76 protein-coding genes, 1 riboswitch and 2 other annotated features are annotated in these 80,886 nt (G+C 28.6%); of the genes, 60 read left to right on the top strand and 16 right to left on the bottom strand.

Annotation, left to right across the window (positions count from 1 at the left end; genetic code table 11):
• On the top strand, positions 1–1,274 hold a 1,274-nt coding region (locus Q0V24_RS06730; protein ID WP_297519733.1), incomplete at its 5' end, for an N-acetylmuramoyl-L-alanine amidase.
• Positions 1,275–1,443: 169 nt separating this feature from the next.
• On the opposite strand, the gene brnQ is transcribed toward Q0V24_RS06730, so the two are convergent.
• Positions 1,444–2,733: a branched-chain amino acid transport system II carrier protein gene (gene brnQ, locus Q0V24_RS06725; protein ID WP_297519731.1), complete on the bottom strand. Its 1,290-nt coding sequence runs from the start codon at positions 2,731–2,733 to the stop codon at positions 1,444–1,446.
• 600 nt (positions 2,734–3,333) lie between these two features.
• Between brnQ and Q0V24_RS06720 the strand changes: the two genes are divergently transcribed.
• Positions 3,334–5,295, top strand: a complete 1,962-nt coding sequence (locus Q0V24_RS06720) for an FUSC family protein (RefSeq protein WP_297519729.1) — start codon at positions 3,334–3,336, stop codon at positions 5,293–5,295.
• Positions 5,296–5,317: 22 nt separating this feature from the next.
• Here Q0V24_RS06720 and Q0V24_RS06715 read toward each other — a convergent pair whose 3' ends face one another.
• Both Q0V24_RS06715 and Q0V24_RS06710 read right to left on the bottom strand, forming a co-directional pair.
• Positions 5,318–6,157 carry a MerR family transcriptional regulator gene (locus Q0V24_RS06715; protein ID WP_297519727.1) on the bottom strand — a complete coding sequence of 280 codons (840 nt, stop codon included), beginning with the start codon at positions 6,155–6,157 and terminating at the stop codon, positions 5,318–5,320.
• Entirely contained in the window at positions 6,145–7,182 is a 1,038-nt protein-coding gene (locus tag Q0V24_RS06710; RefSeq protein ID WP_297519725.1) for an FUSC family protein, read from the bottom strand. The genes Q0V24_RS06715 and Q0V24_RS06710 overlap by 13 nt, the downstream gene beginning before the upstream one ends.
• A 339-nt stretch (positions 7,183–7,521) precedes the next feature.
• Here Q0V24_RS06710 and bioB point away from each other — a divergent pair, with 339 nt between their 5' ends.
• The 3 genes from bioB to bioA are packed head-to-tail and all read left to right on the top strand — an operon-like array spanning position 7,522 to position 10,529.
• The gene (gene bioB, locus Q0V24_RS06705; protein ID WP_297519723.1) at positions 7,522–8,487 is read left to right on the top strand and encodes a biotin synthase BioB; all 966 of its coding nucleotides are present in this window, start codon (positions 7,522–7,524) and stop codon (positions 8,485–8,487) included.
• Position 8,488: 1 nt separating this feature from the next.
• A complete protein-coding gene (gene bioD, locus Q0V24_RS06700) occupies positions 8,489–9,175 on the top strand; it encodes a dethiobiotin synthase (RefSeq protein WP_297519721.1) in 687 nt (228 codons plus the stop codon).
• Complete coding sequence (gene bioA, locus Q0V24_RS06695) at positions 9,168–10,529, top strand: adenosylmethionine--8-amino-7-oxononanoate transaminase (RefSeq protein ID WP_297519719.1); 1,362 nt, start codon at positions 9,168–9,170, stop codon at positions 10,527–10,529. The genes bioD and bioA overlap by 8 nt, the downstream gene beginning before the upstream one ends.
• A 57-nt stretch (positions 10,530–10,586) precedes the next feature.
• Here the strand turns inward: bioA and Q0V24_RS06690 are convergent, their stop codons facing one another.
• Positions 10,587–10,982, bottom strand: a complete 396-nt coding sequence (locus Q0V24_RS06690) for a hypothetical protein (RefSeq protein ID WP_297519717.1) — start codon at positions 10,980–10,982, stop codon at positions 10,587–10,589.
• A 176-nt stretch (positions 10,983–11,158) separates the two neighbouring features.
• Here Q0V24_RS06690 and Q0V24_RS06685 point away from each other — a divergent pair, with 176 nt between their 5' ends.
• The 6 genes from Q0V24_RS06685 (at position 11,159) to Q0V24_RS06660 (ending at position 17,455) form a co-directional block, all read left to right on the top strand.
• Positions 11,159–11,950: a 6-carboxyhexanoate--CoA ligase gene (locus Q0V24_RS06685; protein ID WP_297519715.1), complete on the top strand. Its 792-nt coding sequence runs from the start codon at positions 11,159–11,161 to the stop codon at positions 11,948–11,950.
• Entirely contained in the window at positions 11,943–13,088 is a 1,146-nt protein-coding gene (locus tag Q0V24_RS06680) for a pyridoxal phosphate-dependent aminotransferase family protein (protein ID WP_297519712.1), read from the top strand. The genes Q0V24_RS06685 and Q0V24_RS06680 overlap by 8 nt, the downstream gene beginning before the upstream one ends.
• Before the next feature lie 137 nt (positions 13,089–13,225).
• Positions 13,226–14,191, top strand: a complete 966-nt coding sequence (locus Q0V24_RS06675) for a hypothetical protein (RefSeq protein WP_297519710.1) — start codon at positions 13,226–13,228, stop codon at positions 14,189–14,191.
• A 267-nt stretch (positions 14,192–14,458) separates the two neighbouring features.
• A complete protein-coding gene (locus Q0V24_RS06670) occupies positions 14,459–15,433 on the top strand; it encodes a hypothetical protein (RefSeq protein ID WP_297519708.1) in 975 nt (324 codons plus the stop codon).
• 227 nt (positions 15,434–15,660) lie between these two features.
• Entirely contained in the window at positions 15,661–16,176 is a 516-nt protein-coding gene (locus Q0V24_RS06665) for a sigma-70 family RNA polymerase sigma factor (protein ID WP_297519706.1), read from the top strand.
• 1 nt (position 16,177) lies between these two features.
• A complete protein-coding gene (locus Q0V24_RS06660; RefSeq protein WP_297519704.1) occupies positions 16,178–17,455 on the top strand; it encodes a hypothetical protein in 1,278 nt (425 codons plus the stop codon).
• 86 nt (positions 17,456–17,541) lie between these two features.
• Here Q0V24_RS06660 and deoD read toward each other — a convergent pair whose 3' ends face one another.
• Positions 17,542–18,249 (bottom strand): purine-nucleoside phosphorylase, encoded by a 708-nt coding sequence (gene deoD, locus Q0V24_RS06655; RefSeq protein WP_297519702.1) that lies wholly within the window; start codon positions 18,247–18,249, stop codon positions 17,542–17,544.
• A 458-nt stretch (positions 18,250–18,707) separates the two neighbouring features.
• Here deoD and trpS point away from each other — a divergent pair, with 458 nt between their 5' ends.
• The 7 genes from trpS (at position 18,708) to Q0V24_RS06620 (ending at position 25,739) form a co-directional block, all read left to right on the top strand.
• Positions 18,708–19,715 carry a tryptophan--tRNA ligase gene (gene trpS, locus Q0V24_RS06650; RefSeq protein WP_297519701.1) on the top strand — a complete coding sequence of 336 codons (1,008 nt, stop codon included), beginning with the start codon at positions 18,708–18,710 and terminating at the stop codon, positions 19,713–19,715.
• Positions 19,716–19,935: 220 nt separating this feature from the next.
• Positions 19,936–20,127: a hypothetical protein gene (locus Q0V24_RS06645; RefSeq protein WP_297519699.1), complete on the top strand. Its 192-nt coding sequence runs from the start codon at positions 19,936–19,938 to the stop codon at positions 20,125–20,127.
• A gap of 207 nt (positions 20,128–20,334) precedes the next feature.
• The gene (locus tag Q0V24_RS06640; RefSeq protein WP_297519697.1) at positions 20,335–20,916 is read left to right on the top strand and encodes a hypothetical protein; all 582 of its coding nucleotides are present in this window, start codon (positions 20,335–20,337) and stop codon (positions 20,914–20,916) included.
• A 170-nt stretch (positions 20,917–21,086) separates the two neighbouring features.
• Entirely contained in the window at positions 21,087–21,782 is a 696-nt protein-coding gene (locus tag Q0V24_RS06635) for a response regulator transcription factor (RefSeq protein ID WP_297519694.1), read from the top strand.
• Positions 21,783–21,847: 65 nt separating this feature from the next.
• A riboswitch (TPP riboswitch) is annotated at positions 21,848–21,947 on the top strand.
• A 127-nt stretch (positions 21,948–22,074) separates the two neighbouring features.
• Entirely contained in the window at positions 22,075–22,701 is a 627-nt protein-coding gene (gene thiT / locus Q0V24_RS06630) for an energy-coupled thiamine transporter ThiT (protein ID WP_297519692.1), read from the top strand.
• A gap of 392 nt (positions 22,702–23,093) precedes the next feature.
• Positions 23,094–25,007 carry an endonuclease MutS2 gene (locus Q0V24_RS06625; RefSeq protein ID WP_297519690.1) on the top strand — a complete coding sequence of 638 codons (1,914 nt, stop codon included), beginning with the start codon at positions 23,094–23,096 and terminating at the stop codon, positions 25,005–25,007.
• Positions 25,008–25,607: 600 nt separating this feature from the next.
• Entirely contained in the window at positions 25,608–25,739 is a 132-nt protein-coding gene (locus tag Q0V24_RS06620; RefSeq protein ID WP_297519688.1) for a hypothetical protein, read from the top strand.
• A 308-nt stretch (positions 25,740–26,047) separates the two neighbouring features.
• On the opposite strand, the gene Q0V24_RS06615 is transcribed toward Q0V24_RS06620, so the two are convergent.
• From Q0V24_RS06615 to Q0V24_RS06595, 5 genes are all read right to left on the bottom strand, one after another.
• Positions 26,048–26,617, bottom strand: coding sequence for a DUF3284 domain-containing protein (locus Q0V24_RS06615; RefSeq protein WP_297519686.1), 570 nt, complete (start codon positions 26,615–26,617; stop codon positions 26,048–26,050).
• Between the two features lie 169 nt (positions 26,618–26,786).
• Positions 26,787–28,208: a PTS transporter subunit EIIC gene (locus Q0V24_RS06610; protein WP_297519684.1), complete on the bottom strand. Its 1,422-nt coding sequence runs from the start codon at positions 28,206–28,208 to the stop codon at positions 26,787–26,789.
• A gap of 118 nt (positions 28,209–28,326) precedes the next feature.
• Entirely contained in the window at positions 28,327–28,626 is a 300-nt protein-coding gene (locus tag Q0V24_RS06605) for a PTS sugar transporter subunit IIB (RefSeq protein WP_297519682.1), read from the bottom strand.
• Between the two features lie 71 nt (positions 28,627–28,697).
• A complete protein-coding gene (locus Q0V24_RS06600) occupies positions 28,698–29,030 on the bottom strand; it encodes a hypothetical protein (RefSeq protein ID WP_297519680.1) in 333 nt (110 codons plus the stop codon).
• A 456-nt stretch (positions 29,031–29,486) separates the two neighbouring features.
• A complete protein-coding gene (locus Q0V24_RS06595; protein ID WP_297519678.1) occupies positions 29,487–32,219 on the bottom strand; it encodes a sigma 54-interacting transcriptional regulator in 2,733 nt (910 codons plus the stop codon).
• A 544-nt stretch (positions 32,220–32,763) separates the two neighbouring features.
• Between Q0V24_RS06595 and Q0V24_RS06590 the strand changes: the two genes are divergently transcribed.
• The 22 genes from Q0V24_RS06590 to Q0V24_RS06485 all read left to right on the top strand — a co-directional run bounded on the left by Q0V24_RS06590 (position 32,764) and on the right by Q0V24_RS06485 (position 54,997).
• The gene (locus Q0V24_RS06590) at positions 32,764–33,069 is read left to right on the top strand and encodes a hypothetical protein (RefSeq protein ID WP_297519676.1); all 306 of its coding nucleotides are present in this window, start codon (positions 32,764–32,766) and stop codon (positions 33,067–33,069) included.
• Between the two features lie 67 nt (positions 33,070–33,136).
• Entirely contained in the window at positions 33,137–33,418 is a 282-nt protein-coding gene (locus Q0V24_RS06585) for a hypothetical protein (protein ID WP_297519674.1), read from the top strand.
• A gap of 97 nt (positions 33,419–33,515) precedes the next feature.
• Positions 33,516–33,780 (top strand) — a binding site (T-box leader).
• Positions 33,781–33,847: 67 nt separating this feature from the next.
• Positions 33,848–35,815: a class I tRNA ligase family protein gene (locus tag Q0V24_RS06580; protein ID WP_297519672.1), complete on the top strand. Its 1,968-nt coding sequence runs from the start codon at positions 33,848–33,850 to the stop codon at positions 35,813–35,815.
• A 180-nt stretch (positions 35,816–35,995) separates the two neighbouring features.
• A complete protein-coding gene (locus Q0V24_RS06575; RefSeq protein WP_297519670.1) occupies positions 35,996–37,075 on the top strand; it encodes a sensor domain-containing diguanylate cyclase in 1,080 nt (359 codons plus the stop codon).
• Positions 37,076–37,236: 161 nt separating this feature from the next.
• A complete protein-coding gene (locus Q0V24_RS06570) occupies positions 37,237–38,367 on the top strand; it encodes an RNA-binding domain-containing protein (RefSeq protein WP_297519668.1) in 1,131 nt (376 codons plus the stop codon).
• A gap of 537 nt (positions 38,368–38,904) precedes the next feature.
• On the top strand, positions 38,905–40,125 hold the full coding sequence (gene tyrS, locus Q0V24_RS06565) for a tyrosine--tRNA ligase (RefSeq protein WP_297519666.1): 1,221 nt from the start codon (positions 38,905–38,907) through the stop codon (positions 40,123–40,125).
• Positions 40,126–40,272: 147 nt separating this feature from the next.
• Positions 40,273–40,563, top strand: a complete 291-nt coding sequence (locus tag Q0V24_RS06560; RefSeq protein WP_297519664.1) for a hypothetical protein — start codon at positions 40,273–40,275, stop codon at positions 40,561–40,563.
• Positions 40,564–40,762: 199 nt separating this feature from the next.
• Positions 40,763–41,710, top strand: a complete 948-nt coding sequence (locus Q0V24_RS06555; RefSeq protein ID WP_297519662.1) for a hypothetical protein — start codon at positions 40,763–40,765, stop codon at positions 41,708–41,710.
• A gap of 201 nt (positions 41,711–41,911) precedes the next feature.
• Positions 41,912–42,259: a DUF4176 domain-containing protein gene (locus Q0V24_RS06550; RefSeq protein ID WP_297519660.1), complete on the top strand. Its 348-nt coding sequence runs from the start codon at positions 41,912–41,914 to the stop codon at positions 42,257–42,259.
• Positions 42,260–42,314: 55 nt separating this feature from the next.
• Complete coding sequence (locus tag Q0V24_RS06545; RefSeq protein WP_297519658.1) at positions 42,315–42,614, top strand: hypothetical protein; 300 nt, start codon at positions 42,315–42,317, stop codon at positions 42,612–42,614.
• 27 nt (positions 42,615–42,641) lie between these two features.
• Positions 42,642–42,998: a hypothetical protein gene (locus Q0V24_RS06540; protein WP_297519656.1), complete on the top strand. Its 357-nt coding sequence runs from the start codon at positions 42,642–42,644 to the stop codon at positions 42,996–42,998.
• Between the two features lie 65 nt (positions 42,999–43,063).
• Positions 43,064–43,906, top strand: coding sequence for a hypothetical protein (locus tag Q0V24_RS06535; protein ID WP_297519653.1), 843 nt, complete (start codon positions 43,064–43,066; stop codon positions 43,904–43,906).
• A 53-nt stretch (positions 43,907–43,959) separates the two neighbouring features.
• Entirely contained in the window at positions 43,960–45,126 is a 1,167-nt protein-coding gene (locus Q0V24_RS06530; RefSeq protein ID WP_297519651.1) for a hypothetical protein, read from the top strand.
• Between the two features lie 90 nt (positions 45,127–45,216).
• Positions 45,217–45,642: a hypothetical protein gene (locus Q0V24_RS06525; RefSeq protein ID WP_297519649.1), complete on the top strand. Its 426-nt coding sequence runs from the start codon at positions 45,217–45,219 to the stop codon at positions 45,640–45,642.
• Between the two features lie 145 nt (positions 45,643–45,787).
• Positions 45,788–47,938, top strand: coding sequence for a hypothetical protein (locus tag Q0V24_RS06520; protein ID WP_297519647.1), 2,151 nt, complete (start codon positions 45,788–45,790; stop codon positions 47,936–47,938).
• 9 nt (positions 47,939–47,947) lie between these two features.
• The gene (locus Q0V24_RS06515) at positions 47,948–48,208 is read left to right on the top strand and encodes an EscU/YscU/HrcU family type III secretion system export apparatus switch protein (RefSeq protein WP_297519645.1); all 261 of its coding nucleotides are present in this window, start codon (positions 47,948–47,950) and stop codon (positions 48,206–48,208) included.
• 18 nt (positions 48,209–48,226) lie between these two features.
• Entirely contained in the window at positions 48,227–48,919 is a 693-nt protein-coding gene (locus Q0V24_RS06510; RefSeq protein ID WP_297519643.1) for a metallophosphoesterase, read from the top strand.
• Between the two features lie 143 nt (positions 48,920–49,062).
• On the top strand, positions 49,063–51,216 hold the full coding sequence (locus Q0V24_RS06505) for an immunoglobulin-like domain-containing protein (protein WP_297519641.1): 2,154 nt from the start codon (positions 49,063–49,065) through the stop codon (positions 51,214–51,216).
• 352 nt (positions 51,217–51,568) lie between these two features.
• A complete protein-coding gene (locus Q0V24_RS06500; protein ID WP_297519639.1) occupies positions 51,569–51,949 on the top strand; it encodes a hypothetical protein in 381 nt (126 codons plus the stop codon).
• Between the two features lie 172 nt (positions 51,950–52,121).
• A complete protein-coding gene (locus tag Q0V24_RS06495; RefSeq protein ID WP_297519637.1) occupies positions 52,122–53,126 on the top strand; it encodes a hypothetical protein in 1,005 nt (334 codons plus the stop codon).
• 4 nt (positions 53,127–53,130) lie between these two features.
• Positions 53,131–54,318, top strand: a complete 1,188-nt coding sequence (locus tag Q0V24_RS06490) for an FtsX-like permease family protein (protein ID WP_297519635.1) — start codon at positions 53,131–53,133, stop codon at positions 54,316–54,318.
• Entirely contained in the window at positions 54,311–54,997 is a 687-nt protein-coding gene (locus tag Q0V24_RS06485) for an ABC transporter ATP-binding protein (protein WP_297519633.1), read from the top strand. Before Q0V24_RS06490 ends, Q0V24_RS06485 begins: the two co-directional genes overlap by 8 nt.
• 95 nt (positions 54,998–55,092) lie before the next feature.
• On the opposite strand, the gene Q0V24_RS06480 is transcribed toward Q0V24_RS06485, so the two are convergent.
• Entirely contained in the window at positions 55,093–55,833 is a 741-nt protein-coding gene (locus tag Q0V24_RS06480) for a DUF2225 domain-containing protein (protein WP_297519632.1), read from the bottom strand.
• 120 nt (positions 55,834–55,953) lie between these two features.
• Between Q0V24_RS06480 and Q0V24_RS06475 the strand changes: the two genes are divergently transcribed.
• Positions 55,954–56,742 carry a GTP pyrophosphokinase family protein gene (locus Q0V24_RS06475; RefSeq protein WP_297519630.1) on the top strand — a complete coding sequence of 263 codons (789 nt, stop codon included), beginning with the start codon at positions 55,954–55,956 and terminating at the stop codon, positions 56,740–56,742.
• Between the two features lie 64 nt (positions 56,743–56,806).
• Here Q0V24_RS06475 and Q0V24_RS06470 read toward each other — a convergent pair whose 3' ends face one another.
• Positions 56,807–57,136 (bottom strand): HesB-like protein, encoded by a 330-nt coding sequence (locus Q0V24_RS06470; RefSeq protein ID WP_297519628.1) that lies wholly within the window; start codon positions 57,134–57,136, stop codon positions 56,807–56,809.
• A 210-nt stretch (positions 57,137–57,346) separates the two neighbouring features.
• Here Q0V24_RS06470 and Q0V24_RS06465 point away from each other — a divergent pair, with 210 nt between their 5' ends.
• From Q0V24_RS06465 to Q0V24_RS06455, 3 genes are all read left to right on the top strand, one after another.
• On the top strand, positions 57,347–57,808 hold the full coding sequence (locus Q0V24_RS06465; RefSeq protein ID WP_297519626.1) for a hypothetical protein: 462 nt from the start codon (positions 57,347–57,349) through the stop codon (positions 57,806–57,808).
• A gap of 165 nt (positions 57,809–57,973) precedes the next feature.
• Positions 57,974–58,714: a hypothetical protein gene (locus Q0V24_RS06460; protein WP_297519624.1), complete on the top strand. Its 741-nt coding sequence runs from the start codon at positions 57,974–57,976 to the stop codon at positions 58,712–58,714.
• A 164-nt stretch (positions 58,715–58,878) separates the two neighbouring features.
• A complete protein-coding gene (locus Q0V24_RS06455) occupies positions 58,879–59,580 on the top strand; it encodes a DUF975 family protein (protein ID WP_297519622.1) in 702 nt (233 codons plus the stop codon).
• A 57-nt stretch (positions 59,581–59,637) separates the two neighbouring features.
• Here Q0V24_RS06455 and leuS read toward each other — a convergent pair whose 3' ends face one another.
• On the bottom strand, positions 59,638–62,088 hold the full coding sequence (leuS, locus tag Q0V24_RS06450; RefSeq protein WP_297519620.1) for a leucine--tRNA ligase: 2,451 nt from the start codon (positions 62,086–62,088) through the stop codon (positions 59,638–59,640).
• A gap of 66 nt (positions 62,089–62,154) precedes the next feature.
• Positions 62,155–62,358: a binding site (T-box leader), on the bottom strand.
• A gap of 255 nt (positions 62,359–62,613) precedes the next feature.
• On the opposite strand from leuS, the gene Q0V24_RS06445 reads away from it, so the two are divergent.
• From Q0V24_RS06445 to Q0V24_RS06395, 11 genes are all read left to right on the top strand, one after another.
• Positions 62,614–63,915: a glycosyltransferase gene (locus Q0V24_RS06445; RefSeq protein ID WP_297519618.1), complete on the top strand. Its 1,302-nt coding sequence runs from the start codon at positions 62,614–62,616 to the stop codon at positions 63,913–63,915.
• 502 nt (positions 63,916–64,417) lie between these two features.
• Positions 64,418–65,431, top strand: coding sequence for a 3-deoxy-7-phosphoheptulonate synthase (gene aroF / locus Q0V24_RS06440; protein WP_297519615.1), 1,014 nt, complete (start codon positions 64,418–64,420; stop codon positions 65,429–65,431).
• The gene (gene aroB / locus Q0V24_RS06435) at positions 65,431–66,489 is read left to right on the top strand and encodes a 3-dehydroquinate synthase (protein ID WP_297519613.1); all 1,059 of its coding nucleotides are present in this window, start codon (positions 65,431–65,433) and stop codon (positions 66,487–66,489) included. The genes aroF and aroB overlap by 1 nt, the downstream gene beginning before the upstream one ends.
• A 15-nt stretch (positions 66,490–66,504) precedes the next feature.
• Positions 66,505–67,794 carry a 3-phosphoshikimate 1-carboxyvinyltransferase gene (aroA, locus tag Q0V24_RS06430; RefSeq protein ID WP_297519611.1) on the top strand — a complete coding sequence of 430 codons (1,290 nt, stop codon included), beginning with the start codon at positions 66,505–66,507 and terminating at the stop codon, positions 67,792–67,794.
• Positions 67,772–68,851, top strand: coding sequence for a chorismate synthase (gene aroC, locus Q0V24_RS06425; protein ID WP_297519609.1), 1,080 nt, complete (start codon positions 67,772–67,774; stop codon positions 68,849–68,851). The genes aroA and aroC overlap by 23 nt, the downstream gene beginning before the upstream one ends.
• Positions 68,852–68,908: 57 nt before the next feature.
• Entirely contained in the window at positions 68,909–70,024 is a 1,116-nt protein-coding gene (locus Q0V24_RS06420) for a chorismate mutase (RefSeq protein ID WP_297519607.1), read from the top strand.
• A gap of 6 nt (positions 70,025–70,030) precedes the next feature.
• Positions 70,031–70,852 (top strand): shikimate dehydrogenase, encoded by an 822-nt coding sequence (gene aroE, locus Q0V24_RS06415; protein ID WP_297519605.1) that lies wholly within the window; start codon positions 70,031–70,033, stop codon positions 70,850–70,852.
• A 14-nt stretch (positions 70,853–70,866) separates the two neighbouring features.
• Positions 70,867–71,367, top strand: a complete 501-nt coding sequence (locus Q0V24_RS06410) for a shikimate kinase (RefSeq protein WP_297519604.1) — start codon at positions 70,867–70,869, stop codon at positions 71,365–71,367.
• A gap of 18 nt (positions 71,368–71,385) precedes the next feature.
• Positions 71,386–71,847, top strand: coding sequence for a type II 3-dehydroquinate dehydratase (gene aroQ / locus Q0V24_RS06405; RefSeq protein WP_297519602.1), 462 nt, complete (start codon positions 71,386–71,388; stop codon positions 71,845–71,847).
• Between the two features lie 54 nt (positions 71,848–71,901).
• Entirely contained in the window at positions 71,902–72,741 is an 840-nt protein-coding gene (locus Q0V24_RS06400; RefSeq protein ID WP_297519600.1) for a prephenate dehydrogenase, read from the top strand.
• Positions 72,742–72,875: 134 nt separating this feature from the next.
• On the top strand, positions 72,876–73,727 hold the full coding sequence (locus Q0V24_RS06395) for a DegV family protein (protein WP_297519597.1): 852 nt from the start codon (positions 72,876–72,878) through the stop codon (positions 73,725–73,727).
• Between the two features lie 35 nt (positions 73,728–73,762).
• On the opposite strand, the gene Q0V24_RS06390 is transcribed toward Q0V24_RS06395, so the two are convergent.
• Positions 73,763–74,713, bottom strand: a complete 951-nt coding sequence (locus Q0V24_RS06390; RefSeq protein WP_297519595.1) for a ribonuclease Z — start codon at positions 74,711–74,713, stop codon at positions 73,763–73,765.
• A gap of 258 nt (positions 74,714–74,971) precedes the next feature.
• Here Q0V24_RS06390 and Q0V24_RS06385 point away from each other — a divergent pair, with 258 nt between their 5' ends.
• Positions 74,972–75,376, top strand: a complete 405-nt coding sequence (locus Q0V24_RS06385) for a hypothetical protein (RefSeq protein ID WP_297519593.1) — start codon at positions 74,972–74,974, stop codon at positions 75,374–75,376.
• Positions 75,377–75,599: 223 nt separating this feature from the next.
• Entirely contained in the window at positions 75,600–77,267 is a 1,668-nt protein-coding gene (locus Q0V24_RS06380; RefSeq protein ID WP_366938279.1) for an MFS transporter, read from the top strand.
• A 56-nt stretch (positions 77,268–77,323) separates the two neighbouring features.
• Here Q0V24_RS06380 and Q0V24_RS06375 read toward each other — a convergent pair whose 3' ends face one another.
• Positions 77,324–77,887, bottom strand: a complete 564-nt coding sequence (locus Q0V24_RS06375; protein ID WP_297519589.1) for a CYTH domain-containing protein — start codon at positions 77,885–77,887, stop codon at positions 77,324–77,326.
• A gap of 266 nt (positions 77,888–78,153) precedes the next feature.
• On the opposite strand from Q0V24_RS06375, the gene Q0V24_RS06370 reads away from it, so the two are divergent.
• The 3 genes from Q0V24_RS06370 (at position 78,154) to Q0V24_RS06360 (ending at position 80,059) form a co-directional block, all read left to right on the top strand.
• Entirely contained in the window at positions 78,154–78,822 is a 669-nt protein-coding gene (locus tag Q0V24_RS06370) for an NAD(P)H-dependent oxidoreductase (RefSeq protein WP_297519587.1), read from the top strand.
• Between the two features lie 49 nt (positions 78,823–78,871).
• The gene (locus Q0V24_RS06365) at positions 78,872–79,540 is read left to right on the top strand and encodes an NAD(P)H-dependent oxidoreductase (RefSeq protein WP_297519585.1); all 669 of its coding nucleotides are present in this window, start codon (positions 78,872–78,874) and stop codon (positions 79,538–79,540) included.
• A 144-nt stretch (positions 79,541–79,684) separates the two neighbouring features.
• Positions 79,685–80,059, top strand: coding sequence for a Csa1 family protein (locus tag Q0V24_RS06360; protein WP_366938281.1), 375 nt, complete (start codon positions 79,685–79,687; stop codon positions 80,057–80,059).
• Between the two features lie 169 nt (positions 80,060–80,228).
• On the opposite strand, the gene Q0V24_RS06355 is transcribed toward Q0V24_RS06360, so the two are convergent.
• A partial coding sequence (locus Q0V24_RS06355; protein WP_297519583.1) for a transposase occupies positions 80,229–80,886 on the bottom strand: 658 nt, incomplete at its 5' end.

Here is an 80,886-nt window from a genome sequence, read left to right as displayed (position 1 = left end):
AGATAATAGGTAAAGATGGAAGTAAAACTACAACACAAAGAGTGATAAAAGTAGTGAAAAAAGAGACAAAAATAGCTATAGATACGCCAACTACGAATCAAGCTATAAATGGTGATAATTTAGTAGTAAGAGGATGGGCATTAAATGCATCAGGAGTAAAAGAAATTAAGATGTATTTAGATAATGTATATAAAGGACAGGCTAAATTAGGTGGAAAAAGACCAGATGTAAATAATGCATATCCAGGATATCCTAATGGTATAAATAGTGGATATGAAGGAAATATAGATTTAAAATCTGTAACATCAGGCAATAGAACACTTAAACTAGAGATAATAGGTAAAGATGGAAGTAAAACTACAACACAAAGAGTGATAAAAGTAGTAAAACCTCCTACTAGAATTTCGATAGATTCACCATATAATAACCAAAGTATTAATGGTAGTTCGTTAGTGATAAAAGGATGGGCATTAAATCCATCAGGTGTAAAGCAGATAAAAGTTTACATAGATGGAGCCTATAAAGGACAAGCTAAATTAGGCGGGAAAAGACCAGATGTAAACAATACATATCCGGGATACCCTAATGGTATAAACAGTGGATATGAGTTTAAGGTGGGTTTAAAAGATTATTATGGTGGTAATAAAAAAATAACATTAGAAGTATATGGAAATGATGGGAGCATAGATAAGTTTGAAAGAGGATTTTATTTAAATAAATTAAATGTTGTTGATTTAGGTTTTGAATTTGATTTTGGTTTAACAGGACCAAGTCCTAATAATCCTAATAAAATAATACTTCATCATGCGGCAGGAAATGCTACAGCAGCATCAGTTCATAATTTTCATAAGTATACTAATGGATGGTCTGGAATAGGATATCATTTCTATATTCATAAAGATGGAACTATTTATAAAGGGAGAGATGAAAGTTGGAGAGGTGCTCATGCAGCTGATGTTTCATCAACACCAGGTTATAATGATGGAAATCCTTTAAATGATACAAATGCAACATCTATAGGTATTGCAGTTCAAGGTAATTATCATCCAGAGAGTCATATTTCGGTTGACACAAAGATGCCAAAAGCTCAAGAGGATGCAATTGTTAAAGTTGGGCATTATTTAATTGAGAAATATGGTAATATGGAGATATTTAAACATGGATCTCCTGGAATAGGACATACAAGTTGTCCAGGTAATTATTATCCATTTGATAGAATTAAAGCAAGAGTTTTATCAAAATATATTTATGGAGTTTATAACACAGAAATATAAAGTGGACAAGCTATAAGATTAAGAACTACCTAATTATTCAAAGTTAGATAGTTCTTTTAAATTTAAAAAATGAGATAAAGTAAAAGGACAAGCTACTAATAAAAGTAACTTGTCCTTTCTTTGTATATATTTAATTTATCTAAGCTATAGCCTAGATTATAAGGGGAAACTAAGCAAGTTCACCTTCAGCATCGCTATCTCTTTTTACAAAGATATTTGATACTACAAAGGCTACTATAGCAGGAAGTACCCATCCAAATCCAATACTATACATTGGAAGTATAGATGCTAGTATATTATCAAGTGGTAAGATAAATCCAGCGACAAATGTTAGTATGCTTATTGTAAGTGTTACATATACAGATACTCTGTAAACCATTTTACCTTTTACCCATTTATCTGCAAGGTTTAGTAGTATTAGTACTATTGTTATAGGATATATGATGTTAAGTATGCTTGCTGAGAATGATACTATTCTATCAAGTCCCATGCTTGCAACACCTATACTTACTATGCACATTACAATTACATTTATTTTGTATTTAAGTTTTCCTTTTGATATTCTCTCAAAGAATTCTCCACCTGCTGATAGAAGTCCGATTGATGTTGTGAAGCAAGCAAGTCCAAGTGCAATTCCTATTGCTATTCTACCCATGTTTCCAAGGATTGATTCTGATAAGAATAGTAATAGTGATGAGTTAGACATTTCATTTCCAAGACTACCAGTTCTAGAGCCAAGGAAGATAAGTCCTCCATAAACAATTCCAAGTCCAACTATTGCAATGATAGAAGCTTTAACAGTAACTTGTACAATTTGTTTTTCTTTGTATCCTTTTGATTTAACTGCACCTATAATAAGTGAAGCAAATATTATAGAAGCAAGTGCATCCATTGTTTGGTATCCTTCTACTAATGAGTTTGATAATGGATTTATAACGCTTGCTGAAGAGTATCCAGCTATTGGGTTAATAATCCCTTTAACTATAAGTACTATAAGTATTAATAAAAGTACTGGTGTTAAAAACTTACCTATTGTTTCTATAACTCTTGATGGTTTTAAAACAAATATTAAGTTAATTGCAAAATATAATATTACAAATAAGAAAGGATTAAAACCTGAGAAATTTGGTAATATTGAAATTTCAAAAGTTGTTGCAGCTGTTCTAGGAATAGCAAGCAGTGGTCCAATCATTAAGAATAAAACGATTGAGTATATTTTTGAAAAGTTTTTCCCAACTTTTATAGACATTTCTTCAAAATTTCCGTTATTTTTAGTAGCAGCTAGAAGTCCAAGCAGAGGTAGTCCAACTCCTGTTATAGTGAATCCAATAATTCCAAGCCAGTAATGCTCCCCAAGTATTTGTCCAAGATATGGTGGGAATATTAAGTTTCCAGCTCCAAAGAACATTGAAAATAATGCGAATCCGATAATTAAGTAATCTCTAGTTTTTTTATTCATTACTATATTCCCCCTTTAAAGTGATGTTCAAGTTAATAATTTTCTGAATCCTATGTAACGTTCAGATTAAAGTGATTTACATATGGTTAGTATTTCTAAAATTCCATCTGAATTATAAGAAATTTAAAGATGCTAGCTATAAACACTTTGTTATTATTTGCCCCTGTTTCTTATTGATAAGTTAAGTTTATCAAAAATCATTTAACGATTCAATGGGCTTTAGAAGATAAAAATGATAAATGGTTAAAAATTAACATATAAAATTATCAATTTGGCAACAAAATCATTGAAAAAGTAAATAAAAAATATTAAAAATGCGATATAGGACATTTTCATTATGAATTTATCAAAAAATATAGGAGGTTTCTAAAAATAAAAACTTTTTGTGAAGATTTTTCAGAGATACTAAGAGAAGCTACGTAAAATGATGTAAAAGTCTACATGATATGCTTAATTTGATAAACTAAAGAAATTGGAGTAGAAACTAGATTTAAAGGGAATCGACAAGGTGAAATACTAAGCGTATAATACAATAAACAAAAGATAAAATAAAAGAGTATTTTATGTGATTTATATAAAATATTATTTAGGGGTGTAGTAATGGACAAAGAGTCCCTTTTGGGGAATATATTAATTTTCTTACTTTCAGCAGCAATGATTTTTGTCTCGGCAAAATATCTAGGTCATGATAATTTAATGGTTGGAATTACAGGACTGTTTCTTTTAATAGCAATACTTAATAAGGATTTTTCAAGAACGCCATTTAGAGCAATCTTAAAAATTTCATTCTTAACAGGATTTATAGGTTTTGTTCCATATCTGGTTAATTTAAATATATACATAGGATTTTTTATAAACTTTATAGCAATATTTATAATGATTTATTTAGTTGTATATACTCTTAATAAAACAATTTATTTTCCATTCTTATTTGGATATACATTACTTTTATTTACTAATGTCACAGGAATAAATTTAAGTGATAGAGTTTTAGGTATGATAGGTGTTGGAATTATAGCTGTTGTATTCCAAGTTATTTTTATAAAAGTAACAAAGAAAAAAGAGTTAGAGAATAAAAATTTAATGCAAATAATAGATTCTCTTATTATAAATATAAACAATTTTAGTAGTGGCGAGATTATAAATAAAGATTTTGAAAGATTTAAAGAACTTAGTGCGATTTGGAGTAGGGATATTTTAGAGAAAAGAAATAACAGTTTCTACTTGCAAGAAGATGAGAATATAGAACTTAATCTTATTGCAGCACTTGAACATATAGGAAATATAGGTAGTGAATTTTCAAAAAAAATAAAAAAAGGAAGTATAGATTATCAAGCATTGCTAATAGATGTGAATATTTTACTTTCTAAGTTGAAGGGGTTTTTAAATAAAGGACATGGTATACATGAACTTGATAAAGAACTTGTAAGACTTAATGAAAAGTATAGTTATAGAAAAAGTGAAGTTGATGTTTATGAGGTTTTAGAGAGTCTTAAAGTTATAGATAATTTAACTGATGAGCTTTTAGAGTTTGAAAAGATTAAGTTTAAAAAACCTAAAATTTTAACATGGGAAGAGTTGAAAAGTGAGTTTAAAGAAGCTTTTAGATTATTAAAGGGTGATTTTAATAGAAACTCAGTTAGATTTATATTTGCTTTTAGAACAGCACTTTTAGTTGCAGGAGCCTATTTTATTGTTAAGTATTTTGATTTAGCACTTGGAAAGTGGATGATATTCACTATAACATCAGTATCTCAGCTTTATAATAATACAGTTAAAACTAGGGCAAAGGGAAGAATTATAGGAACTGTTGTTGGGGCAATAATTTATCTGCCTTTATCAATGATATTTGTTGAGGTAGAACCAAGAATAGTGATTATAGCAATAGCAACATTCTTAATGATTAATTTCAAAAAATATGCTTATAGCACAGCAATGCTTACAGTATTATTCCTTGGGGTAGTTACTATAAATGTTAAGGATATTATGCTATATGCAGAGGATAGAGTATTCTTTGTTGCACTTGGTATTATAGTAGTATTAATAGGAAACAAAATAATTTTCCCATATAGTCTAGAGAAAGAAACTGAAATGCTTGTTGAAAAGTATCAAGCAGTTTGTGGAGAGATATTAGATAAAACAATGTATATTTATACTCAAAAAGGTACAAGAGAAGAGATTAGAAGGCTTATTTTGATTGCTAAAGGTTTTGAAAATAAGATGATTATAAATAATACAGCACTAGACAGTGATTTACTTAGACAATTTAGAAATGAGCAAAGAATGTTTTTATCAGATATTCATAATATTTTAAATAGAGTTGAGTATTCAGATAACTCGCTTATGGATAATGGGCTTCAAAGAATGGAGCGTATAAAGCTTATGAGAAAAGAGCTTGAAGTTATACCAGTCGAGAATAAGAATGAATGCCAAGCAGTATTTAAAAAGTATTCTGATACAGTAAAAAAACTTAGTGAGAAACTTATATATCTTGATGTTTATGAAATGATAAAATCATATAAAAAGAGTGAAGTATTAAAAAATACTTTAGTCAAAAAGTAAAAAAGAGTACTAATAGCAAGGTTTATTTGCTGTTAGTACTCTTTTTTTTATAGTTAATATTTTTTAAAATTTTAATTTCGCCATAATACCATTTAGCATTGTTACTTAAAAGTAGGCCTAATCTTTTACCTAAAATCATTATAGTTTCCTTATTTAAATTATTATATTCTATTAATTTTGCTATATGGTCTAAGATCTCTTTTTGTGAACCCTTCACCTTTAACGTTACTACATCTGCTTCTAATATAAAAATATCCAATGGCATATTTAATATTTTCTCAGTATTTTTAATAATATCTAAATTAGCAAGCTGTGTATTTAGATACATAGAATTACCTTGAATTAATTCATTATTAGTAAAGGTGTAATCTGAAAACCACCGTGGGCCTTGATTTTCATTGCTTAAATATTTAAGTAATTCGTACATTTTATCTTTAAATATTTCTCTTATATTTACATGATAATAAACTGAATTTTCTTTGGAAAATTTGAGTTTAATCATTTTGGTTAAATCATCATCTTTTATCATATCAAAAAAACTATTTTTAGTTTCCTTGATATACTCTTTTATTAACGTTAGCTCTTCTAATTTTTTAGTAATCAGAATTTCTTGTTTATTTATAAGTTCTTTATAGTCACTTATATTTGAACTTTCTTGTATACGTATTATTTCTTTTAAATTTATTCCGATTTTTTTTGAAGCTAGTATAAATTTAAGTTTGTTTAAATCAGCCATAGAGTATAATCTATAGCCAGAATTTGATATTATAGAAGGCTTGAATAAGTCTATTTTATCGTAATATCTAAGAGTATCTATACTTATATCAAATATTTTACTTACTTCACCTATTAAGAAATACATCTATCTTTATCACTTCTTTCTAAATTTTTTGATTTGAATTTATTCATTAAATGAGCTACTAATTTTTCAATCTCAAATAATACTAATATTATTATACACCCAAGTACTGTGAAAATTATTCTATATTCACTTAAAAATAGATGTGTTTGTGTTTTGTAGAATAATGAGTCTATGCTTAATGCAAAAAATGTTATACAAATAGATTGGTAAGCGTAGTATTTCATTGGGTAAAACATAAAGTATACGGATGCTATAGTTGCTAGTGTAATAATAAAAGAAAAACTTCCACTAAATATATAAGTTGCTGCTATATAAATAATTGCGCCAGAAATAGTCCCTAGTACTCTGTGTATTACTTTTTTTAGTGAAAGACCTTTATCAGGAAGTAACACAACAAATAAAGTTATTGCAAGCCATAGTCCATGATAGGCATAGAAATATTTCATTGAAACAATTGCTATTGTATAAGCTATTGAGCTTAATATATTAAATCTAAATTTGAAATTTTTAAAAGCATTGAAGTCTTCAATATCAATTTCTGCTTTTGGAGCTTCTTTTCCATTAAAATAAAATTTTCTAGTTAAAATGAAATAAGCTAGAAGTATTAATAATGATGATACTACAGAACCTATAAGTAATGAAGAATAATTTATATTAGGAAGTTTAATACTCATATACACTATAAACATAAATAAGTAAAAGAAACCCATTGTTCTTGATGATTTTTTGTAGTAAATAAATATTTTATTTATCACTAAAGAAAGTATTAGTGTAGATATGCCTAAAGTTAAATAGTTTATATTTGCTATCATAGTTAATATAATTGTGAAAACTTGAACTCCAAGTATTATAAAGTATTCTTTAACCATTTTGCCTTTAAAGTTTTTGTCCATCATACCAAGTGTGATTATAGTTCCACAAATTCCTAGTATTGCACCACTAATATTAAAAGTTATATATAAAATTCCAGTTAGTAATATTAAAGTTATTAATAATTTTATTACTAATAAATGTTTTTGTTTCATTTGTTTCAGCTCCTATATTATATTTTGAAAAATCAAATCTCTTTGATATTATAAAGTATAAACCATGGAGTAACTCTAGTGTAAATGTAAAAAAAAGGATAAAAGCATACTGTGAGTATTTAGAAAATAAAATATTATTGACATTTTGATTATCAAACTATATTATTTAATTACATTTTGAAATAGTTTGATTATCAAAATATGTCGAGTTTTGGCATGAATAGCTTTTAAAAGATAGTTTTTAAGGTTTTTTTCATAATCAAAATTCGTATGAATTATGTGGGTTTATATAATTGGAATTAGGGATATTATTAGATATTTTGAGAGGATGTTGTTTTTATGATAAATATAAATGATTTAAAAGATAAAGTTTTAGATGGATATAAATTAAATAAAGAAGAGGCGTTAGCATTGTATAACACAAATGAAGTGGACAAGCTTAAAGAAGCAGCTAATGAAATTAGAGAGAAGCTTTGTGGAAAAAATGTTGACCTTTGTTCTATAGTTAATGGGAAAAGTGGGAAGTGTTCAGAGAACTGTAAGTACTGTGCACAGTCAATTCATTTTAAAACAGGGGTTAGTGAGTACCCATTAATGCCTTATGAAGAGGTAGAAAAATTAGCTAAAGAGAATGAGAGTGAGGGAGTTAATAGATTTTCTATTGTTACTTCTGGTAAAGGGCTTTATGGAAAAGATTTTGATAGAGTTGTAGATTATTATGATAGATTAAAGAAAAATTGTGGAATAAACCTTTGTGCATCACATGGGATTGTTAATAAGGAATCTTTAAATAAACTTAAAAATGTTGGTGTTAAAAGATACCATCATAATCTTGAAACATCAGAGAAGTATTATGGAGAGATTTGTACAACACATACTTATAAGGAAAGAATTGATACAATTCAGTATGCAAAAGAGCTTGGACTTGAAGTTTGTAGTGGTGGAATTATAGGAATGGGTGAGAGTATAGAAGATAGAGTTGATCTTGCTGTAACTTTAAGAGATTTAGAGATTATGTCAATTCCAGTTAATGCACTTATGCCAATTAAAGGTACGCCTTTAGAGAATGCAAAAGATTTAACTGAGGAAGATATTTTAAGAACTATTGCTATGTTTAGGTTTGTTAACCCTACTGCAAATATAAGACTTGCAGCAGGAAGAAATCTTTTAACTGGTTTTGGAGAAAGTGCTTTTAAAGCTGGGGCAAATGCTACAATCACAGGAAATCTTTTAACTACTTGTGGAAATAAGATTAAAGATGATAAAGAGATGATAAATAAATTAGGATTAGAGGTTAGTGAGTAAGATGGATAAAGGGATTTTTGTTTTAGGAACTGATACAGATATAGGAAAAACTTTTGTAAGTGGGTTATTGCTTAAAAAACTTAGAGAAGATGGCGTAAATGCAGGATATTTCAAGGCTGTTTTAAGTGGAGCAGAGATTGAAAAAGAGAGGCTAATCCCCGGGGATTGTAAATTTGTATGTGAAGTATCAGGTCTTAAAAAAGATTATGATAAGATGGTTTCTTATACATTTAAAAATCCAGTTTCACCTCACCTTGCAAGTATAATTGAAGGTGTTGATATATCATTTGAAAAGATAAAAAATGATTATATTAATATAACAAAGGAATATGATTTTACATTATGTGAGGGAAGTGGTGGAGTGATTTGTCCTATAAGTCTTGCAGATGGAAATGAAATAATGCTTGAAGATATTGTTAAAATGACAAATCTTCCAGTAATTCTTGTTGCAAGGGCAGGGCTTGGAACTATAAACCATACATTTTTAACGGTTAACTATTTAAAGCAAATGGGAGTTTCAATTAAAGGAATTATTTTAAATAATTTTGATAAAAATAGTCTTATGCACAATGATAATAAGAAAATTATAATGAAGCTTACAGGAATTGAGAATATAGTTACAATACCAGAAACAATAGATATTAATGATTTAAATTTAGATGATTTAGGGAGATTAATTTATGGATAAGCTAGAAAAACAAAAACTGATAGAGAAAGATTTAAAATATATATGGCATCCTTGTTCTCAAATGAAGGATTATGAGGAACTTAGTCCTATTATTATAGAAAGAGGGAAAGGTGCATATCTTTATGACCTTGATGGAAAGAGTTATTTAGATTGTGTTAGCTCATGGTGGTGTAATCTTTTTGGTCACTCAAATGAAAGACTTAATAATGCACTTAAAAATCAAGTAGATAAGCTTGAGCATGTTATATTTGCCAACTTTTCTAATCTTCCAGCTATTGAACTTTGTGAAAGACTTGTAGATGTTACAGAGGATAATCTTCAAAAAGTATTTTTCTGTGATAATGGTTCATCAGCAGTTGAGGCAGCTCTTAAAATGAGTTTCCACTATCATCAGCAAAGTGGGATGCAAGGTAAAAAAAGATTTATAGCTTTAGAAGATGCTTATCATGGTGAAACTATTGGTGCTTTATCAATGAGTGATTTAGATATTTATAGTGAAGTTTATAAACCTTTAATGATAGATGTTGAAAGAGTACAAGCTCCAGATTGTTATAGATGTCCATATTCAAAGACTAGAGATAATTGCGCGTGTGAATGTTTTGAACATATGGAAAAAGCAATGGTAGAGAATAAAGATGAACTTTCAGGTGTTATAGTAGAGCCACTTGTTCAAGGGGCAGCAGGGATGAAGATTTATCCAGCATTATATCTTAAAAAACTTAGAGATGCTTGTGATAAGTATGATATTCACTTTATAGCAGATGAAATTGCAGTTGGGTTTGGTAGAACAGGTAAAATGTTTGCAACACAACATGCAGGAGTAAGTCCAGATTTTATGTGCCTTTCAAAAGGGATAACAGGTGGATATATGCCAATGGCAGTGGTTATGACTACTAATAAAGTTTATGATTGTTTCTATGATGATTATAATAAGTACAAAGCATTTATGCACTCACACACATATTCAGGAAATGCACTAGGCTGTGCAATAGCAGTTGAAGTTTTAAATATATTTAAAGATGAAAATATATTAGAAATGGTAAATAAAAAAGGAGAAATCCTAAATGCTAAATTAAAAGAAGCTTTACTAGGACATAAGAATGTTGGAGAAATCAGAAATATAGGAATGATTAATGCAATAGAACTTGTAACAGATAAAGAAACAAAAGAAACTTTCGATTCAAAAGATAGAATAGGCTACCAAATCTATAAAAAAGCTTTAGATAATGGGCTTTTACTTAGACCACTTGGAAATATTCTATACTTTAACCCTCCTTATGTTATAAATGAGGAAGATATGGACTTTATGATAAAGCAAACAAAGAAGAGTCTTATAGAAATTTTAGGCGAGTAATAAAAAAGGGCTACTTTAAAAGTTAAGCCCCTATGTATATGATATATTATCAAATATTTAGGCGTTAGATTTTTTTAGTAAAGCCCTTTTTATATTTATAAGATATTTAATAAAGAATATTAAACTAGGTAATGCTGCGCATATAAAATTAGTTATTTTCATTGGTGCGAGTTCTATAAAAAATTGTAGATTAGAAAGACTACCAATGCTAAGGAATAAAGGTATAGCTAAAAAGACTAAGTTAACTAAATTTTGCTTTGAGCTAAATGTGTAGAAAACGTAGATAATAGTTAATGCTACAAATAATATAGACATTCCAATAATGTTTGATTTACTAATAACTACTGGAATATCAGAAGTTAAAGATATAGAAATAACCCAAAGGATAAATAATGCGAAGCTAAGTATAAATCCAAAGAAAATATCACCAAAGTTATCATGTTTATTTGGCATAAAACCTCCTAATAATAAATAAAATTTTAGCTATAAATAAATAGCTAATACAAAGTTTAACAAGGAGATATAAGGGAAGTATTAATAGGCTATTGAAAGAATATGAAGTAAGAAAAAATTAATATAAAGAGGTGAAAAAGAGTCTTTTTTAATTAGTAAAGTTGGGAAGTGAGTGTATGGAATTATATAGTGTGAAAATGAGAGGTTCAAAAGAAGAGGCTCATATATCGGGTGCAGAGAATATTGTTACTAAAGATAAGCTTGAGGATGTTGTAAATGCTCTTATAAAAAGGTCACTTGAACATTCTAAAGGGAGTGCAGATTTTATAAATATAAAAATAGAAAAGGTTGAAAGTGAAAATATAGAATATTTAGAGCCACTTGAGGCTACAACTATAAATGTTTGTAATAAGGAAGAAGGATTTATAGGTGTAAAAAAAATTCTTAGAGATATAGGGATTGATTCAGATAAAGTGAATAAGGCAGTAGATATTTTATATAGTATTAAAGATATGAGAGGTGCAGTTTTACTAGATATAGCTTCTATGAAAAGATTAGAAAAGGACAAATCTAGGGGGATAAGAGTTACTTATATGGATTTAGAAAACAGAGATGCAAAGGGACTAATTAAGTCACAAAAGTATAATACGCACTTTATAGAAGCTTTAGTTCTTGCAACTAAGGTTATGGGATGCCCACAAATTATAGGTGAGATATGTTACTCAGATGACCCTGATTATACAGCGGGTTATGTGGCTACTAAAGAATTTGGTTATGTTAGATTTGACCATTTAAAAGAAAAAGGAAGTTCAAATGGTGGTAGAGTATTTTTATATGATTCATCAAAAGGCAAGTTAGAGGAGTCTATAAATTATTTAGAAAAGCAAAGAGTTATAGTTAGAGATAATATAAAGATTAATGAGAGTGTTGATATAGAAAAATTAATGGAGTGTGGATTAAATGGATGATTTAAAACAAAAGTTAGAAAGTATAAAAGAAAATAATCTTCTAAGAAAACTTAAATACCTAGAATCACCACAAGAAAAAAATATTATAATAGAAGGAAAAGAAATGCTACTTATGGCATCTAATAATTATCTTGCACTAGCTAATAGAAAAGAATTAAAAGAAGAAGCTATAAAAGGGATAGAATTATATGGAGTTGGGACAGGTGGTTCAAGACTTACAACTGGAAGTTATAATGTACATAGAGAACTTGAGGAGAAGCTTTCAAAGTTTTTTGATAGAGAAGATACAATAGTTTTTAATAGTGGATATACTGCTAATATAACAACATTGCAAGCTATATGTGATGAGAGTTATATTATATTTAGTGATGAACTTAACCATGCAAGTATAATAGATGGGTGTAGATTATCAAAAGCTAAAATAGTAGTATTTAAACATAATAATATAGAAGATTTAGAAAAAAAATTAAAAGAAAACACAGCAGAAAATAAACTTATAATAACAGAAGGCGTATTTAGCATGAGTGGAGATATAAGTCCGCTTGATAAAATAGTTAAACTTGCTAAAAAGTATAATGCAAAAACTATGGTAGATGATGCACATGGAATTGGAGTTGTAGGTGAAAAAGGTAGAGGGATATTAAGTCACTTTAATATAAATAAAGAAATTGATATTTATATGGGAACACTGAGTAAAGCAATAGGGACAGAAGGTGGCTTTATAAGTGGAGATAAACATATAGTAGAGTTTCTAAAGAATAGAGCAAGAGGGTTTATTTATTCAACATCTATAGCAGCCTCACTATGTATGGCAAGTATAAAATCACTAGAGATAATGGAAAGTGAAGATTTAAATAAAAGTCTTAGAGAGAATATAGAATACTTTAATCAGAAGTTTAAAAATTTATTTGAAGATTTGATATGCGAGAGTGCAATAATAAAAATTCTAATAGGTGATGAAAAAAAAGCAGTAGAGATAAGCAATAAACTTTTAGAAGAGGGTATCTGTATACCAGCAATAAGATATCCAACAGTAAGAAAAGGTGAGGCAATTCTTAGAGTATGCTTAATGAGTTCGCACACTAAAGAAGATATTGATAGAGTATATGGTGAGATAAGAAAATTAAATTATCAATAAGTGAAAAAATAGATTTAAGAAGAAATTTTATATAACTAAATGATTAGAATAACAAAAACTTTGCTATAATTATAATAAGAGTATAAATAAAGAGTTAAGTAGGTTAGCCTATTTGATGTGTGAGGGAGTAGATAAATATGTTGATATTAAAAGTGAAAAACTTTTTAGATATAGAAGAAGCGAATGTTGATTTAACGACAAAATCTATAATTATTGGTTATAACAGTACATCTAAATCTATGTTAATGAAACTTGGATATACTATGTTAAAATCATTGCAAAATATATACCTATATACAAATGGTGCAGATAATATTGATGATAATAAAAGTTTGCAAATTATAGGAAGAGATTTTATAGAAACATTTGGAGAGCCAATAGCTAGGTTATTTACAAATGAAACTTTGGTTGAATTATATTGTGATGATAAACTTGTTATTTCAGTTAATTTAGATGAACCCAAAGTTAATATAACAGCTAATCAATTTGAATTCTTTAGAGCAACAGTTTTATATTTATCATCTACTAGTATATTAGATAATTATAAAAGTATAGCATCAGGGACTCCAACAGGCTTAAATGGTATTGCTACCTTATCAGACTCTACATGTATGGCATATGATAAGGTAATGTTACAGGCAATTTTTATAGGACAAACTAATGGAATAGATAATTGGACTGGAAAAGGTAGTATTAAAGAATCTAATAATGATTTAATAATTGATGAGAAAAATAATGTGTTACTTAAAGATGCAGGAGAATATAGGAATGTTCAACTTGTAGGTAATGGTATTAGACTGCAAAATGTTTTAAAAAACATAGAAAAATCAGGGACACTACAAGGAGATACATCACATATTTTTATTGATGAGCCAGAAAATGGAATCAATCCGAGGTTACAAGGAAAAATAGCAGCAATTTTAAGTAATAGAAGTTATAACATAATGTATACAACGCATAGTCCATTTATGATTAAATATAGTGATGTTCAAAGCACTAAATATTATTTATCTTCTAAAGGAGAGCAAGGTGTCAAATTTATTGAAGTAGCATATGAAGATGCGTTAGATTTTTTATCTAAACCAATACTTGGACTTTATTAGGAGCATATAAATAGTTAGCAAATTTATAGATAAATAGGTATAAAAGCATCTAAACATACTTTCGAATCAAAAAAAGTGTGTTTAGAATTAGCTAAAAGAATAAAAAAGAAAGAAAGGGGTAAGCTACTTAAGTACCGATGGCTAGTCGGGATCTAAAGACTGTGGAGTTCTATATCAAATTGGAGTAGTGTATATGAAACAAGGGACTAAGAAGCAGTAAAATTCTTGATATGGACACTTTTGTCTGTATTTTAAGTAGCAGGTAAAATGGATTATTATAAAGAATTAGAAAAAATTAATGTTCCTTATATTGAGTTTGGAGAGGCAGCTATGCCGGAAGACTCAACAATTACATCTTTAAAAAGTTTAGGTGGTTATGATGAAATAAGAGGAGACTTTCCATATGTTTATAAGCCAGATACATTAAAAGTTAAAGATATTAATGATGTAATATTGTCGACAGTATCAGCAGTAGATGGGATTGTTCAAGTTAAAGATGAACTTAGATTTATAGAGTGTAAAGAAATAAGTAAATCTATATTAGATGCAATTAATCTTATAAACAATACAGAACCTAATATTAAATCAGTTGATAGTTATATGGAGAAATCATCTAAAAAATTTAGAGGGTCTGTTAGATTTTTTTGTGATCAGGAAGAAGAGCTAACTATACATCCTTACATGTTTTTTGATTTTGAGGTAGCAAGTAAAATATCAAAAGAAGCATTACCAATGTCTAGATGGGTATTGTCAGCATACCTAACAAAACTTAGAAGATGTAACAAAGAGCTTGTTCAATCATTAGGTCTTGCTATTTCTAGAAAATCTATAGATTCATTACTAGGAAAAGAAGTATATGAATTTAAAGTAGATGATTGGGATGATTTAGATAATATAAATTTAAATAATGAAGATGAACTGTGTTTTATAAAGGCAAAGCCTGTAAGTATAAAAGCAACAGAAATTAAAATAGCTAAGGTTGTTTTTAGTGAGAGAGAACTTGAAAATAAAAAACAAAGAGCAATGTATGAAATGAGACAAAAAGCAATGCATGATGAAGCTAATGCATTATATTCAGCAAGAGAGCAAGGTATAGAACAGGGGAAAGAAAAAGGTAAAGTAGAAGCAAAACTTGAAGTTGCTAAAAATCTTTTAGATGTTTTAGATGATGAAACAATATCAATGAAAACAGGTCTTTCAATTATAGAGGTTAGAGAATTAAGAAAAAGTGAAATTAAATAAATTAGTTAAAAGGGATTTCTTATAATATGAGAAATCCCTTTTTCATTAAGTTATTAACTTAGCAATAAGGGTTTCATATTTTATAGGTAACATATAAATAATACAAGGGTTATATCAGTATAAAGATATAATCTTTTTTTTATTGTAAAAAAAGTTTTGAAATTATGGAACGTTTTTATAGAGTTAATTGTCTTATGTATGAAGCGCTTTAAAGGGGGATAAAAATAATGACAGAAAGTTTAATTTTTAAGAAGGCTCAAAAGGGTGATGCTGATAGTTTTAATCAGTTAATAGAGCCAATTAAGGGGAAGTTATATAGAATATCGTTTATGTATATGAAGAATGAGAATGATGCTATGGATGCACTTTCAGATTCAATAGTTAAGGCTATTAAGGCACTAGATAAGTGTAAGTGTGATAAAACATTCAATTCTTGGATGGCAACGATAGTGGTGAATACATGCAAAAATAATTTAAAGAAATTAAAAAGGGATAACATAGTAGAAATAAGTGAATTTGAAAATAAATTAACATATGAAGATAAGGTATTAGAAGAGGACAGTGAAGTGTATAAAGCTATAAATACTTTAAATGATAGAGAAAGAGATTTGATACTTAAAAGGTATATTGATGATATGAGCGTTAAAGAAATTTCAAGGGTAAATAATGTGCCAGAGGGTACTGTGAAAAGTGGTTTAAATAGAACACTTAAAAAACTTAGAGTAATTTTAGGAGGGGTTTAGTATGGGATTTAATAATAATGATATAGATAAAATAAAACTTCCAGATAATTTTGATGAGAGAATAAAAAACACAGTAGATAAAGCTTATAAAGAAAAAAACAAGAAAAGTAAAAGAGGAAAGAAAGTAGCTATTGCAGCAGGGCTAGCTTTTGCAGTTTCAACAGGTTTTGTAGTTTCGAATCCAGAGTATGTTGAAGCAACAATCCAAAAAATCAGAGAAGTATTTAAAACTAGAAATTATAATATAGTTTTAGAAGATGGAACAGAAAGTTTTGAGGCTACTTATAAAATGGAGCATATGGGAGTTGAAATAACTTTTGATATTGATACAAGTATTCCAGGAATTATAAAAATCAAAGAAAGAGTTGATAGTAGCAATATAAAATTAGAAGATTGGAAGTTAGATACGAAACATGAAGATGCAAATGTTAGTTTAGATAATATTACTCTTTCGGGTAGTGGAAGCTTTGATGATGAATATCAAACTAATCTTTATAAGAAAATTTATGAAAATAAAAATATTTTAGAGGAGTTAGAATATGTAAAAGAAAATGGAGATGGACAGGGATTAAATGTTGAAGGTGTTTTAAAAGTAAAGGAGTATTATGAGTGGGGAATGTCAGATGCGGACTTTATAAATAAAAGGATACAAGCTGATACATCTTATAATATTAAAGAAGCCTTTTATAGTGATCAATCAGGGGAGTCAAAAGAAATTAGTGAAAGTTGTTATGAAAGTGAAACTGAAATAAGAATTGAAGAAGAAGTACTTGGTAAAAAAGAATTAAATTTAGAAATTGAACTTTCTAAGCTGAGTTTGCACAATTATGCAGTAGGTGCAAAGAAAAAAGTTTTAAATATACCATTAAAAGCAACAAGGAAAAAAAGTGCAGTTAAATATATACCGATAAATCATTCCTATAAGGCTGAGGGAATGAGAGATTCAATAGTTCAAGAATTAATTGCTTATCCAGATGGAAAAGTAGAGCTAATATACAACTATGGAAGTCACAAGGATAAAGATTATAAAATAACTAAGTTTAGAATTGAGAATGAAGATGGAACAAGACTTACAGATGTTGGTGGTGGAAAAATATCTATGGGGCAGGTAGAGAATTGGGCTGATGTACCTGTAACAAGAAGTTATGAAGGGAAAATTACAGGTGATACAGTAAAATTAATTCCAGTAGTAACTCATAATACTAATAAAAATATTGTAGTAGATAAAGATGAGCCTATTTTAAAAGAAATAGAGCCAATAATAGTTAAAGTAAAATAATTTAATAAATAATAAAAGAACGCAAAGTATTTAAATACTTTGCGTTCTTTACACTTAATGGAAAAAATAAGTGTTTAATTAATTTCTTAAAGTTCTATTGCTGCATCTAAAGCAACTTCCATCATTTGAAGGAAAGTTGTTTGTCTTTCAGCTGGAGGCACTGCCTCACCTGTTATGATATGGTCACTTATTGTAACCATAGCTAGAGCGTTAGCTCCGTATAAAGCTGCTACTGTGTATAAACCAGCTGCTTCCATTTCTACTGCTGTAGTTCCAACTTTTGCCCACATATCATAGTTTTCTAAATAATGGTTGTAGAATGAATCTGAAGTGAATAAACTCTCCATTCTTGGTTCTATACCATGTTTAACTGCACTATTATATGCAAGACTAGCTAATTTAAAACTAGCTGTTGGTGCAAAGTTAGCACCTTTGAATATATGATTGTTCATACCTGAATCAGTATGAGCTGAAATTCCGATTATTAAATCTCTTAATTTAACGTCTTTATTGATAGCACCTGCTGTACCTATTCTTATAAGGTTTTTAACACCATAATCTTTAACAAGCTCAGTTGCATAGATAGTTATTGATGGCATACCCATTCCAGTTCCTTGAACTGATATTTTTTTGCCTTTGTATGTTCCTGTGAATCCAAGCATTCCTCTGATATTGTTGTAACAAACTACATCTTCAAGGAAAGTATCAGCTATAAACTTAGCTCTAAGTGGATCTCCTGGAAGTAATACTGTTTCTGCTATTTGACCTTCTTTTGCTTCTATGTGTAAACTCATATGTATGACGCTCCTTTTTATTTCGTTGATTTCTATAGGTCTATATTACCCTTTTTTGTAAACGGATACAAGTAAATGTGCCAAATGAATTTTGATATTTTGATTTTTTTTATAAGGATTTGTTTATAGATTTATTTTGATTTATAAGAAAAATTTATAAACGGTTAATAAATAAGGGGAAAAAGTAAAAGTTGAATATTTTTATAAGAAAATTTTTTTGTATGTAAAATGGAAAATATAAAAGGAACATTCAAAATTAAAAATAATAAAATAATATTATAATCTGTGTTTGGAATTTGTTATGATAACGTATTAAAAAACTATTAAATTGTGTTAATATATAAGGTATACTATAAAGGGTAATAAACCTATGAAAAGTAGAGTAAAATAGTCATAGGCATACTTTGCAAGAATATTATGCAAAGTAAAGTTTTAATAATGAAAGGAGAATTATCTCAATGGAAGAAAAGAAAAAGGTTATATTTAGTGGAATTAAACCTTCAGGAGACTTAACAATTGGAAATTATCTAGGAGCTATCAAATCATGGGTAAAACTTCAAGATGATTATGAATGTTACTACTGTGTTGTAGACCTTCATGCAATAACTGTTAAGCAAACACCAGCAGAGCTTAGAAAAAGAACTTTAGAGATATTAGCTATTTACATAGCATCAGGAATAGATGTAGAGAACAACACACTATTCATACAATCACATGTGCCAGCACATGCTGAATTATCATGGCTTCTAACATGCAACTCATATATGGGTGAGCTTAGTAGAATGACACAGTATAAAGATAAATCACAAAAAGCAGTAGATTCAGGTGAATCAATAAGTGCAGGACTATTTAATTATCCAGTTCTTATGGCAGCAGATATACTTGCATACCAAACAGATTTAGTTCCAGTAGGTATAGACCAAAGACAACATCTTGAACTTGCTAGAGATATAGCAACAAGATTTAATGGGGCATATAGTCCGACATTCCAAATCCCAGATGGGTATACACCAAAAGCTGGAGCAAAAATAATGGACCTTCAAGATCCAACAAGAAAAATGTCTAAGTCAGAAGAAAATCCAAATGCTTCAATACTACTAATGGATGAACCAACAGTTATTAGAAAGAAAATTTCAAGAGCTGTGACAGATAGTGTAGGGGTTGTAAACTATACAGATGAACAGCCAGGGGTTAAAAATCTTATTAATATAGTTTCAACAATACAAGGGGCTAGCCCAGAAGAAATTGTTGCAAGGTATGTAGGAAAAGGCTATGCAGACTTTAAAAAAGATGTTGCTGAGATAATAGTAGGAGAACTTGAGCCAGTACAAATAAGAGTAAGAGATCTTCTTTCAAATAAAAAAGAACTTGAAACTATATATAAAGCTGGTGCAGAAAAAGCTAATTATATAGCAACAAAAACACTTAGAAAAGTTCAAAAGAAAATTGGTTTAATACCAAGATAATTTGAAAGTGAATTTTTAGATTATAATATAGAAAGAATTTTATATTAGATTTAAGTGGTAATTAAGAAATTATATAAGAAGGTGCGGTAAATTTAATTTTACTGTACCTTTTTTGAGATTTTATAAAAAGGTAATCAAAAAGTTACATATAAGGCAAAAGATAAAGGTAGAATTTAATTAGAGTTTAATTTAAAAGTTTAAAAGTGTGAAGAGGATAAAGATGAAGAGGGAAAAGATGAAAACAAGAATTATAGGTTTGATTTTAGTGGGAGTTGTAGCAATGGTCAGTTTAGGGATTTACGTGATACATAAAAGACAAGAACAAGATAAAAAACAAATTATTATTAATGAAACAAATGAGTTTGCTCATAATAAAGATGTAAATCTTAACATAACAGTTCAAAAAAATTAGTGGCTTTAGAAATATTTACAATAAATAAATAAATATTTCTAAAGTGAACTAAAGGTGAAAAAATATTTAACTACTTCTTAGCATTTTAGACTAGGAAGTAGTTTTTTTATGTCTTTTTAAAAAAGTTTAAAAATGATTTTTAGTTTATTAAATTGTAGTTTAAAATTTATGACTATAATTTATTAAAGTGTATTTTAGGGGGACAATATGGGGGTAGTTTATAAATTAAGTGGAGAGGAATATATAAAAACTATAAAAGATAAGGGGATATATATAGGTAAGGAAAATAATATAGAAATAGCTTTTTATCATGATAAGATTATAATAAAGGAACTAGATATTATATTAGAACTTGATAGGGGAGATATATTAAGTGTAATTGAAGAAGAAAATATAATTATTAATACTATATTAGGATATAAAATTATTATCTTGGATAATGTAGTAAAAAATAAATTATCAATGATTGAATATTTAAAGATGCATAGTGATGAAAATAGAAAAATAGATATTGATACTGTAAGAATAGATACTTTAAATAATATTTCTATAATTAGCATAAATAAATCTACAATAACATTTAATTTAAAGAAAGTAGATAGTATTATTACAGAGGGAGAAAATTTATATTTTATAAATAAAAGTATTTTGTTTCAGAGAATTAGTTTACCTAAAATGATTTTTACTACAGTAGAAGATGAAAAAAAATTCTTGAGTAGTTTAAAGTTAAATAAGATAAAATTTATGAGATTTATGAAAAGTATTCTTTTAAATAATGAGAAAGATTAATTTATGTGGTTAGTCTTTTTTTTATTAGTTTTGACATTTTATATTAAGAATAGATTAAGTTTATGATATGCCTTATTGTGTGATAATAATATGGTTGTTATAATAACGGTATTGAGGAAGATTAGTAGCCAGAAGAAATAGGTGAAATATATAAGTTGGGGGAGTAAATTATGTTAGATAAAAGGATTTTAATAGTTGATGATGAAATGCATATAAGAGAACTTATTAAGTTTAATTTAGAGAAAAATGGATTTAAGACTATTCAGGCAGCTGATGGTGGAGAAGCTGTTGAACTTGCAAAAGAAAGACAAGTAGACCTTATAGTACTTGATTTGATGTTGCCGGTTATGGATGGATTTGAAGTTTGTAAAGAAATTAGAAAAGATAGCGTGATAGGAAATACACCAATTATTATGCTTACAGCAAAGGGTGAGGAGATAGACAAGATTGTTGGGCTTGAGATTGGTGCTGATGATTATATGACAAAGCCATTTTCAGTAAGAGAACTTGTCGCTAGAGTGAAGGCACAACTAAGAAGAAGCTCAAGTGTTAAAACTGAAAGCAATTTAGTTAAGTTTGGTGATGTAGCAGTGAATTTACAAACTAGAGAAGTTAGAAAAAATGAAAATATTGTTGATTTAACTTTAAAAGAATTTGAAATATTAAAAATATTGATAAAAAACAAAGGGTCAATTATTACAAGAGAGGTTTTGCTTGATAGAATATGGGGATATGAGTACATTGGGGAAACTAGAACAGTTGATGTTCATATTAGACATTTAAGACAAAAAATAGAAATGGATGATAAGAATCCAATGTTTATACAAACAATTAGAGGTGTTGGATATAAATTCATATGCGAATAAATAAGAAGAATTTGACAATTGTATATACTTATTATAAAATAGCTATAATAAATATTTAAAATTTAATATCTTGCTAGGGGTGCTTATAGCTGAGAGATTCTATTTAGAATTAACCCTTGAACCTGTTTGGTTAGTACCAACGTAGGAAAGCTATTTCTTTTTAAGTCATTTTGAGGAACGCTTCATAATGCTTAATTTTGATTTATGACAATATTTCTGCAAAGAAATATTGTTTTTTTGATTTTAGGGCATTATATTAGCAGACAATAAATAAAAGAGAGGGGATATTTTTATGTCACAGTATAATCAAGTTTTACAACATGTAGAGATTGTAAACATACTAACTTATATTATAAGTATTGCTTTTATCGTATTCATAGGAGTGGGATTTAAGAAGAAAAAACCAAGTTTAAAGCAGATGATAGTTATTGCTATATTTGCAGCAATGGCATTTGTATTATCATTTATAAAGTTTATTGCATATCCACAAGGTGGAGGGATAAATCTTCTGCCATTCCTTCCAATAATGCTTGTTTCGATTTTTTATGGAATTACGGAGGGGATGACTTGTGGCCTTATTTATGGAGTTTTACTTCTTATAACAGGTGGACATATAGTTGGAATTGCAGAGGCTCTTATGGACTATGTTTTAGCAAGCGTAACACTTGGACTTGCAGGTATAGTCGGTAGAGAGAAAAGATCTCAAATTTTGATTGGTTCTATAATAGCTGTATTTTTAAGTGTACTAGCTAATATAATATCAGGAGTATATTTCTATGGAATGTATGCACCTCCAGGGATGAACCTTTGGTGGTACTCAATTACTTATAACGTTAGCTCTGCTGGAGTTGTTGGGGTTTTAAGTATTATAGTTATAATGCTACTGCCAATAAAAAGATTAAAGAAACATGTATACTAAAAATAAAGTTTATGTTAAATTTAGCGACATATATTGAAATGAAAAATTTAATATGCTAGGATTAAGATATAAAAAATAAGAATTAAAGAGGTGCTTTATGAGCGGGGTAGTATTAAAATAGAAAATTAAATTATTGAATAATTGTTAAAAGTAATGAGGTGATAGACCTTTGTTTGCGATGCGATTATTTAGGTTTCTATGGAGATACGAAAAGCTTGATAAGGTACTATTGATATAATAAATTATAAGGAAGTTATATAAAAATTTCTTTATAAAGTAGTATTTGAATTGTAAGCTGTGGATATCCACAGCTTTTTTTTATATAAAATTAAATTAGTGATAGCCTATGTATCTCCATATGTTTATTTTAAAAAAGAAAGGATATGGGATAAATGAATAATAATACATTTGAAAAATTGCAGTATGAAAATTTAAAAGAGTTAGTTAAAAAGAATTGCGTTAGTGGACTTGGGAGAGAGCTAATTGATAATATAAAACCTTCAGCAGATTTAAGGGTTGTTGAAAGAAAGTTAAGTGAAACATCAGAAGGAGTTGCTATTCTAGATATGATGAATCATATTCCTCTTTATGGAATATTAAATATAAAAGATCATATAGAGAGTGTAGAGAAAGGGATTATTGTTGAGGCAAGAGAACTTATAGAGATAAGTAATTTTCTAAGAGGATGTAGAAAACTTAAAAATTCAATGAAGGATAAGGAAAGTTATGCACCTATGCTATCTAGTTATTGTTTATCAATTACTGATTTAATAAGTGTAGAAGAAGAGATAGAAGTTTCTATAAAAGGGAATAAAATCGCGGATGATGCAAGTAAGGAGCTTAAAAAAGCAAGAAGACTTATAGAAGCGTGTGAAGAAAAAATACAGGAAAGACTTAAAAAGTTTTTAAGTAGTTCAGGAAATAAAGAGTATATTCAAGAATTTTTTGTAAGTAAAAGAGATGGGAGGTTTACAGTTCCTATAAAGGCTTCTTACAAAAATCATGTTCAGGGTGAAATTATAGAGGTATCATCAAAAGGTTCAACTGTATTTATAGAACCAAGTAGTATTTCAAAGTATGTGAGTGAGTTAAATGTTTTAAGAGTTGAAGAGTCTATAGAAGAGTTTAGAATATTAGCAGAAATAAATAATAAGGTTTTTGAATATATTAGAGAAATTAAGTTGAATATTGAGGTAGTAGCACAGTTTGATATGATATTTGCAAAGGCTAAGTATAGTAAAAATATATCAGGAGTAAAACCTGAAATTAATGATAGAGGATATGTTAATATAATCAAAGGAAAACATCCGCTTTTAGAGAATAATGCAGTACCATTAGATTTTGAGATAGGTTCAAAGTATAGAAGTATGATTATAACAGGGCCAAATGCTGGTGGTAAAACTATAGTTTTAAAAACTGTTGGTATACTTACATTAGCAGTTCAAAGTGGTTTTCATATTGCAGCAGATAAGAATACTAATATAGGTATGTTTAAAAATGTTTTTGTTGATATAGGAGATAATCAAAGTATAGAAAATTCTCTTAGTACATTTTCATCACATATGAAAAATCTATCAGATATAATTAGAAATACAAATAATAAAACGCTTATACTTTCAGATGAGATTGGGTCAGGTACAGAGCCTAATGAAGGTGCAGGTATTGCTATAGCTATATTAGAAGAGTTTTATAAAAAAGGTGCTATAACAGTTGCAACAACTCACTATGGTGAGATTAAAAGATTTTCTGAAAATCATAGTGATTTTGAAAATGCAGCTATGCAATTTGAGAGTGAGAGCTTAAAACCTTTATATAAACTTTTAATAGGAAAATCAGGGCAAAGTAATGCACTTTGGATATCTAAAAAAATGGGAATTGAAGAGCGGATTTTAGATAAAGCAAAAAGGTATATAGAGGATAAAGATTATAGCTATGAAAAAGTAGTTGAAAGTAAGGTTAGAAGAAATATTAATAATGAAGTTGAAGTTATAAATAATGTTATAGAGGTAGATTACTTTAAAGGTGATAAGGTTAATTTATTAGATTTTGATGAGGTAGCAGTAGTTTATAAACCAATTGATGAACTTAATAATCTTACAGTATATTATAATCATGAATTTAAAGAGATAAATAAAACAAGAGTTACTATGAATATTAAAGCTAGTGAACTTTATCCTGATGATTATGATTTAGATTCAATATTTACATCTTACAAAGATAGAAAATTAGGACATGATATAGAAAGAGGATCTAAAAAAGCATTAAAAAAAATACAAAAAGAAATAAAGAAGAACAAGGAAAAATAAAAAAAGAAGCCCTGATAGATAAACATATTCATAGATGCGGTTAAAGGTACAATAGAGCCTACATTTGGTAATATTAAAGTCCAAGAGGTTGGATATATTCCATTAATAGCAGAAGACTATACTAAAGAACTTGAAAAAATTCAAAAGTAAAATTATAAGATTTTGCTCCCAAATAAAACTTTGTATATAGAATGAAAAAGACCAGTAAGGGACAGTTATCCTTACTGGTCTTTTCTGTATAGATTAAATTAAACTTTTTTGCACATAAAGTACGCAAAAATTGCCATAGGCAATTATTGATATTCTAAATTTTATGTAAACATAAGTCTAGAATAGTCCAGATAGGACAACAATAGTTTATCACACACTTATAAGCTTGTAAATATCAATATTCATATTAATTTAAGTTGAAAAAAAGATTTATAACTTAACAAAGTCTCAATAATTAAGATTTTTGATTTAACATGCATCTATTAGAATTAACTGTGGGGGCTACGAAATTTGAAGTAGTTAGAAGAATTGCTATACGGGAGGCTTTATAAGGAATAGTATCTTCATTTATATTAGCTATATCAAGAGTGATAGGAGAAACTATGATAGTTGGAAAAGGTAATTGAAGAGGTAAAAGAGTTTGCAAATACACAAGATATTTTATCTAAGAATTTATTTGAAGGAATGAAAAAAGCAAGGGTAGTGTACCTTGCTTTTTTTCTACGTTATTTTTTAGTTTAAGAAGTCAAAAAAATTTAATTATATTAGGGATATAATTATTGTGTATATCTTGAATTAATGATGTGTGTGATATCATTAAATTCTATTATGCTCTAATTGAAAAATATTATCAATTAGGATTATGTATTAATAATAATATATAATCATTGATAAGTCAATAAAAAAACTAAATATTTTTTAAACTTTTATAAAAAATATCTAGCTAGACATATCATTATAATATTGAAAGTAAGCTAACAGATATCAAAATAGTTAAAATAAAAGAATAATACCCCAAAGAGGGGTATTATTCTAATTAAAGAGAGTAATTACTCAACTATATTTTCTTTTTCTTTAATTTCAATGCTTATATCATTATCATCATTTTGATTAATAGCAACTTCATCTAAAGGAGTAGAACTATCAAGAGCATTTTCACCTTTTGTTTTAGGTGTAGTTCTTTCTTTTTCTTCTACTAAAGCAGCTTCAAGACCTTGCTTTAAATAACTAAATCTAGTTTTAAATCTATTCTTGAAAAACATTGTTTGAACAAAGGTATTAACTGCTACAAAGAATCCTTCACCAATTTGATATTCATTTAGACTTAAAAGTGTAGTGTTTTCATCAATAACTTCAAGTTCATATCTTGATACAAATGTAGTTTGTGTTTTAGATGTAATTGTAGTTATTTCATATACTGCATTTTCTTTATAGTCTGAAATTTCTACATAAGCCTCTGCACTTTTAGTTGTATAGTGTCCTATTGTCTTTTTTGTTGAAGTACCAATAGCTTCCTTTTCATTAAATCTTGGAAAGTCTTGTTTGATCATTTTTTTAAAGATTTTAAAAATATCTTTAGCTGAATAATTGATCTCAGCAGTTTCTTTGAATCCCTTCAAATTAAATCACCTCTAACGTATTTTATATAAAAATTATACTATAAAAATATATATAAACAATGAATAATAGAACATAATAATAAAAAGTAATTGTTAAGTAAGAAAAAGAGTAGTAGTTAAATAAAAAAATGGTATGAGGCAAAGCCCCATACCATTAATTTTTTATTTATTAAACTTCTTCTCTGTTTGAAGCTATAATAAATGGTGTGTAGATTAACACTGATAAAGCGAATAATGCAGCAGCAAGTAATGCCGCTTTGATATCTCCACCTGTTGCAAGGAATGCACTAAGGATTGGAGGTGTTGTCCATGGTGTTTCAACACATATCTTGTTAGCAAATGGTATGATTTCTGTGAATACATACGCTATTGTTAAACAGATAGCTGGTGTGAATATAAATGGTATAAACATAATTGGGTTTAATACAAGTGGCATACCAAAGATTACTGGCTCATTGATTTGGAATAAACCTGGAGCGATAGCAAGCTTGAATAATTCTCTTTGCTCTTGTCTCTTCGCGAAGAAGAATATAGCAACAAGTAATGCAAGAGTAGCACCTGATCCACCTGGTTGAGCATAAACGTCAACGAAGTTTCTTGTTAATGTTTGCATAGCCTCTTGACCTAAGCCATTTTGGAATGCTTCCATATTTTCTAATAATGGAGGTCTATACATTGAGTTCATAGCAGGATCGATAATGTTTGATCCGTGTAATCCGAAGAACCATAATAATTGTGAGAACATTACTAAACCAATGTAAGTGATTGGAGATTGTCCAAGTTTTACAAGAGGCTCTTGAATGAACTTATTAACGATATCAAGGAATGGTATTTCTACGAAATTAGTGAATACTACACCAATGATACTGAATAATAATATTGTTATAGTTGAAGGGATGATTGCTGAGAAAGCTTTTGATACCGCTGGAGGTACTTGCTCAGGCATTTTGAATGTCCATCCTGCTTTTGTGATAGCTACGAATAATTGAGTACCAACCATAGCTACGATAATACTAGCGAACATAGCTGTTGAACCAAAGTTTCCTACTGGAATTTGTCCCCATGTTCCGATAGTTGCCTGCGTAGCGCCATTTAGGGCTTCAGCAGCAACTTCTACAACTGCACCATTAGCATCTAAAAATGCTACTGTACCAGCTTCTGAAATTGTTAATCCACCTACTCTAGGACCAGCTTCAGCAAGTATTGCAAAGTAAGAAGCGATACCAGTAATAGCAGCGGCAATACCGTCTACTTCGTAAGATTTAGCAAGGCTATATGAAATTGAAACAACTAAGAATATTGCTATAATAGCTAATGTTGCCCACCAAACTCTTCCCATTACAGGTATTACGTATTTGTCGAATATAGGTTGTACACTTTCTGCGTACCCAGCTGACTCGTTTAACTTTTTACCAGCTAAAGAACCACTTGTAAAGATAATGTTATTGAATAATACAGCCATGGCACCAACCATGTTAACCCCAAGAGTAGCGATGAAACCGTCTCTTAAAGCGCCAAGGTGTCTTTGTCCACCGATGACAGCTGCGATAGGCATTAGAGTTTTCTCTAACCAACCACTAAGTTTGTTCATTGATAATTCCCCCCTGAATATTAAATTTTAAAAATAAATCTATAATAAATTATTTTTAACGTAACTAAAAAACTTTTTGAATTAATTATTGCAGTAATCAATCATAATTAAATTATGATTATTTCATTAATCCTAAAGCTTGGTCTAAAACAGCAGATCCATCGATTTTTCCATAAGCTCTCATTTCGATAATTTCGATTGGTTTACCTGGAAGAGCGCCTGTTACTTCTCTTAACATATATCTAACTTGAGGTCCTAAAAGTATTACGTCAGCATTCTTTGCGATATCTCTATAAGTACCTGAACCTGTTGCAGATATATCAAGCTCTAAACCTCTATCTGTAGCTGCTTTTTGCATTTTTGTTACTAGTAATGATGTTGACATACCAGCAGAACAAACTAATAATATTTTTTTCATAATAAAAACCCCTTTCCCTTTGTAATTAAAAATTTATTTATTTAAAATCTTTACTATAAGTATCAAGCCAATCAATTATTTTCTAAAAGATGCAATGCGGAGGAGAGTATGTTATCTACTTTAAGTAGTCCATAATCTAAACCTTTAACAACTTCTACTGGAATTGATTTGTTTTTACTAGAAGTAAGAGACTTAAATTCTTTTAACTTATATGCAATTTGAGGAGCGAGTAATATAAGATTATAGTCACCATTAAAATCTTTAAACTTATCAAGTGGAATTGCTTCTATTGAAAGAGTTATTTTTTTTTCGCTTGATGAATTTAATATTTCTATATAATCTTCAAGTTTTTTTACTACTAAACTAGAAGACATACCAGCACAACATATAAACAATATTTTCAAAGTTTATCACCTCAGTTGTCATTTGTTTGTGAAATTTAATTTATTTTGTTTTACACTTATATATATAGCAAGACGCATGCCAACTTTTTAGAATGGCTAAATTTCTATGCTTAGGAATTATGACTTATACTAATGTATATAGAAAAAGATAATGTTTTCAGAAAAACATAGATTTTCGTATACAGATAAAATGGAAACATATACAGATAACTAAAGTATTGATATAGAGAGGATATATTGACGAGAAAGAAGAGAAGATGTCTATTAAAACAATAAAAAGGTTTTTATATTATGTTGTTTAGAAAAAATAAAAGTCACAAACAATTAAGAAAAATATCCTAATTATTTATGACTTTTGTAATTTGAATTTAAGACTTTATCATGAGTATATATAAAGAAAATTTATTTTATAAGATAAATGCTCATGATAAATTTATCTATATTATTAGGAAGTTTTTATAGTTCTTTTACAGTTCTAATAATGAAACAAATTTCATCATCAGAGAATAATAGTCCAAGCTTACTTTCATATGAAACAAATAAACTTTTTAGTTTATAAAAATCTTCTTTATGCTCGTGTAGAATACTATCCTTTAATAAACAACTAATATCTGGATTTTCATTTAGCTTGAGTCTTTCAAGTGCACAAGTTGTATGAAGGATAAGGCCTATAGATGTATTTTCAGATAATGTTATATTTAAATCTTTTGATATAAATTCAAGAAGGTCTGTCATAAAATTCTCATAAACAGTTTCGTTTATAATATCTTTAATCTTCTCTTTATGAGAATCTATTATAGTAGAAAGTGTATTACTACAAGATTTTTTTACAAGAGCTTTTAAATTTGTTAAATTTGAATCTTTAAATACATCTGATATAGGGATAAAAGGAACACCAAATATTTCAGGATTAAAAGTTCCAACTATTGCAATTATATTTTTATCATCTCCAAGTGAGTTAACTGTTGAGTAGAATTGTTGAACTGTATCTATATTAAGAGGTATTATTTGAAGTTTATATTTTTCAGTATCAATTTTCTTTGTTAATATCTCTTTTAAAATAACAGCACTACCCTCACCAGTTGAACAAGTTGTAATTATTATATTCTCACTTTTTACTTTGAAGTTATCTTTTAAGTTATTTATATTTGAATCTATATAATTAAGATGGCTTTCCTGAACAGAGTACCAAATATTTTCCATGTCTTTATCAATTATAGCTTTTCTAGCACATTCTAAAACTGTAAGAGTAGATGCCATTTCTATAACTTTAATTTTAATACCAGTTTCTTCCTCTATTAATGAAGAAAACATTTTAAGTGATCCCATATCAACTAAAAGAAGAACTCCTGCACCTCTATGATTTTCTATTATTAAATCTTTTAATTCTTGATATGCAATAGTAGCACTTTTTTCAAGACTCATATTATAAGGATATATATTATGAGCATTTATAAGTTTTCTAGCAACATCAACCATAGATGTTGCAGTAGATTGACCATGCATAGCAACGACTACTATAGGGTGGTTAATTTCATCAAGGTCAGGATTCTTTCCAAGCGTTAAAAATAGTGCTATAAATCCAACTTCATCAAGTGGGAGTTTAATTAAAAATTTCTTTTCTATTTTACTAGCAAATGTTAGAGATAAAGCATATTCATCTCTGTGCTCTTGCATTATAGATTGAAGAGTAGGATTTATAATATCTTTCCCTAAATGAATTCTTTTGATAGTAGAATCTAGATGAAGACAAAGTCCATAAAAAGTCTTACTAGGAAAAACTCTTCCAAGAGTACTAACAGCAGAAGTTATGAAATTTTCAACAAGTTCTATAATTTCTGGGGCAACAAGTTTTGCAATTTCTTCCTTATTAATATCTTTATCAAAATCTGATACAAGTTTTTTAAAGTAACTATTAATTTCATTAGTCAGGACTATATTTATGTCCTCTTCATCAACACCACGCTTTTGATAAGTCTCTATTTTATCAGCCATAGATTCATAGAAGTTATCAGGTAGTTCACCTTTTACAATTTCCAATACTTCTTCAGAGCCATTAGATTTGAAAGAAAGTTGTTTATCTGATTGAACAACTTTATCTATAGCATCCATATGATTTTTGTAAAGTATAAGTCCTTGTTTAACATGTGGTGCAAAATCTGTATTTAAAAGTTTTATTGCTTTTTCACCTTTAGATATACATTTTAGAAAAGCATTTGCACACCCAAGTTGAATATCACTTTTAAGTTGTCCTATGTTTGCAGCACAGTTATATAATAGAAGACATCTTAAACTATTAGGTGAAACTATAATTTCTTTTCCTATTCTAGCTGCTTCTATTCTAAGAAATTCACAAATAAGCTCAAACCTTTCACTATATGTTCTATCACGTAATGATGGAAGAGTTATATTCATTGGCATTCTTCGTCTAAAAGTTTGAAGAAGAGTAGTATCTGTATTTTCTGTTGTTGCACATATAACTAAAACTTCACTTTTTTTTACATTTTCACTTTCTCCAAGAGGAGTAAATTCACCTTTATCCATAAGGTAAAATAACATTTCTTGTCCTTCAGGTGGAAGTCTATGAACTTCATCAAGGAAGAGAATTCCTTTATTAGCTCTTTCAACAAACCCTATTTGGTCTTTATCAGCGCCTGTATAAGCACCTTTTTTACAACCAAATAGCCTAGCAAGTAGTAGCTGTGGATTATTAGCATAATCAGCACAGTTAAAAGAAATGAATGGAGCCTCTGGAGAGTAAATGCTACTTTCGATAGCAAATCTATGCATAAGCTCTGCAAACATAGTTTTACCTACTCCTGTTTCACCAAGTAATAGAGTATTAAGACCATGTGGTGGATAAAGCATAGCCGCTTTTGCTTGCTGTATAGAATTCTTTAAACTTTGATTTCCACCAATTATATTATCTATGTTTACAATAAAAGATGTTTTATGTGATGTATTATTAGGATTAATTTTATATAATACAGGTTTTCCTTTTATTTTTAATACTTTTCCTTCAGTATATAGTTCATTTAATATTTTACTGACATTAGCCCTTTTTATGTTAAGTTTTTCAGCTATCTCATTTGTTTCACAACCGACCATTGAAATTTTATCTTGTATTTGTTTATTAGAGTTATCCTCTATATAATTTAAAATTAATTCTTTATTAGTATAACGTTTCACCTAATCACCCTCTTATAACAAAATAAATTTAGCATTTTTATGTAGTAAAGTTCTAGTTAAAAAGTAAAAAAATACCTATAATAAATTTTCACAAAAAAATGTGTTTAAAGTTTAAAGTAAGTGTGTATATTTATTAAATTTTAAAATTAAACACTTAAATAGATTTTCATTACGATATTATCAAAAATGTGCTATATTTATTAATATTTTTTAAAAAGTAAAAATATGTATAGCTAAAACAGTTAATAAACCAAAAAGGTTAAAATTTCCAAGTATACAGATGAGGCATACAGATACCTAAAAGCAGTTTTTTGAAAAAATAAAATAAAAAAATTGGCTATTTTAAAGGGGTAGATTGATGTTGGCATGTTATTTGCTAAATATATTAGTGAGAACAGTTAATAAATTCAAAAATTATACGAAAATATAAGTATAAAATTTGTCTATACAAAAAAATATAAAGAGGGAGTAAGTGAAAAAGAAGTATATATTTCATTTGCTTACCATAAGATAAAGTAATTTAAAAAATAGGGGGAGTTTAGAAATGAAAAAATATTTAGTAGTAAGTAAGGGTTTACCACAATCACAAGCTTTTGAGAGAGCAGCAAGAGAGTATACAGCAAAAAACAGTTTATCAGTAGAATGGTATTTTAATAAAGAGGTTGATTATTTAGATGTTGTTAAAACAGAAAATATTGATGTTGTTGTAATATCACCAGAAGTTTTAATTACAGAGAATAAAATAAAAGCTGAACTTGATACAATAAATGTTGATTATCTTTCAGTTAAACCAGCAGATTTTGGTTTAAGAAGACTTGAGAAGATAATGCCATTATTAGAAGCAAAGTAAGCTTTGTTAATATGCCACAGTAAAATTACTGTGGCATATATTTTTATTATGAGAGGGGTTTTAGAGGATGGCAATTAGATGTCCAAAATGCGAGAAAAAAATAAATAATAATTACATAAAAGATGCAAAGAATATGGAGAGTTTTAAGTGCCCAAGTTGTAAGGTTGATATTGAAGAGAGTGGGAAATCAAAGATATTAGCAATTATAATAGCTATTATCCCAATAATGTTTTTAGCCTTTTTTATAAAAAACTTCTTTATAAGAATAGTAGTAATATTTATATGGGCATTTATCATTAATTCGCATATCAGACCTTTAATTTCAAAGTATAAATTAGTAAAAAAATAGGATATCCATATTGGATGTCTTATTTTTTTGATTTGTAGTAAATAAAAGGGGGAAAAGCTAATTGACATGTAATATTTCAGGGTATATAATTAAGAAAATAAAGGCTATGAAGAGAAGAGTAATTATAAATAGTATTCAGAGAGTTTTCGGTTAGTGTGAGGAAATTACGAAGTTATAATGAAACAAGACTTGGAGCTGCATACGGATCTTATTATTTATAAGTGATGCTATGACGTAGGTTCACGTTACAGAACTAGAGTATATTTTAAAGATAAAAGATGAAAGTAAGTGTACTTGAAGAGCCTGAAATAGCAATGTTTTGGGGAATAAGAGTGGTATCGCGAAGTAATTTCGCCTCTGTAGAATTTAGTTCTATAGGGGTTTTTTTGTTTTTAAAATAGTATTTAAATTAAAAAGGAGTGGTTAATTATGATAAGTAATAAATTAAAAAGAGATGAAAAACCAGTATTTCCTAAAAGAGCAGTAATTACAGCTGGAATGCCTTATGGGAATAAAAATCTTCACTTTGGTCATGTTGGAGGTATGTTTGTTCATGCTGATATCTACGCTAGATTTTTAAGAGATAGAATTGGTAAGGAAAATGTTATATTTGTATCAGGAACTGATTGTTATGGTTCACCTATTCTTGAGAGTTATAGAAACTTAAAAGAGAGTGGCTATACAGATACAATGGAAAACTATGTAATGAAAAATCACCTTAGCCAAAAAGAAACTTTAGCAAAGTATAATATTAGTTTAAATCTTTATGGTACTTCTGCTTTTGGAAGAAGTGGAGAAATTCACAATAAGGTTTCAGAAGAAGTATTTAATGCTTTATATAACAATGGATATGTAAAAAAAATGTCTACATTACAATTCTATGATAAAGAGCAAGATACTTTCTTAAATGGAAGACAAGTAGTTGGGAAATGTCCTATAGATGGTTGTACTTCAGACAAAGGATATGCTGATGAATGTTCACTTGGACATCAATATATGCCTTCAGAACTAATAAGTCCTATCAGTAAATTATCAGGTTCTGTACCAGAACTGAAAAGTATAGAAAATTGGTATTTTACTTTAGATGATTCAACTGACAAGATGAAAGAATTAAATGAATTCTTAGTTAGAAATACTAATAGAAGAAAATATGAGCTTAAAGCTATAGATGAGTTCTTAAAGAAACCATTACTTTATGTTCAAAGAAAATATATAGAAGACATGGATGCACTTGTTGCTAAACTTCCAACTCATGAATTAGTTGATGAAGAGAAGAAACCTTCAGTAAGCTTTATTTTTGAACATCTAGAAGATAGAGACACAGCAAAATCTATATTAGATGGATTAAATATCAATTATAGAAGTGGTAAGACTTTAGTTCCATTTAGATTATCAGGAAATATCTCATGGGGAGTAAAAGTTCCAGAAAAGGATGGAGTTAAAGATTTAACATTTTGGGTTTGGCCTGAATCATTATGGGCTCCAGTTTCATTTACAAAAACATACCTAGAGTCAATAAATGCTAGTGATGATGAATGGCGTAAATGGTGGGATAATGAAGATTCTATGGTTTATCAATTTATAGGTGAGGATAATATATACTTCTATTCAATAGCTGAAATGGCTATGCTTATGGGACTTAAAACACCTAAAAATGAAGAAGTAGAGATGGATAAGATACATTTCCCACATATTATTTCTAACAAGCATATATTATTTATGGATAAAAAAGCTAGTAGTAGTTCAGAGGTTAAACCACCTATGGCTGATGAGCTTTTAGCTTACTATTCAAAGGACCAATTACGTATGCACTTTATGAGTCTTGGATTATCTTCTAAGAGTGTTGGATTTAAGCCACAAGTTTATATGGCTGAAGAAGAAAAAGTTGGTGTAGATGCAGTATTAAAAGAGGGAAATCTTTTAACAAATGTATTTAATAGACTTATACGTTCAAGTTTATATACTTTACAAAGTTTAGAGGAATCTCTTCCTATGTTTGAGATGAGTGATAAAATTAAAGAATTATCAGAAAAAGCTGTAGTAGAGTATGAAAGACATATGTATAATCAAGAATTCCACAGAATAGCATATGTTCTAGATGAGTATATCAGAAATGTTAGCAAATACTGGGCTAGTAACAGTAAAAATGAAGAATTTAAAAAACAATTAGTAGCTGATACTTTCTATGCTTGTAAAATCATAGCTATATTAATTCACCCAATAGCACCAGATGGTTGCGAGATGTTTAGAGAATATCTTAATATTGATGAAGATTTATGGAACTGGGATAATATTTATGAGCCACTTAATGTTTACTTTAAAGATGGAGAAAAGCATACATTTAAATTCCTTGAACCAAAAGTTGATTTCTTTAAGAAATTAGACCACCAATATTAAAATTAAATTTATAGATTATAAAGATACTTTCCTTTTTAAAAAGGGGAGTATCTTTTTTTATTTTAGTTAAATTTAAAAATCTATAAAATTGCCAGTAAAACTATTAATAAACACTTGAAAGTATACGATAAGAGATATAGAATATGAAATATATGGAAAACTATCTGATTTGGGGGAAGTATGGAAAATTATGAAGAACTTTATAAACAGTTAAACAGAGAATTTCACAGTTATCAACTTTTTGCAGAAGAGAGACTTCAAAAGATGAATAGAGTAAATAAAGGATTAGAGAGAAAATTATCAATATTTGAAAATATTGTAGAGGTTAGTAAGTATATAAATTCTAATATCTCAGATTCAAATTTACTTGGAATGATAAATGATATGATAGTAGGAATGCTTGGTGTTAGTTATTCAACAATACATTTGATTGAAAATGATATATTAGTTCCTAAGACAACGAATATAGGTGATTTAATTAACACAAAGATTCACTATAGACTTGAAGAGATTAAAATGGGAAAGTCATTTATTAAAAATGATAATAATGGTATTTTTTCAACAATAGATGGTGAAAATAAAATTAATTCTTTAATAGGTGTTCCAATTTGCATAAAGGAAAAACTTACAGGTTATATAATTGTAGAACATATGTATTATACATTTTTTGAGAAAGAAGATGTTAATTTTATTGAGTACATAGCACATCAGGTTGCAATAGCTATTGAAAATAGCAGTTTATATAAAAAAATTCAAGAAGCAGCACAAAGAGATTCATTGCTTGATATTTGTAATAGAAAGTATTTTTATGAATTAATAGAAATAGAGAAAAAAAATAATGAGGAGTGTAAAGGTTTTGCAATAGTAATGTGTGATATAGATAACTTTAAAAATGTAAATGATACTTATGGACATCAAATTGGAGATTTAGTTCTAAAATCTATAGTTAGGATTATGAAAGAGAATTTAAGGGAGTCAGATATAATAGCACGATATGGTGGAGAAGAGATAATTATATTTTTAAGTGGAGAGAGAAGTAGAGAGGAAACTATTGCCCAAGTTGAAACTATGAGGGCAGAAATAGAAAGTAATATAGTTAAATCATCAGATGATGGAGAGTGTAGTGTAACTGTAAGTTTTGGTGTAGGATTTACTACTAGTTCAAACGAGGATGGACTTGCAGTTGATAAGATTATTAAAAGAGCAGATGATAAGCTATATGTTGCAAAAAGGACTGGGAAAAATAAAGTAGAATATTAAAAAAACAGGTCACTTCATTTAAAATTTATATTATAAATTATAAATGAAGTGCTTTTTTATAAATTTTGTTATAAAAGCAGTTGAATGTTTAATATAATTTATAAAGAAAAAAATTATATCAATAGCGATATGGAAAGTTTAAATAATAGATAGGTGTATTTATGGATATAAAAAAGTTATTAAGAATTATTAGAAAAAATGAAGGTAGTAAATTAGATTTTAAAGAACAAATGCATTTAAATACAGAGTCAGATAAGAAGGAGTTTACTAAGGATATTTGTGCAATTGCAAATTCTAAAGGTGGCAGAGGACATATTATTGTTGGGATTCAGGATAAGAGCAAAAAAATAGTTGGTATAGAGAATTATGCTAAATTAAATGAGGAAAGAATGCAGCAAATTATAAGCTCAAGATGTGATCCACCAATTCCAATTTCTGTGGAAGAGTTTATTATAAATATGAAAAAGATTTTAGTCATAACTATATTTGACGGTGAGCAAAAGCCGTATCAAGTAAAAGAAACAGGGGCTTTTTATATTAGAAGAGGTTCTATTACTGATTATATGAGAAAGAGTGAGTTATTAAATGTTTTTCAGGATAAATTGGATTTAAATATAGAAACTTGTGCAATTATGAATTCAAATGAGAGTCTTTTAGATAATAAAAGTTTGAGTAAATATTTTAATTCAAAGGGAATAGAGTTTAATGAAAAGAATAGAGATTTTCTTTTGAGTAGTAGCAATATAGTAAGGGTTAATAGAGAAACGGGTGAGAAAATTTGTACACTTGGAGGACTTTTAGTATTTTCACAGATCAATAGCATTGCTATACCTTATAATTTTATCAAAATTGGGGGTGAAGATAAAAAGGAAATATATATACAAGGAAGTTTACTTACAATGATAGATAAAGCGAGTGAGTATATAAAAATGATATTACCAGATAAATATCCTTGTAATGCGATTATTGAGGCTGTCAAAAATGCAGTCTTATATCGAGATTATACTTTAAGTAATTGTATAGAGGTAATCATAGAAAAAGAAGAGGTTACTGTTAAAAATCCAGGTAAGTTTATAGAGAATAGCGATAAGTATATGTTAGATTATTCTAAAAGAAATATGTGGATTTATGAAAAGTTAATAACCTTAGATACAGAGAATAGATTTATAAAGGATGGTCAAGGTTTTAAAAGAATGAATAAAGAACTTGGAAGTCTTGGAAAAATGGAAATTATTGAAAGTAAAAGTGAGGAAATGGTAAAAGTTATTTTCCCAGGTATTGAATCATTTTAGAGATTTTAGGCTATTATAATCTAAGAGAGAAATTCAAACAAATATTCTTGTGAATTGCCTTTATAAGCTATATACTATAAATATGCCTTTTTAGGGAATAAACAACTTTTAGGTTGTAATTTTAGACATAATGAATAGAATAGTTACTAAAACTATAGACAATTGGGCATACTAATAGCCATAAATACTTTTTAATCTTTTTTAATCGAAAAAAGGTACGGAACAGGCGAAAATAAAAGCCAAAATCAGAGCGTAAGGGCTGAGATAATTATAGGGTAGAACCTTGTTGGTGCTTGTTGGTAGATGATTAACAATACTAAAAACAAATCAAAATAAATAATTGAAAGGATAGACTACTTAGTATAAAATATCTAATGTAAAATGGATATTTATATATGTACCGATGGCTAGTCGGGAGTTTATGACTGTGGAGCATTACACCAAATCAGAGTAGCTTTGGCAAAATGAGGTGCTAGGAAGCAGTAATTTTCTTGATATAGATACTTTTATCTATATTTTAAGTAGCAGGTAAGAAAGATGGCAAATGTGTTAGATACACTTCAAGAGCGTGGATACATAAAACAATTTACACATGAAGATGAGACAAGAGAATTATTAGAGAAGGAAAAAGTAACATTTTATATAGGCTTTGACCCAACAGCTGATAGTTTACATGTAGGACATTTTATAGCAATGATGTTCATGTCACACATGCAAAAAGCAGGACATAGACCAATAGCACTTATTGGTGGTGGAACTGCAATGATTGGTGACCCAAGTGGGAAAACTGATATGAGAACAATGATGACAAAGGAAACAATTCAACACAACGTTGATAGCATAAAGAAACAAATGGAGAAATTCATAGATTTCACAGATGACAAGGCAATACTTGTTAATAATGCAGATTGGTTATTAAACCAAAACTACGTTGAATTTATAAGAGATATTGGAGTTCATTTCTCAGTAAACAGAATGCTTTCAGCAGAATGTTTTAAGCAAAGATTAGAAAAAGGACTTTCATTCTTAGAGTTTAACTATATGTTAATGCAAGCATTTGATTTCTATGAGTTAAATAGAAAGTATGATTGTAAACTTGAGCTTGGTGGAGATGATCAGTGGTCAAATATGATAGCTGGTGTTGAGCTTATAAGAAAGAAATCACAAAAAAGTGCAAGTGCAATGACATGTACCCTTTTAACTAATTCAGAAGGTCAAAAAATGGGTAAAACTGTAGGGGGAGCTTTATGGCTTGACCCAGAGAAAACAGCACCATATGATTTCTACCAATACTGGAGAAATGTTGGAGATGCTGATGTAGATATGTGTCTTAGACTTATAACATTTGTACCAATGGATGAAGTTAAAAGACTTTGTGCATTAGAGGGTTCTGCTATAAATGAAGCTAAGAAAGTTCTTGCTTTTGAAGTAACAAAACTTATCCACGGAGAAGAAGAGGCTAAAAAAGCTATGGAAGCTGCTGAAAGCGTATTTGGAAATGGTGGAAGTATGGATAACATACCTACAATCGAAATTGATGCGAGTGCAGTTGGAACAGAACTTTTAGGAGTTCTTGCAGAAAATGAAGTATTCAAATCAAAAGGTGAAGGTAGAAGACTTATACAACAGGGTGGAGTATCAGTAAATGATGTGAAACTTGAAGATGATAAGAAAGTTATCGAGATGTCAGATTTTAAAGATGACATGATACTTATTAAAAGAGGAAAGAAGAAATTCTATAAACTAGTAATTAAATAAGATTTTAAAAAAGAGCTATACTGTGGATGATGATTCCATAGTATAGCTCTTTTAAATTTAATTTAAAAGGATTAAAATAACATTAAATTGAGATATTTTAGGAGTATTCTAAATGGAAGAATCAAAATATTAGAAGTGAGGTGTAATATGAATTTATTAATAAATGAAGAAAAAAATTTTAAAATAACAAAAATTATATATTTAGCTTTTGTTATAGTAAGTATAGTTGCATGGTTCTTTTTGCCAAACCATGTAGCAGTGCAGTTTAGTAGTAATGGTGCTACTAGTGTGATGCAAAAAATAGTTTATACATTAATAATACTTTTTGCAGGAACTGTTGCGGCATTTGCTATACCAAAAAGAAAAAGTATGTATGCGATTGGGATAGTTTTTATCTTAAGTATAATTGTAATTGCAATTAATCTATTTATAATTTAATGAAAAAAGTTTAAAAAAAGAGCTATACTATGGAGTTTTACCCATAGTGTAGCTCTTTTTTTCATTTACTTTTTAATATTAGCATAAGTAAATATTAATTTAATAAATTTGATAGTAGTTTAAATAAAATTAAAATAAAAAAAGAATTGAATAAAAAAGGTTTTTTAAAACATATCTAGAATATATCTAATGTAAAAATATGGAGTTGAAGGAGGGGGGATTTACAAGAAAAAAAGATAAAGAGATAGAAGGTATAGAGAAGTTAGATAGATTAAATAATAGGAGATTAGCTATGGGGAAAAAAGTTTTTCAGAAAATAAAACAAATTTTAGGAATTGGTTTAGGTCTAGTATTAGTTTATATTATGGCAAATTTTATGGGGGGAAATGTTTATACAGGATTATATTTAAAAGGATATGATGAAAGAGTAGAAACAAATTTAGCAAGTATGAATTTGACGGATTCATATGAAGGACACCTTGGAGCTACAGTTAAATTTAAAGGAACTATAGTTCAAAAAATAGAAGGAAAAGAAAATCAGTATGTATTGCAAGTTGGAACAGGAGTATTAGATACCGCAGTAGCGATTGTGAAAAATGAAAGCAAAACAGAGATTAATGAGGGGGATATTCTAGAGATAAATGGATTTTATGCAGGTAAAAAAGTAATTAAGTTAAATGAGGAAAAGTTTAAATTACCAGTAATTGATACAATAATAGTTGAAGAAATTAATAGTGAAGAATTAGTTGCATCAATTAGTGAGGTAAGGACTTATGAGAGAGAGTTAAATGTACAAAGGGAGGGGAAAAGCCCAGACCTTTTTATTTCGTTAAATTGGATTGAGAAATACAAAGAAAATAGTTTAATAGAGTTTGATTTACTTAGATCTGGTGAGGGTATGAGTAGAGTGAAAGAGTTAAAGGTAGAAAAATATGAGCGAGAAAAACTTTTAGAAACTCAAAATATGGAACTTTTGAATTATGAGATAACAGGTGAAAATGATATGAGTAACCTTATAACAGTAAGATGTGATTCAAATATTACAAAAGTTAAAATAATTTTAGAGTATACAGATGAAAGAACTGACGAGATTAAAACAGATATAGTAGAAGTTGAAATTCCTGAAAAAGTTTTTAATAAATATTAGGGGGGTAATGCTAGAAAAATATGAACTAAGGGAGGAAAGGGGGAATGAATTAAGAAAATTTATATATAGATTTCTAAGAGATAAGTTTTATAGAAGTTTAAGTTAAATTAAAGTGAAAAAAGAATTAGATTAAAAAGGTTTTTTGGGGGATATATAGAATATATATTATGAATGGTAAAAAAAGTATTAGGAGAAATGAAAATGGAAAATAAAAGAAGTGAAATATTACCTGTTGGGACAGTAGTTTATTTAAATTTAACGCTTAAAAAGGTAATGATTATTGGTAGAAAAATGATAAGGGAAATAGAAGGGGAAAAGTTTTATTTTGACTATGTAGCGTGTTTATATCCAGAGGGTATGATAGGTGCAGAAAGTGTATTTATAAATAATGAAGATATTCAAGAAGTTTGTCATATGGGATATGAAGATGATGATAACGCTATATTAACTCAAAGAATTGCAGGATGGGAAAAAAATCCAGGGATTGCAAAGGGGTATAGAGAAGTTCTTATGAATAAAAATTCTAAGAAAGAAAAAAGTGAAATCTAAAATTTATTAGAGAAAGCAAGGAATGAAATTAAAAAAATAGTACAAGAGGTGAGTTATGAATATAGGATTAGATACAGATGTACTTGAAAAAATAGAAAAAGATTTATCTTATAATTTAGAATATTTAGAAGCAATTAATCTTTTTCTTTATACAATGGGAGAAGAAGCAAAAGTAGAGTTTAAAGGAAATGGCGTAGCTCAGTTAATAACTATAATTGATGATTTTAGAAAATTATTGAGTGAAAAAACTGAAAATATGTACAAGGAGTTTGGTAACGAACTTGCACATGTAAAGCGTGAATTTCAAGATATAGATAAGGAAATAGCAGCGAGTATAGAACAAGGAAAGCAATAATATTTTTTAAAAGCAACGGAGGGTGGAATGGGAAATCAGAGTTTAATAGGGACACAAGGTCAAAGTATGGTAGAAGGAGAAAATCATATAAAGCTTAATAAAGATTTTGCACAAGAAAAATTAAGCGAAATAAATTCAATTTTAAATGAATATGCAAGTTATAGAGATATAGTAACAGAATATATTTTTGATAATAAAAGTAGTTTTGAAGGGAAATCAGGAGAAAGTTTTAGGAATAAAGTTATAGAAGTAAATATAGTTGCAACAGATTCTATGAATATTTTGCAACAGTATATGGAAACTTTTATTAGTTACCATGATCATATGATAGAAGTAGATGAGGATGTAAGCAAGGATTTTGATACATTAGGACGGGAAAGTTAAAGGATAAATTATTAATTTAGAGAATAAAAAAAAATATGGTGTAAAGATAAAATGGGAGATTGACTATGGGAAAAAAAGTTTTTCAGAAAATAAAGCAAATTTTAGGAATTGGTTTAGGTCTAGTATTAGTTTATATTATGGCAAATTTTATGGGGGGAAATGTTTATACAGGATTATATTTAAAAGGATATGATGAAAGAGTAGAAACAAATTTAGCAAGTATGAATTTGACGGATTCATATGAAGGACACCTTGGAGCTACAGTTAAATTTAAAGGAACTATAGTTCAAAAAATAGAAGGAAAAGAAAATCAGTATGTATTGCAAGTTGGAACAGGAGTATTAGATACCGCAGTAGCGATTGTGAAAAATGAAAGCAAAACAGAGATTAATGAGGGGGATATTCTAGAGATAAATGGATTTTATGCAGGTAAAAAAGTAATTAAGTTAAATGAGGAAAAGTTTAAATTACCAGTAATTGATACAATAATAGTTGAAGAAATTAATAGTGAAGAAGTAAGTTTTAATGCAATAAGAACTTATGAAATGGATTTAAATATAAAAAGAGATATTGAAAGACCAAGTCTTTTTATTTCTGTGAAGTGGATTGAGAAGTATAAAGAAAAAAATTTAATAGAGTTTCAATTACGTAAACCTAGTGATGGAAAGAGTATGGTAATGGAACTAAAGGTAGAAATGTATAATGGGGAAGAACTTTTAGAAACTCAAAATATGGAACTTTTGAATTATGATATAACATCTGAAAATTATGTGAGCAATCTTGTAACAACAAGATATGAGTCCAATATTACAAAAGTTAAAATAATTTTAGAATATACAGATGAAGGAAGTGACGAGATTAAAAAAGATATAGTAGAAGTTGAAATACCTAAAAAAGTTTTCAATTAATATTAGAATGTTAATGTTAGGAAAAATATGAACTGAAAAAGGGGGGGGAAGTAGTGAATCAAGAAAAATTAAATATAGATTTTCTAGAAATAAATGAAGAAATAGGTATTTTACGTGACCGAATAATAATTTATAATAGCAGTATTGAGGAGATTTTAGGGAAAATTGAGGATGAAGATGAGATTAATTCTGACGATATGTTATTTTTAAATTATGAAATTTTAAGATTAAAAAATGTGAATAAAAAATTAGGTGAGGTAGTTAACACAGAGCTTAGTCAAATTACAGGGTTTATTAATGAAATTTTTCACTATGAAAAAATGTATGCAGATACTTTTCTGAATTCAGATATGGTACTGGAAATAAGAGAGAAGTATCCTGAATTTAATCTTAATAGTGCTAATATTGAGCTTAAAGATTTATATAAATGCAAACAACTTGATATAGTTGTAAAAGATGGTAGTGTTGAAACAACATTAACAGAAGAAGATTTTGTTAAAATTGATGAACGTTTTGAGAAACTTGCTAAAGACCTTGAAAATGAAGAGATAAGTTTGGAATTAACAGAAGAAGATTTTGCTAAAATTTTAGATCAAATGGGATTAACACAAGCAGAGAAAGATAAAATTTTAGCTGGGACTTTGTTAGGAATAGGTACAGATGGTTTGAGAAAATTCAAATTAGGAGATCTAGAAATAATAAAGGGGAAAAATGGGAAAATAGAAATAAAAGGAACTGGTGGAAAGATACAGGCATTTTTAGGGGGGAGTATTAAAGGTGGTAAAATTTCCGATGTTTTAAAAAGTATGATGAATAAAACTGTACAGGATGGAAAGGATACATTAGCTTTTAGAGGTGGAAAACTTGCGAAGTTTAATTCTCTTATGACATATTTGGGTGTTCTAAATGCTGGTGATGATTTTCTAAGAAATTATGAAATTAGTGGAGATATACAAAGTGCAACTTTTAATGTAGCTATGGATGTAGGTCTACTTGCTGGAGGTTTATATATTACAGGGGCTGTCACAACTGGAGTTACAGGGGCACTAGCTATTACAGGGGGAGGTATTGTTCTAGTAACTATAGCTACAGGTTCAATAGTTACAGGTGTATATAATGTAGTTGGTTCAGATATTAAAGAAGTCACTGGTGGAACTTTAAATAAGATATTTGATGAATTAAGATATTTAAAATATTATGTTGATAGTTTATATTATTAAAATTAAAATGGAAATATTTAAAGAAAATAAAGTGGGAATAATTTGAAATATTCATAAAAAGAAAAATAAAAATTAAAGAGGGAGAAAAGTTTGAATTATAGTAAAAGAATAGAAAAATTAGATAATTTAAGGAAATCGGTGAGTAGTTTTACAGATGATTTAGAACGAGCTAGTGTTGGGGTGATTGATACTTTAGACAGAGATTTAGAGTTTTGGGAAAATTGTAAAACGAGACAAAGATATGATGACTATCGAGATGACCTAAAACTTCAAATAGATATAGGGGATGATGCTTTAGGAGATTTAATAGATTCAATAACTAAGAGAATTAATTTTATAAAAGAAGAGATGGCAGCGGAATGTAGACAGTTTGGAGGACTTGCTGCTATCAGTGATTATGATGATTTAGAAAGTAAACGTTCAGCCCTTTACAGTGCTGATATAGATTCAAGTGTAAGAGAAAAATTATTGTTTGATTTAGAAAGTAACGCTGCATTGCTAAAAATTTATATATAGAATGAACTAAATAAGATAGAGCTATTTGTCTAAAGTAGAGTAAGACAAGTAGCTTTTTTACTTGGTGTTAAGATTGAAGGGTTAACTCAAAGAGAAGAATATACGATATTTAAATATAAGAGATTTAGTAGAGGAGATTGATTATATGAGTAATTTTATGAATATAGGTCCATTGCCTAAGATATATGAGGCTAGAAAGGTCTCAGATGCTTTTGATTTTAAGAGAGGACATAAGTTTGAGGCAGAGATAAAAAGTGTTTCTAAGGATAATACAAGCGTTACACTTAAACTTAAAGATGGGACTGAGATCACAGCAAAACTTGATGCATCTATAAAAGAGGCAATTGCAGGGTTTGTTAAGTTCGAAGTAAGTGGGTTTGATAAAGGACAGTTGAGGTTAAAGTTAGTTAAAGAAAATTTAGTGGGTCAAGGAAGTAAAAGTTTAAATGATTCTTTAGAACTTATATTGAATAAGTTTGGGCTAGAGCCAGAGAAAAAACAGATGTTAGAGAAAATGCTTAAATTTAATATTCCAGTTACAAAGGAAAATGTAGAACTTTTAAATACACTTACAGATTTTAGAGATAAATCAATAAATAATCCAAAACATATAGCAAATTTCATAGAAACTTACATAGCTTCAAAAGGACAGGAAGTAAATGTGGAACAAAAACCTGTTATAGAACAAAAATTAAACGAGTTTTTTAAAACTTTTAGAAATATGAATGATAATGATATAATGACTTTTTTAGAAAGTGATATAGATATAAATACAGAAAATATAAAATCTTTTGATAATGTAACTAAGAATTCAAGTGGAGTTTTTAAATCTATAGAAAATGCCAATGGAGAGTTAAAAACATTAATTGATGAAAATGCTACTATCAAAGAAAATTTGAATTTAAAGAGTAAAAATAAGTCTAAAGATATTAATACTAGAAATATAGTATTAGATGAAAAAAATAATAGTAAAGCAACTAATATTAGTGAGAATATAGGTGATAGAATTCAGCGTATAAAAGCTAATATAACTACACTTACAAATTTAGATGTAGATATTTTAAAAGGTTTACAAGTTAAGGAGATGATAAAAAACTTAGCAAATAATTTAAATGAAGTATCAAAGGAAATTCCAGTATCAGAAAAACTTACAGAGGTACTAGGTAAAGTTATAAATAATTTTGAAATCTTAGATAAATCAAGTATGGAGAGTTTAAAAAATATTTTTGAATTTGCTAAAAAAGAAATAGCAAAAGTAGAGCAGGGTTTTAAATTGGTAATTAGTAGCGAAAAAGTATTAAATGAAGGTGAAAAATTAAAAGATATATTTATAGATGATGAAATTATAAGCAACCAAAATAACGCAATTAAAAATATAGGAGAAAAAATTCAAAGTGCTAAAAATGATTTAAATTCACTTGTAGGTTTAGATTCAAGAGTCTTAAAAAATTCTGATGCTAAGGAAGAAATAAAAAATTTAGCAAGTAATTTAAATGAGATTTCAAAGGAGATACCAGTATCAGAAAAACTTACAAAAGTTTTAGATAAAGTTATAAATAATTTTGAGAACTTAGATAAATCGAGTATGGAGAGTTTAAAAAATATTTTTGAGTTTGCAAAAAAAGAAATAGTAAAAGTAGAGCAAGATTTTGGTGTGATGATAAAAGAAAATACTGTAGAGAACTCTAATAAAGCAAATAATAACTTGATGGGAAGTAAAGAACTAGATAGTGTATTAAGAGATTTTAAAGAAGTTAAGTTAGGATTGAATGAAAAACAAGAGTATATGAAAGATAGTATTAGAAATTTAGTAGATAAATTAGGTGCAAATGAAACAACATCACAGGTTGTAATGGCAGTCTTAAAGGATAAAATATCAGATTTTAAGATGTTTAATGATTTAAGTAATGACTATTATTATTTAGATGTACCTTTAAGCGTAAGAGAAGAGGAATATCCATGTAAACTTGTTATAAAAGATGAAAGAAAAGATGGTAAAAAGCTTGATGGTAAAAATATAAAACTTGCTGTGAGTGTGGAAACTGTAAGGATAGGTTCAGTTGATGCTTTTCTTAGTGTAAGTGATAAAAATATAAAAATAGATATTAAAATTATGAAACAAAATGTGAATTTACTAGAAAAAAATAAGGAAAAACTATCTAAAACACTTGAACAATTAGGTTTTATGCCTTATATTTTTGTTAGTGAGAAAAAAGAAATAGTAGAAAGTAACATTTCAGATTTTAGAGAGTTCTTTAGTGATAGAAATACTATTGCACTTGATAAGAAGGTTTAGGGGGAGATTATGAATCAAAGAAAAAAGGCAGCAGCTTTAAAGTATAAAGAAAATTTTGAAGCGCCTGTTATTTGTGCGCATGGAATGGGACTTATTGCAGATAAAATAATTGAAGAAGCAAGTGAAAATAATGTGCCGGTGATTTATAATAAAGAACTTACAGACCTTTTATGTAATGTTGATGTAGGTGATGAAATCCCCTACGAAGTATATGATGCCGTTGCGAGTGTAATTGCATATATAACAGAGCTTGATACTAAAACTAAATAGATGAAAGGGTGATAATAGATGGCATTATATGTTATTTCAGATTTACATCTTGCTTTGAATGTAGATAAACCAATGGGGATATTTGGACCAAAATGGGAAAATCACCATGAGAAAATTAAAGAAAACTGGATTAGCACAGTTAAAGAAGAGGACACCGTATTAATTGGTGGAGATATATCATGGTCTATGGGGCAAGAAGATAGCAAAGCAGACCTTGAGTGGATACATAACTTACCGGGAAGAAAAATTTTAATAAGAGGTAACCATGATTATTGGTGGGGTAGTATAACAAAGCTTAATGATTTGTATGATGATATGGACTTTATACAAAACAATTTCTTTTCATATAAAGACTATGCTATATGTGGAACAAGAGGATGGATTGTAGAAGGGACAGAAAGAAAGTTTACAGAACATGATAAAAAGATATTTGAGAGAGAAAAAATAAGAATAAGATTATCTTTAGATATGGCTAAAAAAGCTGGATATAAAAAAATTATAGTGATGATACATTACCCACCGACTAGTGAAACTTTAAAGGATTCTGATTTTACAGAAATATTTAAAGAGTATGAGGTGGAAACAGTAATATATGGACATCTTCACAATGCTAATCCTAATTGGGTTATAAATGGAGAGAGAGATGGAGTTGAATATTTATTAACTAGCTGTGATTTTATTAATTTTGAACCAATAAAAATTTTAGAGTAAAGAAATAATGCATTTAGACGAAAGTTTAAATGCATTATTTTTTTTATTGATAAATAAAATGTAATTATTTACAAAAATAGTTAATACAGTATAATAAAGATAGTGAACAATATTTAATTATTCAGTTATAGGGGGAAATTATATTGAAAATTAAAAAATTAGTTGCATTAGTAATTTTAGCTGCGAGTGTTTCAAGTGTAATACCAGTTTATGCTACACCACAATTACAACCTACTATTGCCACAATAGAGCAAAATATTAGTAAAGAATCAAATTTTGGTGTTGGACAAGGAATTGTTTGGCCAGAGCAAGTTAATTCACCTTATGCAGATATGGTTGCATGGATAAATAATCCTGAGTACTCAAACGGTGGTGCAATAGACCTTGCTACAGTTTCAGCACAAACAGGAGTGAAATTCTTTAATCTTGGATTTATTCAAGGAACAGGACAAGGAATAAAAGATGGAAAAGTTGATTGGGGTTGGGGTGGCTACTCAGTTCTAAGTGAAAATCATAAAGATAATAGTCAATATCAAGGAATTAAAAATTCTATAAAAGGTCTTAGAGATATCGGTGGAGATGTAACAATTTCATTTGGTGGACTTAATGGAACACCATTCTGGCAGGTTACTCAAGATGTAGATGTTCTTTACAACACATATTTAGAAATAGTTGAGGGTTATGGTTTAACTAGACTTGATTTAGATATAGAAGGTGGAGCACAAAATAAAGAAAATAATAGAGCAAATGCTAAAGCTATTAAAAAGCTTCAAGATAAAACAGGGGTAGATGTAGTATTAACATTACCAGTTCTTCCAGATGGATTAACACCAGTTCAATTAAATGTTTTAGAAGTTTATCTTGATGAGGGTGTAAATGTTGAGTGCATGAATATTATGACTATGTGTTATGGTAGTGGAACTCTTGCACCAGGCGAGAATTATGGGACAGCATCACTTAGAGCTGTTGATAGTACAATGAAGCAAGTTCAACAATATTATAAAAAATATCAAAATATAGATCTTACAGAAGCAGAAGCTTATAAAAAGATAGGAACAACTGTATCAATAGGTTTTGAGGGTGGATCCCATCCAATATTTACACCAGAGTGGACAAAGCTTGTTGTAGATCATGCTATTGAAAAAGAGATAGGTATGACATCATGTTGGTCAATCAACAGAGATGCAAAACTTGATAATAACCAAGGTGTTAATCAGCAATTTGAATTTGCGAATGTTTTCACTAAATTTGGAACAACAACTCCAGGACCAGGCCCAGGGCCAGATCCAGATCCAGAAATAAATGCGAAGCCAATATTAAGTGGAGTTTCAGATTTAACTTTAAATATTGGAGATAAATTTGATGCACTAGCTGGAATTACTGCAAATGATAAAGAAGATGGAGATTTAACATCAAAAATTAAAGTTTCAGGAGATGTAGATACAAGCAAAGCAGGAAAATATGAAGTAAGCTATAGCGTAACGGATAGTGCTGGAGATATAGTTACAGCTAAAAGAATAGTTACAGTTAAGTCAGATGGTGGTGGAGAAGTAGAAGGCGATTTTGCTTTTGATTTTGCAATTACAAGTGACTGGGGAAGTGGAGCTAACTATAAAATAAAAGTTCAAAATAATACAGGAAAAGATATTACAGGCGGTTGGAATGTTGAATTCGATTTTGATAAAAAAATAGATTCTGCATGGAGCTGTGATTTCAGTTCTAATGGAAATTCATATAGCTTTAAAAGTCCAAGTTGGGCAGCTACATGGAAAAATGGAGATGTTATAGAAATTGATGGTTCATGTATTGGCGGAATTGGTGAAGCTGATCCTACAAATGTAAAAGTTAATGGAATGTCAATTGATGGTGGGATAGTAAATCCACCAATAGATCCAGAAGTAAATCAAAAGCCAACATTAAGTGGAGTTTCAGATAAAACTATAAAAGTTGGAGATAAATTTGATGCATTAGCAGGGATAACTGCAAATGATAAAGAAGATGGAAGTTTAACTTCAAAAATTAAAGTTTCAGGAAATGTAGATACAAATAAAGCTGGAAGTTACACATTAACTTATAGTGTTACAGATAGCAATAACCAAACAACAACAGAAAAAAGAGTAATAACTGTGCAAGCAGATAGCCCAGATATTGGTGGAGAAGCTTGGAAAGCAGGAACTTCTTACAAGCAAGGAGATATAGTTACTTTCTCTGGTAAAGAGTATAAGTGCATACAACCTCATAATGCTTTAACAGGATGGGAGCCAGCAAATGTGCCAGCTCTTTGGAGTGTAATATAGATTATAAAGTAAGTAAAATTAAATAATGATTAGTCAGAAATGAATTGATTAGAAGTATTAGAGCTAGTTTGAACGGGCATTTCCGCTTAAACTAGCTTTTCTTCAACTATTAATAGGATTTATTATAAATATTTCATTTTATCATTTATTCTAAAAATTAAGTAGTACTTACAGTAAGTCTTTTTCTAGGAGAAATTTATTCAAAGAAAAGACTAGAATAGAATTTAATTCATTAGTTTACATAAATGTAAACTAATTGTTAATTGATATCCTAATAAATGTTTTTTGCTAAAAAATGGTAATGTAATATTACAAACGTTTGTAATATATTAAATGATAGGAGATGAAATTAATGATTAAAAAAGGCAAAATTTTTGCACTAACAACTCTAATCTTGCTAGGAAGTAGCATGACTGTTTTTGCAGTACAGCAGACGAAGTCTTGGAGTCTTGAGTATTCAGCAATAAAAGGAACTGTTTATTCAACTGTAAGGAACACAGGGAATGCAACAACTACCGAAATATCTGAGAAGCGAAAATCCTCTGTTAAAGTATCTATACTAGCATATAATAAAACAGGAGTTCCAGATTATACATCTAGAAAATATGGACCAACACGTGATAAGGAAACTACTGTGCAGAGTTATTCAAATACAGATGTAAAAGTATGGGAAGCTATGCATTCAACAAATAATAGTTCTTATAACGGATATACTCAAGCAGTTTATCAATAATTTTGAAAAGGTAAGGGGTATTTAGATGGTTCTTTCTCATTTTTAGATAAATAGAATAACTAATACAGCAGAAAAAGACATTTGTTGTACACTTGTTTTTTTATAGTCATACTTGAGTAAGAATCATTTAGCTTAAATAGACTTTTATCTATTATTAGTAGGAGGGAATACAGTGAAAATATTTAAAAATAAATTAAATATTTTTTTAATAGTAGGCTTTACATTTATTAATATGCTTATTATTATTAGTGTAAGCAAAATAGTTGAGGATACTTACCTTGAATATCAATGGGGAAAGTTTCAAAGTTATTATAAAGAGTTATATACAGAAGATATAATTACGTTTGAAGAATTATTAAGAGGGTTAAATAATTCTGATGTGTATGCATTTGCTAGTGTGCCAGAATTTCAAATGAATAATAGTAATTATTTAGCTTTAAAGTTTGTAGCAACAAATAGTGCTAAGTTAGAAAAAAATGATTCGCTGAAAATTGATGGAACTGTTTTTAGTGAGGAAGATATAAGGCAGGGAAGTAAAAAAATAATAATATCTGAAAATTTAAAGAGATATGTTGAGAAGAAGAGTGGAAAAGAAATGTTTTACATAGCTAGTTTAGATGAATGGTTTGAAGTGATTGGGATTTTAGAAAATTATGAATTAATTAATCATGTAATTGTACCATATAAAAATATAAATAATATAGAAAATAAGAATTATTTGATGAAGATATCGAGAAACGTGGAGACTAATGATTATAATTTTTATCCTTATGAGGAATCAAGAATAAAAACTATAATAAGCGCTAATATATTAAAAAATAAAGAAAATTTAGTAGCTCTATTTTTAGGTAGTGTTATGGCAATAGCTATTCTAAGTATATTTACAATTTTATGGGTAGACAAAAATAAAATGATGTTTAAAGTTTTTAAGATGGTTGGTTTTTCTAATGTTAATCTTATAATATATGTGTTTAAAAGGTTAGTGTTTTTAGGGGGGATAAGTCTACTAGCAACTTATTGCATATCTTATTTTATACCTATAATAGCATATATAAACACTCCATATACAGGAGGATTCATAGTAATAATTTGTTCTTTGGTACTTTCAGTAGTTAGTTTGGTTACAAGTGTTATTGCCTTACGAGAAAATCTTTTATACGTAGATAGCAAGGGGTGAAGTTATGTTTGAAAAAATATTTTTTGGTTTTAAAAAATCAAAGTTAATTTATAGTATATTTTTAACTATACTTGTTTCATGGGGAGCAATTTTTTCACAAACTATGAGTTCTATAAATTTTGAAAAAAACTTTACTGATAAATATAATGAGAATCTACCAGTAGATAGTGGAATATTTCTTCTTTTAAATATTACACATGATTTGCAAGTTCAAAATAAAGATAATGTAATGCAGAAGTTTAAATCAATAATACAAAGAAATATTGAGAAAAATAATATCAGCTTTTTAGTTGCCGAAAGTATATTTTTCCCAAAAGAAGATTTTGATGAAGAATTAGAAAAATATAAGAGAGGTTTTGTAGAGGATTTTAAAGATTCTATAGAAATTGTAAATATGAATTATGGTTATTTACAATTTCTTAGCGAGAGATTAGATATTGATAAATCATTTGCTGATGATAAAACAACACCAGTTATTTTAGGGAATAATTATAAGGAAGGATTTAAAAAGGGAGATATAATAAAGAAGATTGATCAAACTTTTAGAGTTATAGGTTTTTTTGAAAAAGATGTTTTCTATGTTGATGGGCCATCACCTACAATGTATTTTAGACCTTTAGATTCAGCTATTGTTGTTCCAAATAAAGATTTAGTATCTATGAATTATGGGATATTGACTTCAAATAAGAATAGTTTTAATATAAATACTTTGAAAAAAGAGATTAATTCTATCACATCTATAGAGCTAGCAAAAACTTTTGAAGAAGACAAAGTGCAATTTTTTAACTCAGAAAATGCAACAAATCAAAATTATTTAAATAAAATGAAATTTATTTTTATGAGTTTTATAAGTATTTTAGCTATAAATAGTATTATTTTATTTGTTATAGATAGAAATAAAAATAAGATAGGAATAATATATTCAGTTGGAGGAACTAGTAGAATAATATTTAATCAATTATTAAAAGAATTTAGTGAGGTTCTTTTAATAGCTTCAATTATAGGAATTCCTATCAGTTATCATTTTACAAAGTATTCATTTATGTATTTCTTGAATGAAAATAGGATATTAACAATAGTTATATCTAGCATTGTATTGATAGCTATTACGATGATGACAATATTTATATCGTTACTTTATTTGAGAAAGTTTTCAACTGCTAATTTAATAGGAGGGTTAAGGGATGAGTGAGTTAATTATTTTAGAAAATGCTAAAAAAGTCTTTGATGTAGATAAAATGCCAACAACTGCGTTTGAAAATATAAATTTTAAAGTTGAAAAAGGTGAATTAATTGCAATAATGGGACCGAGTGGATGTGGAAAAAGTTCTCTTGTATCAGTTATCGGATGTATGGATTCTTTAACTGAGGGAAAATATTTTTTTGATGGAACTGAGATAAATAGAAAAAATATAAATTCAGTTTTTAAACTGCGAAATGAGAAAATTGCTTTTATATTTCAAAACTTTGCGCTTGTTAAGGATTTCACTGTAGCTGAAAATGTTGGATTGCCTTTAAAGGTACGAAAGATGCCTAAATCTGAGTTGAAAAAGAATGTTTTAGAAGCTTTAGAGTATGTTGGATTAACCAATTTGAAGGATAAAATTATAAATAAATTATCGGGAGGTGAACAACAACGAGTTGCTATTGCTAGAGCTTTGGCACAGAATACAGATTTAATATTGGCTGATGAACCGACAGGTGCATTAGATCAAAGAAATGGATCAAATATTATAAGTATATTGAAAAGACTTAATGAAGAAAAAGGAAAAACTATAATAATAATAACTCATGACCCTAATGTTGCTAAGGTTTGCAATAGAATAGAGTACCTACTAGATGGAGAATTTGTAGAAAGTTTAGAATTTTAAGAAGTATTTTAAAAAATGAGATAAAAGAAAACTCTGATATTAGTTAGTGGAGTAACTTCTTTTATACTCATAAATTCATCTTTTTATTTTAGTGTTTAACCCAATAAGTTAGTTTCTTTTTCTCTAACTTCTTTTATTAAATCACGCATATCACGAGTAAGTTCTTTTAATCTATGACTAGCAGTTTCATCAATTAAAACAAGTGAGAAATTTTTAATAGAGGTGTCAAAGTTTCCAAGCCTTCTGTGAAGTTCACCAATTACATAAAGTATGTTTGGTTTTTGCATTCCATAAACAGGTAGAGTTTCATTTAAATAAGCATCTTTAAAAGCATATAAAGCTTTTTCTAAAAATGAATCTTCTAAAGTTTTTTCATCGATAATTCTATACATCCAAGCAATTTTCAAACAAATCATACCTTTAGTGCTAGATTTCTTCATTATAATTGATGATGTTATAAGAGCAAGTTTATATCTATCAAGTGCTATGTACACATCATAAGTATCAGGATAGTTCTTTTTATTCCATTTAGGAGTTATATTTTTTAAAATAAAATCAATTTGTTTACCTTTAATATTATCAAAATCAATTTTTAGTGCAGAATAGCCACAGTCATTACAAATCCATACATCATAAAAGTAGGGATTAATAGTTTTGTATATTGTGAAAAAATCAGAATCTTTTTTATCTATTCTTGGAGCATTTACCTTAACAGCTTTACTTTTAAATGTATTGTTGCAAACTGGGCAAGTAACTGTTTTGTCAAAAAGTAGTTTTTTTTCCTCTTCTACAGAGTTATTAGTATTATTTTTTATCGAATTACATAAATTAGTCAAATTACAACACCCTTTCTAGAATTAACTCATAATATTATAATTATCGGTTAGAATATATTTAGTTTTAGTAGTATTTTTGTTATAATTATAAATTGGAAATATATAAAAGAGGGTGAGGTTATGGCTGTAAAGAATTGGAAGCAATTTTTAACACCTTACGAACAAGCAGTTGAGGAATTAAAGGTTAAGTTAAGAAGTATTAGAAAAGAGTATAGAAGAAGAAATGAATATTCACCTATCGAGTTTGTTACAGGAAGGGTTAAAGAAGTTTCAAGCATTTTAGAGAAGGCAAATAAGTATAATATACCAGTAGATAGATTACCATATGAAATGGAGGACATTGCTGGGATAAGAATAATGTGTCAATTTGTTGATGATATTGATAGAGTTATAGAAATACTTAGAGAAAGAAAAGACATGACTATTCTTTATGAAAAAGACTACGTTAGAAATGTTAAGGATAGTGGCTATAGAAGCTATCATGTTGTTATAAAATATCCTGTTAATATGGCTGAGGGACCAAGAATAATATTAGCAGAATTCCAAATAAGAACACTAGCAATGAATTTTTGGGCAACAATAGAGCACTCTTTAAATTATAAGTATAAAAAGAATGTTCCAATAGACATCAAGAATAAGCTTAAAAAAGCAGCAGATGCAGCTTTTATGCTTGATGAAGAAATGCTAGAGATAAAAGATGAGATAAAAGATGCACAAAAACTTTTTGAAGTAAAATCAGAGATAATAACCAATGTAATGAATAGTATATTAACGCTTATATCACTCGGACGAGTGGCAGAGGCATCAAGGTATCAAATGATGTTAAATAAGCTTATAGAGGATAGTGAAGTATCAGAGCTTACTAATTTATTACTAGATATACAAAGAGATATAGATAGATATAAATAAAAAAATTACCGTATCAAAATTAATTGATACGGTAATTTTTTATAGTAATGTTGAATGCACTAAATTAGTGACATCCACCACCACAACTTCCACATCCACCTTCTGCTTCAATGAAAGGTTTAAGTGCTAAACCATTTCCTTCATTTTCTGCTGATGAAAGTATTTTAAATCCACCAAAGTCTTTTATTAATTCTTCATCTATGATAAAAGTAATATCGTTAACTTTTTCTTCGATATCTCCATCAAGTTTTGAATCAACACTTATATTGAAGGCTGGACCACTACATCCATATCCAGCTAAATCTAGTCTTATTGTATAATCATCTACGTCGTTTTCATCTAAGAAACTTTTAAAATCTTTGTAAGCTTCTTCACTCATTAAAACTTTTTCCATTTTTATGACACCTCTTTCTTTTATTTAGTTAATAAATAACTAAGGTAATTCTATTATATAATATTGAAAAATAAAATCAATAGAACTTTTAAAAAAATAGTATTTTAAATATACTTTTTAGTAAATAAATGAAAATATAAATTTATACTTCAAAAAAATACCAAATAATGGTAAAATTATTAATGAGATATAGGCAAGGGGGCAAAAGTTTTGAGTGCTAAAATAAATAATTTAAGAAATTTAAGAAAAAAAGACTTTGAAATAATAAAAAGAATAAGTCTTCTTGGTGCACATATAAAAAATAAGGTGAATAAAGGTATTTCAGAGGCAGAGGAAGAAGCTTTATTTAATCTTATATCAAAGTGTGGGGATGAGGCTATAAATGAAGTAGGCAATTTAGGATATGATATGGATATAGATAACGATTTAATTAATGAATATAATGAGTTAGTTTTTTGGGAAGTGCTAGCTAAAAAATTAGCGGCTAGGGATACCTTAGAAGAACTTGGTGAGGTAATAAATCAAAATAATTTTGAAGTATACGAAACTACAAGAAGAGGTTATGAGGAGCAGTATTTAAAAAAATTTAATTTCTCAAAGGTTAAAATAAATGTGGAAAGTAGTGTAAAAGAAAAAGAAATTATATTTGATAATAGCTTATTACCATATTAAGGTGACATAACTTTCGATAGTAAAGTTAAAATTTATAGAATCTTAATAAAATTTGTAATAAAATGACCGATATATATAGTATAATGAAAAAAATCGTTGATAGTTATTTTGTCGATGGTATAATAGTTCTATGAATAAATATAAGTATAGAATAGGAGCAATAATATGACATCATATAGTGCAGAGAGTTGCGAGAGCAAGATAAAAGAGTATAAAAAATTTCTAAAAGAAGAAAAGTTTAATAATATAGAGATAGTTTATACTAAGGTTCCAAAAATTACAGATGGCTATATTTATAAAAGAAGAAAGATGTTAACTGAAAGTCCTATTGAACTAAGATGTAATGATGAACTGATTATGGATTTATCTGTTAGAGAAATACAAGGGACCAAAGAATCTATTCGTAAGGCTCATGGACAATGTGGAGTTCTAGGTCTAGGGTTAGGTTTTTATGTTCAAGAAATAGCTAAAAAAGAAGAAGTAAGTGAAGTTATAGTTTATGAGATAAATAGGGATGTCATAGACTTATATAATAAAAACTTTCCATCAAATTCAAAAGTGAAAATAATTGAAGGTAATGGATTTAAGGCAGAGAGAAAACAATTTGATTTCTTTTTTGCAGATATATATTCTTATAAAATTAGTGAAGATATAGCATATGACTATGAAAAGTTAATTGAATTACATGATATAGAGGAATATTCTTTCTTTGGGGTTGAAAAATTTCTTTTAAGTTGTCCTATGGAAGAGCTTATGTCGGTATATATGCCGGATGAGTGGATGGAAATGACAAAGAAGTGCTTTGATAATGTAGATAAACTTGGACAAGTAAAAAATATTAAAAAGCTAAGAAGAAATGAAGCTTTAAAGGTATTAAAAGAGTTAGAGAGAATTTTGAATAATTAAAGGTAAATCTAGGTAAGAAAATCTTATCTAGATTTTTTTATAAAGATTATAAAATATGCAATATAATATTACTAAAATATTACATATCTTATAAAGTGGTTTACAATACTCTTTAATGATATATACTTAAATTAACAAATAAATACATAAAGGGGTATGAATTTATGAGAGCAGAAATTAAAAATTTAAGTAAAAGTCAATTAAAAGGAAGATGGGGAAGTGCTATATTAGCGTTCCTTGTAATTTCAAGTATGGGTCTGGTAGTGAATCTTGTTGGAGAGTTTATACCAATACCAATGGTTAGTATGTTAGTGATGGGAGCTACGTTATTCTTAGGAGGAGTAATAACATTTGGTTTGAGTAGATTTACTTTGAATTTTATTGATGGAAGAAATGAATTTACAGATATATTTTCAGGGTTTGAATATATTTTAAAAGCAACAGGTTTGTATGCAATACAAGGTATAATTACCATTATTTTAATCTATATTCCTATGATAATTATAATTATGTTTGTAGCGGTTACAGGGTCAGTTGGGTTAATTATACCAATGATATTAATAGGTGTTTTAGGAATCTCAATTTTAGTATTGGCAGTTAACAGTATATTTTCTCAGTCATTTTTTATTTTTACAGAAGACCCTAATAAGGGGATAATTGAATGTATTAAAGAAAGTAGAGAATTAATGAAGGGGAGAGTGGGAGAGTATATACTTTTAAATCTTAGTTTTCTAGGATGGGGAATATTAGTTGGATTTACATTTGGACTAGGTGGGATATTCTTAATACCATATACTAATATTACTTATGGTAATTATTATAGACGAATTAGGGATGAGAAGGAATCAGTAGAGAATTTTATATAAAGTAAAAAAAGAGCGAAATTAGAGTTTGAATTCTAATTTCGCTCTTTGTATTATATATTATTTTACAACTATATTAACAAGTCTACCTTTGATAACAATAACTTTAACGATATTTTTACCTTCAGTTGCTTCTTTAATTTTTTCATCTTCTAAAGCAGCAGTTTTGATTGATTCTTCATCAAGTCCTGAGGCTATCATTATTTTATTTTTTATCTTTCCATTAACTTGGATAGCTATTTCAACTTCATCTTTAACAAGACAAGCTGTATCAAATTTTGGCCATTCTATGTTGAATACTGAATCAACATTTCCAAGAAGGCTCCATTGTTCTTCAGCAAAGTGAGGTGCGAATGGTGCTAATAATTTGATGTAGTCTTCACAAGTTTCTTTTAAGAATGTAAGATTCATTTCTTTTTCTTGTGTATACTTAGAAATTGCATTTACAAATTCCATCATTCTAGCAATAGCTGTATTGAATTGAAGTTTATCAGCATCAGTTCCAACAGCTTTAATTGTGTTGTGTCTCCAGAAATTAAGCTCTTTTTCAGCTTTATCCATTGAAGTTTTATTGTTTTCACCTTTTTGAATAGCTTCTCTAGCTATATCAAGGTTTCTTTCTATTTTTTCTACAAATCTATGAACTGATTTAATTCCATCATCACTCCAAGCACCACCCTCTACATAAGAGAATCCGAACATTAAGTACATTCTAAATACATCAGCACCATACTCATTGATATAAGTATCTGGAGAGATTGTGTTTCCTTTTGATTTACTCATTTTAAGTCCATCAGGTCCAAGTATTAATCCTTGGTGTGTAAGTGATTTAAATGGCTCATCAAAGTTTAAGTATCCCATATCTCTTAATGCTTTAGTTATAAATCTAGCATAAAGAAGGTGCATACAAGCATGCTCTGGACCACCAACATATTTATCTACTGGAAGCATTTTGTTGATTAAATCTTTATTAAATGCCATTTCAGAGTTTTTGTTATCAGGGTATCTTAAATAGTACCATGATGAACATACAAATGTATCAAGTGTGTCAGTTTCTCTTTTAGCAGGCTTTCCACAACAAGGACATGTAGTATTTACAAATTCTTCTGATTTAGCAAGTGGTGATTTACCATCTGGTGCAAATTGAACATCATATGGTAATTTAATTGGTAAATCTTTTTCTGGTACAGGCACAGTTCCACAATCATCACAATAGATTATTGGAATTGGTGCACCCCAGTATCTTTGTCTTGAAACTAACCAGTCTCTTAATCTAAAGTTAACTTTTTCTTCTCCAAGGTTTTTCTTAGCAAGAGATTCGATTATTTTAATTTTAGCCTCTGCTGTTGTTAAACCATCAAATTCTCCTGAGTTAACAAGAACACCATGCTCGCAGAATGGAAGTTCAGTTTCACTACCATCTTTTGCAGCAATAACTCTATTTATTGGAAGATTGAATTTTTTAGCAAATGCGAAATCTCTTTCATCATGTGCAGGAACAGCCATAACAGCTCCAGTTCCATAAGTGGCAAGAACATAGTCACCTACCCAAATAGGCACTTCTTTACCACTTACAGGGTGAATTGCATATGAACCAGTGAATACACCAGTTTTTTCTCTAGAAATTGATTGTCTTTCTATATCAGTTTGCTTTTTAGCTTCTTCTTTATAAGCTTCTACAGCTTCTTTTTGCTCAGCAGATGTTAATTCATCAACTAAAGGATTTTCAGGTGCTAAAACAACATAGTCAACTCCACAAAGAGTATCAACTCTAGTTGTGAATACATCAAAGTTTAACTCTGAATCTTTAACTTTGAATGAAACTTGTGAACCTGTTGATCTTCCTATCCAGTGCTTTTGCATTGAAACAGTTTTTTCAGGCCAATCAAGTCCATCAAGTTTATCTAAAAGCTCATCAGCATAATCTGTTATTTTAAAGAACCATTGTGTAAGATTCTTTTTAGTAACTTCTGAATCACATCTCTCACATGCACCATCAACAACTTGCTCATTAGCAAGAACTGTTTGACATGAAGGACACCAGTTTACAGGAGCTTTTTTTCTATAAGCTAAATCATTCTTAAGAAGTTCTAAGAATAACCATTGAGTCCATTTATAATAATCTTCTGAACAAGTTACAAGAGTATTGTCCCAGTTGAACATAGCTCCCATAGCTCTAAGCTGCTTTTCCATTGTTTTTATGTTATTAAATGTTGAATCCTTAGGATGAACTCCTGTTTTGATAGCAAAGTTTTCAGCAGGAAGCCCAAAAGCATCAAATCCCATAGGTTGGAATACGTTGTATCCTTGCATTCTTTTAAGTCTAGCCCATGAATCTACTGGTCCATAGTTAAACCAATGGCCAGCATGAAGCTGACTTCCTGATGGATAAGAGAACATTTCTAAAACATAAAGTTTTTCTTTATCACTATTTGGGTCAAATTTATAAAGACCTGTTTCATCCCATTTAGTTTGCCATTTTTTATCAATAGTAGTATTATAGTTTCCCATAAAAAAACCTCCTAGATATATGTTAATTATTTTAAAAATAAATAAAAAAAGCCCCTTGTCTCTATATTAAGAGACGAAGGGGATCGCGGTACCACTCTTATTAGAAAGCAATAAATTACTTTCTCACTCGAATACCATAAGGGGGTAGACCCTATGTGTTTTGCACATAAGCTCATAGGTAAGTTCATATTTTTGCAACGCTATGTTTCAGCAAGTCATAGCTCTCTATAGATGCAAAGTAATATTACTACTCCTAATCAACGCTTTTCTATATTATATTGTTAATATATGAAATTATATATTATGTGATAGTTATAAGTCAAGTAATATAATCAGAATAAGATAGTGAAGTATTAATAATAAAAGGTTTGAAAAATAAAAATAAGTATTTAATATTATAGATTTTACTTACAGAAGATGATAAAATTATGAACGTAATTGAATTCCAATGATATACATTATCTTTTGAGATATTTTATATGAAAATTGGGGTGATAGCTTTTGATTGAAGTAATAATAATTATATTGAGTATAATTTTAATTTTGATTTATGTAAGAGTTGGACATACACAACATTTAGAATCAAAAAAAATTAGGAAAAGTAGTGTGGAATATAAAGGATTATCAATTTTGATACCTTGTTATAATAATGTTAAAGATCTAAAAGTAGCTATCGCTTATTTAAAAAAAATAAAATATCCTAATTTGGAAATTATTTTTATAAATGATGGTTCGACAGATCATACAATGGATAAATTTAAATATTTATTAGAATTAGAAAAAGAGAGTAGTACTTTAAAAAGTCTTAATAAGACTGTGAAAGAAGTTTATAAATCAAAAACTTTTAAAAATATTTATGTAGTTGATAAAGAGCATGAAAATCGTAGTTATAGCTTAGATTTAGGAACAGAACTTAGCTCTAAGGAATATCTAGTTACGATTGGTGCAAATTCTATTCTTAAACAAGATGCTTTATTTTTATTAAATATGAATTTGCAAAATGAAGATGTGATAGCAACAAGTGGAAGTATAATGATTAAACAAGGGATTGATATGGACGCAGATGGTAAGCTTACATTTAAATCGGATTGTAAATTTATTGAATATGCACAGTTTATGGAGTATATAGCTACATTTAATATAATAAGAAATTCAATGAGCAAAGCTAATTCGTTGACAATTGTTTCAAGTGATTTTGGAGTTTATAAAAAAGAAGTTATATCTGAATTAAAGTGTTTTAAAAATAAAAAAAATACTAGTATGGATATTTCATTGCAATTAAATAAGTATGCAAAAGAAAAAAATAAAAAAATAACATATGATGATAGGGCAATTTGTTTTAAAGATGGGTGTAGTGATGTTTTCTCATGTTGTCTTGAAAGAATGAGTTATCAATCTAGTTTTATAAGTAGTTTGAAAAAACATATAAAATTTTTAGTGAGTGGATGTTTCACTAGTAAATTGTTTTTCTTAGCATTTTTCAACACTATTATTTTAGGGTATATTTCTATAATTTTAATTTTATCAGGAATTGGATATTTAATAATTTCTATTTTTATGGATGGGTATGTGAGTATAGATACATATTTACAAATAATTTTAGGGGCAATTATATTCATATTTTATAGCATAATTAACATAAGGTGTGCACTTAATAATAATCTTAGTTTTAAGAATATAAAAAAACATAAAATTATATTAATTCATTTATACATTTTAATTATATACAAACCTATAATGATGTTTACATTCATTTATACAGCTATTAAAAAACTTTTTGGTAGAGAGTATATTTGTAAATGTCTTAAATTATATAAGTACGAATAAAAAAAATAAATAATTTTATAAAATAATCACAAGATAAGGAATAGTGAGTACTATAAAAGTATAAAATTAATAGAGTACGAATTATAGTGTTATAAATATTAAAAAAGTTCTTGACTTTAAATTTTATAATAGTATAATTAAATCAAATTTGGAATTAATTTACAAATAATGGGAGGGGATTATGTTGATTACAATCACTAGAAAATTTGTGTCATTTTTTTATAACTTTTATTATAACCTAAGCTTTTATTTTAGCATGGTTATCTTTAGTAACGAAAAAAATAATATACAAAATATCTAATGAGTATGATAGAAACATAAGCCTCGCCGTAGTCAATATTGGCAAATAAGAATTATTGTTTTAAAATAGGATTCATTAGTGAATCTTATTTTTTTTTAGAAAAATTGGGGTGTTTAATATTAATTTCAAATCTTAACAATAAGTATACAAATAAATGCTAAAATTAAAATTAGCAAAAGGGTAAAAGTAGGAGGGTTATTTATGATAGTTATTTTAAAGCCAAAAACAAAGGAATTAGAGGTTAAAAAATTAATCTCTAAAATACAGAGCTTAGGAGTAGACGTACAAGTGGTAAACGGAGAAGGAAAAAACATTTTAGGATTAGTTGGTGACACAAGTAGAATAGATCCTAAAAAGATAGAAGCAAATGAAAATGTAGAAAGAGTATGTAAAGTTCAAGAACCTTACAAGAAAGCAAATAGAGTATTCCACCCAGAAAACTCTATATTTGATATATGTGGTAGAAAAGTTGGAGGAAAACAAATTACATTAATTGCTGGACCGTGTTCAGTAGAAACTCCAGAACAAATAATATCTATCGCAAAAGATGTAAAAGAAATTGGAGCAGGATTTTTAAGAGGTGGTGCATTTAAACCAAGAACTTCACCATATAGTTTCCAAGGCTTAGAAGCAGAGGGATTAGAACTTTTAAAGCTTGCTAGAAAAGAAACAGGTCTTCCAATAGTTACAGAAATAATGTCAACAAGCATGATAGACAGATTTGTTGATGATGTTGATGTAATTCAAGTTGGAGCTAGAAATATGCAAAACTTTGATTTATTAAAAGAGCTTGGTAAAACGGATAAGCCAATATTACTTAAAAGAGGTTTATCAGCTACTATAGAAGAACTTTTAATGTCAGCTGAGTACATTATGGCTGGTGGAAATGATAGAGTTATACTTTGTGAGAGGGGAATAAGAACTTTTGAAACTTATACAAGAAATACTCTTGATTTAAGTATGGTTCCAGCTATCAAAAAGCTTAGCCACTTACCAGTTATTATTGATCCATCTCATGCAGCAGGAAAGAACTGGATGGTAGACCCATTATCAAAAGCTGCCATAGCAGTTGGTGCTGATGGTCTTATTATAGAAGTTCATAATGACCCAGCTAATGCTTTATGTGACGGACAACAATCATTAAAACCATCAGAGTATGCACAGCTTGTTGAAGAAATGAAAGCAATAGCTAAAGCAGTAGGTAGAGAAATCTAGTGAAACAATTAAGAGTAAATCTTGATGAGAGAAGTTATGATATTTTAATAGAAAGTAAGCTTAGAGAAAACCTATCTAAATATATAAGGGAAGTCCACACAGGAAATAGAGTTGTTATTATAACAGATACTAACCTTGATAGAATTTATGGAAAAGAACTTAAAGAGCATTTAGAGGCAAATGGTTTTAAGGCAAGATTTATAGTTATAGAGGCAGGGGAGAAAAGTAAAAACTTTTCTTCGCTGCTACCTATATATAATGAGCTTTTAGAGTTTAAACTTACTAGAAGTGATTTAGTAATAGCTTTTGGTGGTGGAGTTGTAGGTGACTTAGGTGGTTTTGTTGCTTCAACATTTTTAAGAGGTGTAGATTTTATACAAATTCCAACATCTTTACTTGCACAGGTTGATTCAAGCGTAGGTGGTAAGGTTGCAGTAGACCTTGATGCAGGGAAAAATTTAGTTGGTAGCTTTTATCATCCAAAAAGAGTTTTAATTGATACAGATATACTAAATACATTAGAAGAAAAGTTCTTTAATGATGGACTTGGAGAAGTTATAAAGTATGGATGTATAAAGGATTCAGAGCTTTTTGATAGATTAGAAAAATATAAAGATAGAAAAGAATTAAAGTTAAATATAGATGATATTGTTTATACTTGTTGTGATATAAAAAGACAGGTAGTTGAAAATGATGAGAGAGACACCGGAGAGAGAATGCTTCTTAATTTTGGTCATACTCTTGCACATGCTATAGAGAAGTTTTATAATTTTGAAACTTATAGTCATGGCGAGGCAGTGGGGATTGGAATGTATCAAATTTCACTTATTAGTGAAATTTTAAATCTAACAAAGGAAGGCTCTGCTATAAGAATAAAAACTATGTTAGAAAAATATGATTTGCCATTTATGTGTGATGTAATGAAGAGTGGTAATGATGATTTATTAGAAGCTATAAAGCTTGATAAGAAGAATTTAAATGATAGTTTAAATGTTATTTTGTTAAAGGAAATTGGAGAGAGTTTTATATATAAAACTACTTATGAGTTTTTTAAATAGAGGGGGCATATGGAAATGTCTAAGATTAGAATAAAATCAAAAAAGATAGAAGGTACAGTATCAGTTCCGCCATCAAAAAGTATGGCACACAGAGCAGTTATATGTGCAGCTCTTGCAAAGGGAAAAAGTATAATAAGTAATCTTGATTTATCAGATGATATAATAGCAACAATAAATGCTATGAAATCGCTTGGGGCGAGTATAGAAGATTTAGGTAATAAAAGTTTTCTAATAGATGGTAGTAAGACTTTTGAAAATAAAGAAGATGATATAGTTGTTGATTGTAATGAATCAGGTTCAACACTTAGATTTATTGTACCAATATCAATAGCAAAGGAAAATAAAGTTAAGTTTGTTGGAAGAGGAAATCTTGGGAAAAGACCTCTTGATATTTTTTATGAAATATTTGACAGACAAAAGATTGACTATTCATGTGAAAAAAATATTTTAAATCTTGATATTAATGGAAAGTTAAAGGGTGAAATTTTTAAGGTAGCTGGAAATGTAAGTTCACAGTTTATAAGTGGGTTAATGTTTACATTACCATTACTTGAAAATGATTCAAAAATAGTGATTACAACAGAGCTTGAATCTAAAGGATATTTAGATTTAACATTAGCAATGTTAAAAAGTTTTGGTATTGAGGTTATAAATAAAGAATATAAAGAATTTATTATAAAAGGAAAGCAAGAATATAATGCTTTTGATTATGAGGTTGAGGGTGATTATTCACAAGCAGCATTCTATTTATCAGCAGGTGCAATTGGAAATAAGGTTGCTATAAAAAATCTTGATTTATATTCACTTCAAGGAGATAAAGAGGTTATTAAAATATTAGAAGACCTTGGAAATAGACTTGTTATAGAGAATAAAGCATTATCTATAAAGCAATGTGAGGAAGAAGAATCTATTATTGATGGAAAAGGTTGCCCAGATGTGATTCCAGTTATAACAGTAGTTGCAGCACTAACTAAAGGGACTACAAAAATTATAAATGCTGGAAGACTTAGAATTAAAGAATGTGATAGACTTCATGCGATAACTACAGAACTTAATAAACTTGGTGCAAATATTACAGAATTTGAAGATGGACTTGTAATAGAGGGTGTTGAAACTTTAAAGGGTGGAGAAGTTTCTAGTTATGATGACCATAGAATAGCAATGAGTATGGCAATAGCATCTACAAGATGTGAGGAAGATTTAATTCTTGAAAATCCTGCTTGTGTTTCAAAGTCATATCCAAACTTTTGGGAAGATTTTAAGATGTTAGGAGGAGAGTTTTATGAGTGGAACATGGGGGAATAATATAGAACTTTCTATATTTGGAGAATCACATGGAAAAGCTATTGGGATAGTTATAAATGGTATTAAAGCTGGTATTTCAATTGATATGGAAAAAGTAGAGATTGAAATGCAAAGAAGAGCGCCGGGGAAAGATAAGTTATCTACTCCAAGAAAAGAAGCTGATAAGCCTGTAATTCTTTCAGGGATTTTTGAGGGAAAAACTACAGGTGCACCAATATCTATGATGATTGAAAATAGCGATACAAGGTCAAGAGATTATTCTAAGACTAAGGATTTAATGAGACCTGGTCATGCTGATTATTCAGGCTTTGTAAGATATGCTGGGTTTAATGATTATAGAGGTGGAGGTCATTTTTCAGGTAGAATAACGGCTCCAATAGTTTTTGCAGGTGCAATAGCAAAGCAAATTTTAGAATCTGAAGGCATTAAAGTTGGTGCTCATATTAAAGCAGTTTCAAATATTAATGATGATTCATTTGATTTTGTGAATTTAAGTAGTGAAACTTTAAGTAGTCTTTTAGAGAAAGAATTACCTGTATTAGATGATTCTAAGATAGAGGCAATCAAAGAAGAAATTATGTCTGCTAAAAAAGATGTGGATTCAGTTGGTGGAGTTATAGAAACAGGAATTATAGGAGTCAAAGCAGGAGTTGGTTCACCATTTTTTGATTCTTTAGAAAGTAAAATAGCATCACTTGCATTTTCTATTCCAGCAGTTAAAGCGATTGAATTTGGACTTGGTTTTGATATAGCAAAAGCTAGAGGGTCTAAGGCTAATGATGAGTATTATATTGAAGAGGGTGTTATAAGAGCTTACTCAAATAATAACGGTGGAATTGTTGGTGGAATTACTAATGGAATGCCTGTTATACACAGAGTTGCTATAAAGCCTACTGCCTCAATTAGTAGAGAGCAGAGAACTGTAAATATAGAAACAATGCAAAATGAAATTATAAAAATTGAGGGAAGACATGACCCTTGTATAGTTCAAAGGGCTGTTGTTGTTATAGAGGCAATATCTGCGATTGCAGTTTTAGAACTTCTTAATGAAAGATAAAAAGTAAAATGGAAATTAGGTTAGGCTAGAGAAGTAATTTAAAAGGTGGTTAGATAAATGAAAGATCTAGACTATTGTAGAAATAGAATTGATGAAATAGATCAAAAACTTATAGAACTTTTTGAAGAGAGAATGAATATTGTGGTAGATGTTGCAAGATATAAAGAAGCAAATAATCTTCCTATATTCAATAAGCAAAGAGAAGATGAGGTTATAGCAAAGAATGTTGCAAGGGTAAAAGATGAAGCTTTAAAATCTTACACGAGAGATATGCTACATAGCCTTATGGATATAAGCAAAGAGTATCAGTGTGAAAAAATAGGGAAAAGAGAAGCAGCACTTTCAAAAGGCAAAGAGATAAAACTTGGGTTCCAAGGGGATTTAGGTTCTTTTGGGGAAGAAGCACTTATTAAATATTTTGGTAAGGGATATGCAAAAACTAATTTTGAAGAATTTGAAGATGTTTTTACAGCACTTAAATTTTCAAAAATAGATTATGGTGTACTTCCTATAGAAAATTCATCAACTGGGTCAATTACAGCAGTTTATGACCTTTTGAAAAAATATGGATTCCACATAGTTGGTGAAACACTTTTAAGAATTGAACACAATTTACTTGGTGTTAAGGGAACAAAGATAGAAGATATAAAAGAAGTATATTCACACAGTCAAGGATTTGAGCAAAGTAGTGATTATATTAAAACATTAAAAGATATTAAAACTATTCCATATCATAATACAGCTATAAGTGCGAAGTATGTTTCAGAAAGTAATGATAGCACAAAGGTAGCAATAGCAGGTAAAAGAGCAGCAGAAATTTATGATTTAGAAATTCTACAAAAGGCTATAAATAATGCTAAGGAAAATTATACAAGATTTATAGTTATTGGTAGAGAGTTTGAGTCAACAGAATTATGTAATAAGCTTACAATATCATTTACAGTTCCTAATAAAGCAGGATATTTATATAAACAACTAGAAGCATTTTCTAATAGTAATATAAATATGAGGAAAATAGAATCAAGACCTATGGGGAATGGTTCATTTAATTATTTCTTCTATGTTGATATTGATGGGAATATAAATATACCAGAGGTTAAAGCTGCACTTGATATGGTTGAAGAAACAGCACAAGATTTTAGAATACTTGGTGCTTATAAAAGACAGGAGTAATTTAAAATGAAAGTATTTGGATTAATAGGTGAAAAGTTAGGTCATAGTTTATCACCAGAGATACATGAGAATCTTTATAATAAAATTAATATGGATGCAAAATTCAATCTGTTTTCAGTAGTTAAATCTGATATTTCCAATGTTGTAAGTTCAATTAAAACTCTTGGAGTAAAAGGGTGTAATGTTACTATTCCTTATAAAGAAACAGTAATGGAGCAGTTAGATTTTATATCAGATGAAGCTAAAAAAATCGGTGCTATAAATACTATTTTAATTAAAGATGGTAATAGCTATGGATATAATACTGATTATTATGGATTTAAAAGAATGCTTCAAAGAGATGGAGTTATATTCAAAGATAAAGTCTTTTATATTTTAGGTTCTGGTGGTGCATCAAAAGCTATTGTGCATTGTCTTTTAGATGAGGGTGCTACAAAACTTGTGATGGTTTCAAGAGATAAAAATATTGCAAAAGAAAAGTTTAAAGGCTTGAGTAAAATGGAGTTTTTAAATTATGAGGATTTATCAGAAATTGATAGTGCTTATGCAGTGGTTAATACAACTCCTTGTGGAATGTATCCGAGCGTTGATACAACTGCGATAGATAAAAAGATTTTTGAAAAGTTTGAAGTTGCTTGTGATATAGTTTATAATCCAGAGCAAACTAGATTTTTAAAAGAAGCTAAAGATGCAGGTTTAAAAACTGTTAAGGGTCTTTATATGTTAGTTGCACAAGCAATGAGAGCAGAAGAGATTTGGAATGATATTGTGATTGATGAAAAAGTTGAAAAAGAAATATTTGAAAAGTTAAGTTTAAGATTTAAGTAAAGCGAGTGATTAATTTGAAAAAAGGAATTGTTTTAATAGGAATGCCAGGGTCAGGAAAAACAACTCTAGGACAGGATGTTGCAAATGAGCTAAATCTTAAATTTGTTGATATGGATTATTTTATAGAAAGAAGTACAAAAAAATCTATAAATGAAATATTTGAATCTGGAGAGGAAGTTTTTAGAGCTTATGAAACTAAGACTTGCGAAGTTCTTTCAAGACTTGAAAATTCTTTAATATCAACAGGTGGGGGAGTAGTTAAAAAAAGAGAGAATATAGATTATTTTAAAGATTTTATTGTAGTTTTTATAAATAGACCATTAGAACTTATACTAGAGGATGTTGATACAAGTACAAGACCTCTACTGCAAGATGGAAAATCAAAACTTATAAATCTTTATAGAGAGAGAATTGATTTATATAATCAATATGCAGATGTTATTGTTATAAATGATGGAAGCATTTCTGATATAGTATCAGAAATAGTAGAGAAAACTAAAAAAAGTTTAGTTTAAAGGTATAGGTGGAATAGTATGAGAATTAAACTTATAAATGGACCAAATTTAAACCTTCTTGGAATAAGAGAAAAACAGATTTATGGTAGTAAAGACTTTAATGATGTTGTAGCTATGGTTAAAGAAGAGGGGAAAAAACTTGGGCATGAAATAATAGATTTTCAAAGTAATATAGAGGGTGAACTTATAAATGAGATTCACAGTGCGTACTTTGATAAATATGATGGAATTATTATAAATCCAGGGGCATATACACATTACAGTATTGCAATTTATGATGCTTTAAAAGGTGTTGATATACCAACGGTAGAGGTACATCTTAGTAATATACACAAGAGAGAAGAATTTAGACATAAGTCAGTTATAGCACCAGCTTGTATAGGGCAGATATGTGGGTTTGGAGATTTTGGATATATACTAGGAATTAAAGCATTAGAAAATCATCTTAAAGATAAGACTGACGTAAAGAAAGAGAGCTAGATTAAAATTGGCTCTCCTTCTTTTTTTTTATTAATTTAAAAGGGGTAAAATAATATGAATATAACATTAGTGGGACTTGGAGTAATTGGGGGGTCGATAGGGCTTAGCCTTAGAGGAAAGATATACGGAGTAAATATTCAAGGTATAGATATTAAAAGAGATACAATAGTAAAAGCATTTGAACTTGGAATAATAGAAAAAGGTGCGACGATAGACACACCAGAAGAAATTGAGATTTTAAAAGAAGCAGATATGATAATTCTTAGTATATACCCAGATGCGATAAAAGATTTTATAGAAAACCATAAAGGGATTTTTAAAAAAGACTTAATAATAGTAGATACATCAGGGGTTAAAAATCATTTGAAAGATATTGAAATACCAGAGGGAGTAGATTTTGTATTAACACATCCTATGGCTGGTAGAGAGAAAAAAGGAATTGAGTATGCTTCAAGAAAAGTATTTATAGATGCTAACTTTATTATAACTAGAACAGAGAAAAATAAAGATGAAAATATAGAGGAAGTTAAGTTTTTAGCTAAAAAAATGGGTTTTTCTACTATAGTTGAAACTAATGCAGACTTACATGATGAGATAATAGCATTTACAAGTCAATTACCACATGCAATTGCAGTATCTCTTATGAATAGTGATGATTTATCTGTTGATACAGGTTCATTTACAGGGGATTCTTATAAAGAGATAACAAGAATTGCAAATATAAATGAAGATTTATGGTGTGAGCTTTTTATTAGTAATAAAGAAAATTTAGCAAACAAGATAGATAGTTTTATTTTAGAACTTGAAAAACTTAAAAAATCAGTTGTAGAAGAGGATAGAGATACTTTGAAAAGTAAGTTTATAGAGGCTACAACAAGAAGAACTAACTTATAATTGGTAAAAAATGAATAATATTTTGATTATCTTAATATTTTATAATATAATATTCTTTAACGATATTTGAATTTAAATTTACAATGGAAAATATTGCTTCAAAAAACTTAGTTGTTTAATTTTAGGAGGTTTTTATGTCAATAAAAATAATAACAGATAGTACAAGTTATATACCACAGGAATATATAGATAAGTATGATATTAGTGTTATATCATTAAATGTAATAATGGATAATATAAGTGAGAGGGAAGCTGATGTAGATGCAAAAGAGTTTTATGATAAGCTTGCGGTAGCAGGTACATTTCCAAAATCAGCACAGCCGGCAATGGATGAATTTGCAAATGCTTTTCTTAAAGTTGTAGAAAAGGGTGATGAGGTTCTAGGGATATTTTTATCCTCAAAACTTAGTGGAACGTATTCGACATCACATTTAATAAAAGAAATGGTCTTAGATAAATACCCAACGGCTAAAATTGAGCTTATTGATAGTTTAAATACAACTATGAGTATGGGATTTATGGTAGTAGAGGCAGCAAAACTTGCAAATGAAGGAAAATGTATAGAAGAAATTAAAGAATATATAGAGATTATGAGAAAAAGAGTAGATATTATATTTATTCCAGGTTCACTTAGTCACCTTAGAAAAGGTGGGAGATTAGGTGCAGCAGCTGCACTTATAGGTGGGTTATTAAAAATAACTCCACTATTACATGTCGTAGATGGGTCAGTTGAAGTTTTAGAAAAAGTTAGAACTCATAAAAAAGCCGTAAGTGAGATGCTAAAAATTATAAAAGATAAAATGGATAAAAAAGGACTAGGTGAAGCAGTTATTTATCATATATTAAACCATGATGAGGCCGTTGAAATTCAAACAAGAGTAAAAGAAGAATTAGGATTAACATGTCACATAATGGATATTGGAGCTATAATAGGTCTTCATGTTGGACCTCAAAGTGTTGGGGTAGCATATTATACAAAACAATGAAAAATGGACTAGCTCAAAAGAGTTAGTCCATTTTTTTACTTAAATATAAGTTTTTTAATCATATGAGCTTCACCAATAGTTGTATTTTCAAATACTTCACGAGCATTTGAAATAAATAAACTAGGATTTGGCATAGCAGGGCTAAAATGAGTTAAAAGAAGTTCTTCTACATTTGCATCTTTAGCAAGAGTAGCAGCCTCTCTAAAAGTCATATGTTTATTTTGTATAGCCTTGTCTATATCCTCATCATCACCATAAGTACCTTCACATACAAAAAGATTGCTATCTTTGATAAAATCTACAATCTTAGGAATTGTTCTAGTATCTGTTACATAGGAGAATTTAAGTCCATCTCTATCTTGTCCTAAAACAAGGGCAGGAGTATAGGTAATTCCTTCAAATTCTAGAGCACCACCTTTTTGGAGTTTACCCCAAAGTGGTTTTGGAACATTATTTTGAATTGCCTTGTCTATATCAAACTGAGCTGTTCTTTTTATATTAAAAGAGTAGCTTATACAGGGGGCAGAGTGTTCAACTGAAATAGTTGAAATTTCTAGTGGTTCAAAACAAGTTTTATTTTTATCAATTAATTTAAGTTCTCCATCTTCAATGGCAAACTTAAATTTAGAGTCTGATGCTTCTATAACATTTATATCATAAGGAAGGTAGGGTGCTATAACTCTAAGCCCCGTTATGATTTCTTTTATGCCTTTTGGTCCTATTATAGTTAGTGGAGTTTCTCTACCAGAGTTTCCGATAGTAGCAAGTAGTCCAGGAATTCCAACTGTATGGTCACCATGTCCATGTGTTATGCATATTATATCTATTGATTTAAATCCCCAACCAAGTTCTCTCATAGATACTTGAGTTCCCTCTCCGCAGTCTATAAGTATTTTTCTGCCTTTAAAATTCAAGAGTCCAGCTGAAAGATATCTACCAGGAAGGGGCATTCCACCACCAATACCAAGCATAGCTAAGTCAATCATTTAATCACCTCACAATTTATTTAATCTTAGTACTATGTTTTCATAATACTATTATACGATAAATTAGCATAAATATGAAAATAAAACAAATAAATATATCTTATCTAAGAGAGAATGGTTATATAAATAATAGGGATAGTATACCTTATCTATAGAGGGATACTTTGCAATTAGTGAGTTTGCAATTATACAGAGAATTTATTATAATAAGCCATAATAAATTATAAAATTAAGTTTAAAAAGGATGTGTATTTTAAAATGTCTGAACTCGGATATGGGTCGCCCAAGGAGATTCCTTCGATATTTAATCTAGGGAGCAAAAAAATAATCAGTTATTTAACTGGTGCTTATGTTGAAAATCATAAGAAAAAATCTATATTAAAAGATTTGTTTAATATTTTTAATTATTCAACAAGGAGTTTCCTCGTGGCTTTTGCTGACGATAGTATGGTTATTGGTGAATTAGATAGGGGTAATATAGCAGATGAACATGTGATATTATCTTATAATGAAATCGAAAAATTCAATTATTATACTAAGTCAGGCAATCTAGAGATTATAACAGATAAGAATTCTAGATATTCAATTAAAGTTTCAAAACATGAGCTTCATCATAGCATGAAGAATATAAATAATAAATTAGAACTTAAATATCTAGCTTAATCCATTTAAAACTAAACAGTATATACAGGCTATGCCCATTTGGGCATAGTTTTTTTATTTATTAGAATTAAAAAAAGATAATGAAGCAAAATATAAGTATTGACTGATTAAAAAATAGATAATATAATAAATAAATATGAAAACTTATTGGTTTTTTATAAAAACTAATAAGTACAAACAAAAGAAAAAACTCAATATAATAAAATCGAGGGAGTGTTTACTAATGAAGAAAACATCTACTAAGCTAACGATGCTAGTATTTCTTTTAGGAATAGCAATGGGAGCTTTAGATTCTGGGATAGTTTCTCCAGCTAGGGATATAATTGCAAACGGTTTAAATGCAAGTCAAAGTTCAAGTATTTGGATGATTACAATTTATACACTTGCGTATGCAGTTGCAATTCCTATAATGGGAAAACTTGCAGATAGTTTTGGAAGAAAAAAGATTTATTTAATATCAATATTTTTATTTGGAATAGGTTCCCTATTCTGTGGACTAGCTGATTACTTTAATAGCTACTCTATGCTTCTTACATCAAGAGTAATTGAAGCTATAGGTGGTGGGGGAATTATGCCAATTGCAACATCTTATGTTGGAACATCTTTCCCAAAAGAAAAAAGAGGTATGGCACTTGGAATTATTGGTGCTATATTTGGAATATTCACAGTTATAGGACCATCTCTTGGTTCAGCAATACTACAAATCTTTGGTAATGATAACTGGGGATTATTATTCTTTATAAATGTACCTATAAGTATAGTAATTATATTTATGGCTTCAAAATTAGAAGAAAAAGTTACTGCTAAAGGAGTTAAAATTGACTATGCAGGGTCAGTTACTTTAACAGTTTTAATACTTTCACTTATGTACTTCTTAACTAATTTAAAATTTGATAATCTATGGAAGTCAATTCAGTCAACAGATGTTTGGCCTTACATAATAATATTTATAATATCTATACCTGTATTTGTATTCTTTGAAAAGAGAGCAGAAAGTCCAGTTTTAAATCTGCATTATTTCAAGGATAGAAATATAAGTATATTATTAATTTTAAGTTTACTTGTAAGTTTTGGACTTATGGCAGTTGTGTTCTTACCTCAATTTAGTGAGAATGTATTAAAAATACCTGCTGGTAGTGGTGGATATTATACAACTATATTTGCAGTGTTTATGGGGATAGCCTCACCAATAAGTGGTAAACTTACAGATAAAATAGGTGCAAAAATAGTTATAATAGCAGGGTTCTTACTTATAGCAATAGGTGCTTTATATGAAGGGCTTGTAACTTGCTATAATCCAAGTTTTATTAATTTATTTATTGGAATAGGTCTTATAGGATTTGGTACAGGGTTCAGTTTTGGTACACCAATGAACTATTTAATGCTTAGTTATGTTCCAGATTCAGAAGCGACAATGGGACAATCAACAATCGCTTTATTTAGATCTATAGGTATAGCAGTAGCACCTAATGTACTTATAAATTACATAGCAGATGCAGCTAAAAAAGTTCCATCAGCAGTTCAAGCAGTAATACCAAAAATGCAAGGTATGGGTGCAGCAAGTTCAGCTCATGGGGCAGTGGCAAGTAGTGCACTTCAAAATGCGAATGCCTATAATATATTTAGTTCAATCAAACAGATGATTGAAGGACAATTTGCTAGTTTAATGAAAGGTGGTGCTGGAAATCCAGCAATGCTTGGGAAGTTAAAGGAAGCATCAGTAGCTTATATGGCTCAACTTGATAATGCGAAAGACTCAATAGTTTATGCATTCCAACACACATTAAATATAGGATATTCAAATATGTTTATATTCTCTGGTGTTGTTTCAATAGTTGCTATGTTTATAGCATTTACTTTAAAAGATGCTAAGGCAAAGAAAGTAGCATAATATATAAAAATATAAGGACTATGTAGATTAATAAAATCTACATAGTCCTTAATTTTTTATAAGCCTTTTCCTTTAGCGTTTGGTGTAAATCCTCTTTCCTTAAGAATTTGATAGATAGTTTTTGAAGTCGTGTCCTCTGGTGTGTAGCCAAGGAATTCTAAAACTTCATTTAATTCTTCTTCACAAGTAGTTTCAATTTCTATATATGGGAAAGGACAAAAATTCTTATCATTTATATCTATTTCTATAAGAGAGTTTTTATATTTATAGCTTTCCCTATACTTTTTGATAGACTCTTGAAGTTCAAGTCCTAGTGATTCAAAGATTTTAGTTCCCATTTCGCCATTTTCAATTATAGTTTCATTTTCTTCCATAACTTTAAATTTACCTTGTGATAACATTTTTTTTGTAGTCATAAAGTAAACAGTTTTGTTATTTATCATATCTTCAACAGTTCTGATTCTTGCATAACCTTTTTTGTCTAAAAGTCTTCTATCAGCAAAATCATATATGTCATTTACTTGGTTTTCTTTTTTTACATTGATTGCACCTACTTTTGTGCAAAGTTCTCTAATTTTATCTACATCAATGTCCATGACTCTAGTTTCAAATTCTTGCATTATTATAATCCTCCAAAATGTGTAATATAGATATATTATAGAATTAAATTTTGTATATTTCAAAAATTTTAATCAAAATGACACAAAAACCACAAAGTCTTTGTGTAAAATAAGATTATGCAAGTGAATTGCGTACAATTTATTTGTGTGCAATTTATATTGAGTAAAAATAAAGTTATTTAATAAGTAGGACTATTTATATTTTTTTTGTAAAAGCTATAAATGTATAGTTATTAGATAAGCTAATTATAGAGGAGAATTTTAAAATGAATAATAAAATAAATGAAATAATGGAATCTTTAGAGTTTAGACATGCTTGTAAAGAATTTGATAATACAAAAAAAATAAGTGATGAGGAATTTAAGGTAATACTTGAAGCAGGAAGACTTGCACCAAGTTCACTTGGACTTGAGCCTTGGAGATTTATTGTTATAGATAATCAAGACTACAAGGATAAGCTTGGAGAAGTTTCATGGGGCGGAAGAAGACAAATACCTACTTGTAGTAAGTTTGTTGTTATTTTAACTAGAAATGCTAATTCTTTAAGATATGATTCAAAGTATATTGACCACCTATTAAAAGATATTAAAAAAGTTCCTGCTGATATAGAAGTTATGATGAAAGATACTTTAAAGAAGTTAGAAGTAGCTAGATTTGATATAGATAATAGAAGTGAGTTATTAAATATGTATTCTAATACACAAAGTCATATGGCTCTTCAAAATATGATGCAAATTGCAGCAGAAATGAAGATTGATTCATGTGCAATTGGTGGATATGATGAGGCTACTTTAGAAGAGATTCTTGTAAAAGAAGGAATGCTTAATAAAGATGAGTTTATAATTGGAACAACAGTTGCTTTTGGATATAGAAAAGCAGAACCAAGACCAAAAACAAGACAATCATTTGAAGAACTTGTTCATGTAATTAAATAATAGAAATTAGGAATACTAAGATAGATTAAACAAAAGAGGAGAATTTTATATGAAAATAAATAAAAAAGATGTAATAGATATATTTAATTTTAGATTTGCTACAAAGGAATTTAATGGAGAGATAATACCAAGAGAAGATATGGAAATGATAGTTGAAACAGGTAGATTATCACCAAGTTCATTTGGTCTTGAGCCATGGAAGTTTTTAGTTTCAGATAGTAAAGAACTTATAAATGAAGCAGCAGCAGTATCATGGGGAATGCAAAGACAGGCTCCAACTACAAGTCATATAGTATTTGGACTTACAAGAGCAGGAAAAGATGTTAGATTTGATGCTAAATACCTTCATGATATTTGGGTAGAAAACAAAGGTGTTTCAGAAGAGTTCTTTGCAGGACTTAAACCGATATTAGAGCAATTCCAAAAATCAAATATGGATATAGAAAGTTCAGATAAAGCACTTACAGAGTGGTCAGCAAGACAAAATTATATAGCACTTGGTAATATGATGACATCAGCAGCTATGATTGGTGTAGATTCATGTGCAGTAGAAGGTTTTGATAAAGAAAAAGTTGAGGAAATTCTTGTTAAAAGAGGATTACTTAATAAAGAAGAATTTGAACTAAGTTATATTATAGTATTTGGATATAGAGCTGAAAGTCCAAATAGAGAGAAATCAAGAAAACCTGCAAGTGAAATAATTGAGTGGGTTAAATAATTAAATAGTATTATTTAGTAAAAAACGCAGAGAAATCTGCGTTTTTTTGTTTTTACAACATTATATATTGAATATATTTTTCAGAAAAGATACAATTTACATATAAAGGGAATAGGAGGGGGTTAAAATTTAGTTAATGAAGATATTCCAGAAAATATTAAGAATGGTTTAGTTAAATTTACTATTATGTATGACTTTATTGAGTTAGATAGAGAATATTTGGATAATTTAAAATCTACAAGAATTGTTCATAATCCAAATATGCCCTTATATGATGCAGTTTATAATTTGAAGCCTAATGATAAAAATATAGCAAAAATAAAACAAATATATCCTGATTTAGTTGTGGACGAAAAAAAATGTACTTTAGAGTTAAATGCCAATGGTAGACCATGGGATACGATAGGAAGAGTTTATTTGCAAATTAATTTAGATGGAAAGAGTAATACATACCTTACTTCAACTATGAGTTTTGGAACAAGTAAAAATGTTGATAAAACAATAGAAGAAAAAAATTAAAATGGAAAATATAACTTATCAAATAAAAGGAAGTTAAAAGTTAGTTATAGTGATAAAAATAGACCAGCTAATAATAGTCAAGTAAATTATTGAAAAATAAATTTTCTTAAAAAAGGGTATAGCAAACAAAGCATAGCGTGAATACGAATGATTACAAAAAATGGATAAACTAAGCTACATTGTTTAAATACATTTTTTCATGAATTCTAGGATCTCTTAATTCAAAAGATTCTTGATTACGAAGAACTGCAAAAATATAATTTAGTAGTTTATGCATAAGAGCAATTAATGAAACTTTGGCTTTTTTTCCTTTAAGGTTATTTTGATAGTAATCTAATAAAACATAGTTTATAGGAATTCCTTTACGGGTTTTACGAATAGAAGCTAATGCTACTGCATATAAAGCTCGACGACCTATACGAGTTCCTCGTTTTGATATTTTATTTTGATTACCTTTAAATTTACCAGATTCATTAACGGAACTATCAACACCAAAGAATGCTACCAAGTGTTTAGGCTTTGCAAACTTTTTTATATCTCCAATTTCAGCAATTATACTAATAGCTGTGAGATAGCCTATGCCTGGTATAGAATCAATTAAATCTATATTGTTTTTTATTGATTCTGGAAAATTATTAGAGTTAATAAAAGATTTAATTTCCTTTAGTAAAATATTTAATTCTGTTTCTAAAGCAGCTATTATATTTAGTGAACTAGTAATTTTAATTGATAACCCTTGTAAAGGAAGTCCGATAATAATAGCTTCCTGCGCAGTTTCAACTAATTTGTTATAAATTTTTTCGGACCACGCTAAGCCTTTTTTAGAT

Source organism: uncultured Clostridium sp. (genome assembly GCF_947039605.1).
Classification (GTDB): Bacteria; Bacillota; Clostridia; order Clostridiales; family Clostridiaceae; genus Sarcina.
This window is presented reverse-complemented; position numbering and strand designations above follow the sequence as displayed.

Coding starts and splice junctions, on each gene's coding strand:
- brnQ (WP_297519731.1), bottom strand. CDS start 2,733: ATGAATAAAAAAACTAGAGATTACTTAATTATCGGATTCGCATTATTT.
- Q0V24_RS06720 (WP_297519729.1), top strand. CDS start 3,334: ATGGACAAAGAGTCCCTTTTGGGGAATATATTAATTTTCTTACTTTCA.
- Q0V24_RS06715 (WP_297519727.1), bottom strand. CDS start 6,157: ATGTATTTCTTAATAGGTGAAGTAAGTAAAATATTTGATATAAGTATA.
- Q0V24_RS06710 (WP_297519725.1), bottom strand. CDS start 7,182: ATGAAACAAAAACATTTATTAGTAATAAAATTATTAATAACTTTAATA.
- bioB (WP_297519723.1), top strand. CDS start 7,522: ATGATAAATATAAATGATTTAAAAGATAAAGTTTTAGATGGATATAAA.
- bioD (WP_297519721.1), top strand. CDS start 8,489: ATGGATAAAGGGATTTTTGTTTTAGGAACTGATACAGATATAGGAAAA.
- bioA (WP_297519719.1), top strand. CDS start 9,168: ATGGATAAGCTAGAAAAACAAAAACTGATAGAGAAAGATTTAAAATAT.
- Q0V24_RS06690 (WP_297519717.1), bottom strand. CDS start 10,982: ATGCCAAATAAACATGATAACTTTGGTGATATTTTCTTTGGATTTATA.
- Q0V24_RS06685 (WP_297519715.1), top strand. CDS start 11,159: ATGGAATTATATAGTGTGAAAATGAGAGGTTCAAAAGAAGAGGCTCAT.
- Q0V24_RS06680 (WP_297519712.1), top strand. CDS start 11,943: ATGGATGATTTAAAACAAAAGTTAGAAAGTATAAAAGAAAATAATCTT.
- Q0V24_RS06675 (WP_297519710.1), top strand. CDS start 13,226: ATGTTGATATTAAAAGTGAAAAACTTTTTAGATATAGAAGAAGCGAAT.
- Q0V24_RS06670 (WP_297519708.1), top strand. CDS start 14,459: ATGGATTATTATAAAGAATTAGAAAAAATTAATGTTCCTTATATTGAG.
- Q0V24_RS06665 (WP_297519706.1), top strand. CDS start 15,661: ATGACAGAAAGTTTAATTTTTAAGAAGGCTCAAAAGGGTGATGCTGAT.
- Q0V24_RS06660 (WP_297519704.1), top strand. CDS start 16,178: ATGGGATTTAATAATAATGATATAGATAAAATAAAACTTCCAGATAAT.
- deoD (WP_297519702.1), bottom strand. CDS start 18,249: ATGAGTTTACACATAGAAGCAAAAGAAGGTCAAATAGCAGAAACAGTA.
- trpS (WP_297519701.1), top strand. CDS start 18,708: ATGGAAGAAAAGAAAAAGGTTATATTTAGTGGAATTAAACCTTCAGGA.
- Q0V24_RS06645 (WP_297519699.1), top strand. CDS start 19,936: ATGAAGAGGGAAAAGATGAAAACAAGAATTATAGGTTTGATTTTAGTG.
- Q0V24_RS06640 (WP_297519697.1), top strand. CDS start 20,335: ATGGGGGTAGTTTATAAATTAAGTGGAGAGGAATATATAAAAACTATA.
- Q0V24_RS06635 (WP_297519694.1), top strand. CDS start 21,087: ATGTTAGATAAAAGGATTTTAATAGTTGATGATGAAATGCATATAAGA.
- thiT (WP_297519692.1), top strand. CDS start 22,075: ATGTCACAGTATAATCAAGTTTTACAACATGTAGAGATTGTAAACATA.
- Q0V24_RS06625 (WP_297519690.1), top strand. CDS start 23,094: ATGAATAATAATACATTTGAAAAATTGCAGTATGAAAATTTAAAAGAG.
- Q0V24_RS06610 (WP_297519684.1), bottom strand. CDS start 28,208: ATGAACAAACTTAGTGGTTGGTTAGAGAAAACTCTAATGCCTATCGCA.
- Q0V24_RS06605 (WP_297519682.1), bottom strand. CDS start 28,626: ATGAAAAAAATATTATTAGTTTGTTCTGCTGGTATGTCAACATCATTA.
- Q0V24_RS06590 (WP_297519676.1), top strand. CDS start 32,764: ATGAAAAAATATTTAGTAGTAAGTAAGGGTTTACCACAATCACAAGCT.
- Q0V24_RS06585 (WP_297519674.1), top strand. CDS start 33,137: ATGGCAATTAGATGTCCAAAATGCGAGAAAAAAATAAATAATAATTAC.
- Q0V24_RS06580 (WP_297519672.1), top strand. CDS start 33,848: ATGATAAGTAATAAATTAAAAAGAGATGAAAAACCAGTATTTCCTAAA.
- Q0V24_RS06575 (WP_297519670.1), top strand. CDS start 35,996: ATGGAAAATTATGAAGAACTTTATAAACAGTTAAACAGAGAATTTCAC.
- Q0V24_RS06570 (WP_297519668.1), top strand. CDS start 37,237: ATGGATATAAAAAAGTTATTAAGAATTATTAGAAAAAATGAAGGTAGT.
- tyrS (WP_297519666.1), top strand. CDS start 38,905: ATGGCAAATGTGTTAGATACACTTCAAGAGCGTGGATACATAAAACAA.
- Q0V24_RS06560 (WP_297519664.1), top strand. CDS start 40,273: ATGAATTTATTAATAAATGAAGAAAAAAATTTTAAAATAACAAAAATT.
- Q0V24_RS06555 (WP_297519662.1), top strand. CDS start 40,763: ATGGAGTTGAAGGAGGGGGGATTTACAAGAAAAAAAGATAAAGAGATA.
- Q0V24_RS06550 (WP_297519660.1), top strand. CDS start 41,912: ATGGAAAATAAAAGAAGTGAAATATTACCTGTTGGGACAGTAGTTTAT.
- Q0V24_RS06545 (WP_297519658.1), top strand. CDS start 42,315: ATGAATATAGGATTAGATACAGATGTACTTGAAAAAATAGAAAAAGAT.
- Q0V24_RS06540 (WP_297519656.1), top strand. CDS start 42,642: ATGGGAAATCAGAGTTTAATAGGGACACAAGGTCAAAGTATGGTAGAA.
- Q0V24_RS06535 (WP_297519653.1), top strand. CDS start 43,064: ATGGGAAAAAAAGTTTTTCAGAAAATAAAGCAAATTTTAGGAATTGGT.
- Q0V24_RS06520 (WP_297519647.1), top strand. CDS start 45,788: ATGAGTAATTTTATGAATATAGGTCCATTGCCTAAGATATATGAGGCT.
- Q0V24_RS06515 (WP_297519645.1), top strand. CDS start 47,948: ATGAATCAAAGAAAAAAGGCAGCAGCTTTAAAGTATAAAGAAAATTTT.
- Q0V24_RS06510 (WP_297519643.1), top strand. CDS start 48,227: ATGGCATTATATGTTATTTCAGATTTACATCTTGCTTTGAATGTAGAT.
- Q0V24_RS06500 (WP_297519639.1), top strand. CDS start 51,569: ATGATTAAAAAAGGCAAAATTTTTGCACTAACAACTCTAATCTTGCTA.
- Q0V24_RS06490 (WP_297519635.1), top strand. CDS start 53,131: ATGTTTGAAAAAATATTTTTTGGTTTTAAAAAATCAAAGTTAATTTAT.
- Q0V24_RS06485 (WP_297519633.1), top strand. CDS start 54,311: ATGAGTGAGTTAATTATTTTAGAAAATGCTAAAAAAGTCTTTGATGTA.
- Q0V24_RS06475 (WP_297519630.1), top strand. CDS start 55,954: ATGGCTGTAAAGAATTGGAAGCAATTTTTAACACCTTACGAACAAGCA.
- Q0V24_RS06470 (WP_297519628.1), bottom strand. CDS start 57,136: ATGGAAAAAGTTTTAATGAGTGAAGAAGCTTACAAAGATTTTAAAAGT.
- Q0V24_RS06460 (WP_297519624.1), top strand. CDS start 57,974: ATGACATCATATAGTGCAGAGAGTTGCGAGAGCAAGATAAAAGAGTAT.
- Q0V24_RS06455 (WP_297519622.1), top strand. CDS start 58,879: ATGAGAGCAGAAATTAAAAATTTAAGTAAAAGTCAATTAAAAGGAAGA.
- leuS (WP_297519620.1), bottom strand. CDS start 62,088: ATGGGAAACTATAATACTACTATTGATAAAAAATGGCAAACTAAATGG.
- aroF (WP_297519615.1), top strand. CDS start 64,418: ATGATAGTTATTTTAAAGCCAAAAACAAAGGAATTAGAGGTTAAAAAA.
- aroA (WP_297519611.1), top strand. CDS start 66,505: ATGTCTAAGATTAGAATAAAATCAAAAAAGATAGAAGGTACAGTATCA.
- aroC (WP_297519609.1), top strand. CDS start 67,772: ATGAGTGGAACATGGGGGAATAATATAGAACTTTCTATATTTGGAGAA.
- Q0V24_RS06420 (WP_297519607.1), top strand. CDS start 68,909: ATGAAAGATCTAGACTATTGTAGAAATAGAATTGATGAAATAGATCAA.
- aroE (WP_297519605.1), top strand. CDS start 70,031: ATGAAAGTATTTGGATTAATAGGTGAAAAGTTAGGTCATAGTTTATCA.
- aroQ (WP_297519602.1), top strand. CDS start 71,386: ATGAGAATTAAACTTATAAATGGACCAAATTTAAACCTTCTTGGAATA.
- Q0V24_RS06400 (WP_297519600.1), top strand. CDS start 71,902: ATGAATATAACATTAGTGGGACTTGGAGTAATTGGGGGGTCGATAGGG.
- Q0V24_RS06395 (WP_297519597.1), top strand. CDS start 72,876: ATGTCAATAAAAATAATAACAGATAGTACAAGTTATATACCACAGGAA.
- Q0V24_RS06390 (WP_297519595.1), bottom strand. CDS start 74,713: ATGATTGACTTAGCTATGCTTGGTATTGGTGGTGGAATGCCCCTTCCT.
- Q0V24_RS06385 (WP_297519593.1), top strand. CDS start 74,972: ATGTCTGAACTCGGATATGGGTCGCCCAAGGAGATTCCTTCGATATTT.
- Q0V24_RS06380 (WP_366938279.1), top strand. CDS start 75,600: ATGAAGAAAACATCTACTAAGCTAACGATGCTAGTATTTCTTTTAGGA.
- Q0V24_RS06375 (WP_297519589.1), bottom strand. CDS start 77,887: ATGCAAGAATTTGAAACTAGAGTCATGGACATTGATGTAGATAAAATT.
- Q0V24_RS06370 (WP_297519587.1), top strand. CDS start 78,154: ATGAATAATAAAATAAATGAAATAATGGAATCTTTAGAGTTTAGACAT.
- Q0V24_RS06365 (WP_297519585.1), top strand. CDS start 78,872: ATGAAAATAAATAAAAAAGATGTAATAGATATATTTAATTTTAGATTT.